Source organism: Peptostreptococcus russellii, assembly GCF_003012055.1.
Taxonomy (GTDB): domain Bacteria; phylum Bacillota; class Clostridia; order Peptostreptococcales; family Peptostreptococcaceae; genus Peptostreptococcus; species Peptostreptococcus russellii.
Genome location: NZ_JYGE01000006.1, coordinates 1 through 115,343, shown reverse-complemented (window position 1 = coordinate 115,343; position 115,343 = coordinate 1). Strand labels below are relative to the sequence as shown.

The window sequence follows — 115,343 nt, the reverse complement described above, 5'->3', positions numbered from 1 at the left end:
TTTCCGCTTCCCAATCTATTGCTCATTATTGCAACTACTTCATTTCCTGTACTTGCTATATCACAGCTGAAATCTTCCGCTTTTGCATCAATTGCCGTTCCTTCACCCTTAACTATTCTTATTATTTTTTCGTCTGCTTCATCCTTAATCAATTCTGCTTCACAGTTTACAGATTTAGCAAACTTTAATATATTTTCTTTAGGTGCATTATCATCTACTGTAACCTCAACCACACCTTCAGATATTTCTTCTAAAGCCTTCTTTGTCTTTATTACTGGCATAGGACAAGCAAGTCCCTTTGCATCAATTTTTTTTATACTCATACTTATTCCTCCATCTCAAAATGTGAAATATGCTTATAGCTATATAATAACATATTATGACATTTATTTACATATTAATATTTCGATTTTTTTCTTTCACATTTATATTTTTACCCTAATCAAAGAAGCTTTTTTTATCTTTTTTATATTGTTTTTAGATGTTTACTTTATATTTTAAGTTTCTTTAATATTTTATTTAATAAAATACAGTTTATTTTCTAAACATTCAGTTTACTATTTGGGCATACTATATGATATATAAATTTTACATATACCTAATATTTTGCAAAATAAACATAATATTATTCTATAATATTTATAATATAAAATTTTTTATATTATATTATATTTATATTCTTATATTATATACTATTTACCCTTACTTTTTCATACATTTACAATAAAAATCAATGATCTTTATTGTAAGTCTTTTTAATTTCTATTTTTTAAATATCAACTTTTTAGCCACTTTATTACTTTATTGAATAAACTTTTGACATATATTGGCATTTATTAATTGTCTTATTATTAAATTTCTTGATATTCCTATCTCAATATTAAGTAGAGTAATCTTTACAACTATATATTGTAGTATGTTATAATATACTATAGAGTAGGATAAAAAATTTTATCCTACTCTATAGTATTTGAATTATTTTACACTATAAAGGAGGTAAAATTTATGAAAATTAACAAAAAAGTGAAAATGCTTCTAGCAACTGGATTACTTGTATTCTCAACATTTACAATGTCTGCTTGTACAAGTAAAACTTCTAGCGAATCTAACAATAAGACTCAGACTGAGCAAAAGGCTGAAAAGGAAAAGAAAACTGATGAAAGTGAGTCTAAAGAAAAAGTAAAAGAAAAAGAAAGTGATACTCCTGAGTCAGATAAAGAAAATAAGAATAATATAATTTCAGATAAAAAGGCTGGAGAAGGAAAAGAAGAGATCATTTACTATACATACGACATAGATAAGGATGAAATGGTATCTCACAATAAGAAACAAAAAGATATAAGTGTTGAAAGTATTGTCAATGAACTTGTTGACTCAAATGTCCTTCAAGAAGGTACAAAGGTTAATAAGGCTCAAGTTGAAGATAAAGATGGCATAAAAACTCTAGTTGTTGATATGAATCAGAACTTTGTTGACTTTAATCAAGGTTCAAGCGAAGAAATGTCTCAACTTCAAGGATTTGCAAATAGCTTGATAAAATCCTTCAATGTTGATCAGGTTTTACTAACTGTTGAAGGCAAACCATACTCAGGTGGACATATAGCTTTAAATGAAGGTGAAATGCTTAAATATAAATAATATTTAAAAATATAAATTTTATTACTTTAAAAATATAAATTTTATTACAAAGAGAGCAATATCTATCTGCTTTTACTTTTAAAAGTCTAAGTTGATGGATATTGCTATTTGCTTAAAATATAATTTATAGCTAAAATAAAACAATGGGGGTAAGTCAAATGATTTATTTAGATAATGCAGCTACTACTTTTCCAAAGCCAGAATCTGTATACAAGGCTATAGATGATTGCATGAGAAATCACTGTGCCAATCCTGGAAGATCTGGTCACAAGATGGCAATGGAATCTGCAAGAATAGTAGAAGATACTAGGGATTTAGTAGCAAAACTCTTTAATATCAAAAATCCAATGGATGTAGTCTATACTTTTAATGCTACTGACTCACTTAATCTTGCTATAAAGGGATTTTTACATTCTGGAGACCATGTAATTACTACAACTATGGAGCATAACTCTGTTTTAAGACCTATAATGGAATTAGAAAAAATTGGAGTTGAGCATACATTTGTAAAGGCCGATTCTGAAGGTAGAGTTGATCCAAAAGATATTGAGTCTGCAATAAAAGACAATACTAAAATGATCGCTATAATACATGCATCTAATGTTGTCGGAACTTTAATAGATATAGATTCCATAGGGAAAATAGCAAAAAAACATAATATTTGTTATCTAGTTGATGCTTCTCAGTCTGCTGGTATCTATGAAATAGATGTAGAATCTATGAATATAGATATGCTTGCAATGCCTGGTCACAAAGGTCTTCTAGGACCTCAGGGTACTGGTATCTTATATGTAAATGGCAGTATTAAGCTTGATAGCCAAAGACAAGGTGGAACAGGAAGTAGATCTGCAGAGATTGTACAGCCAGATCTTTATCCAGATAAATATGAATCTGGAACTCACAATACTCCAGGAATAGCAGGACTTGGAGCTGGTGTAGAATTTTTATTAGAGACTGGAATTGAAAATATCAGAAATCATGAAGAAGAACTTGCTCAATATATGATAGATAAAATATTGAAGATAGATGGTATCACTCTCTACGGACCTAAATCTGCAAAAGAAAGAGCTGCAGTAATTGCTTTAAATATTAGAGATTTAGATTCTGGAGAAGTAACATTTAGGCTAGATAGAGAATTCGATATTGCAACTAGATCAGGAATTCACTGTGCTCCACTTGCCCACGAAAGCATAGGCACAATAAAGCAAGGCGCTGTGAGATTTAGTTTGGGATACTTTACTAAAAAAGAAGAAATTGATGAAGCAATTAAAGCTCTAAAAATTATAGCTTCTGAAGAATAATCATATAAATATAAAAGACCACATATGTGGTCTTTTTTTATTGCTAAAAATAGCAAGTATTACTATCTATGTCTAAGATAATCTATAAAATTATTATCACTGCTTTTTCTACAAAATAACTCCTTTAGATAATCTGTTTTTTTTATATTTTCTTTTCCTATAAAACTAATAATATCTTTTTTATTGTTTTTTATAAATACTAGCTTTTCAACTTCAAAGTTGCTAGCTCCTTCAAATAAATCCTCCATCTCTTCTTTGCTATAATCGATATTTATATGATAAAAAAATCCTATTGATGATATATTTTCTCCCACTATAAGTTTGCTACACTCCATAGATTCATATTTATCACTTATATCTAAATTTAATTCTTTCTTCACTTTGCGAATGATGGCCCTTTTAGGGTCTAGTTCTCCTTTAATTTTATTCTTACAATCATTTTTTTCTATAAGTGATGGTATACACTGATATAAGTCTTTATAAGGACTGTCTTTTGTCATTTTAGCTAAAATAAAATAATTGTCACTTGTTTCTAGCAGGGCAATTGAACTAATGGACCTACAAATATTTTTGCTCAAACAATTTTTTTGCGTGTATATATAATGTGAATAATCACTTATATTCAATATAAACTCTATCTTATCCTTATATATCTTTATATTTTTTATATTTAGCAGCTTGTGTTTTGATATATCTGAAGTTGATATATCTCTTCTTTTTAGATTCCTCTCTATTTTATCTCTCAACTCTTGTGACTTATTGTATACCTCAAAAGAATTAAACAAGCGAAAGTTGGAAGGCACCTCAAATATTTCTGCTTTTTCTCTATAATTTCCTAACATAAATACTACCTCTCTTTACAATTGATATTAAAGCTCAGCTCTCCTTGAAATAAAAAGGGACCCCCAAAATCTCTTTCAGGGATCACCTCTAAGGGGCATCTAAAAATTTTCGTTCACACTAATCACTGTATATCTTTATATATTAATATGTCCTATAATATATATCTTATAATTCGTCTATTGCTTCCTTAATTGATAAGCCTAGTAGTCTTATACCTTCTTCTATCTTATCATCTGGCATATTAGAATAGTTCATTCTAAATGTATTTACATGTCCACCATTAGGGAAGAATGGTTCTCCTGGAACAAATGCAACATTATTTGGAAGAGCTTTTTCCTTCTGTAATACAGTTGCATCTATACCTTCTGGAAGTATTACCCAAGTAAACAATCCACCGTTTGGATAAGTATAAGTTACTCCTTCTGGGAAGTACTTCTTCATAGCATCTAGCATAACAGTTCTTCTATGTCCGTATACTTCTCTTAATTTAGCTATATGAGCGTCTACATCATAATCATCAAAGAACTTAGCCATTTCCATCTGAGATATAGTAGAAGCCTGTAAGTCAGCTGCCTGCTTGATGACATTGAACTTAGCAAGTATTTCTGGAGCCGCTGCTACCCAACCAATTCTGTAACCTGGAGATAACACCTTAGATAATGTTCCTAGGAACATTACTAATCCCTTTGTATCCATTGACTTAAGAGATGGTAGGTATTCACCTTCATATCTTAATTCTCCGTATGGGTTATCTTCTGCTACTGGAATTTCATATTTATTTATTATTTCCATGAATTTCTTTCTTCTTTCTAAAGGCCAAGTTCTACCACTAGGATTCTGGAAATCTGGAATAACATATATAAACTTTACTCTGTCATTTTCTTCAAGAATCTTTTCTAATTCTTCCATGATCATTCCATTTTCATCAGTTGGAACGTCTATGAACTTTGGCTGATATGCATTGAAAGCATTTATAGCACCTAGATAAGATGGGCTTTCGCAAAGAACAATATCATCCTTATCTAAAAATGCCTTACCTATAAAATCTAGGCACTGCTGAGAACCATTAGTTATTAATAGATCATCAGCTACTACATTTGTCTGTAAATTATCATTCATTCTCTTAGCAAGGTGCTCTCTTAGTGGAGCATAACCTTCAGTAGTAGTATACTGCATAGCCACTCTACCGTTTTCTTCAAGTACCTTCTTAGATACATCTATCATAGCATCTACTGGGAATAATTCAGGAGCTGGCATACCACCCGCAAATGATATTACTTCTGGTTTCTGAGTTAATTTTAAAAGTTCACGTATTGCTGAACCTTCCATATTATTAGTTCTTTCTGCAAATTTTATAGCCATTAAAAACTACCTCCATTATACTAATATTTTTTTATACAGATAAACTTTTAAATCTTACCTGTTTTAAAATTATATTTTTATATCATAATTTTCTTTCTTATAAAAATCACACTCTCTAAGATATTTCGATATCTTCAGATCCTTCTTCTAATCTCTTCTTTTTCCACTTGTATCCAGGATTTTATTTTCTTAATTTTCTGTTTTTTGTTTGTATAGAAAATCATCTATATCTAAAAGTATTTACTGTGTATATATTTATATACGAAAACTCAAACTTATAAGATATTCTATCTAACAGATACTCGCTAATCTATTTCTACAGCTTTCACTGGCTCTTCAATATCACTTGAGCTCTTACTATCCTTCTTTGATAACATAAACCCTATTACAATTGAAATTACAACAGGTACAACCCATTCAAATCCTAGATTTGCTAGTGGTAGTTTTGCTACTAAATTAGGTATAGTTTCATTTCCAAGAAGACCACTTACAACTACTATAAAGCTGAAAATTAAGCTTGTAGCTGCAGCTATTCTAAATACTATGTCATCTTTAATTTTTTCATTAAATAATCCTAGTACAACCAATGTTAAGGCTCCTGGATATACTACCAATAATATTGGAAGAGCAAAGCTTAATATCTGAGTAACCCCAAAGTTTGAGACTATTGCACTCAATATACATACTGTTAAAACTACTTTTTCATAACTAATTTTATTTTTACTTAATCTACTAAAGAATAATCCACAAGATGATGTTACTCCTATAGCAGTTGTCAAACATGCTAATGCAATCATTATTGCAAGGAGAATTTTACCTGTATTTCCCATTAATCTATATGTAATTGCAACTAAAAGAGCTGTTGAGTCTATATCTGCACCATAATTTGATGAAACAGTAGCTCCTAAATAAGCAAGACCACCATAAACTAATAACATACCTACTGCTGCTACTACTCCCGCCATTATTGTTGCTTTTATTTTTATTTTTTCTTCTTTATAACCTTTATCAACAAGAGAAGCAATTATTATACTTGCAAATACAAATGCCCCCAAGGAATCGAGTGTTTGATAACCCTCTTTTATACCTCTTGAAAATAATCCACCTTCAATAAGAACCTTATCACTCATCTGACCAAGAGGAGAAACTGCTCCCTTAATTATTAGAATCGCTAAAGATATTAATAATACTGGTGTTAAGAACTGACCTACTATATCAACAACCTTTGATGGCTTTATAGTCAAGGCTAATACAATTGCAAAAAATATTATTGAGAAAATAATTCTATTAAATCCTGGCCCTATTGTTGGTAAAATACCAACTTCATATGTAGTTGCCGCTGTTCTTGGCACTGCTATCAATGGACCAATACAAATTACTATTACAGATCCCATAACCGCTGCAAAACCTTTTCCAACCCTATTAAATAGCGCATCCATTTCACCATTAAACTTAGTTAGAGATATAATTACTAATAAAGATAAACCTGCATCAGCAAATAGGAAACCTAAGAATGCTATCCACCATTTACTTCCGGAAACCACTCCTAAATACGGTGGAAATATTAGATTACCTGCGCCGAAAAACATTGCAAATAACGCAAAACCCACTACGAACACATCTTTTACTCTAATTGTTTTGTGATCCACTTCTTTATTCTCCTTATACAAATATTTAAAGGGCACAGTAATCAAGTAAGCTGTGCCCTTATACCAGTAGTTTGAGCAAGATTATTATTTAAACATCAATAAATTTATTTTTTATCTAACATACTTACTGCGCTTAAAGCCGCACCAATTGCACCCGTAAATTGTGCCTCATCTGGAACAATTACTTCGTACCCAAGTGCATCATTCATAGCTCTAACTACTCCAGAGTTTGTAGCAACTCCACCAACTAAAACTATGTCTTCTCTCAGTCCAATTCTTTTGGCTAGGCTCGCAACTCTCTTCGCAACAGAATCATGTATTCCTGCTATAATATTTTCTATTGAAACACCTTCAGATAAGTTAGATATGACTTCTGATTCTGCAAAAACTGTGCATGTACTACTTATCATTATCTGGTTATCGGCTTTTTTATCTAATTCTCCCAGATTCGATATATCTGTTTCAAGAATCTTTGACATTACGTCTAGAAATCTTCCTGTCCCTGCAGCACATTTATCATTCATAACGAAGCTTTCAAGTCTTCCATTTTTATCGATTTTAAGAGCCTTTGCATCTTGTCCACCGATATCTATGATTGTTCTTACGCTTGGTATTAGATGAACAACACCCTTTGCATGGCAACTAAGTTCACTGATTTGTTTGTCAGCGCCATCGTATTTCATTCTTCCATATCCAGTAGCAACCACTTTATCAAATTCAGAGATCTTCATGCCTGTTACATCAAATATCTCTTGATTTAGTTTCTGTGGACCGCTAGTGCCTGTTCCATACGGTATTATAATGGAACTGATAATGTTTTCTTTCTCATCCATTACCACTCCTTTAGATGCCGTCGAACCAATGTCTACTCCTAACACTTTCATCTTGCTACACTCCTTTATTTTCTTAATTCATGCTATTTACTACTTCTCCAGTTTCATTATGACATTTAATATTGTCAAGAGAAGTACTTACTAAGTTATCAACTGCTGTTTCTGTAAAGAATGCAAAGTGTCCTGTTAGGTTAACATCGTCTCTAGACATAAGATTTGGAACTGGTGAATCCTCTAATTTTTCTCTGTCATCAATTTTTTGATTTACATATAGTGTTTCACATTCTAATACGTCTAAACCTGCAGCCTTAAGATGACCTGAGTCTAATTCTGCTAATACTGCATCGATGTCTAATAGTGCACCTCTTCCTGTATTGATCAGGATAGCGCCTTCCTTCATAAACTTTATATTATCCTTGTTTATTAGATGGTACGTATCTTCTGTAAGTGGAAGGTGAAGTGATACAACATCTGATCTTGATAGAAGATCTTCTAAATCTGATGCGTATTCTAGTACTCCTTCTGCATTAGGATTTTTGAATACATCATATCCTATTACTTCAGCTCCAAGACCCTTGAAAAGCTTAGCTGTTGTAAGGCCTATTCTTCCTGTACCGATTATACCTACTACACAGCTTCTAATTTCTTTTGATATAACTCTTTTTTCCCATTTGAAATTACCTGTTGCCTGTGCTGTCTTTATATGATTAATATTTCTTAGAAGCATCATAGCATGAGTAACTGCAAGTTCTGCTATAGCATTAGGAGAATACTGTGGAACGTTTGTTATACTGATTCCATACTTCTTCGCCAAATCTAAATCGAACATATCTACTCCTGCTGTACGGGAAGATATCTGCTTAACACCGTTTTCCTTTAGCTTTCTATATATCTCTTCATCTTTCACTGGAATTACCTGTTGAGTAGTTACCCCATCATAGCCCTTTGCCTTGTCAACAGAATCAACTGTTAATAAACCATATTCTATATCAACTTGAATATCATTATTTTTCGCCCAATTCTTTACTGCATCAACTTCGTACTCTTGAACATGATAAGCTAGTATTTTCATATTAATCTCCTCTAAAATATATTTTAAATCTCTTACCCTTCTATGTTTTCTAATTCCTCTATTATCTGTGGAATTATATCATAAAGGTCGCCTACTAAACCATAATCTGCCACCTGGAATATAGGTGCATCTGGGTTTTTATTGATTGCAACTATAGTATCAGAATCACTCATTCCTGCCAAGTGCTGTATCGCTCCAGATATACCGCAAGCAATGTAAAGCTTTGGCTTAACTGTTGTACCAGTCTGACCTACCTGATGAGAATGGTCTATCCAACCAGCATCTACTGCTGCTCTTGATGAACCAACTACACCATTTAGCTTTTCAGCTAGCTGTTCAATAAGCTTGAAACCTTCTTGTGTTCCAAGTCCTATCCCCCCTGAAACTATAACTTCAGCATCTGTAAGTGATACTAAATCCTTTTCAGATTTTATTATTTCTTTCACTTCAGTTCTAATATCAGATGCCTTAAGGTCTAAATTAACCTTTACTAATTCACCCTTATGATCTGGATTCTTAATTGCCTTATCCATTACACCTGGTCTTACTGTTGACATCTGTGGTCTATTTTCTGGACATATTATAGTAGCCATTATATTACCACCAAATGCTGGTCTAGTCTGCTTTATCTTTCCATCTTCTTCATCTATTTCTAACTTTGTACAGTCAGCAGTTAGTCCTGTATTTAATCTTGAAGCTATTCTTGGAGCCATATCTCTACCTATGTGAGTCGCTCCTATAAGGAATATTTCTGGTTTGAACTCATTTATAGCGTCACAAACCACCTTAGAATATCCATCTGTAGTATAGTTTTCAAGCTTACTATCCTGACAGAAGTAAACTGTTTCAGCTCCGTAAGAATAAAGTTCATCTACTAAATGACCTACATCGTTACCTACTAATATCGCATTTAACTTTATACCCTTTACATCAGCAAGCTTTCTACCTTCTCCTAATAGTTCTATAACTACTGGAGACAGCTTTCCTTGCCTCTGTTCAGCATATACCCATATATCTTTATAGTTTGAAATATCTACTTTTTCCATCTCTAACCTCTCCTAATTTATATTATATGTTTCTCTTTAAGCTTTTCTACTAGACTCTGTGAGATTTCCTCAACTGTTCCGTTAAGCATTTCTCCCTGACCCTTAACTTCAGGTGTGAAAGATCTAAATACTCTTGTAGGAGAAGCTTTTAACCCTACTTCTGATGCAGTAATATCTACATCATTTATAGTCAATACTGAAATTTCTTTTTGACAAGCATCAAATATCTTATCTATGTACATATGTCTTGGTTCATTTAATTCCTTAACTGCTGTCAATAGTGCTGGCATTTGAAGTTCTATCTTTTCAAATCCATTTTCTAATGCTCTTTCTACCTTTAAAGTATTTCCATCAATATCTAGCTTTTGAACATAAGTTACCTGAGGAAGATCTAACTTCTCAGCTATCTGAGGTCCAACCTGAGCTGTATCTCCATCTATTGCCTGTCTACCTGATAATATTAGGTCATAATCTCCTAATTTTCTTATCGCTGCAGCTAAAGCATTTGAAGTCGCCCAAGTGTCTGATCCACCGAAAGCTCTATCACTTACTAATACAGCTTCGTCAGCACCCATTGCTAAACATTCTCTTAACATTTCTTTTGCCTGTGGAGGTCCCATTGAAACTACTGTTACTGTACAATCCTTATATATATCCTTTAGTCTTAATGCTTCTTCTAATGCATTAGAGTCATCTGGATTAAGTATACTTGGAACTCCTTCTCTTATTAGTGTGTTTGTTTTCTTATCTATTTTTACCTCAGTTGTATCAGGTACCTGTTTTGCACATACTATAATTCTCAAAATCTACACCATCCTATCTATTTATTTTATTACGTGAGCCGCTATAACCATCTGCTGAACCTGAGAAGTTCCTTCATAGATAGAAAGAATTCTTGCATCTCTGTATATTCTTTCAATTCTATAATCCTTAACATATCCGTATCCACCGTGAAGCTGAAGAGCCTTGTAAGCAACTTCATTTGCTACTTCTGCTGCATAGTACTTAGCCATTGAAGATGCTAATCCAGGATTCTTTCCTGCATCTTTGTCCATAGCTGCACTATATACTAACATTCTTGCTGCTTCAACCTTAGTAGCCATATCTGCTATTGTGAATTGAGTGTTCTGGAATCTAGCTATAGGCTTTCCAAACTGAACTCTCTCTTGAGTGTATTTTACAGCTTCATCTAATGCTGACTGTGCTACACCTACTGCCTGTGCTGCAACGCCTATTCTTCCTGATTCAAGAGTATTCATCATTACCTTAAATCCAGCACCTAACTTACCTAACATATTTTCTTTTGGAACCTTTACATCATTAAATATTAAATCCGATGTTCTTGTTCCTCTAATACCCATCTTATCCTCATGAGCTCCGTGAGATACTCCATCCCACTTAGTTTCAACTATGAAAGTTGAAATTCCCCCATGTGTTCCCTTGCCTTTCTCAGTAACTGCAGAAACTATTGCAAAATCACAAAATGGTGCGTTTGTTATCCAACATTTTCTTCCGTTTAGTATGTAGTGATCTCCATCTAACTCAGCTGTTGTAGCTGTTGCACCGGCATCAGAACCTGCTCCTGGTTCAGTAAGACCAAATGCACCGATCTGAGTTCCCAATGATAGAGGTTTCAAATATTTTTCTTTCTGTTCTGGTGTTCCAAAGTTTACAAGTGGTAAAGCTACCAAAGAAGCCCCAGCTGTCAAGAAAGTTCCTGAAGAACAATCTGCTCTAGATAATTCTTCCATTATTATTGCATATGACATGTAGTCAGCTCCAGCACCGCCATATTCTTTTGGTACTATTACTGAGTTGTACTTATATCTAGCTAATTTGTCCATAAATTCTTTAGGCATAGGACGGTTTTCTTGGTCCATTTCTTTTGCCAAGTCTGTATCATATAGTTCTACCTGACAAAAATCCCTTATTGATTTTTTTACCATTTCATGTTCCAGTTTTAACTTCATTTCATACCTCCAAAATATTATACAAGCATTTCGGCAAATGTTTGTACTCTTGTTCTGATTTGTTCGTTACTTCCAACCTGCTGTTCTATTTCTAGATACAAATGTGGTATATCTGCATTTTTAAGGTCTTTCATTACTATTGGATAGTCATATTCTTCTGGGTCACAGAATTTCATCATTGCATAGATTACGCCGTCAGCACCAACTCTCTTACAATTTTCAACTATCATCTTACCTCTCTTCTTCTGAGGATCATATGCTAAAGTAGAACCTTCAACGTCTCTCCACTGAAGAGCTAGTCTTTCAAGAGCTGACTTTCCTTCATTTGGTACTAAAGTATCAAACTGAAGAGTTTCCTGAGCAACATTGTCATAAGCTACGGCAATATTGTTTTCTTCTAGTAAGTTTAAGATTTCCTTATCATCAAATATTATTCCTGTAACCATTACTGTCTTACCATCAAACTTTTCTTCTGGCATTGCTTTTAGCTCTGCATTTAACTGCTTTACTAAGTCAGTATGTTCTTCAACCTTCATAAATAATCCACTTCTAATAACTGCGTTTCTTAAGTATGGTGTGATTGTATTTAAATGCTTAGGAACTAGTTCAATAAATTCCTGCATTACTTTTCTGTGTTCATTGTAAACATCGATACTGTTTTGAAGAGCTTCTTCTGTGATTTCATGTCCACATATCTTTTCAAGTTTCTTCTTTACTCCCTCATATTCAGTTACAAGGTAGTCAGTACCAGCCTGTATCTTTCTGTTTTGTGGATGAACAAAAGCTATCATTTCCATTCCACTAACACCAGACTTGTAGTTCTGAGTCATAGTTATTAAAGAGTCACACATGCAAGGAATTATTGCAGCTGACATACCATCATAACTTCCCTTAATTCCATACTCTAGTATTGCCTGCATTATTGAACATGCAAATGCTGGGAAATATTCTTTTGCAGCATCTATTTCAGTCTTTCCACCCCATACGCCCATAGGTATCATTCCACTTGCATGTACTATTTCTGTAGGTGTGTATACTGGAAGTAGTCCAATAACCTTTTTATTTTCATCTAAATATTGCTTCATTAATTCCTTAGGATGATTTGAAGCATACTCTAATTTTCCTAGTATATCTTTAATAGTCATTTTATGGCCTCCTCAAAATTAAAACTATTTATTTTTTCTTTCGCTCATTACCTCTACTAGTCCCTGAAGTCTAGTTTCAAACTGTGCGTTTGTGAAGTTTCTTGGGTCAGCCTGATCCCCATCAAATCCTGCATATGGTAAATCAGTTTCCTTAGCAACTCTTCTCATCATTTCATACTGAATGAAACTCATCAACTTACAGCTTCTGTTCATATGATAGAATGCACCTTCACAGTCACCGTCTTTTAGAGCGTTTATTCTGTATTCAACCATTTTTTCAATATTGACATTATTGAACATTGAACTATATGCTCTTGCCATTCCGTCAAGGTCATTTACTTCATATTCAAGTGCCCAAGCATGAGGATAAACACTTCCTGTCATGTTAACTCCATACTTAGATAAAGTCTTCATTTTGTATCCTATATAAGGCCAACATGGAATTCCTTCCATCATTATTCTATATTTTTCTTCTCCTCTGAAAGAAGTTTCTCCCTTTTCAGCATTATCTTCTAGATATTCTACTAATAGCTTAAATGCTTCAGTTGTTTCAGTCTTACCTCTTGCACATACTATTACTGCCATATATGTAAATAGGTCAAAACCGTTCATTGGAGATGGATAGTTACCCTGAGGTAAACTCATTGAGTATTTCCATAGCTTACCATTTTCAGCTGATATCTTCATAACTTCTTCTAATCTCTTAGGATCAAATTCTTTTCCAGATATTTCTGATAACTGTCTAACAGCTTCTTCAAACTGAGCTTTTAGGTAATTTATTCTACTTTCAGATACTTCATAGTCATAATTATAAGTAGTATCTATCATTATTAGAGGTATATTTCTTTCTCTAGCAATATTTTCATACCACTTAACAACTTCATTACATATATTGTTACAGCAACATAGAAAATCTGGTTCTGGCATTGGAAGAGTATCTGAATGACCCTTTTCAAGTAAACCAAAGTTTGTTCTTGCATAAGCACATAGATCGTTTGAATATCCTTGATCTTCAGCAAGTTCACAAAGCTCTAAAGATTCCTTCTTTGCAGCAACTCCTGCAGCATGATTTTCAGGATATAATAAATTCAGATCAAATATTTCTGCTAACTCTTGAGGGAATACTGAAGTGGCCCAACCTACAGGTCTACCTTCTTCTTTTGCCTTAAAAGCATTCTCATATTGTTCTGCCAACAACTCATTTATAACCGTTCTAGCATCTTTTTTATCTGCCATTTCTTTACCTCCTTGTAAGTATCAAGCTCTCTATATATTTTTTAGCTTATTTTATAATATTATTTTCTTTTAGTTTTTCTATCTTATCTGCTGAAACACCAAGATCCTTCATTACCTGTTCAGTATGTTCACCCATCTTTGGAGCTCTTACATATCCTTCTCTAGGATTTTCTGTAAACATTACTGGAGTGTTGTATAAAACACCTTCGTTTCCATTGTCATATGTATGCTTAATTAGGTAGTCATTTGACCAACACTGTTCGTCATTAAGTACATCTTCTGGTGAAGCAAGCTTTTCATAAGGTATTCCTGCCTTTTGAAGTCTTTCAGCCCATTCTGCAAATGGTCTCTTTATGAATTCTTCTTCCATCATTATTACGAATTCTTCAGTATGCTTTACTGCTTCCTTCATTGTTGAGTACTTAGAACCCTTTAGGTCAGGTCTTTCTATAACCATGTCACAGAAGTTTCCAAACCACTTTTCATACTGGAAGAATGCTAGCTGAACCCAGTTTCCATCAGCACACTTAAATGTAGTGTTTAGTGGGTTAGGTGGTGTTCTTCTTGATATTGGCATTCTGTATCCATACTTAGAAGCCGCTACTGGAATACCCATACCAAATACTGCTGTATGGAATAGAGATACTGTTACTCTTTCTCCCTTACCAGTTTCTTTCTTCTTGAATAATGAAGCTACAATACCTGCTGCTAAACTTATTCCTGCGTAGTGATCTCCTAGACCTGCTACTGGATTTGCTGGTGATGTACCCTTTTCCATAAGTGATCTTGCAACTCCACCTCTTGCAAAGTAAGCTGTATAGTCAAATGCTGGATTGTTCTTTGCTGGACCATTGTCACCATATCCTAATAAATGTGCAAATATTATATGTGGAGCTTTTTCTTTTATACATTCATAGTTAAGCCCACTCTTATCTAATGCTCTCTGTCTTGTATTAGTTAAGAAAACATCAGCTGTTTGTAATAGTTCGTAAATAAGTTCTACACCTTCTTTACTTCTTGTGTCTACCATGATTCCCTTCTTACCTGAGTTTTCCATTTCAAATAATGGGTTCTCATCTTCTTCTATAGGGAAATTCCATTGCATACCTACATATCTCATTGAGTCACCTTCAAGTGGTTCAATCTTTATTACTTCTGCTCCCCAATCTGCAAGGCATCTTCCACACACTGGTGCTGCAACGTAGTTAGCATATTCAATTACTCTTACTCCCTCTAATGGTAAACCTGTTTTACTCATTTTATCTCCTCCTTAGAAATTATAAAAATTCTTATTGCCTTTCTGTCTTATATATAAGCAATTAGCTTGCCAAAACTATTTTTTTAACAATATTTGTTATAATTTTAGCAAAATGGCTTGAATTCAATATCTCTAGGAATTTTTTAAAAGATATTCGTTATCAAATATTATTGTGTATCTTTTCTTTTTTTTGCATTTGAGCAACTTTTTAACAATCCTATATGTTAAAAAATAAACTGAAATTCCATATTTTTATTTCTTTTTATGATTTTTTTCATAAAAAGAGGCTTTTTTTGACTATATTATCAGTAAATTTAAAATATTGCTAAAAAAAACAGTTTTTTGCATTATGCGAATCATTCGTTTTATGCAAAAAACTGTTAATATATTCATATGAAATTTTATTTATATATATTTATTTTGTCTGTGTTAAATATAACTTAGACAAACTCTAATATGTAGATATATATTCTATATACCCAACTTTTCTATTTATATCCATATATATACAATTATTTACAAATTTTATTTTACACATCAATATATCCACTTTTTATTTTTCGATACACTGTAGATGGATTAATACCGATTGCTTTTGAAGCTTCTGTTACATTACCATACTTTTTAATAGCCATAGAAATTATCTCTTGTTCAACTATTCTATGAGCTTCATCAATAGTAACTATATCATTGACTTTTATTGATTTTTTTTCTAGATCTTCTTCCCTATTTATAGAATTATCATCATAATCATTTCTTGTTTCTTGACCTGGAAGAGCATCTAGATATTCTATTCCCATAATTCTATTTATTTGGTCTTTATTTATAGTTTCATATGCTGAAAGTATAACTAATCTCTCTATTGTATTTTTTAATTCTCTAATATTTCCTCGCCAATCATTTTTTACCAAGGAATCTTTTGCATCCTTAGTAAGATGAACATTCCTATTATATTTATTGTTAAACCTCTCAATATAAAAATCTGTTATAGGAAGTATATCTTCTTTTCTATGTCTTAATGGCGGTATTAATATAGGAATTACACTCAGCCTATAGTATAAATCCTGTCTAAAAATATTAGGATCTTTTATTTCTTTTGTGGTCTTATTAGTAGCAGATATAAATCTAACATCTATATCTATAGGCTCAACTCCACCTATCCTTATAATACTTTTTTCCTGTATAACCCTTAATAGCTTTTTTTGAGTCTCTAGTGCTAGCTCACCTATTTCATCAAGAAATATAGTACCTCCATCTGCATGTTCCAAAAGCCCTTTCTTGCCTTCTTTTCTTGCCCCTGTAAAAGCCCCCGCTTCATAACCAAATAACTCAGATTCTACTAAGTCTTGTGAAATTGATGCACAGTTAATAGCTACAAAAGGCTTGTCCCTTCTACAACTTTGCTTCCAAACACTTCTTGCTATAATCTCTTTACCTGTTCCCGACTCACCTAGTATCAATACTGATGCATCTGAATCAGATATTGTAGCAATAATATCTTTTATTCTTTCTATACACTTACTCTCAGATATGTACTCTATATCACTATCTTTTGTTTCACATGAAGCCTTCATAAGATTTAATATTCTAGAGATATCTCTGCCTGTTAAGACTCCCCCCATGAAATCCCCATTAATGCTAAACCTCGGTATTGCTGTATAGGATACAACCTTTCCTTCTGGATATATAATATCTCGGAAAACCTTTTTCTTAGTTTCAATCATCTCCAAAATAATTGGATTATCCACAAGATTATCTTTTACGAGTTCTCTGATATTTTTCCCCACAATATCTTTTCTCTTAAAAGGTAATATTTGATCACTTATGGAATTCATTCTTCTTATGAAGCCATCTTTATCGAAAATTACTATTATTTCATCGATATGCTCCATCATGTTTTCAACTAAGTTATTATAGTTGTTGTACTCTAGTTGTTCCCTACATACATAATTATTGGACATATTCTACTCAAACCTCTCTTTCACGATATACAAATATTATAATCTTTGTTTTTAATTCCCCTAGTTTAAACTTTTCTCTTATTCTAAATTTTACCACAATTTCAATAATTAATATATGCTTTTTGCAATATCCATTTAAATATTTTTTTAATTATGTTATTTTGTCTACAGAAAAAAAATTCAAGTTAAATAAAATTTTATTTTTTTTTAAACTTTTTGTAAACATAAATAAAAATTTTATTTAAATATTAGGACTGTTAGCTATAAGCCTTAATTTTAAGCTATTTTATCTAGCTTTAATTTGCTTATTTATCTTTATTTGTTTTATTCATTATTTTACTTCTTATATGCTATTTAATAAGGATTAAAATAATAATTCCCATTAAAATATATGTTTTCATCTAAAAAATACATTTTATTCTCCATAAAATTTCTCTTTGAATTTCTTAGAAATACTCCTTTTTATATTAGTTTATTTTATTGAAAAAGTGTTTAATTTTTCAATTTTTCTAAATATTCTTGAATATTTTTCTGCTATAACTTTTTTAATCCTTTATGATTTTTGCAAAAAGAGAGAGTACATCTCTGTACTCTCTTATATTGCAAATTTAAATATCATCTGCGTTAAAATTATTCCTATAACGTATATTACAGTAATTAGCGCTATATTTTTTATATGTTTTTTTCTAGTATAGTGGATATATCCTATAAACTCTCTTATAAATGCATTTAAAGTAAAATACCACTTAGATTTTGAACCATATCCAATACAATCAATCCCAAGACTTTTGGCTATTATCAAGGCTCTCAACACATGGTATGAATTTGTAGCTATAGCAAAATTAGGTTTTTTTCCAAAATCAAGATGAGAACTCATTATTTCATATGAAAATAAAATATTTTCTTTTGTGTTTTTAGATTTATCTTCAATCAATATATCAGATTCTGGAACTCCCTTTTCTCTAGCATAGTTAGCCATAGCAATACCTTCTGCTATCACTTCATCTCCACCTTGTCCACCAGATAAAATCAACTTCGAATTTTTATTTTTCCTATAAACCTCAATACCCTTATCTATTCTTCCTGCCAAAAGTGGTGTTACCTTATCCTTAATAAGACCTGCTCCCAAAACAAGAACAAAATCAAGATCCTTCTTCTTGAAATTTATCAAGTTGAGCATATTTGATAATGTAAACATCATCATCAAGAATAAAAAGTATACAGCCAATATTCCAACATATACATAAATATAACTTGCAAAACTATTAGAAGTTATTTTATTGAATCTAGGCCATATTATAAGATAAACAAATAATAGTATTGAAAGCAGCAAGGACAATACATTTCTTGGCCTAAAACCTTCTTTAATCATTATTTTAATACCGTTATAAAATAAAAATCCAATTAAAAGTATCGGTAAAAGTACTAGCATAAATACTAATAAGACTGATAAAATCATTATTATCGACATCAGAATCGGATAATTTGAAATAACTTGACTATACTTAAATACTAAGAAAATAATCCAAATCCCCAAAGAAAGCAAGGTCAATACAAAGAACACACCAGACATTAAATTTCTTTTATCATTATTCATAATGTATAAAAATACGGCTGCAAAAAGTAAAACTACAAGAAACAAATAAATCATTTTATTCTCCCTTCTATAACTTTCTTATATCAAACAATATCTATATTACTTAAATATAATTTTTATAGAGGCTCTTTAGCTGGAGTTCCAGCCTTTCTAGGAAATCTCTTTGGAGTCTTTGCTGTCTTTTCAAATACCAAAATTTTATGATTTAATTCTTCATCAGGAAGCTCTACATCTATACTTTCAACTAACTCTACACCTAAAAGCTTCATAGCATTTTCTGACTTTTCAAGTTCATTTTCAACATTTGGTCCCTTTAAACATATAAAATATCCACCCAACTTTACATATGGAACGCATAGCTCTAAAAGAACTGGTAGATTAGCTACGGCTCTTGCAGTTGCTATGTCAAATTTTTCTCTAAACTCTTTATTTTTACCAAAATCTTCTGCTCTTCCATGAACATATTCTATATCATCAAATCCGATAGAGTCTCCCACTTCCTTTAGAAACTTAATCCTCTTATTTAAAGAATCAAGCAGTGTAAGCTGGATACTTGGATTTACTATCTTAAATGGAAGACCAGGAAATCCTGCACCTGTTCCGACATCTATTACAGACATTTCATCTTCTATATATCCATTGTTAAATATTGCAACTGAATCTAAGAAATGCTTTATATAAACTTCTCTTTGTTCTGTTATTCCTGTCAAATTCATTACCTTATTGTACTCGACTAATATCTCTCTATACTTCTCGAATTTTTCTAGCATAGAATCGTCAACATTTATATTGTATCCCTTCAGTCCATCACGTAGTAACTCTATATTTTCTGTAGACATAAACACACCTCTTCTTTAATTTTATTATAGTACTATTTATTTCCTCTTCTTTTTTGCTCTAAATATATTAACAGCACTGATATATCTGAAGGAGATACTCCTGATATTCTAGATGCCTGACCTATAGAAGTCGGTTTAATATCATCAAGTTTTTGTCTTGCTTCTATTCTCAAGCCTTCTATCTCACTGTAATTTAAAGTTTCATAAAGCTTCTTATTTTCAAGCTTTCTAAATTGATCAATCTGCTTCATCTGCTTGCTGATATATCCTTCATATTTGATCATTATTACAGCCTGCTGCTTAACTTCATAAGATATTTCTTCACTACTTGCCTTATCTGCCAGTTCAAGTATAGAATAATCTATCTCTGGTCTTTTTAAAAATTCATAAAGAGATAGCCCCTTGTGAAGTAGCTGTATATCCTTCTCTTCAAGAATATGGTTTACTTCATTTGGTGTAATTCTTTCCTTTTTCAATCTTTCTATCTCAGCTTCTACTTCTGCCTTTTTCTTTGTAAATCTATCATATCTTTCCTGAGTAACTAGACCTAGATCATATCCGATTTGAGTAAGTCTCATATCAGCATTATCCTGTCTAAGATATAGTCTATACTCTGCTCTTGAAGTCATCATTCTATAAGGTTCATTAGTTCCCTTAGTCACCAAATCATCTATCAGTACTCCAATATATCCTTCAGATCTATCTATTATAAAAGCTTCTTCTCCTCTTATCTTTCTTACTGCATTGATACCTGCAATCAAGCCTTGAGCTGCAGCCTCTTCATATCCAGAAGTTCCGTTAAACTGACCTGCTGAAAATAGATTTTCTACTCCCTTAATCTCTAGAGTCTGCTTTAGTTGAGTTGGATCTATACAGTCATATTCGATTGCATAGGCTGGTCTCATTATCTTTACATTTTCTAGACCCTTAATAGTTCTGTACATTCTCTCCTGCATATCAAGAGGGAAACTAGTAGACACTCCTTGAACATACATTTCCTTGGTATCTAGTCCTTCTGGCTCTATAAATAACTGATGAGTTTCTTTATCTGCAAACTTCACTATCTTGTCTTCAATAGAAGGACAATATCTTGGACCTGTTCCCTCTATATTTCCACTGTACATTGCACTTCTAGTTATATTTTCCTGAATCAATTTCTTTGTATCTGGAGTAGTCCTTGTCAAATAGCAAAGTACTTGATCTTTTTCTATATCTTCATTCATAAATGAAAATGGAGTTATCTTTTCATCTCCAGCCTGAGCTTCCATCACAGAAAAATCTACACTATCTCTATGAACTCTAGCAGGAGTTCCCGTCTTAAACCTTCTCATAGAAAGTCCTAAATCAATTAAATTGTCAGTAAGCTTCTTTGCATATGCCATACCATTTGGACCTTCCTTGAAGGTATCATGTCCTATAAATATAGTAGACTGAAGGTATACTCCAGTGGCAAGTATAGTCATCTTTGAACTGTATTCAGATCCTAAACGTGTAGCCACTCCTGTAATTTTATTACCCTCATGCAGTATTTCTTCTACTTCATCCATAACTAAATCAAGATTTTCTTGATTTTCTATAGTTTCCTTCATCATTCTGTGATAAAGGTTTTTGTCTGTCTGAGCTCTTAGAGAATGAACAGCAGGTCCTTTAGCTGTATTTAACATTCTACTTTGTATATAAGTCTTGTCTATATTTAGCCCCATCTCTCCACCTAGAGCATCTATTTCTTTTACTAGCTGTCCCTTTCCTGTTCCACCTATTGATGGATTACAAGGAAGTGCCGCTATTGAATCTAAAGAAAGAGTAATCATAAGTGTCTTCATACCCATTCTTGCTGAAGCCAGTGCTGCCTCACAGCCTGCATGACCTGCACCGACTACAATTATATCGTAATTTCCAGCATTAAATCTTTCCATTTTTTTCCTTTCCAATCTATAATTATTTGTTATACCTTACTTTATTGTTTATACTTTATTGTTTGTTTTTTTAATTTATATTTTTGATTTTTATTTTTTCTTTCATATTCATCTGTATTTAAATCTTATCTAGCTTTTATTTGATTTCAATTTTTTTAGATTTTTACTATAAATTATCTATTTTAAAGTTAGCTTCTTTTTAAAGTTTAAAATCAACTTTTATTTGATTTTAAAAGCAGCTTTTCCGAAATTCAAAAGCATTTTTTAAACATAAACTGTCTTTGTATGCCTTTTAAAAATAACTTTTACTAGACTTTAAAACTGTACTTTTTGAAATTGAAAACTAGACTTTCTTAAATCTCAACCTAAATTTGATTTTTATTACTTTCCTATACAGAAGTTAGAGAATATTGTATCTAATAAATCTTCACTGATAGTATCACCATTGATATATCCCAAGGCATCCCAAGCATCCTTTAGGTCAACCTCGATAAAATCATAAGACATTTCATCATTCAATGAACTAATAGCATCTTCAATAGCCTTCATAGCCTTGTAAATAGCATCTTTGTGTCTTGAATTTGTAATCATTACATCTCCTGAATTAGATATTTCTCCACTAAAGACCATATCTTCTATTCTATCGTGAAGCAAATCTAACCCCTCATTTTTAAGTGCAGATATATTGATAATATTAATCTCATCTACATATTTCTTCACTATATCCAAGTCCAACTTTGACTCTAAATCTATCTTATTTAGTATTACAAGAGTCTTTGATCTATCCACACTTTCTAGTATGTCAATATCTTCCTGATCAATCTCTCTAGAATTGTCCAAAACCACTAAAGTAAGATCTGAACTCTTTAAATGTTTTCTTGATTTTTCTACACCTATCTTTTCTACCACATCATCTGTATCTCTAATACCTGCAGTATCAACTATCTTTAGGGCTATACCTTTGATATTTACAAACTCTTCTATAATATCTCTAGTTGTACCTGGAATATCCGTTACAATAGCTCTATTTTCTCCCAGTATTGAGTTCATAAGCGATGACTTACCAACATTTGGCTTACCCAAAATAGCAGTCTGAAGTCCCTCTCTCAAAATCTTACCAGTATCTGCAGTCTTATACATCTGAACTACTTCTCTTTGTATAGCTTCAGTCTTTTCTATCAATTCTTTGTAGGTAATAAACTCTATGTCTTCTTCTGGATAGTCAATAGCAACCTCAACCTGAGCCAAAACAGCAGTCAACATCTCCCTTAGATTCTTTATTTTCTTAGACAAACTTCCCTCTAGCTGACTCTGAGCTAATTCATGAGATTTGTCTGTCTTAGCATTTATTATATCTATTACAGCCTCTGCCTGAGAAAGATCTATTCTTCCATTTAAAAATGCTCTCTTGGTAAACTCTCCCGCTTCAGCCATTCTAGCACCACTTTTAAGAGCAAGCTCCAAAATTTTTCTAACTGAAATAAATCCACCGTGGCAATTTATTTCTACCACATCTTCTGCAGTATAAGAATGAGGTCCTTTCATGTAGGCAAGCAAAACCTCATCTAAAACTACCCCTTCATCATAAATATTCCCATAAATAAGTGTTCTAACGGCATAATCGCCTATAGAATCTCTATAAAGGGGTCTAAACATCTTATTTGCAATATCTAGGGCATTACTTCCACTAAGTCTAATAATCCCTATACCACCCTCTCCAGGAGCTGTGGCAATTGCAGCAATTGTATCATCTATAAACATTTTTCCTCCTAATTTCAATATATATATTAAGGCTTTATTCGCATAAATCTAGTATTATATTATATCATAAAATACCCCTTTATTTGCTTGATTAAAAGAACAAATAATATTTGTCGGATAATGGACTATTTATTTCTTAGAAAAAGTACTATAATAATTATATGAAAACATTTTCTAAAGTACAGAAATATATATTAGAATAGATTTTGAATATATAGTCACTGTATTTTGGAAATAAAATATGGAGGTAATTTATGTTAAAAAGTATCACATTAAACCTAGAAGTAATCGAATCAATGCTTTACTACTGGAGTAGTATGGCAGACAGAGAAAAAGTAGCAGAAAGCTTCTTTGTAGACATAGCGAACATGGATGCTATGAAGTTGGTTCAAAGCCCAGAGTTTGACGAAGAATCTATAAGAAAAGTTCTAAGTGCAATACAAAATAGAGAACTTTTATCAAACGCAACAAAGCCAGAAAAAAGATTCTGGAGCAAGAATATGTGGATAGCAGATGACTCATCACTAGCAAGCAAGATGGCTCAACCTATCAAAGTAATGAATGTTGATGATTTAGTAGCAAGACTAAATGAAAAATACCCTGACATCAAGCAGGAAAAAATAATCGTTCATATAGCACCACTTCACTTAGATCCATACTACATAGTAGATGGTCAGTTGGTTATGAACTTCTTTAAAATCTACTTTGACCAAGAAGACAATGTAATGTTTGAAGATATTCCTATCAAGGAATATATCTTTGAAAGACTTTGTGAATTGGTGGAAAAATAAAAAATAAAAGCCCTGTCAAGCTTGACCGGGCTTTTTCTATTGCTTATTTTAAAATTTTCTTTCTATCCTTACCTTTTTACTAGCTTTTGTATAATATATTAAATAGTATTATTTGATATATTATACAAAATTTATTTTTTTCTGATATAATAATTTTATATGTTAATTTATTAAGATTTTAATCATTCAAATTGTGAATAACAATTAAACACACTTTTAACTCATACTTTAGTAATATAAATTTATTCTTTATAATGCTAAATAAAAGTTAGCATGTAGTTTATGATTAATAGTTAAAATCTATTAATTATAGTATTTGATAATTAAATCATAAAACATAGTTATTCTCATTAATTAAAAGTTTTTTGAAATTTATATAATATAAACAGGAGGTTTTTATGTTAGATAAAAATATTGAAACTGGTGTTGTAACTTATCAGTACACAGGTGTTGATCTTTATAATTCTGATGAAATTTTCGATTCTCAAAAGTATAATCCACTTTCTTTTAAAAAAGAATTGCGTATTTTTATTTTGCTATCTTTTTTAACTTTATTAGCTGATTTTAGAATATTCATTGAATCATTTATTATTTTTGGTATAATCTTTTTTCTTTATACCTATTTAAAATTTTTTAATTCAAGAAAATTAAAATTGAATTTAAAAAATGTAGATTATATAAGTGATTTTGATAAAAATATTTCATATAATTTATATAGATTTGTATTAACAAATGATCTATACATTTTAAATAGTATATCTTTTTTAAGTGTTTTTTTATTATTTAAAACGATTCTTTTTTATAATAAAAATGTTCAGAGATTCTAACTTTGAATATTTAAAATCTCAGGATGTTCTATATTCTCCAATTTTTCACTTTAATAAAGATAATACTACTAACGAACTATTTCTATATATTGATTCTCAAGGTTCCAAATTTCATTATTTTTTCAATGATATAGGAATGCAATTAGGTGCATTACTTAACTTAAAGTATATTGATGTTGGTTATATAAAAAATATGTATTGTTACAGATTTTCTTTAAAATAAATATTTTTTCAAAAAATGAAAACCGTCTAATAAAATCTTACATTAACTTATAAAAACTATTAAAATTCATTAAATATCGGCCTTAAAGATAATAATTTATCTAAAGACCGATATTTTTTTATGTTATATTTAAACTCTTGATATCTTAACCTCAAAGTACCACACCTTAAATCAGATTATTATTAATTTCTTATTGAGTATTGATGGTCTTTTAACCACTAACTACAAAAATCTTGAAATAATACGAATCAATTGAACTGGCAGTTGATTTAGATCTGATATATCAAGGCAATGTTCCTGACCATATATATCGCTTATCGTTTCCTTGTCTTGACCAATAGCTGCTGCCAAAAAAGTGATTCCCTTACGTTTATATTGACCTATAGTTTCTTTCATATCATCTACAGCGAGTTTTCCTGTATAATCTGGCATTGCTTTTGGCTGCCCATCGCTTATACTTATCAAAAGTTTATTTGACTGAGGCATCTTTATCAATTTTTCAGAAAGTATGTGTAGTGCCATCCCATCTCTATTATTGCTAAGGGCCTGAATTGTCATCAGTGAGTACTTATCATTTAGATCTGCCTCTTGACAATCAATGTATGAATAGATTGACATCCTTTCTCTAGGTGAACGATCTGCTGTATCTCCATATATAAGCACTGGAATGTTACAGGCCTTACAGAATTCATATACAGATATAGCTGCCTTTTTGGCCGCATCAAGACGCCCAAATGCCTTCATAGATGCAGACTGATCAATCCTTAGAGCAACTACAAGTGAAGGATCTTCATTGGGTTGCCTTTTTTGTGAAAAATATCTATAGTCTTGTGATGATACTTTTTCTGCCTGAAACTTTGTCCCATACAAACGGTTCTTTCCAAAGTCAACAGATACTTCATGCTCCAAAAGTGGCTCTGTTTTTCTCTGAAGCTCTTTGATCACAGGCATCAGCTCGGACACTATTTTATTATATTCACTACAGTGATCCATTGTGGCTTCTGGTCTATGAACTATTAAGGCAATGTCTTCATGAGAGGTAGACTTTACTGACTCTCTAGCTTCTTTATTTAGTTGCTTGCGAAATTCCTTTTTTCTCTCTTTTATTTCCGCATTTTTTTCATAATCTTTAAGTTCATGGTAGATAGCCTTGCCATCTTGATCTTTTGTATCTGATTCTTCGGACTTTGTTGATGATTCTGATGTAAAAGAAGCTTCTCCCTCACTATCAGAGGATTTCTTCAAGGCAACTGCAGCCTTATCACTTTCTTTCAGTGAAAAATCATCCGCATCACTATCATCTCCCTCTGTATGAATTTCCATTACTTGTCCATTTGTATTTCCTAAGGGTGAAAATTTTCTCTCTAACTCTTTTAATAATCCTTTTTCTGATAGTGTCTTTTCTAAAATTTTAACTTCTTCTTCATCCGTACTTATCTTATAGATAACCTTGTGATAAAGGGCTTCCACTGCTTGTGAACCCTGCAATACTGCATCTATCCAATAAAAATAAGAACGCATACCTGCTACACCCTTGATTGCATTTGCCTTAGCCGTTTTATCTAATTCTATTATTGTCTTTGCAAAAGTCTCCAATAAATCCTCATCACTACAGTTTGTTTTTATTGAAGCTCTTTTCATCATTACGTCTATTTCTGGCAAATCCATTTTCTCACTATGTTGAACTCTATCACGTAAGGCCTCATTTAATGGTCGACAACCATTATATCCTCTATTCGTTGTAATCACTACAAGAAAATCCGGATGTCTCTTTACGATACGTGTAGGCAAGTTGATACTGCCATCTGGCTCAAGAGCAGAGTTGAGTGCCATTAAAACTGCGGCATCACGTATTGCTGTTGGCTCTTGTATCTCAAGTAACCAACCATTTTCATAGGCTCTTACTATTTCTGATGGATAGTATTTATACTCAACGACCTTAGAGTCGCTATCTTCATCAGATAGCATTGGAAGTATCGATCCCAAAATATCTGACTTGTCCATATCTGCAAAGCAAGTCACCTTGCTATAGGGCAATCCAAAATCTGCTGAAAGAGCCTTTGCTAGCTGAGTCTTTCCAGAACCTGCATCTCCTTCCAATAAAATATTGCTTATTTTCATTTCTCCACGTGTCCAATTTCTCTTCACCTCTTGGCAAATACGAAATTCTGCACTACTTTCTACATGGCTTTTTGGTTTTTTCCATATAAGTTTATTTTCTTCTTCTGTTAGCTCCCTATCTGGAGACAGAAGATAATTATTTTCCATTTTTATATCACTCCATTTCTTCAATTATGCGGTATAAGGTGCGCATTCTTTCACCTGTTAACTCTCCAAGATTGCTGATAGCCTGAGAAAACTCTTTAATATCTTTATTGATATCTGGATTTTCACTACAAACACTCACTGGCATCACTCCACCCTGAACTCCCACTCTTTCAATCACTGGATTCTCTGGGTCATAAAGTAGAGGCAGCCTATAGGCATCCTTAAAATGAAGAAGTCCTCGACTGACAAATATCATCAAATCCATAATCTGATGAATTGGCAGTTCAATATCAATCTCTTCTGAACCATCTTCATTTTTTTTCCAAATTTGAACAGCAATCTCCATGCTTTCATTCTCTTTTCTAGTGGGTTTTCCCATAGTTAAACGCTTTATATTTGAATGATAGGCATTTCTTCCATCAATAAGATCATAACCCTTTGACTCTATTACAACATCTTTTACAATATCTTTATTTTTTTCCATTATTTTTTAATTTCCTCGCTTTCTTATCCTCTTCAAAGCACTCTTCAATCAGTTTTTTTAACTCTTTTGTATGATCATCACTGGGATCTTTGTATTTCAACACCTTGAGTACAGAAAGCTCAAAACTTTCCTCACCATACTCATTCCAAATTCCTTGAAGAATTTTATTTGGATGCCCTCCCATTGATAACTGGAAGCGACTACTATTGATATCCGCCTTGGTGTCATTTGAAATTCCCAAAAAAGACTCACCTGTTTCCTTACATCTAAATGATATAACACCCTTTTCTGGATGACGATTTTTCCACTCTTGTAATAACTCTTTTTTTCTATTAATATCCATTAATCTCACCTCACATTCTATTATAAGATTTTGAAGAATATAAACAATCCACGCTCCGTAGACTTGGGCAAAATCTATTAAATACTTCTGATTTTTGAGAATAAAAAAGATGTTGAGCAATTACTCAACATCTTTAACCAATTTATATTATTTTTGATAATCTGTCTTCATAGAATATTTTCTATAAAAACTACCTACTCTTGATATCATTTTTAACAATTGATATAGCACAATCAAGTCGACCTTTTTATCTAGTTCAAAATAAAAACTATCTATCATATAAATAAAACCTTATTCTTATACTATATTTTTTATCATAGATTTCGGAATTTATTTAGATATAGAGTCTCTTTTCCTATATATTAGCTCAATAATTCCATTATCTGTCTCTGTCTTTGTTAGGCTCAGATCTATTTTTTCCTTACCATTTCCAAATAGGGATATTCCCTCACCCAAAATAGTAGGAATAATAGATATTCTATACTCATCTATCAAGTTGCTTGCCACTAGATCTTGAACGACACTCGCTCCTCCACATATCCAAACATCCTTACCTTCTTCTTTTCTGATTTTTCTAATTAAATCAGAAGGAAATTCACCAACAAATATTATATCATCTGAATCTGATTTAATATCTCTATGAGTGATAACATAACTGGTCATACCCTGATATACCCACTCATCTGGAGATAGCTCCGTAACTATCTGATTGTATGTTTTATATCCCATCACAACAGTATCTACTGTCTCCACAAACTTCTCATATGAATCAGATCCTTCTGCGTTTGGGTCTTCACCTGCCAACCAATCGACATTGCCACTATTATCTGCTATATAACCATCTAAACTCATTGCTATAAACAACACTACTTTTCTCATGACTTATTTACCTCTTAATGATTTATTTTAAATACAAATTTCTTAATTCATTTTCTACACTCTTTGATACTGACTTTTCACCACCGACTATGATTATATTTTTTATTCCGCTATCCTTGATATATTTAGCTGTATCTTTATTTAGTTTATTCGATTGAGTAAGCAAGACTGCTCCATCATTTTGAGTTGCTACTAAACTTGACGATAAAGCATCTGGGTAATCTTCGCCATTTACCAACACTATTGTTTTTATATCTTTATTTAAATAAGTTTTGTATCCTTTGGCGACTTCTACTGCTGTTTCATATCTATTTTGTCCATAGATTCTATTTTTATCGGTTTTTATAAAATCATCATTTATATACTCAGCTATATTGTATTTTGCTGAAACAGAATTATGTCCACCAATATTCATATAGTGATTAGCCCCTTCATCTATATTCATTCCTACATACAGCTCTTCAGGATTTACTATGTATTTAAAATATTTGCTTGCCAATTCAGATGTTAGCGGTATGGAAGAAAGTAGATCAGGGAATTTATTGTCATTTATAGCAATTGCATTTGAGAAAACACCTCTAATTAGATCATCTGGAAAAAAAGTATTAATTATTGCCATATCTACTTGTTCGCTTAAAGTACTTTTATAGTAAGCCCCATTTTCTAGGGCTTCGTATCTTTCATAAAATCTTTGAAGCTTCATTCCTTTAGATTTCAATGTATTGTCCACGCTTCTATCTAGCACTTTGTAATCACCTACCACATAGACTCTACTGACATTTAATCTTTGCATTTCATTTAATATATCCGTTCTAACTCCATGCTTAGGGTTTACAAAATAAGGAACCTTCAAGGCAGATGCCATATGGCTTGCATATAGAGCAGTTTTAAAATCACTTCCACTACTTATTACTGCTAGGTTACCGTTTGCATGATCCATAAATTTCTTATTGGCATTGACCGCCGTTTCATATCTGTCATATCCAGAAACTCTGCTGATATTGATGCTTTCATTAGCACTTGATATTCCTATGCTAGACATAAATAGCATAACTCCAAGACCTATTGATAATAACTTTTTCATAAATAACTCCCTTCTTAAATAACTTAATAATAACTTAATTTTACAATAACTTTAATTTTATTGTAGCACACTTTAATTACTTTGAATATTCAGAAAAATAATATTTTATAGAAAGCATCTTTATAACTCTACTTTTTATATTACTCAATCCCCATATAAAATTTTATATGGGGATTGCTTTTTTAGCTATACATAACTATTCATAGTTTCTTTTTTAAAAATTGTTATTTTCTATTCTAATATATACTTCTTAGTTCATTTTCTATATTTTTTGATACTGACTTTTCGCCACCGACTATAATTATATTCTCTATACCAGCCTTTTTTATATATTCTCTAGTTGAATAATCTAACCTATTCTTAGGTGTTAACAATACTGGTGCATGATATAAAGCCACCAAAGATGATGCACTTAGTCCATCTGGATAATCCTCTCCACTTACTAGTATTGCCGTATCAACATTAAAGCCATATTGCTCAGCAATTAAAGTTGATGACTCATACCTATTTCTTCCCTTTGTATTTAAATGAAATTCGATCGGCTCTCTTGGATCATCTTTAATTATTTGAAAGTCTCCTATTGAATATAGAATAGATCTGTCAAATTCTGATTCTCTGAGTGGACCATTGTTCAATACAAGATATGAGATAGGCTGTCCAGTGCCATATCCTATATAAGGAGCTGCATATAAAGAGTCATAAAAATTATAACCATCTACATAAACAAAGTTATTACTAGTTACTTCATACTCACCCATAAATAAATCTGTTCTTAACTCATTTATTTTGGCATTTGTCTCTGATCTATTTTGCCCAGAGATTCTTTCAGCTTCTATTCCCGTATAACTTCTTATTTTATTTAGAACATTATTAGATATAGACATCTCGCCACCAAGCAAAAATATTCTACTTGGTTCTAATCTAGAAATCTCATCTAAAACACTCTCTGAAATATAGTCTTTCTTTGTAAGTAAAATTGGAGATCTTGTTTGAGTTGTCAAGCTACCCCCAGACAAAGCATCTGCATATATTTCACCACTTGCAATAACAACATAATCACAATGCTCAAAATTATTCCTGCTTACATTTAAAGCCGTTTCATATCGATCATATCCAGAAACTCTGCTGATATTGATACTTTCATCAGCACTTGATATTCCTATGCTAGACATGAATAACATAACTCCAAGACCTATTGATAATAACTTTTTCATAAATAACTCCCTTCTTTTAATAAACACATATACTAGAATTACTAAAGCTTCTTAATATCATAAAAGCCAAGTAAATCTGACTCACTTGAACTTAACTTTTTATAAGAATTATAAAAGAATTTTTTCAATCAAATTATCTCTTTCTTTTATTAAATTTAAATACACGATTTCTAAATAAGCTCTATTATCAACCTTTATATTTTTCATTTTAATATACTTCCTATCACTTTATCTGAAAGTACACAATATCCTCAATCTTATATTCTTCAAATAATAAAACTATATAACTTAATGTATCTTTAGCATTATGATTAGTTTCAACATATAACCCATTTACCTTTTTCGGACTCCTAAGCTTCTCTTTCTTATAAGAGATAAATTTTTTAAATCTAGGATTATTTTTTAAAGATACAAACAAATCACTATCAAGATTATATAAATATTTGCAAGTAGTCATTAGCATTTCTTTCCACGATCTAACTAAAAAGCTTTCCTCATCTATTATTATTTTTTTTGGTGTATATCCTGTTACTAAAATATTTTCCTTAATAGAATATTCCTCTTCAGGTAAAAGCCTTTCATCTGATATAGTGCTATATTTATCCTTTGGAATATTCCATATTTTCTTTATTATTTTAAATAATTTATCTGCCCTGTCTAATATTTCTTTATCTGTCCATTTTTCATACTTATTAATATCCCTTGTTATCTTTATATTAGATTCATTATAATACTTCTTTTTTTCATCAAAACTTTTATTTGATATTTCTGAGTTATAATTGGTAAGAGTTAAATTTCCTATTGTGTTTTTATATAACATATGTACCTCATGGGCCTTTTTCCCCAACTCTATATTCCATTCATTTGTCAAAGTTTGCGGGAGTATATGCTCAACTGATAAACTTTCTAAATTAACAACCTCTTTATGAATTCCTTTTTCTAAAACATGTAATAATATCTTTGCTAATCGGTTTGATTTACTATATAGATCATTATTTAAAAAGTTTTTCTTAAATTCTTCATCTCTTGGAAAAATTCCTGTTCCCGACCTACTCATAAGATAGTCAATCACTGAGTCAACATATCCCATCCCATTTTCTATTTTTTTATCAATTTCACTTGGCATTTTAGAAAATATTTTATTTAAGGAATTACTAGGCATGTTACATATGCTTCTTCTATACATATAAGAAGTCATTATCCTTAAAATATCTAAAAACTCATCTTTTTTTATTAATTTATTAAAATAATAGTCATTAAATAGTTTTAGTAAATATGGATAAGATACGGTATTCTTTATTATATTTATATAATTCAGTATATTATTAACCTCAACATCTTCTGTACTACTGTTAATTATATTTCCATAATATGAAGAATATTTTAATAGCTCTTCTAATATTCTTTCTGGACTATACTTATTTTCAAAAAAATATACCTTAAATGCATCATAAACTTTATTTTTATTAGGAACAATTCCTTGTTTCATTGTTATAAAATCCCTAATAAACTCTGAAATTATTTTATTTGGTAAAATTGACTCTATTTTTCTCCAATAATTATTATATAAACTGCTTTGTTTAGTATAATCCAATCCCATTAGAATAAAATTTCTTATTAAATCAGATTCTGTAAGTGATAATCCCGTAGAATTTAAACTTTCAAAAATTATCTGAGGATCCTCACTTAAATCTAATGCTATATATACTACATCAATATTACCTAAAGCTTCATAAATACTTTTAATATCAAATTTAGATTTTTCTATAAATATTTTACAAGCATTATAATTACTATAAATTATGGAGTTTGTTTTATTATCATTCATTAGTTCTTTATATGCTTCTCTATCTTTATCCACTGGCATAAGTTTGTATTCAGTATCATCTCTGCCATATGGATTTATTAAATAAGTATCTCTTATTTCCATCCAATTAATATCCTTTGAATCTAACTCTTTGGATATATCCATAATAGCCTTTAAAAGTATTAATGTACTCGTAATTCTTTGTTGACCATCTATAATTACTCTCTCTTTCATCAATCCCGGTAATTCATTTTGAACATAAACAACCGTTCCTAAAAAATGTCTCTTTTTAAAATCCGAGTTTATAATTCTTTCAATATCCAAAAAATACTTTTCAAGCTGCTCTTTTCCCCATTCATATTTTCTCTGATAAACAGGTACTTTAAATACTGTTTTTGTATCTTCTAATAATCCTAGTAACTTTATAGGACTTGCTTGCATTTATAATACCCCCCTTAAATAAAATATCGTTAAAAGACAAATATATTTTTATCATATATCGCCTTAAAGCTCATTGATTCTGTTCCTTTCTATCACTATAGCTTTTTCTCTATCTAAAAAAGTTCCATATATATATAGCTTACTACTTCCTTTTTTCTTAAGAACACTTACTCTTTGTTTTTTATTTTTAACACATTTAAAATCTATACATTTAGAAAATTCATTTTTATATATTATAGCTATTTCTGTTCCATTTAGAGATTTATAACTTCCTATTAGTCCAAAAATTAAATTCTCTTTGTCTATAAGTTCTTCTATCTCTTTTAAGTTTTCTTCTGTAAAAGTAAAGTTCCAAAGATTATCTCCCTTATTATTAGTTACATATTTCATATATACCGTATATTCCTGTTGTGAATTATCTGTATCTAACTTGTATATACTTCTACCTTCATCTTTATTCATAAGAGCTGGTTTATTCCCATTATCCAATACTTTAGATAAAAATGCTCCATAATAATGATCTGACTTATTAAGTTTATTGCACATATTGTTCTCCTTTTTAATTATTTTTTTATATATTATCAACTCTTACGACTCTTAATTTATATATATATCATAAAAAAAGACACTTAAAGTGTCTTTTTTTAATTAATCTAACTCCGTTTTTCCTTTAAACCCATAACTAAGATCATCGTTATCCCAGCTAAATAAATTAAAATTCACTTCAATATCCTTATTTATTTTTGGAATCTCATAACCATGCTCATCTGATATACTAATATATGCATCCGCCATTTTTTTTGCCTGTATATTTGTACTTGAAACTACGTTAGAAGCATCTACCATCTTTCCATCTACTGATAATGACTCTACTTGTAATGCTATGTCTTCTTCTAGTTTATTTTCTACCTCAAACATTAAATCAACAGCATTAAAAACATATTTTCCTTCAGGAGCTTTACCTATCGATTTTAATACTATTTTTACCTTATCATCTTCATATACTGGCTTATCATATTCTTTCTTATCTAAACTATTAGTCTTTTTTTTACTAGCTTCTTCTGAAGAAATTTTCTCACTATTGGAGTCTACCTTTCCATTTCCAGAAGAACAACCCGTCATTATTAAAACAGAAACTAAAATCAAACTAAAAATTTTTATTTTACTCAAAGCAAAATCCTCCTTCTTTTAATATATAAGTATTTTTATAATAACAACTTTAAAATATTATTTTTTTTAATAAGACATATCATAACTTCAGCCTCTTATTTTTACCTCCTTATAGAAAATCTAACTATTCTACTCTATCCTCTTAAAGTTATTATTTTAGATACTCTTATTTCATAAACTTTTAAAATCTTTTTAAAAATTTACCTTTTCTTAATTTATATTCTAACATAGTTTATTATCAGAATATAGGCAAAATAATAATTCTATTCTATAATCCCTCCGCACAAAAATACAGCACGATGAGTCTCCCCACCGTGCTGTAGTAATTCTAAGCAATCTTGTTCCTACACAATATCTTATTAATCCCATAGTTAACAAGCGAAATAATCATACACAGTATGATCGCCAATATCCAATATGGATATATCAGCTCTCCTGCCATGTATTTTGAGTGTAGAGAAAACTCCAATAAAAGTCCTGCTACAATGGTATTTATCAATGGTAAAAATATTATAAAGTTGCTTCTTTTTATTTCTCTTAAAAGTACAAGTATAAAAACTATTAATAGTCCTATAGTTAAAAATGTCAATATTTTGATATTGCTAGGAGTTAGATACTTAAATGTATACTCCGCTTTTTTAAATATAAGATGGTGATTTACACCGGCTTTTTTATAGGCTAATCTTTCCAAGTATCTCATTGAAATTATTATTAATAGATTTATTATGCTTATTAGTATTGTTATAAATTTTGCTGTTTTTCTGTTTTTCATCTATATTCCTACTTTTTAGGTTCTCCTATTTCTGATGGGTAATTTGCATTTGACCAATCTATCCAACCTGATGAGTACAGTGAAGTGTTTTCCATTCCCATAACTCTTGAATACCAATATATTTCTGCGGCTCTCCATCCACTACCACACATAAATGCCAAGTGATTTGAAGTGTTTATATTATCTTCTTCCCACATATTTTTGATTTCATTTTCATTTCTCATTGTTTTATTTATATTTCTATAATAGCTCATTGAACTAGAGTTTTTCACTCCTGCATGTCCAAATACTGCTCCTGGAATTCTACCTTTCTTCTTGTGGTATGAATATCCTGTAGTTTCTCCTATATATTCTCCCCAAGTTCTATTATCTACTAGTGTAAAGTCCTTTTTCTTTTCATCGCTTGTCATGATTTCTTTAATTTCAGCTAGTGAGTTTATTACTTCTGGTCTAGCTGGAATTTTTTCACCGAATTCTTTTACAGGAGTTGGTTTATTTTCTCCTTTTTCAAGTTCATATCCTAAAGATTTCCACTGAACAAGTCCACCGTTCATCACTCTTACATCTTTTACTCCTAAGTAATAGCATATTGTTGCAAATCTTGATGCAGCCATAGGTTCTGGGCTTGTACAAATTACAGCATCATCAGCCGTAATACCTGAGTCTAGTATAAGCTTTTCTAATGTTTTATCATCTGCTAGGCTCCAAGAAGTGTTTCCATCTTTGTCTGTTTTAGGTGGTTCAAAAGAGTCTGTATTTATATGAACTGCACTTGGAACGTGTCCTTCTGTGTATCCTGATTCTTTTGCATCTCCCCAGCTAATATCGAAAATCTTAATATTTTTAGCTTTTGTAAATCCTTCTGGAGTATTTCCTTTTACGATTTCATTTACAACTGTTGGTGCAACTAATAGTTCATAGTTTTTGTATGATTCCAACTCTTTGTCACTATCATTTATCCATTCTTTTGCATTATATGTTTTTACATTTTTGATGCCTTTTTCTATCAGATAACTCGCAACTTTATTTGCATCCTTGCCATTAATATCATATACGATTACATTTTTATCTGCTGTCAAACCTTTTTGTTCTAGAGTAAGATTTAATACTTCTTCTCTTGTTCTACCTTCAAGGTTGTTCTTTTCGTCATATTCACTTGTCAGCCAATCTGCAGAAAAGTCCGAGCTAGCTGGTAAGTGTCCTCCACGCTTTGCTCCTTCAACTGCCCATCCATTATAAGCATCGTTTATTCTACTATCTAGAACAATGTCTTTCCCATCTTTGCTCTTTAGGGCATCTTCCACTTCCTGAGTGCTTGCTACTTTTACATCAACATTTTTACTCTCATCAGATGCTTTCTTTTCTTCGCCGCATCCAGATAATATTGCCAAAACAGCGCACATACTAAGTGCAAGACCTAGCTTTTTCTTGATATTCATTTACTGCTTCCTCCTATTCATTTTACATTAATTATAGTATAAGAAAGACTTAATAAAATCCAGCTTTTTATAATTTAAATCTATAACTTACATTCTATTTAATAGCTAATATCTATAGCTCATCACTCTTTTAAAAAATAGGTATTTACCCTTCTAAATACCTATTCAATATATATACTTTTTATATACTTTTATTAAAAACTATCCCTTCTGTCGTAACTTTTTAGTCTAAGCTCGTTTTTTACTAAGTTATTTATTAAGTCTTATATCAATAAACACTTCTTACCTATCCCTATATATTCTTATCTATCTCTATCTATATATTTTATTATTTTCCTTCTCCTCTAATTCTTACTGAGCTCTTCATCTATTCCATTATCATTTTACTCTTGTTCTTTTGATACAACATATTACCAAGCTTTATATAGCTTTTATAAACACTCTTTCTTATGAATTTTATTATTTTCCTTATTCTTTACTAGTTTCTTACTAATCTGGACACTTATTCTATTTTAATATTTACTATTTACTATTGTTTTTTTATATAAAGTCTTACTAAGCTCTATATATATTTATTATTGACCCCTGTTATATAATAGAATTAAGATTACTTTTATTTAAGGAGGATTTATGATTTTTGTATTTGACATAGATGATACTCTATATGATCTTGAGGATCCCTTCAAGCTGGCTTTTTTCCATATGTTTGGGCATACACCTTCTAATATACATGATATATTTTTAGACTTTAGACTCTACAACAACAAAATCTATGAAAAAGCTCTTCTTGGGGAGATTACTATGGAGGAAATGTGTATATACAGAGCACAAAATGCCTTTAAGGATCATGGTATTATAATAGATGAAAGCAAGGCCCTTGAGTTTCAACTACTTTATCTAAGGGATAAGAAATATATAAAGCTAAATGAACATGTAGAAAACTCACTTAAACTTTTAAAGAACTATCAAATTCCTATGGGGATTATTTCAAATGGACCCCATAAAGAACAGTTTGAAAAGATTTCATATCTTGGTGTAGAAGAATATATTCCAAGGGAAAATATATTTATTTCTGAAGATGTGGGCTTTCATAAGCCGAGTGTGGAGATTTTTGATTATGCCAGAGAGCATATTTTAGAGAATTTACTCTCAAAGGAGAATAATCAGAATAATATTATCAAGCATAATAAGTATAAAAATGAACAATTTGATAAAAAAATGTATGAAAATACTATTATAAATAATAATGAAAAAAATGCTCTTTTTTTGCCGAAAGATTATAGAAATACATATAAAATTCATATGAAAAACGAGTTAAATAACACTGAAAACGTCAAACAAAATCATTTAAATACAAATAAAATCATTAAAAATAAAAAAGTTATTCACGATTATGACTTTTTTTATATAGGTGATTCATATTCAAATGATATCTACGGAGCCAACAATGCAGGATATAAAAGTATTTGGATAAACCATAGAAAATACAGTAATCTCAATATAGATTCTAGGCCTGATTTTGAAATTAATAGCTTCAAAAATCTCTTTGATCTGCTAGTTTATCTGCTTACTAAATAGCTTTTTTCTTATGTATTTCTCTTGTCTTTTTATTTTTTGTATGTTAATACCACAATTTTTACAAACTTCAAACAAACTTTACCTATATTCATATTAGGTTCTCTAATAATTCATAAATAATTCACCTAAATGATATAAAATGATTTTAGCATATCGTAGTAAAAATATTTTTTAGGAGAATTAACTATGGAAAAGAAATCACAAGGACTTGAGAAAAACCTTGGATTCTTCTCAGCACTTACACTAGTTGTAGGTCTTGTTATAGGATCGGGTGTTTTCTTCAAGCCACACGCAATTTACACAATTACAGGTGGAGCACCTGGAATCGGACTTTTAATATGGCTTTTGGGAGGTATTTTATCTATACTAGGAGCACTTACTACGGCAGAAGTATCAGCTGCTATACCAAAGACTGGTGGTATGGTAGAATGGGTAAGAGCCGGATTTGGTGATACATTAGCATTTTTAGTTGGATGGTGTCAGACACTTGTACTATTCCCAGCTACTATAGCTGCTCTAGCCGTAATATTTGCTCAGACAGCAATTATACTTTTAGGTTGGGGACCAGAAACTGCTATCCCTTTGGCAATCGCTACCATCATATTCCTTGCAATAATGAATTCAATTTCAGTAAGACTAGGAAATGCTGTACAGGTTGTAGCTGGTGTGGTAAAGCTTATACCACTAGCAATCATAGTAGTTGTAGGATTAATACATGGTCCATCAGTTGGTAATGGAGTTCAAAATCTTGGACCTTTCGTTGCACCAGATGCAAATATAGCTTCAGTACTTGCTGGTGGTATATTGGCAACACTATTTGCTTATCAGGGCTGGATAGATGGTGGAGCTATTGCAGGAGAAATGAAAAATCCTGGAAAAGATTTACCTAAGGCTTTAATAGGTGGACTTTTAGTTATCATACTTACTTATATAGCAATCAACGTAGCTTATCTATTCGTTGTTCCTGCAGATGTAATGATGAAGTCTGAAGCCCCTGCTACTGAAGTAGCAAACCTTTTGTTCGGAAAAATGGGCGGTACTTTCATTACTATTGGTATCTTGGTATCTGTATTTGGATGTTGTGGAGCAAACTTATTCTCTGCTTCAAGACAGCCATACGCACTAGCTCAGACAAATGCACTACCATTTTCAAACCTTTGGGGATCAACTACTAAAAACGGAACTCCTGCTGCATCTACAATACTTATCACAGTGATATCTTGCGTATTTGCACTATCAGGAAAGTTTGACTTCCTAACAAACATAGCTGTTGCAACTATATGGATTTTCTATATACTTACATTCGCATCTGTTATGGTTCTTAGAAAGAAGGCACCAGATATGCATAGACCATATAAGGTTCCTTTCTACCCAGTAATACCTCTACTTGCTATAGCTGGTGGACTATTTGTTGTTATCAATCAGATGATTACAAATCCTGATCAGGCATTTATAGGAATTGGTGTTACAGCACTTGGTCTTCCTATCTATTGGTTTAGAAGAGGAAAGATGAACAAGGGCGGAGGAGAAACTATACAGTTAGACTCAATGGACCCTGCAACAAACATTGAATAATAAAATTTACTGATAAATTAAATAGAGAGCTAGATATATAGCTCTCCTAAATACCCAAAGAGGTGTTGTAGCCAGATAGCTGGCTTTACAACACCTCTTTAAGTTTGTAAATTATTTATATGAGTTTTTCGATATGTACGTTATTTATTTAAATCTATTACCATATTATCTATCAGCCTTGTCTTTCCTATATAAACAGCCATAGATATCAATGTTTTATTTTGTATTACCTTTAATCTTTGAAATGTCTCAAAATCCAATATTTCTATATAATCTATCTTAGCCAAGGCTTCACTTTCTATCATCTCTATCATGCTCGCCTGTACTCTTATAGCGTCTCTTTCTCCTGATTCAATCATCTGCTTAGCCTTTAAAATACTCTTTCTTAAAATGCTAGCTGACTCCCTTTCATTTGAATCTAGATAGCTATTTCTAGAACTTTTTGCTAGTCCATCATCTTCCCTTACAATCGGACATCCCACTATATCTATGTCAAAATTCATATCTTCTACCATTCTTTTGACTATGGCCAACTGCTGTATATCTTTTTCTCCAAAATATGCCCTTTGAGGGGATATAATATTAAATATCTTTGTAAGTACAGTACAGACACCTCTAAAGTGGGTTGGTCTTGTAATTCCGCACATTATATTTGTCATATTCTCTCCAGGTAGCACAAATGTAGAGAAATTTTCAGGATACATCTCTTCTTCCCTTGGATGGAAAATATAGTCTACACCTAATTCTTCACATATTTTAGCATCTCTATCTAAATCTCTTGGATAGTTTTCCAAATCTTCATCAGGAGCAAACTGTGTTGGATTTACAAATATACTCACTGCTACTAAATCATTTTCTTTCTTAGCTTTTTTTATAAGACTTTTATGCCCTTCATGAAGATATCCCATTGTAGGAACCAAGCCTAATTCTTTTGAACTCTTAAATATATCTTTTGATATGTCTCTCATTTCATCAATTGTTTTTATAATTTTCATAGTTACTAGGGTAAAACCCTTCTCCCTTCTATTTCTTAGTAAGAAAGATTTCCATAGTGGTCCCTTTACCTATTTCACTCTTTACATCTATTTTGCCGCCTAGCCTCTTCACTATATGCTTAACTATTGCAAGCCCTAAACCTGTAGAGTTTGAATTATTTTTATTTCTAGCCTTATCAACCATATAAAACCTTTCAAATATTCTAGGCACATCCTCTTCTTTTATACCTATCCCTGTATCTGATACAGAAATTTTTATATCATTAGCTCTATCTTCTATCTCCAATCTTACCCTTCCACCGTCTATATTATAATTGATGGCATTTGTCATAAGATTGTAGAAAATCTCTTCAAGCATTGATTCAACTGACTTGATTAAAATTTTGTTCTTTGGATAAAACTCTATCTCAACATTTTTTTCTATGGCCATAGAGTCTACCATAGCTATCACAGACTCTGCTATGCTGTTGACATCGACTTCCACTTTATCCAATCCAATCTCTTCTAGATCTTCTTCATCTAGCTTTGATAGCTTAATAATATCGTCTATCATCTCTAGAAGCTTTCTACCTTGAATCAATATTGTTTTGGCAAATCCTTTTACATCATCTTCATTGGCCATACCTTCAGCAATTATCTCTGCATAGCCATTGATACTAGTTAAAGGTGTTTTTAGTTCATGAGATATATTTGCTGAAAACTCTCTTCTATACTTTTCTTCTATATACTTTTGAGTATTATCTATAATAAATATTATCTTTCCACTCATGCTCCCATCTGAATCATTTAACTCAGACACTAGTAAATTTAAATACTTTTCATTTTTACTCAAAAATACAGTTTTACTTTTATTTGATTCAATCGCCTCAATAAAGGCTTTTTCCCTAACCAAAGATATTATATTCATACCAATATGGTCTATATCAGGCGAGTCCAAAAGATTGATAGCCGATTTGTTTACTGCTACTATATTGTCCTTTTCATCAAGCATTATCAGACCTTCATTCATATTATCAAGTATCTTATTTGTAATTTTAACTCTATCTTTCAAGTCTTTAACATAATGTTTTGATCATCTTCTACACAAAATATCAATTTAACTCCTCATCCTTTTTGGGTTCTTTAAAGATTCAACGTAGTCACCTGTCACCGAAAATATTACCCATTCACAAATATTTTCTGCGTGATCTCCTACTCTTTCTAGGTACTTTGCCACTTGTAATAAATCTATCCATTCCTCTGCTGAAGCAGGATCTTTTGATGCCGAAGATATAGCTTTTTTTCTAAAATTCATATACAGTTTATCTATTGTATCATCCATTTTCTTGGCATTTTTTGCCAATTCAACATCTGACGCTACAAAAGAATCGATGGCATCTTTGAGCATTACCTTTATAATATCAAAGAATTTATGAAGCTCATCTAGCTCATTTGTTAGTTTATTTTCTCCTAGAGATATAGAAATCTCTGATATATCCTGAGCGTGATCTCCTATTCTCTCTAAGTCAGTCACTATTTTTAGACAAGCAGATATATTCCTCAAATCAGTCGCTACTGGCTGCTGAGTAAGGATTAGATTCAAGCAATCTTTTTCTATTTCCCTCTCCATTTGATTTACTAGTCTGTCTTTATATATAGTTCCACTAGCAAGGTCTAGGTCTCTTCCCTCAAGTGCTATCAAAGAGTTTTTTATTTGATCTTCTACCAATGAACCCATCTCTATTAATTTATTAAATAATTGTTGTAATTCTTCATCATAAGTTTTTCTAAGCATATATTTTCTCCTAACCGAATCTTCCTGTTATATAATTTTCTGTCTGTATATTTGATGGTGTAGTAAATAATTTATGAGTTTCATCATATTCTATTATCTCACCATTCAAGAAAAATGCAGTTTTATCTGAGATTCTAAGAGCCTGTTGCATATTGTGGGTAACCATTACTATTGTATAATTGTCTTTCAATGATGTACAAAGCTCTTCTATCTTTCCAGTAGATATTGGATCTAGAGCTGAAGTTGGCTCATCCATCAAAAGAACCTCTGGATTTACAGATAGTGCTCTTGCTATACAAAGTCTCTGCTGCTGACCTCCTGATAAGCTCAGGGCAGATTTATTTATTTTATCCTTTAAATCATCCCATACTGCTGCTCTTTTTAGTGTTGACTCGACAATTTCATCTAGTTGAGACTTGTTCTTTATTCCATGAGTCTTGGGACCATAGACTATATTGTCGTATATGCTCATTGCAAATGGATTTGGCTGCTGAAACACCATACCTACTCTTTTTCTTAGATTATTGACGTCCACGTCACTTCCATATATATCCATCCCATCTAGTCTGATGTCACCTTCTATCTTACAACCTCTAACTAAATCGTTCATTCTATTTAAGCTCTTCAAAAGGGTTGACTTACCACATCCAGATGGTCCTATAAATGCCGTTATTTCCTTTTCTTCTATCTCTAAATTTACATTTTTAAGAGCCTGAAAATCTCCGTAAAATAAATTCATATCTTTTATATTAAATTTCATTCTGTTCTCCCAATCCTATTGCTTCTATATTATTAAGGCCTTTATTTAAATAATTCTTATATAATATAAATTATTTTAGCCCAGTTTTTGCTATAATTTCTAATAATTACTTCATATAGCTCTTTCCTGCAATTTTTTTGCCTATAAAACTACTGATAGCATTTAAAATTAGTACCATAAGTAGTATTACAACAGCAGTTGCAAATGCTTGATCTATAAATCTGCCTTCTCCAGACAACATATACATATGAACGGACAATGTTCTTCCTGAGTTTGACAGTGAAGTCGGAAGCTTTGTAGATGTACCTAATGTATAGATAAGTGCAGCTGATTCACCAATTATTCTACCTGTTGATAATACAACCCCTGAAATAATTCCAGGAAGTGCAGCGGGAAGAACAACTCTAAACACAGTCCTCAACCTACCAGCTCCTAATGCTAATGATCCCCATCTGTAGTCATTTCTTACGTTGAGAAGCGCCTCTTCTGAAGAACGTATTATTACTGGTAGCACCATAATCGATACTGTCAAAACTCCTGATATTACACTGTTTTTCAAGTCTAGATAGTAGACGAAAAACAACATACCGAACAGTCCGTATACAATAGATGGTATAGCTGAAAGTGTATCAGTCGCCAATCTTATTATCCTGATAAAAACATTTTGTGAATCAAGATATTCTACCATAAATATGGCTGTAAATACTCCTATTGGAACTGATATCAATAAGCCCAATACCACTATGTACAAAGTAGTAATGATAGACGGTAACATTGAAACATTTGTCGTGTTATATTTCCACTCAAATAATTGAGGTGTCAAATTCGGCAATCCATTTATCAGGATATATGCCACTATAAAAAACAAAGTTCCAAATGTAATAAATGTAGCTATCTTTGTTAGTATTTTTCTATAATTTCTTATAGATTTAACTTTATTCTTAAAACCGCCATCTAATTCATTTTTTTGATCTCTATTTAAATCAAGTTGTGAATATTCTACAGATGGTGAATTTGCCATCATGTAGTTATTACTTGAATTATTATCCATTTTTATATTGTCTGATTTTTTAAAAGCTTCTACAGGTAAAGCAGTCGCTAGTTTAATCTCATTGAAATCTTTTTTTCCTAGCAATTTGTATCCCTCCTCTTTAACATCATGAATATGGAATTTATCACTAAGATAAATACAAATAGCACTACTGCAGTTGCTATTAGCGATTCTCTATGCATACCTTCTGCATAAGACATCTCCATCGCAATGTTAGTTGTCAATGTTCTTCCACCGTCAAATATTGAATCTGGTATTCTTGTCTGATTACCAGCTACTCTAAGAACTGCCATTGTCTCACCAATTGCCCTGCCCATAGCAAGAATAATTGATGCCATAATACCGTTTTTAGCTGCTGGTACTACAGTTCTAAATACACTTTCTTCATCATTTGCTCCTAAAGCTATACTTCCCTCATAATAAGATTTGGGAACCGCTCTAATACTTGCTTCAGAAAGTGTTATTACTGTTGGAAGAATCATTATTGCAAGAAGAATAGAAGCTGTTAAGATACTCAGTCCATCTCCACTAATATTTCTTATCAATGGTGTAATTACATTTAATGCAAAGAAACCATATACTATAGAGGGTATCCCAGCCATCAATTGGACAGCTGGAGATAACACCTTATATAGTCTATCAGGGCAAAATTTCGCCATATATATGGCTGTCAAAACTCCTATTGGAACTCCTATTATCATTGCTCCCACTGTTACATACAGTGATCCTAATATCATAGGAAGTAATCCAAAGGAAGCTGGTGTATTACCAGGCAACCACTCAGTTCCCGTTAGAAACTTTATCAATCCATAATCTTTAATAAACGGAACTCCACCTTTAAATATAAAGACTGAGATCACGACTATTGAAAGAACACTTACCAATGAAGCTATTATAAATACATACTTCATTATTTTTTCAAAACTCTTCATTTGTTCCATTCCCCTCATATAAATATTACTTTACTTTACTTTAATAATCTTTTTATTTTTCTTCTAACTTAGTCCAATCATTTATATTTCCCATATAAAGTTCTGCAAGATTTTCCATAGTTATATTTTCCAACTTATTTTCCTTATTAACTATAACTGTTATTCCGTCTATTGCTATAGCTTGACTTTCTAGTTTTTCTGAATCTTTTAGATTTCTAGAACTCATAGCTATATCTGCTGCTCCGTTTTTAGCATCTGTAATACCTGCACTTGAACCATTAGATTGTATATTTATATTTAAATCAGGGTTTTTCGTTTCATATGCCTCTACCAACTTTTCCATTAAAGGAGTTATACTTGTAGATCCTGAAATTAAAAGATCTCCCTTTGGTTTTTTAGATGTAAACTTAGCTTTTGCATCTACTGAAACATATCCGTTGTTTTTAACAATTTCTTGTCCTTCATTTGAAAGTACAAAGTCCATAAAATCTTGACTCTTGTCATTTAATTTATCTTTGTATGCTAGTAAAAAAGGTCTTGAAAGCTTATACTGTCCATTTTTTACATTCTCTTCATCAGCTTTTGCTCCATTTATATTTAAAGCTTTTACAGAATCATTTAAAGAACCAAGTGATATATAACCAATAGCATCTTTATCCGTAGATACTGTAGACATTACTGTTTCTGTCGAGTTTTGAATAATCGCATCCTTAGAAGTTCTATCGTTTTTTTCATCTCCATTTTTTTCTAATACTTTAGTTATTTCAGAAAAAGCTTCTCTAGTACCTGAACCATCTTCTCTTGATACAAGGTGAATTCCACCCGAACTCTTAGCACTTTCATCAGAGCCACCCCCCGTAAATAATAATGATCCAGCAATTGCTGTCAAACATAATACACCCGCTATACCTCTTTTAATTTTCATTTATTGCCTCCTGTTATAAATAATAATTGCTTAATAGTTTTTATTTTTACTTGCTTGCCATTTGACGTTGCCAATCCTCAAGCTTACAATCATATTTTATCAGTGAAACATTATGAAAATATTATGGATATGTAAAGAACTTGTAAAATTCAAAATTTATTTTTTGTAAAAATATGTTTTATTTTCATTATTTTATCTGTTTTTTATTTTGTTTTATAAAGACTCATTAATTTTTATTTAAGTATTTTAAATTGTTTTTTATTTTTAAATTTATATAAAAATATCTACATTAAACACAATTTACTCTATTAAGTAAAATTCGCTTTATAAATTTTTTATTATTTCAGGATCTATTTTAAAGCAGTGTTTTTCTTCTGGGAAACTACCATCAGAAACTGCCTCTATATATGATTTAATACCTTCTCTCATTACATCTCCAGTATTGGCAAATTTTCTCACAAATTTAGGTGTAAAATCATCGTATAAGCCCAACATATCTTGATTTACTAGAACTTGCCCATCACATCCTGGCCCAGCTCCTATACCTATAGTTGGAATATCTAGCATATCGGTGATTTTACTTGCCAATTCACTTGGAACACACTCAAGTACAACAGCAAATGCCCCTGCCTTTTGAACTGCTAAGGCATCTTTTATAAGTTTTTTAGCTGAGTCCATATTCTTGCCTTGAACTTTAAATCCACCAAAAGCATTTACAGCCTGTGGAGTTAATCCTATATGAGCACATACTGGTATTTTTGCTTCTACTATTTTTTCTATAACATCACATATTTCTTTTCCACCTTCAAGCTTTACACAGTTTGCCCTTCCTTCACTCATAAATCTGCCTGCATTTATCACAGCATCTCTAATGCCTGTGTTGTAAGACATAAATGGCATATCTCCAACTATAAGAGCATTTTTGGCACCCTTAGCTACGGCCTTTGTGTGATGTATCATATCATCCATAGTTACGCTTAGAGTATCTTCATAGCCAAGCATTACCATACCCAAAGAATCTCCCACTAGAATGGAATTTATACCACACTCATCAACTATTTTTGCAGTAGAATAGTCATATGCAGTAAGCATAGTCAATTTTTCACCATTTTTTTTAGCTTCCTTAAAAGTCATTACAGTATTTTTCATATCAATATCTGACGCAAATGCGTCTCTCCCTTCTTTTTTATATAGCTTACCCAATAAAATTTATATAGCTTACTCCAATCAAAGCTTATATTTTTAAGTAAAAACTGAATCTATTCAATTAATCTCCTAAAATTACTCGGAAATTTAAACTGAATAAATAAAGCTCATCAAGGATCTTAAACACATACTTCAAAGCAATATTTTTATATAATATTAAAAATAAGCAAAGTAAAAGCTTTTCCTAAACTCTTATAAATATATATTCCAGATTCTTATAGCCAAACAAGAATCTCTAAATATAGGATTTCATCAATCCTTTTTTAATAGATCTTCTATGTCAGAATAATTCCTATCTGGATGTTTTTTTCGAGCAACTTCTAATAAATCTAAGCTTAGTAATCTATAAGTTTTTTCAATTCTTACTAGACTATCTTTATCCAATCCTTTGCAATCTTTGTCATCTGATAAAGAGCTTAAATGATTCTTTATAGTCTCTATATCACATCTTTCTAGCGGTCCGGTCAAAGCATCTTCTAGACCAACTTCAAACATTCTATTTATATTGCCAATGCTCAAAGAACTTAGTGCCATTAAAGATTCTTCTTCTGAAAAACCATATTTTGCTAGTAACTTGACTGAAATATTTCCCATAGCTATCATCAAATTACTCATAAATACCGATGCCAAGTGATAGCTTCTTTTATCAGTAGAAGTCATTAATTTATATGGATTACCCTTATATTGAAGAAAACTTTTCATAATGTCTACAGCCTGAGTATCACCTTCAAGAGTAAAGTATGAATCTTTTAAATCCTTATAGGAATTTTCCTTGCTATTAATTGCTTTTAATGGATGCATTGAACAGGCAAAACTGCCTTTGGAAGATATATCGAAGAAAATTTCTGATGAAAGCGAGCCACTACAATGGCACACTATCTTATTTTGAATATTGAAATTTGACAATTCACCCCAGACATCTGCTATTGCATCGTCTGAAGTAGTAATTATTAAGATATTACATTTTTCTATCAATTTTTCTAGATTATTAAACTGGGCTGAGTTTGTTATCTTAGCAGCATAGTTTGAACTTTCTATACTCCTGCTATAGTACCCGCATAGTCTCGCATTGGGACAATCCTCAAATAGGTATCGTCCAAGAGATACACCGACCTTCCCAGCTCCTATAAAACCGATATTGTACATAGTTATCACCTCCAAACCTTATAGAGTGTAACACTAATAATTCTATGAGACTTTTGCTTTTGCTTTTAACACAGCTAAAAATCTCTATATATAATAATTCAAAATGTGTAGTTTCTTCGAGAATACTACCATAACTAGAATTTAACACAGATTTTTTTCAAAATCAATACAAAAAAATAATAATAAGGTTAAACTATTTATATTCATAATGTATATACCTTTATTGCATTAATAAATAAATTAAACTATATTTTATATTATCGAAAGAAATAATTTTTAGACAAGTTTTTTCAAGGTTTTTAGCCTACAATTCTATTATAAGTAAAGTAACTCAATAATGAAATTTTGTAAATATTCAGTCGCCAACTTGCAAAAAAAACCTAAAAGGACTAAAATTATATTTAATATAAAAATAAAAAGGGGGGTCTATATGAAAGTACTATTAGTAAATGGAAGTCCAAATGAAAATGGATGTACTTATACTGCACTATCAGAAATAAAAAACACATTAAAGAACAATGATATTGAATCGGAAATTTTATATCTTGGAAAATCAGCCCTTAATGATTGTATTGCTTGTGATAAATGTCGTGAAACTGGAAAGTGTATATTCAATGATATTGTAAACGAAACAGTAGCTAGATTAGATGAGTTTGATGGAATAATAGTGGGTTCTCCTGTATATTATGCTGGACCAACTGGAAGAGTTTGTTCCTTCTTAGATAGACTTTTCTACTCTGCCTCTGCCAAACTTCAATCAAAATTTGCAGCTTCAATAGTTTCCTGTCGACGTGGTGGAGCTAGCTCCAGCTTTGATAGATTAAACAAGTACTTCACTATCAACAATATGCCTCTTGTTCCATCTCAATACTGGAATAGCGTTCACGGAAACACTCCTGAGGAAGTAAAAAAAGACATTGAGGGTCTTCAAACTATGAGAACTCTTGCAAATAATATGGCTTACTTACTTAAAGCAAATAAGATAGCAAAAGAAAATGGTATATCAAAGTCAGATTATGAAGATCAAATTTATACTAACTTTATAAGATAGTTCTAGATTAAAGATAAGGGTATCTTAGATGCCCTTATCTTTTTTTAATTCTATTATTATTTTATTCACTATCACTCATATCACTTTACACTCATTATTACTTATTTTTGCAGATTATTTCCTTAGAAAAGCTGTTATATGTAGAATCTAAATAAGATTTATACTAACTTTATAGGGGCACTAATTTAATCATTTAGCAACTTTTTCCTATATTTTATCAAATTTTAATATGAATAAAATTTAAAAAAAAGAAAAGCGCATAAGCGCTTTTCCTAATATATAAAAGTTTTTGGTATTTTCAAATCAACAGTTAGATATTGAGTGAAATATTATTTTCATGTAGTCTTTAGAATCTTTTACATCCACTGTAAACTCATGAAAGTCTGATACCCTATCTAAATCTTTCAACATTTTATTTTGTAAATTATACTCTTTATTTATATTTTTAAATATCCCAGAAGAATCTCTTAGCCTAACCTCTCCCTCACACTCATTAACTGCATCAAAAAATGTATTTACATTATATATATTCAATTTAAACATTGCCTTACCTCCAAAGTAAACAACTATTCATACATATTTTGCAAAATATACTTCTCTTTATCAAGATTAATTAGAATAAATATCTTATCTCTATATATAATTATACTGTATCTTATTTTTTTAAAATATACTATTTCTGCCCAATAATATTACTTTTCTGCCAACTCTTTCTATATTCAACTGGACTACTTCCCATAAATTCCTTAAATACCTTTCCAAAATAGCTACTGCTACCCAGCCCACAACTATATCCTATATCACCAACATTAATATTGCTAGATCTAAGCATTTCACAAGCTTTTTGAAGTCTATAACTTTTCAAATACTCTTGAGGGCTAGTATTTAGATATTCTCTAAATGTTCTATAACAGTCTCTCTCACTTGTATATACTGCTTGAGCTATTTGTGAAACAGTCATTTTTTCTGTATAGTGATTGTGTATATATACCATCATTCCCTTAATTTTTTCACTAACCTTATCATTTTCAGCAATTTTTTTTCTTTCTTCTTTTGTAAATAGAAAAATTTCGCACCAAATTTCAGAAAGTATATTCCTTATTTTTAACTCATAAAAATCCTCTGTATCAAGATTAAATGAGTTTTTTATTTTTTCAATTATTATATTTTCTTTTATATTATCAGGAAAAAGAGCTACTATTTTTACTTGAGATGAAGTTAGTGGAGTCACATAATCCCTATATATCTTATTTCCCTGACTACCACTTATTAAACTTGGGTCAAATATATGTATTTTTTGTAGGGTTTCTTCATTTTTTCCATTTGCCTTAGTAGAATGTAGAACATTTGAGTTTACAAGACCTGCGCTACCTTTTGGAAAAGAAATTTCACCTTGAGGAGTATTGTATAATACCTCTCCACTTTCTACGTAAAATACTTCTACTTCTCCATGCCAGTGCCAAGGAACAGACTTAGACCTATAAGTATCTAACTCTACCATAGATGACATTAAGGGAAAGTCTTCCTTGATCTCTGACAAAAGCTGCTCTTTGTTGTTATTTTTAAACTCTATTGACTTATATGAATCCATCTAATCCCTCCCCTTCTATAACTCATATTCTAAGCTAGACTTCTTAATTTATGATTAATATTTTTTAAAAAGCATTTTTGATTTTTATATAATTTTTGATAGAATCAAAGTTAAATTACCTAATTTATAAATATTAATCTTTCTGGCAATAATTTTTCTTAAAAATAAAACTTTAAAATCCTAATTCATTAAAGACTCTAGTTAAAAATACTTTACTAAAATCATTCTTTTAAATTTTACTTTATTAAGCCATTAATTAGATCAATATACTCAAACTTAGGATAACTTTATCTTGAAAAGCATCAAAAAAGGACCTATAACTATAGGCCCCTTTTATTTTATTATCTCTTGTATTCAATTACTACTCTTCTGTAAGGATCATTTCCTTCACTATATGTGATTACATATCTATCATTTTGTAAAGCTGAATGTACAATTCTTCTCTCATATGGATTCATATAGTCAAGCTTTTTAGTTCTCTTAGTTCTAGCAACTTCTCTAGCTGCCTTATAGCAATATCTCTTTAGAGATTCTTCTCTCTTATTTCTATAGTTTTCAATATCTATAAATACTCTAGTATGAGAGTGCTTGTTTACCTTGTTTAGGGCAAGACCAGTTAAAAACTGTATTGCATCAAGAGTATCACCTCTTCTACCTATTAGGCAACTTGCCTCATCACCTTGAATATGAATCTTGATTAAATTATCCTCTAATCTAACATCCACATTCGCTTCAACATCAGAATTTTTAAGAAGTTCTTCTACAAATTCTTTTGCTATTTTCATTTCATCTTCTGTTGTTATGTTTACTTTATTTTCTAATTCCTTGTTATCAAGGTCTTCGTTTTCTTTTTTGTCATAAGATTCTACTTTATCGTTTTTTACGACTGTAGACTCTTCTTTCAATTCAGATTTTTTTTCTAGAAGTTCATAGCTTATCTCAAATAAACCATCTCTAGCACCTAATCCAAAAAATCCCTTATTAGGCTTTTCCTTTACTGTTACTTGAATACTTTCCTTATCTGCATTGGTAGATTTTAGTAGTTGTTCAACAGCTTCATCTGAATTCTTCGCATAAAATATTTTTGATTCCACTATTCTGCCTCCTACTTTTGCTTCTTTTTATTATCTTTCTTTTCCAACTGTCCCTTTGATCTCTTTTCTTTTTCAACTTCAAGTTTTGCTCTCAAAGGTTTTGTAATAATATAAAACTGTAAAATTGAGAACAAGTTACTTACTGTCCAATAAAGTGTAAGAGCGGCTGGGAAAATGAATCCCCAATAAAATGACATACCTGCCATTACCCAAGTCATTATCTTCATTGAACCTTGGAGCTGATCTTTTGGAGTCATTATCTTCTGCATAAAGAATGCACTCACACCAGAAAATACTGCTAATACATAGTCTGGCTTAATTAAATTCTTTATCCATAAGAAGTTCTGATTTGCAGCTAAAAATGCTGCTTTATCAGCAAAAACTCCATGAGATACTGGATCTTTAAACACATAGAAAAGACCAAATAATATAGGCATCTGTATAAGCAGTGGCAAACAACCTGCCAAAGGATTTATTTCTGATTCCTTATATAACTTTGATATCTCTTCATTTTGCTTTTCAGGCTTATTCTTATATTTTTCCTGAATTTCTTTAATCTTTGGGTTTATCTCGGACATGGCAAAAGTTGATTTTGTCTGTTTAACTGTTAGCGGTGTCAATATTAACTTTACAATTACTGTAAATATAATTACTGATAATCCATAGCTATGAGTAAACTCAAAAATACCTTTTAGTACCATTCCCAGAAAATCTGCTATAACTCCCATTTATTCCTCCTAATAATGTAGTATCTCAACTTTTGAGATGACCTTCTATTTTAGCGGGTCGTAACCTCCTGGGTGAAAAGGGTGACACTTAGATATTCTTTTAATTGTCAACCACAGTCCCTTTAGAAAGCCGTATTTCTTGAAAGCTTGAATAGAATACTGTGAGCAAGTTGGGTAAAACCTACAAGTAGGTCCCTTCAGTGGTGATATAAACTTTTGATAGAATCTAATTAGTGAAATAGATGCTTTTGATGCTAAATCACCAATCTTTTTAAATCCATTACATAATCTGTCCATAATTATTACCTCTTTGGCTTAGTTACCTTCTTCATTACTCCAGCTTTTCTTGTAATATACTTCATTGACTTTTCTATATCTTTATACTCAGAGTTTTGGCTATTTATTCTAGCAATAAATACTATATCATAACCCTCTTTAATATTTTCATCTATATTAAGTCTGTAGGCTTCCTTTATGTATCTTCTAATTCTATTTCTAACATTGGCCTTACCTACTTTTTTGGAAATAGATATACCTATTCTAGATTTATCTCTACCATTTTTATATGTGTATATTACCAAGTTTCTATCCGCCATAGATTTACCTCTCTGGTAAACCTTTCTAAAGTCGGAATCTTTTTTAATTCCGTCGGTGTTATTAAAATGCATAATAACCTCCATAATTTTCATTTTAATGATTTTACAAAAAAAACCACTCATTACAAGTGGCTTTTCATTATCATTAATTAAGCACAGGTAATTAACCTATTAGTGAGTTAATCTCTTTCTTCCCTTAGCTCTTCTTCTCTTTAAAACATTTTTTCCGTTAGAATTCTTCATTCTCTTTCTGAAACCATGTTCTCTTTTTCTCTGTCTTTTCTTTGGCTGATAAGTTCTTTTCATCCTTGAATTCTCCTTTCATCATTCTAATTGTAAACATAACACTATAATTATAATTACTTTTACCCTAAAAGTCAATTGATTTTTGACTTTTAACCGCTTTTTTGCAGACTATCTGGAATTTTTCTAGCAATTATAATTTATCTAGCTTAATCATATCAATTAAAGGTCTTTTATTCAAGATATAGCTCCACTCTTCTTATTTATATATTCAAGCATATAATCAATATTTTTCTATAATTTTCCTATTTATTTAAAAAGTTACTATACTAGTTTCAAGGATGCTTTTATAAATACGTTTGTTAATATTATTTAATACACAGCTCTGCCCTTCTTATTTATATAATCAGGCATCTATTTCTATCTATTATCAAAAACTATCCATATTTATTATTATTGAAGTTTCTATTATTTAAAACTTTTCAATTTCAAAATCGCCGCAGGCGATTTTGATCCTTAAAATTCACTATTCCTTTTTAGATGAAAAATTTTAGCTCAATCAAAAATTGGAAAAAATCCCCTATATTTTACTCTTTTATAATATCCAAAGTAAATTTTTATAAAAATATCAAGTTTTCCACATTTTACGGTTATTATAAAGAATCTACAAATGATATTATAAATTTATAAATAAAACTATCTACAGGTCAAAAAAAATTTGTGAAATTCCTAAATTTAAGAGGTTTTTTATTCATTATTCCTTAGCTAAAGTGTATAAATTGCTAAAATACCAGAAAAATGAATCCACAACCCCCTAAATATATGGATAAAATAAGGGTTTTTTTATTTTTTTTTTATAAAATTTTAAATCGATATACAGAAAAAAAAGGTCTATTTTTCCACAGGAGCTACAATATGTGGAAAACTTGCTCAAAAAACACAAAGTTATTCACAAACTGTGGATAACTTTGTGGACAAAAAAGTTGATTATAGATATATAATATATTTAGACTTAATTATAGATAGATTAGTACTGTTGATAACTTATATACATTTTACGCATTATTTATACACAGGGTGTTAATAACTCTGTTTTTTGTGACCCTAATAATTAGTTATCAACATAATTTATACACAATATAATCAACAATGCATAATAATACAAAGAATGGAGGTTTAGAATATGATGGATGCAAATAAGCTTTGGATATCGGCAAAGCAGAAACTTAAGGGTTCATTCCCTAAGTCATTTTTTGAAATTTATTTCAACGAAGAATCAATTCCCATCGCAATAAAAGATCATGTCTTTTACTTAAAAGGAAATATTAGAACAAAGGAGTTCTTTGAAAACCAAAAGAAGGATATTTTGCTAAATGCTTTTAGTGAGCTAGCTGCTAATATAAATGACGTGGTGGTAATGACTGATATAGAAGAAGAATTAGCATTTTTTGATACTATTGACAAGGAAAATGCCAAAAAAGATATAAAAAAGGACGAAAGAGCTAAGTTAATTAGCAAGGCTAGCAATATATCAAATGCTAATCTTAATCCTAAATATACATTTGATACTTTTGTTGTCGGACCAAGTAATAACATTGCAGTCGCTGCCTGCCAAAGGGTTGCTGGCTCTGATGATATTTTAAATGACAACCCACTATTTCTATATGGTGGCGTAGGTCTTGGTAAAACCCATCTAATGCATGCCATTGGACACGATGTTTTGGAAAGAGATCCTTCAAAAAAAGTGCTTTATGTTTCTTCAGAAACTTTTACAAATGAGCTTATAATGGCGATTAGAGAGAAGAAAAATGACGAATTTAGACATAAATATAGAAGTGTCGACTTATTTATGATAGATGACGTTCAGTTTATTGCAGGAAAAACATCTGTAGAGGAAGAACTTTTCCATACTTTTAATGATGTTTACGCAGCTGGAAAGAAAATTATTCTATCTAGTGATAGACCTCCAAGAGATATACCACATCTAAAAGATAGGTTGAAATCTAGATTTATATGCGGAATAATGGTGGATATTCAGGCTCCTGACTACAGTACAAGGATGGCAATACTTCAATCAAAGGCAGAAAATGATAATTTATATATACCAAAAGATGTTATAGAATATATAGCTGATAATGTAAAATCAAATATCAGGGAACTTGAAGGTGCCCTAAATAAGGTTATACTTTATGCTGATCTTTCTTCCAAAGAGTTAAATCTCGATACAGCGAAAGAAGCTCTAAAGGATATTTTGGTGTCTTATAAAACAAAAGAAATTAATGTATTAAGAATAAAAGAGATGGTTGCCGATGCTTATAATGTAACTGTCGATGATTTAAATTCTAAAAAAAGAACAAAAAACATTGCATTTCCAAGGCAGATAGCTATGTATATAGCAAGAAATTTACTTGATATTTCTCTTCCTAATATAGGTGATGAATTCGGTGGACGTGATCATACAACTGTAATGCACGCTATTAAAAAGGTTGAAGATGAAATGAGCAAGAGTGAAATAACCAAAGTAAAAATAGAAAAAATAGTATCAGATCTAAACGGATAGTTATCCACATAAAAACGGTTGAAAAGCTGTAGATTAAATGTGGACAAAAAAACAGCCCAAGTTATGCACAATTCATAAAGAAATTATACATATACTTATAACAATTTTTTACACAGCTTAAAGCACTGTGGATAAGTTACTTGAGTCGGTTTTTAACACTATCCACATATACTACTACTGTTACTACTACAAGTATTATATTATATATATTTATAGTAATTTTTTAATTATACACATAAATTAAAATAAGGAGGTTTATACACAATGAATATACTATGTAATCAAAAGAAATTAGCACAAGCTATAACAAATGCTCAAAAAGCTATTAATAATAAAACAAATATAGAACTTTTAAGAGGAATACTACTTACAGCTAAAGATAATGCCCTTATAGTTACTGGATATGATAATGAAATAAGCATAGAAACAACAATAGAAGCACAGGTAAATACTGAAGGAAGCATTGTTGTAAACTCAAGACTTATAGGAGATATCGTAAGAAAACTTCCAGATACATTTATTGCTATAGAAACTGATGCTGAATACAATGTTTTTATAAATTGTATTAACTCAAGATTCAAAATCAAAGGAATTGCTGCCGATGAATTCCCTAGACAGGATGAATTTTCAATGGATAGTATGGTTAAGTTCAGTCAAGGTGAAATGAAAAATATGATAAAGCAAACAGTATTTGCAACAGCTACAGAGCCTATAAACCCTACTCTAGCAGGAGAATTATTTGAAATAAACTCTGAATATGTAAATATGGTTGCGGTAGATGGTTATAGATTGGCCGTAAGAAAATCTAAGGTAGAAAATACTGTAGAAAATCCTATAAATGCGATTATTCCAGGTGTTACATTAAATCATTTAAATAGCTTACTTGTAGAAGAAGGCGACTTTTTTATAGGTTTAGATGAAAAAAATATAATATTTAAGCTTGATAATACAAGAATAGTTGCTAGATTGATTGAAGGAAACTTTACTAAATACGAAAATCTTTTACCAAAAGAATATATTACAAAAATTGAAGTTGAAACTAGAAAGCTTCAAAATTCAATAGAGAGAGCTGCTCTACTCTTTACAAGTGGTAAAAATAACATGATAAAAATATCAATAAATGATAAGTTGATGGCCATTACTTCAAATAATGAGAATGGAAATGCTTATGAAGAATTAGAGATTGATTTTGAAGGTGAAAGCCTTGAAATAGCATTTAATTCAAGATATTTCTTAGAGGGAATTAAAAATATAGACAGTGATCGTATTTCTATAGAATTTGGTGGATCTGTCAATCCTTGTGTTATAAAACCTGTTTCTGGTCTGGAATATATATATTTATTACTTCCAGTTAGACTAAGTAACTAATTTTTTAATTTTTGATTTTATTTTTTTTATAAATTGAGAAAATGACATTGATAAAAAAATAACCTCGATATACCTTCCGACAAGATAGATGCACTCTTTTTGTTAAATATATTAAATAAATAAAATACCCGATACGCTTTGACTACCAAAGTAATGGTTTTTATTATTTTATCTAAAATAAATAGAAAAGTATTTTTAAATTTAAGCGAGCTTGGATAATTAAAAATATAAAAAATAAATATTCGAAGTGAAAAATAGATATATGTAGCTATTTATAAAAATTGGATGTAGGAAATTTGATGTAAAAAACTTAAAAAGCCTTATAAAAGCCTAAAAATAGTCAAATAATAGATATTTTTGGGCTTTTTTATAGTAATTAAACTGAGCAAAAATATTTAAAGGTCTGTGAGAGCCTCTCACAGACCTTTATTTCGTTTAAAGCTTATTTTAAAGATATTTTTCAAAAATGGCCACTTATGGTATAATATAATAGATGCAATATGCATAGAAGGTATTTTAAGTAGTAAAATTAAATTAAGGTAAGTATTTGACTAAAAAAGAGGTAGGATAATGGATAATATAAGAATCGATTCTGATTTTATTAAGCTAGATCAATTTTTAAAATTAGCAGATATAGCCATGTCAGGTGGAGAAGCCAAATTAATGGTTATGAGTGAAGAAGTAAAAGTAAACGGAGAAGTATGTACTCAGAGAGGTAAAAAGCTGAGATCAGGGGATATTGTAGAATATCAAAATCATAAGGTATCCGTTAAGTAAAATAATTTTAAGACAGATAATAAAGTTGTAACTATATGATTATGACTTTATTATTCTAGCTTAATGGCAAATATTAATAGTAAAAAGGTTACATAATTAGTAAAAGTAGGTGTTAGTTTGTATGTAAATAGCTTAAAATTAGTGAATTATAGAAACTATGAAAGTTTACTAATTGAATTTAATAAAAATATAAATTTAATACTAGGAAAAAATGGTCAAGGTAAAACAAATATAGTTGAATCTCTTACACTTATGTCTATTGGCAAGTCTTTTAGGACTAATAGGGATAAGGAGTTAATTAGATTTGGCAGTGAAAATCTATATACGGCTTGTTTATTTACCAGAAATGGAATAGATAAAAAGATAGAGATAATGATTACCAAGGACAAAAAAGGAATAAAGATAAACGGAGTATCTATAAAGTCAATTCAGGAATTACTCGGTAATTTAAATGTTGTAGTTTTTTCACCAGAGGATTTAAGGCTTATAAAAGATGGGCCTAAGGAGAGACGTAATTTTATAGATAAAGAGATAAGTCAAATAATGCCAAGATACTACAATCTTCTAACTAGTTATAATAAAGTGATAAATCAAAGAAATAGATTATTAAAATCACAGAGGGTAGACAGTAATTTACTAGACGTCTATGATCAGGGTCTGGTAAATTTTGGGGGAGAAATATACTCAATTAGGACGAAATTTATAGATAAACTATCTGATATTTCAAATAAACTTCATAAGGATTTGACTTCAGATAAGGAAAATTTAACTATAAAATATAAAAATCAATTAGGTATAGATCAGAAAAGCACTCTGGAAGATATAAGAAAAAAAATGTTAGAAAAGCTCGAAGAAAGCAGGCAACAAGATCTATTAAATAGAAATACCAAAGTCGGACCACATAAGGATGATTTGGCTATTTTTATAAATGATGTAGATGTTAGGCTGTATGGTTCACAGGGACAGCAGAGAACGGCGTCAATTTCTTTGAAGTTATCAGAAATAGAGTTAATAAAAAGGGAGTTAGGTGACTACCCAATTCTGATCTTAGATGATGTCTTTAGTGAGTTGGATCAGAATAGACAAAAAATGCTAGTTGAAAAACTAGGAGATATACAGATGTTTGTCACATCTGCAGATCCTCTTCATAAAAATATACTCAGTCAAAGTAATTATTCTGTGTTTTATATTGAAGAAGGTCAGCTTGTGAAGATTGAAAATGGAGGTAATTAAATGTCAAATAACGAGTATGGTGCAGATCAAATACAGGTCTTAGAAGGCTTAGAAGCTGTTAGAAAAAGACCTGGTATGTATATAGGAACTACTGGACCGAAAGGACTACACCACTTAGTATATGAAGTGGTAGATAATAGTATAGATGAGGCACTTGCTGGAAATTGTTCAGAAATATATATTTCCTTAAATAATGATGATAGTGTAACTGTAAGAGATGATGGTAGAGGTATACCAGTAGAAGTTCATCCGAAAACTGGTCTTTCAACTCTAGAAACAGTACTAACAGTCCTTCATGCTGGAGGAAAATTCGGTGGCGGAGGCTACAAGGTATCAGGAGGACTTCATGGAGTTGGTGTATCAGTAGTCAATGCCTTAAGTGAATGGCTAGTAGCGGAAGTAACAAGAGATGGTAAGGTATATAGACAGGAATACAAAAAAGGTAGAGCAGTAAGCAAAATAGAGGCAGTTAGAGATGCAACTATAGAAAGTGGTACAGCAATTACATTTATGCCAGATAAGGGCATATTTGATGAAACAGTATTTAACTATGAAACTTTGGAATATAGATTTAGAGAATTATCTTTTTTGAATAAAGTAATAAAGATTACATTTGAAGATAAAAGAGAAGGACATGAAAAGGTAAAGACATTCCACTATACAGGTGGGTTGGTTGAATATATAAAGTATTTAAACAGAACTAAAACAACTCTACATGATCAAATTATATATATTGATAAATTGGCAAAGGGATGCACTATAGAGCTAGCTCTACAATATACTGATTCATATTCAGAAAATATTTATTCATTTGCAAACAATATAAATACTCATGAAGGTGGAGTCCATCTTTCAGGATTTAAAACAGCTCTTACAAAGGTTGTAAATGATTATGCTAGAAGAAATAATTACTTAAAGGAAAAAGATGTAAACCTAACTGGTGAAGATATAAGAGAAGGTATTACAGGAATTGTATCTGTAAAACTTCCTGAACCACAGTTTGAAGGTCAGACTAAGACAAAGTTAGGTAATACCTTCATGAGAGGATTAGTTGAAAGTATTACAAACGAAGAGGTAGGGGCATTCTTAGAAGAAAATCCTACAGTAGCTAAAATAATACTAGACAAGTGCTTAAGAGCACAAAGAGCAAGAGAAGCAGCTAAAAAAGCAAGAGAATTAACTAGAAGAAAGAGTGTCTTAGATATGACATCTCTTCCAGGTAAGCTTGCGGATTGTTCAGAAAAATCTCCTGCTAAGAGTGAAATTTTCCTAGTCGAAGGTGATTCTGCCGGTGGATCTGCAAAAGCTGGTAGAGATAGAAATACTCAGGCTATACTTCCTCTTAGAGGTAAGATATTAAATGTTGAAAAATCTAGATTGGACAAGGTTTTATCATCAGAAGAAATAAAAAATATGATCACAGCATTTGGTTGTGGTATAGGTGAAGACTTTGATGAATCAAAGCTTAGATATCATAAGATTATTATTATGACCGATGCCGATGTCGATGGTGCTCATATAAGAACACTACTTCTTACATTCTTCTTTAGGTATATGAGACCTTTGATAGAAGAAGGGTATGTATATGCGGCTCAACCACCACTATATAAAATCAAAAAATCAAAGAAGGATCACTATGCCTTTTCAGATATTGAACTAAGTGATACTCTAGATGAAATAGGTAGAACTGGTGCAGAAGTATCTCGTTACAAAGGTCTTGGTGAGATGAATGCAGAGCAGCTATGGGAAACTACTATGGACCCTGAATCAAGAACACTTCTTCAGGTCAAAATAGAAGATGCAATAGTTGCTGATGAAGTATTTTCAATGCTTATGGGAGATAAAGTTGCTCCTAGAAGAGAGTTTATAGAAGAAAATGCAAAATATGTTAGAAATTTGGATATATAGGAGGTTGGCTGATTAAATGGAAAAAACAAGTAGAATTATTCCGATAGAAATATCAGATGAAATGAAAAAATCATACATAGATTATTCTATGAGCGTTATAGCTGGTCGTGCTCTTCCAGACGTAAGAGACGGTCTAAAGCCTGTTCATAGAAGAATACTTTACTCAATGAGTGAACAGGGGATTACTCCAGATAAGCCTTATAGAAAATCAGCCCGTATAGTCGGTGACGTTTTGGGTAAGTACCATCCACATGGAGATAGCTCAGTTTATATGGCTATGGTAAAAATGGCTCAGGACTTCTCAACTAAAGAAATGCTTGTAGATGGACAAGGTAACTTTGGTTCAGTTGATGGTGATAGTCCAGCGGCAATGCGTTATACAGAGGCTAGAATGAGTAAGCTTGCACTAGAGCTACTTAGAGATATAGAGAAAGAAACAGTGGACTACGGTCCAAACTTTGATGAAACATTGAAGGAACCACTAGTTTTACCAGCTAGATATCCAAACCTATTGGTAAATGGATCAAATGGTATAGCGGTAGGTATGGCAACTTCAATACCACCACACAATCTTGGTGAAGTAATAGATGCAACAGTTTATTATATAGATAATCGTGATTGTGATGTAGATGATCTAATAAAGATCGTAAAGGGGCCAGACTTCCCAACAGCTGCTACTATTGTAGGTACTGAAGGAATAAAAAATGCCTACAGAACTGGTAGAGGTAAGGTAAAAGTTAGAGCCAAGGCTGAAATAGAAGAAGTTCCTAAGGGAAAACAGCAGATAATAGTAACAGAAATTCCTTATCAGGTAAATAAAGCTAGACTAGTAGAAAGAATAGCTGAACTAGTGAAGGATAAGAGAGTAGAAGGAATATCTGACCTTAGAGATGAGAGTAGTAGACATGGAATGAGAATAGTTATAGAACTAAAAAGGGATATAAATGCCAATATAGTTTTAAATAATTTATACAAACATTCCCAGCTTGAAGATACTTTTGGTATAATTATGTTATCATTAGTAAATGGAAGTCCAAAAGTGTTGAATTTGAAGGAAATAATAGGCTATTATGTAGATCATCAAAAGGATGTTATTACTAGAAGAACTCAGTTTGATTTGAAAAAGGCTCAAGCTCGTGCTCATATATTGGAAGGTCTAAAAATAGCACTTGATAATATTGATAGAGTAATTAAGATAATAAGAGGCTCAAAAACTGGTCAGATAGCAAAGGAAAGTTTGATTGAAGAGTTTGGTCTTTCTGAAATACAGGCACAGGCTATACTTGATATGAGACTTCAAAGACTAACAGGTCTTGAAAGAGAGAAAATAGATAAAGAATACAATGAACTTATGGAAAAGATAGAGTATTTAGAAAGTATACTTGCTGATGAAGATAAGTTATTTGGAGTGATAAAAGATGAGATGCTTGCAATTAAGAATAAATTTGCAAGAGAAAGACTTACAGATATTAAGCCTGCAGAGGGAGAATTTGATATAAAGGATCTATTTGAGGAAGAAGAAATAGCAATAACTCTTACTCACCTAGGATATATTAAGAGACTACCAGCAGATACTTATAGAAGTCAAAAAAGAGGTGGAAGAGGAGTATCAGCCCTTACAACTAGGGAAGAAGATTTCGTAACAGACCTTATCTCTACAACAACTCACTCAGTGATGTTATTCTTCACAAATAGAGGTAGAGTGTACAGATTAAACGCTTATGAAGTTCCAGAAGGAAAGAGAACTTCAAAGGGAACAGCTATAGTAAATCTCCTACAGCTAAATCCAGGGGAAAAGATAGCTAGAACTATATCATTTAATCCAGATGATGATACAAAGAATGAATCAGAATTTCTTCTTATGGGAACTAAAAATGGTATCGTAAAGAAGACTAAGATAAGTGAGTTCAAAAATATCAATAAATCAGGATTAATAGCAATTAACCTTAGAGATGGCGATGAACTAATCGGAGTAAAGATGACTGATGGCGATGAAGAAGTTATGCTAGTAACTCAAAACGGCATGAGTATAAGATTCAGTGAAAAAGACGTCAGAGCTATGGGAAGAGCAGCAACAGGTGTCAAGGGTATCACTCTAGGCAAAAAAGATATAGTTGTATCTATGGATCTTGCCAGCGAAGGAACAGACCTACTTGTTATAAGTGAAAAGGGATTCGGTAAGAGATCTGGCATAGAAGAGTATAGACCTCAGATAAGAGCTGGTAAGGGTATAAAGACTTACAACATAAACTCTAAAACTGGTAAGATAGTTGGTGCAACACTAGTAAATGAAGACGATGAGATAATGATGCTAAACTCTAATGGAGTTCTGATAAGAATAAGAGTTGAAGAAATATCTATATACGGAAGAATTACAAGTGGTGTAAAGCTAATGAGAACAGATGAAGAGGTTGAAGTTGTATCTATAGCTAAACTAAAGCGTGAAGATGAGATTGAATAAATAATAGGAGGCTGACTATGTCATTGAATATAAACTCAGATTATAAAAACGATAGCAACAGTTGGATTGTTAAAATTTCAGGTGAGCTTGATGTTTCTTGTGCTGATGATTTGAAAAAGGAATTGGATAGCAATATAGATAATAAACTTTCTAATGTTAAAATAGATATGTCTAATTTACAGTATATTGACTCTACTGGCATTGGTGTAATTATTGGTGCTATGAAGAAGTTGAGAAAAGAGAAAAAAGACATCTCAATTTTGAACGCAAAAGACAATGTAAAGAAAATATTTAAAATTACTGGCTTAGACCAGATCATACGTATGGAGGGATAGTCGTGGAATACGAAGTAATTAATATGAGTATGTCTAGTAATCCTAACTTTGTATCTGTGGTAAGACTGACAACATCAGGAATTGCCAGTAGGATGGGGTTCACATTAGACGACATAGAAGATTTGAAAGTATCAATATCTGAAGCTTGTACTAATGCTATAAAGCACAGCAAAGAAAAAGACTTTGAAATTATATTCTATATTTATGAGGATAGATTATCCATTGAGGTAAGAGATAAGGGAATTGGATATGATGAACAATGTGTAGAAGATCCAGACCTTAAAAATCCAAAAACAAGCGGACTTGGATTATTTATAATAAGAACACTTATGGATGAAGTAGATGTATGCACTTGCGGGAATAAGGGGACAATAATTAAAATGACTAAAATGGTTGGAGTTGAAGAATAATGAATCAAATGGCCACAGAAAAAAATTATGAGGAAATGGAAGTAAAGCAACTCTTCAAGATTTTTTCTGAGGATAAGAGCAACACAGCCGTAAGAAATATATTAATAGAAAAACATCTTTATCTAGCAAAGATATTGGCTAGAAAATATATAAATAAGGGTGTTGACTATGAGGATATATATCAAGTAGCATCTTTGGCTCTTATCTATGCTATTGACAGATATGATGTATCTAAGGGGTTTGAATTTTCGAGTTTTGCGACACCAACAATAGTGGGAGAAATCAAGAAGTATTTTAGAGATAAAGTTTGGACTATGAGAGTTCCTAGAAGAATTCAGGAACTGAGCAAGAAGATAAGTAATGCCAAGCTACATCTTGAGCAAGAATTTAAGAAGAGTCCTACTCCATCTGAGATAGCAAACTATCTAGATGTTACAGAAGAGGACGTTTTGGAAGCTATGGAAGCTTCATATGGTTATCAACCGATATCACTAGATACACCAAGCAATGACGACTCTGAGGACAAGGACATGACTCTCGGGGATAGAGTTGGAATGGAAGAAAGAAACTTTTCGGATATTGAGCAAAAAGACTTTTTAAATAGATTTATGGTAAATTTAAATGATTTAGAAGTGAGCATAATTGAAGGAAGATTCTTTGACAATAAGACTCAGTCAGTAATAGCTGATGAACTTGGAATATCTCAGATGACCGTGTCTAGATTGGAAAAAAAGATAGTTGAAAAGCTGAGAAAAGAATACCTTAAGGGTGTTGAGATTTAATATTTGGCTAAAAATAAAGTAAGGGGATTAGTTTACTAGTAACCTTACTTTTTTTATGTATTTTTATAATTTTATGATTCTATTAATTCTGTATATTTTTATTGAATAGATAATACTAGTTATATCTTAATATTCTGATAAATGTGCTATAATAAAATTTGAGATATATTTATATTATCTTTAATGATAGAGTTTTTACTTTGTATTCACTAATTATTTTATGCTAGTTTTTAAAAAGGAGGCAGTACTATGAGTGACAAAGAAAGGCTAGATATAGATGCAAATGCTCCAATACTAGGAGTAAATAAAAATATGAAAGTAGCTACAGAAAAGATATCTAAGGATCCAATAAATCCAAGAAATGCCTATATGTTGGTCAAAGATTAGTTGTTAAATGAAGGAAATGCAAGACAGAATTTAGCAACTTTTTGCCAGACATATATGATAGACGAGGCTAGTAAGTTGATGAGCGAGAGTATGGATAAAAATGCCATAGACAAGTCAGAATATCCAAGGACTGCAGAGTTAGAAAAGAGATGTGTAAGTATAATAGCAGATCTTTGGAATGCAAATCCTGATGAAAAGTTTATAGGAACATCTACAGTTGGATCATCTGAAGCCTGTATGCTAGGCGGTATGGCTATGAAGTTTAGCTGGAGGAAGATGGCTAAAGAATGTAATATAGATATAAATGCTAAAAAACCTAACCTTGTAATAAGTTCAGGATATCAAGTTTGCTGGGAAAAATTTTGTGTTTATTGGGATATAGAGCTAAGAGCAGTTCCTATGGATGAAGACAATTTGAGCCTAGATCCAGATAAATTACTAGACTACATAGATGAGTATACTATCGGTGTTGTAGGGATATTAGGTATTATATATACAGGTAAATTTGATGATATGAAGTCCCTAGACGCCAAATTAGAGGAGTATAATGCAAATCACGATATAAAGGTATATATGCATATAGATGGAGCTTCAGGAGGGCTATTTACTCCATTTGTAAATCCAGAATTGGAGTGGGACTTTAGACTAAAAAATGTTGTATCAATAAATACATCAGGCCACAAGTATGGTCTTGTTTATCCAGGAATCGGCTGGATAGTATGGAGAGATAAGAAATTTCTCCCAGAAGAATTAATATTTGAAGTTAGTTATCTAGGAGGAAAACTACCTACCATTGCAATTAATTTTTCCCACAGTGCCAGTCATATAATAGGTCAATACTATAACTTTTTGAGACTTGGATATAATGGATATAGAGAAATTCATGAATCTACTAGAGATGTAGCTGGATATCTCTCCAAAGAACTAGAAAATACGGGAATGTTTTATATATATAATGATGGATACAATCTTCCAATAGTGTGCTATCGTTTAAAAGAAGATAAAGATAGAAAATGGAATTTATATGAATTAGCTGATAGATTATTGATGAAAGGCTGGCAAGTTCCAGCATATCCTCTTCCAGATAATTTGTCTGATATAGTAATTCAAAGGATTGTGGTAAGATCAGATTTGGCTATGAACACAGCACAGGCATATATAGAGGATTTAAAAGAAGCTATTAATGATTTAGACAATGCAAGAGTCCTATATCATGATAAGGAAGAAATAAAAACATTTGGATTTACACATTAATAGATGGTTAGATAAGTATTATAAAGAGAGATAGGCCCCTAAGTTATTAGGAGCTTATTTTTCTTATGGAATACATTTTTAATATGTTATAATCATATGTATATATTTTGATATGGAGGTGAATATATGGAAGAATCAATAGAAAAACAAACCACGATATTTAATAGATCGGTCGATGCTTTTTTCGATAAATTACCGTCATTTGTAATAGCACTAGTAACTATTTTGATAGGTGTTATAATCGCAAAAATGGTAAAAAAAGCCTTAACTAGAATGCTTTACAAATATAAGTCTAGTGTAGGAATAATAAGTTTCCTTATAAACTTATCTCAAGTTTTAATTATAATGGTGGCTTTTATACAGGCTTTAGGCGGACTTGGAGTAAATACAACGTCATTTGCTGCTATACTTGGTGCTGCTGGTTTCAGTATAGGTTTAGCGTTTAAAGAGGTCTTGGCAAACTTTGGTTCAAGTATGATAATATTGTTTTTTAAACCATTCGATGTAGGGGATTATATACTATGCGATAATGTAGAAGGAAGTGTATTTGAGATACAAATGTTTTCTACAACACTAAAAACAGTAGACAATAAGCTAATAATAGTTCCAAATTCAATGATTACTTCAAATCCAGTAATAAATTATACATCACAAGACAGAAGAAGAATTGATTTTGCTTTTAACTTTGAATATGATACAGATGTCAAGAAATTATATGAAATAGCTGAAAGATTGTTTGAAGAAGAAAGCAGAATACTTAAATCACCAGCTCCCCTATTAGGAGTTGACTCAATGGAAAATAATATGATTAGATTTATAGCTAGACCTTGGGTAAAGACTGATGATTATTGGGATGTATACTACAAGTTGATGGAAGAATTCAAGCATGAATTTGATAGCAACAATATAAAACTATCTAGAATAAACATAATAAATAATAATTAAGTGATAAATAGATTTTTAAATTAAAATAAATTGATGGAAATCAGTAAAAAAAACTTTTCTATGCTATAATTTTACTTAGATAGAATAAAATTTAGTTTAGGGAGGATGTATATGAAAAAGTTAATAGCAATATCTATGGGAATTTTGTTTTTTATGTCTAGTATATCAGTTGTAAAAGCTGATGAGAAAGCTGACGAAGTAGTTAAGCAAAATATTAATGTCAGCAGAGTAGCAGGTTGGGACCGATATGAAAGTACGGTAAACGCCAATAAAAAGTATATGAAACAGGCTTATGGCAATCTAGCAGTGATAGCTAGTGGCAATGATTTTAAGACAGCTCTTTATGCTAGTTATATGGCATCAGCTCTAAAAGTACCTTACTTTGTAAACCCTAATCACGGAATGAGAAGTGATGTTTTAAATGAAATGAAAAGACTAAATGTTAAAAGGGTATATGTTGTAGGGGATTATTCTAAACTTGATAGAAGTATAGATAACACTCTTTTATCTAGGGGAATAAAGGTTGAAAGAGTATATGATGGTAAGAAATACTGTGATGGATATGGAAGTTGTTATGAAATGAGCTTGCATGAATATATAGATACTATACTATTTGAAGCTCTTCATAAAGGAGAAAATAGAGGGGATATTGGAAATGCAATTCTTATAAATGATAATAAATTTCCTGATTTATTATCTGCAGTACCATTTATAGCTAAAACTAACATAAAATATGCTTCAGGTTTATTGAATACAAACTCTATGAGTGATTGGGTAAGTAGTAGTGGATATGCTGTTTTGGATAACTGGTTTATAATAGGTGGTTATCAGAGTGTTCCCGAGGAATATAGAGTTAGAGACTATTTCTATGGAGAAGAGTTTGAAAATAAGTTGATGGTAAATGATGAAGAGACTTATGAGCCATATAGAACTTGGGGAAGAATAAGCGGTAAAAATAGATATAAAACAGCTGTAGAACTAGCAAAAGCTTATAATATAGTCCTACATCAAAATATAAACACAATAGTGCTAGTAAATGGTCAGGACTATCCAGATGCCCTATCATCTAGCCTAGTAGCCAGTCAAAATAATGCAGCAGTGCTTTTGACTGAGCCAAATAAATTAAATGAAGATACTGAAAAATATATTAGAGAAAATAATATAAAAAATGTGATTATTGTAGGTGGAGAAAAATCAGTATCTAAGAATGTTGAAAATATGCTTAAAGATTTTTAATTAAATAATATAAAAAAGGTTAGCTAGAAAATAGCTAACCTTTTTATGATTTTCACTAAAATACTAAAAAATAGATAATTAAAGAAAAATAAAAAAATTTAAAAATTATATATTAATATCCCAAAGTAAAGAATAAACATCAATGAATTTTAAAAAGATACAATTGAGGCAATATTTTGTATAAAAAACTTGATAAAAATCATTTATTGATATATAATGTATTCATACAAATATAAATATAGAGCAATGAAGGAGCCTAGTAGTTTGATTATTGTATTTAGAGAGTGGATGGTCGCTGAAAATCCTCTACAAAATCTTTCGAATCTACTCTGGAGCATCTAGTTTGAAATAGTACTAGACGTATGCCTGCGATAAAGGTATGAGGTGGATTATATTTATAATCAACTAGGGTGGCAACGCGGAATATGACTTTCGTCCCTTGTAGGGATGTTGGTCTTTTTTTATACCCAAAATCAGATAATCGATCTGTTTTTATGGTTTTTTATTCATTGCAGTAAAGATATTATAAATAAATTTATTTAAAGGAGAAAAGATATGTTAGAAGTTAAAAGAATCAGAGAAAACTTAGATGAAATAAAAGTTTTGATGGGAAGAAGAGGAGAAGGAGAATTTGATCCTAAGGACCTTGATGAAGTAATAGAGTTAGATGATAAAAGAAAAGAAATACTTAAAGAAGTAGAAGTAATGAAGAATCAGTCAAATGTTGAATCAAAGAAGATTCCAACTATGATGAAAAACGGTGAAAATGTAGATGAAGTAAAGGCAGAACTTAAGAAGTTATCTGACAGTATAAAGGAATTAGATGTTCAGTTAAAGGAAGTTGAAGAAAAGTTAAAGTATAGACTTCTTAGAATACCTAATGTTCCAAATCCAGATGTTCCACAGGGTGAAACAGATGAAGATAATGTAGAAATCAGAAGATGGGGAGAAACTACTAAGTTTGACTTTGATTACAAGGCTCACTGGGATGTAGGAACTGGTCTAGATATATTAGATTTTGAAAGAGCTGGCAAGATTACTGGATCAAGATTTACTGTATACAAGGGATTAGGTGCAAGACTTGAAAGATCTTTAATAGCTTTCTTTATGGATTATCATAGTGATCATCATGGATACACAGAAGTAATACCTCCTTTTATGGCTAATGAAAATAGCTTTATAGGAACAGGTCAGCTTCCAAAATTTGCTGAAGATATGTTTAAGATTGAAGGACTTAACTATTACCTAGTACCAACTGCAGAAGTACCTGTAACTAATATATATGCAGGTGAAATACTAGATGTAGAAAAACTTCCAATCAAGCACTGTGCATACACTCCTTGCTTTAGATCAGAAGCAGGTTCTGCAGGTAGAGATACAAGAGGTCTTGTAAGACAGCACCAGTTCAACAAAGTAGAACTAGTTAAGTTTGTTAAGCCAGAAGATTCTTATGAAGAGCTAGAAAAACTTACTAATGATGCTGAAAAGATGCTTCAGTTACTAAATATACCTTACAGAGTAGTTAAGATATGTACAGGAGATCTAGGATTTACTGCAGCTAAGAAGTATGATATAGAAGTATGGATGCCAAGTTACAATAGATATGTTGAAATATCTTCTTGCTCAAACTTTGAAGATTTCCAGGCTAGAAGAGCAAATATAAGATTTAAGAGAGATAGAAAGGCTAAGACTGAATTTGTTCATACACTAAATGGTTCAGGTCTTGCAGTAGGTAGAACTGTAGCAGCTATACTTGAAAACTATCAGCAGGCTGATGGTACAGTAGTTGTTCCAGAAATACTAAAGCCATATATGAACTGTGATGTTATAAAGTAGTCCTTTTTCAATATAAAATCAGACTATAACTTTCAGTAAAATTTAAATAAAACAATACATAACTAGAGTTTTATATAATTATATTATAGACTCTAGTTATTTTTTTTAAAAACTAATATTAAGAAGTAAAAAGTTAAAAATAAAAGGAATGTATAGAATTATTTGATTAATATAGAAAATAAAGAATATACCCTTGAATAATAGATAATTGTATAGTATAATCCTAACTAGAGTGTTGATTATGTTCGCACGAAGGGGTACACCACCGCGGGTGTAGCTTCCCTTCGTGCGTTTTTTTATGGAAATAAATAAGAAAGGAGCATTATTTGTGATAAAAGTTAATGGTAAAAAGTATGAAATAGACTCAGTTAATTTGCTAGAATTTATAAGATCAGAAAAATTTGATGAAAATAAAATAGCTGTAGAGTTAAATGGGGATATTGTAAAAAGAGGAAATTATGATCAATACATACTTTCTGATGGCGATAAAATAGAAATAGTATGCTTTGTGGGAGGTGGCTAATTTGCTAGAGGATATTTGCTTAGAAGAAATATCAAAAAGAAATATAAAAGATTCAACTGATATATTTCAATCTTCTAGAGTCTGTATTTTAGGATTAGGTGGCTTAGGATCTAACATAGCGGTTATGCTTGCTAGAAGTTCTATTGGAACTTTGCATTTGATAGATTTTGATGATGTAGAAATATCAAATTTAAATAGGCAATACTACACACTGGAAAATATAGATATGAAAAAAACACAAGCTATAAAAAATATAATAGAAAAAATAAACCCTTTTGTGGAAGTGATAATAGAAAATACAAAAATAACGGAAAAAAATATAGATAATATTATAAAAGACGAAAAATACATAGTAGAAGCCTTAGATGATGCAGATAGCAAGGCTATGTTAGTAAATAAAATTTTGGAAAGCTATCCAGAAAAATATATTATTTCCGCTTCTGGAATGGCTGGTGTTGGAGATTCAAATGGAATAAAAACAAAAAGAGTAATGAAAAATCTCTATATTTGTGGAGACGGATTTAGAGATTATGAAGAGTATTCAGGAATGATGGCCCCTAGAGTTAATCTTTGTGCTGCTCATCAGGCAAACCTTGTCTTAGAATTAATACTGGAAGAAAGTAAAAAGAAAAAATAATTATAGTTTTTGGAGGTAAATAATATGGATGATAAATTAATAATAGCTGGAAGAGAGTTTGACTCACGTTTTATATTAGGATCAGGAAAATACTCTCTTGACTTAATAGAAAGTGCAGTAAAATATGCAGATGCACAGATGATTACACTTGCTCTTAGAAGGGCTGTTGCTGGTGATGTAGAAAATATATTGGACCATATACCAGAAGGAGTAACACTTTTGCCAAATACATCTGGAGCTAGAAATGCTGAAGAGGCTGTAAGAATAGCAAGGCTATCACGTGAATGTGGCTGTGGTGATTTCATAAAAATAGAGGTAATAAGAGATTCTAAATACTTGTTGCCAGACAATGAAGAAACTATTAAGGCAACAGAAATACTTGCTAAAGAAGGTTTTATAGTTATGCCATATATGTATCCAGATTTAAATGTGGCAAGAGATTTAAAAAATTCAGGAGCAGCATGTATTATGCCTCTAGGATCACCAATAGGATCTAATAAAGGTTTAGCAACAAAAGAATTTATACAGATATTGATAGATGAAATAGATCTTCCAGTCATAGTAGATGCTGGCATAGGAAGACCGTCTCAAGCGTGTGAAGCTATGGAAATGGGAGCAGCAGCTATTATGGCAAATACAGCCATAGCAACATCAGAAGATATTCTTATGATGGCAGAGGCATTTAAAGATGCTATAAATGCTGGTAGAAAGGCATATCTAGCCAAGATGGGAAGAGTAATTGATCGTGGTGCAGTAGCATCTTCACCACTTACAGGTTTTTTAGAAGATTAGGAGGTAAAAAATGAAAAGAATAGATCATATGAAATATTTAGAAGGAATGGAAGAGATAGATTCTGATATTTTAGATAGGGTGATATCTTCTATGAATGACTTTGATGCAGATAATTTTACTAGAGCAGATGTAAAAGAAGCTTTGTCAAAAGAAAATATATCTCCAAGAGACTTTCAAGCACTTTTATCTCCAGCAGCAGAAGAATTTCTAGAAGATATGGCAATTAGAGCTCAAAAGGAGACAAGAAAGCATTTTGGAAACTCAATTTATATGTTTACACCATTATATATATCAAATTACTGTGAAAATTACTGTATATATTGCGGATTCAACTCACACAATAAAATAAAAAGGTCAAAACTAAATTTTGAACAAATAGAAAAAGAAATGAAGGCAATAGCTCAAACAGGATTGCAAGAAATACTTATACTTACAGGAGAGAGTAGAAAATTTTCTGATGTAGAGTATATTGGGGAAGCTTGTAGATTAGCTAGTAAATATTTTAATATGGTAGGTTTGGAAATTTATCCAGTTAACTCTGATGAATACGCCTATCTTAATTCTTGTGGTGCCGACTATGTAACTGTGTTTCAGGAAACATATAATTCTGATAAGTATGAAACACTACACTTAGCAGGACATAAGAGAATATTTCCATACAGGGCAAACGCACAGGAAAGAGCATTGATGGGATCAATGAGAGGTGTAGGTTTTGCTGCACTTTTGGGACTGGATCAGTTTAGAAAAGATGCTTTTGCTACAGGATATCACGCATATCTAATTCAGCAAAAGTATCCTCATGCAGAGATTGCACTATCTTGTCCAAGACTTAGACCTATTATAAATAATGACAAAATAAACCCTAAAGATGTACATGAAAGGCAGCTCCTTCAAATAATATGTGCATATAGAATATTTCTTCCCTTTGCCAATATCACTGTATCAACTAGGGAAAGAGCAGGATTTAGGGACAATATAATCAAGATAGCAGCTACAAAAGTATCGGCAGGAGTAAGTACAGGTATAGGAAGTCACTCAGATGAAGTAGCTGAAGAAAAGGGCGATGAACAGTTTGAAATATCAGATCCTAGGAATGTAGATGAAGTATTTCAGGCAATAAAAGATGCTGGACTTCAGCCAGTGATGAGTGATTATATAAATCTAGCAATAGGAAAGTAAAATAAAATGGGCTAATAGGAGGATTTGATGATAAAACTAAAAATAATAAGCAATAGAAGTTTATGCCAGACTTCTTTGGATATTACAGTTGAAAAGATATTTTATAATTATTTGCTTTCTAGAAAAAATTCAAAAAAAGATGACCAAGTAAATTTTAATAAAAAAATAGTTTTTAAAAATGATGATTTTTCTAGTAAAAATATATTGAAAGATTCAAAGATGATAGATTTTTTAAAGGACTTTGAAATTGATTCAATTGTATTGAGAGAAAAAGATTTAAGTGAAAGCAGTTATAAGAGTTTATATAAAAATATACTTAAGATATCATCAAAATACAATATAGATCTATTTGCCCATTCTTATTATAAAGATGCTCTATATATGGAAGGTGGAAAAATCCATCTTCCACTATATATATTTGAAGAAATATGCGAAAAAATAGATTCAGAAGAAAAAGATAATAAAAGTTTGGATAAATTTTTTAAATGCTATAAAGAAATAGGTGTATCAGTTCATAGTATTGACGAAGCCAAAAGAGCTGAAAGTCTAGGAGCAAGCTATCTTATATTTGGGCATATATTTGAAACTGACTGTAAAAAGGGACTAGAGCCAAGAGGGTTAAAGCTTCTAAGAGAGCTTTGTTCATCAGTAGAGATACCAATCTATGCAATAGGTGGAATAACGCCTCAAAACGCATATTTGGCAGTAGAAAATGGTGCAAAAGGGGTGTGCATCATGTCGGGAATAATGAAACTTTAAGTAAAAATCAAATTAGATTTGACGAAATATTTTTTTAAGATATACTAGTCTATGTAGAAACTATATCCAATAAAAATATAAGAGAGAGAAACTATGAATAGAGAAGAATACTTTATGACCGAAGCATTACTAGAAGCTAAAAAAGCATACTCATTAAAAGAAACTCCAATCGGTGCTGTGATAGTCTATGAAGATAAAATAGTAGGCAGAGGATTTAACAGTGTAGAAATTAGCAGAGATTCTATTAATCATGCGGAGATTATGGCAATAAAAGATGCTCAGAAAAATCTAAACAGATGGAGACTTTTTGATTGTGAGATATACGTAACTATGGAACCGTGCTTTATGTGTAGTGGGGCAATAGTCAACGCAAGAATCAAGTCTCTATATATAGCTGCCAGTCACAATAAAAATAAAAAAGTAGACAAGCACAATAAATTTCAAAGGGAGTTTCTAATAGATAGCAAGGTAGAATCACATTTTGGAATAATGGAAGAAGAAGCTTCTAGGCTGTTGACTAGCTTTTTTAAAGAAAGAAGAAAAGAAAAAAAGAAAAATAATAAAAAAAGCACTAAAGATACTTACTAAAAGTATGATTTTATGTTATTATCATAAAGGTGTGAGATTCAATCTTATACTGTATTAAATATTAATTCCTGATTAAATTATTTTAAAAAGGATATGATATATAAAGATACAATATTTATTAAGTGGAGAGGTGTCCGAGTGGCTTAAGGGGCTCGCCTGGAAAGCGAGTGTGTGGGCAACTGCACCGAGGGTTCAAATCCCTCTCTCTCCGCCAAATTAAAATTCATAGAATATATTGGAACTACTAACTTTAGATATTAGTAGTTTTTTTAATACTTAAATAATAGAACTGTAACTAGTAACACAGTAAATTATAAAATTAGGCTACAAAAAGAGAGGTTTTAATCCTCTCTAAAAGTTAAATATATTATTTATAGTTTCTACAGCTTCTTGCTTTGTTCTTCTAAAGTTAAAAAATGCTTTAAATAAGGTATCTTATACTTAGAAAGGTATTCAAATATAACATAATTTCTCAATATTATATATTTTTACAGCTCTATTTAATACAGTTTTAAATATGTGGTCATTATTATAGTTTACTAATTAATAGATTTCTAATTTTCATCAAACTTAGATTTTGAAATATTTTATTCACCATTGGCACAATTAATCATGTTATCATCACTATTATAAGCTTAAAATCAAATGTTTTTTTGAAATATTTTAAAGTCTTTAGAGAATATTAAGTTTTTAAGATCTTCACTCTTAAAAATCTTTGAATTTGCTATTTTACCAATTTTTATAAAATGATCACAAGGTAACTTCATATCAAAAAGAATTCTATACTCTCTTTGATAACTAAATTTAGATTCTTTATAGAAAAATCGATTAACGCTTTCATTAAAAAAACAATTAATATGTTCCTTAGAATTAGAATTATAATTAACTTTATTTATACATGTATATATTCCATTAAGTTTACTATATATGTATAAATTATTATAAAGCTCAGGTGGATCTATAATTACACAGTACTTACCAAATGAATCAGACATTTTAGAAATCTCAGAATCAGTAAAAGGAAGCTTTAAATAGTAAGAATTATTTTCTGCATAGTCTAGTTTTTCCATGCTTTTTATTTCGATTCCAACTAATGATACAATAGGTTTTTTAGAGTCGCTATCAAACCTTATATTAGCTATGGAATCAGCTTCACCAAGTAGTTCATCAGTTTCAATATCTAAAATTTTAATTGATGATGGTATCGGATTTAGAGTTAACTCATTTTTATCACCCTGGGAACTATTCCCTGTATTAAGTTCAACTTCTCTAAAATAGTCAATTGTATTAGAGTACAAATCACCATTGCAAATATCTTTAGCATATTCAATTTTATCGCAAAATTTTATAAATATATAAGGCATTATATTACCTTCAATTTCCTTCATAAAACATCCTCCTACATATAAAATATTCAATGTTAGAGCCGAGTTTACTCTGTTATTTGTAAATAAGTAACACTATGGGCTGATAACATTAACTTAAACATTAAAGGCATTGTTTGTTTTCTTTAAAGACTCAAAGTTAGGCAATCTATTACTAATTTCTATAGAAGTGAGCTAGTTACGAGACAAGCCAGATAAATTAAGTAATTCAGATTGAGTTTAAAATTTTTGTTTCTTTAATTTTTTAAATCACAATAACTATTTTTGTGATTTAAATTTTATGCTAAAATATATTTTTGATATTTTAATCTATAAATATATTTTAGCAACATTGTCAATTAAATACAAATAAATAATAAAAATTAATATTGAAAACAAACTGATTAAAGCAATTTATTGATTTGTAAAAGCTACATGAATAGAGTTTATTTTAAAAATATAGACTATATTAGTATTTCATTTAGGAATTTACAATACATAAAATATAATATGTAAAATTGTATATTAATAGATATTATGGATATAATAATAGTAAGCTTGGAATTAAAGTTGTAAACTTAAGTATTGAGAAGCTGAAAGATGAGATATATTTATAGACAAATCTTGATTATTAATCTTAAAGTACTAGATTTGATATATGATATTGTGCTAATAGCTTTATTCGTATTTGTAAAGGTAATAAGATAATCAGAATATAATTAGAAGGTATTTGTGATTTGTTGGTATGTGTGTTAGCAAAGGAGTTGTTATTATGAAGATGCCAGCTATGTTTGTTGGGCATGGAAGTCCGATGAATGTTATAGAAGATAATGAGTACACTAAAAAGTGGTCAGAAGTAGCAAATATTATTCCTAGACCAAATGGAATTATTTGTATATCGGCACACTGGTATACTAATGGTAAATATACAAATGATAAAAGTCATCCAAAACAGATATATGATATGTATGGATTTCCAGAAGAGCTATACGCATTTAAGTATCCAGTTGAGGGTAGCAAGTCTTTGGCAAAAGAGATTAAAAGAGCAATTGATGGAGTAAAGATAGATAACTCTTGGGGAATAGATCATGGAACTTGGGCGGTGCTTTGTAAGATGTATCCAAAGGCAGATATTCCAGTAGTTCAGTTGAGCGTAGACGGATCTGTATCTGTCAATGAACACTTCGAAATAGCAAAGAAGCTATATAAGTTCAGAAAAGAAGGGTATTTGATTCTTGGAAGTGGAAATGTTGTACATAATCTTAGATTGATAAATCCAGAGATAGATGGCTATGACTGAGCCTATGAATTTGATAGATATATCAAGGAAAGTATATTGAGTAGAGATTTTTCAAAGGTTATAGACTATAAGAGTGCTGGTGCATCTCATGAGAAGTCCTTCAAGACCTTGGAACACTTCTTGCCGCTAATATATGCTTTGGGTGTAGTGGATAAAGAGGATAGTATAGAAGTATTTAATGAAGGTTGTATGATGGGCTCACTATCAATGACTTCATATATATTTAGATAAGTTGATATAAATATGTAGAAATGACATTAGATACATAGATATGATATTAATTTATATACATAGAAAATATAAGTAATGGATTAATATTAGAAAATAATATAAAAAAGCAATATATACTTGTAAAACAAAGGAGCAGTTGATGACTGCTCTTTTTTATTGAGTAAATTTAAAAATATCATTTTTGTAAAAGTTAATAAATAATAAAAATTTATAATTTTGATTATTTATTTTTATTATTTAGAATAATACAAAATCAAGCGATGTGATATGCTATAATAAAAATTAATATAGATTAAAATATAATTTAAAAGGAGATTATTTATGAAAAAATTATTATCAGTATGTCTTGGAATTATGTTGTTTTTATCTAGTTTAGCGATATCAAATGCTGATGAAAAGATTAATATTAGCAGAGTATCTGGATGGGACAGATATGAAACAACGGTAAATGCTAATAAAAAGTATATGAACAGTGCAAACGGTAATCTTGCGGTAATAGCTAGTGGAAATGATTTTAGAACGGCTTTTTGTGGAAGTTACTTATCATCTGCTTTGAAAGTACCTTACTTTGTGAACCCTAAGCATGGAGTAAGAAGTGATATATTAAATGAATTAAAGAGATTAAATGTTAATAGAGTTTATATTATGGGGGACTATAGTGTATTAGATAAAAGTATTGATAATACTTTAAAAAATAATAAAATTAAATCTGAAAGAATAAAGGATATCGTTCCAGGAGAGCAAGGAGTTATAATACCAACATTAAGAGTTACTAGTCAAATTATCAACTTTACTTTTGATACTGGTGAATATCATAAAATGTTGATTAATATGAATAAATTTCCTGATATGCTTTCTGTTGCTCCATTTGCATCAGAAATGTCTAGGAGATTTGGATTTGACTTAATTGATTATGGAGATTGGAATAGACCGATTGATGATTATGAATATGTAGTAGGTGGAATGAATACTATTCCCGAATATATTCCTATAGTTCCACTTGGAAAAAGGTTTGATGGGGCTAATAGATACGAGACTGCTGTTAAGATAGCTGAAACATTTAAAACTTTCGAAGGTACGGAATTTGGGAATGTAAATCAAAATGGAGAATATATATACGATCGTATTCCTTATAAAAACACAGTTGTTTTAGTAAATGGAGAAGATTATCCAGATGCCTTATCATCAAGTTTAGTGGCAACTCAAAACAATGGAGTAGTACTTTTAACTCAGCCAAATAGATTAAATGAAGATACAGCCAATTACATAAAAAATAAGGATATAAAAAATGTAATTATAGTTGGTGGAGAAAAGTCAGTATCTAAAAATGTAGAAAATGAGCTGAAAAATTTAAAAGTAAATTAAGAAAGAATTAATAGATAATAATTTAAAATTGAAATAAGGAAGAGTGATGTTTTTATAATTAAGCAAATAATTATATATGTTATAACAAAAGTTAAAATATAATTTAAAAGGAGATTATTTATGAAAAAATTAGTATCAGTATGTCTTGGAATTATGTTGTTTTTATCTAGTTTAGCGATATCAAATGCTGATGAAAAGATTAATATTAGCAGAGTATCTGGATGGGACAGATATGAAACAACGGTAAATGCTAATAAAAAGTATATGAACAGTGCAAACGGTAATCTTGCGGTAATAGCTAGTGGAAATGATTTTAGAACGGCTCTGTATGGTAGTTATATGGCATCTTCTTTGAAAGTACCTTACTTTGTGAACCCTAAGCATGGAGTAAGAAGTGATATATTAAATGAATTAAAGAGATTAAATGTTAATAGAGTTTATATTATGGGGGACTATAATATATTAGATAAAAGTATAGATAATACATTGAAATCTAAAAGTATCAAAATTGAAAGATTTTACGATGGTATTAGTTATTTTGGCGAAATAGAAGGTAATATTGATGGTAAGATATTTTCAACATTTTTTGAAGGTCAACCAAGAGGAGAGGGAACTGGGATATTGATAAATGATTTAAAGTATCCAGATTTATTATCATCAATACCTTTTTTATCAGAATCTATAAGAAGTCAAGCGACGTATCTTATGGGAATGAAATCAGTGTATAATCGAGATTATTCAGATATAGAATATTTAAAGAATCCTTATAACTGGCAATATATAATAGGTGGATTTAATTCTGTTTCAGGGGAGTTTTCTACACACGATCAATATCAAGGTGGATTAGTTTATAATGATGGATATTACTCAGGTAGAATATATGGAAATAATAGATATAAAACATCTGTAGAAATTGCAAAAGCATATGAAACAGTATTTAACAAAAGAGTTAATACAGTTGTTTTAGTAAATGGAGAAGATTATCCAGATGCCTTATCATCAAGTTTAGTAGCAACTCAAAACAATGGAGTAGTACTTTTAACTCAGCCAAATAGATTAAATGAAGATACAGCCAATTACATAAAAAATAAGGATATAAAAAATGTAATTATAGTTGGTGGAGAAAAGTCAGTATCTAAAAATGTAGAAAATGAGCTGAAAAAGTTAAAAGTAAATGAAGAAACAATAAAAGATAACAATTCTAGCTATGAAGTAAATGCTAGTAAATTTGATAGGAACGGGATTCCTATGGATATTCTTGGTGAATTAAATCTGTCAAATGTTGAGTACTCAGTAGATTTTGATAAAGGTTATGATCTAGATGGATTTAGATAATTAAATAGAAGTTAGAAAAAAGAGCTAGGTAAATTTACCTAGCTCTTTTGATATTACAAAAAGGATTTAATTATTTATATATTTCTTATTTTGCGTCATCTACAGTCCAATGCTTCCAAACGTTTGATACTAAGTCTGGGCTTGGCTTTAGAGTCTTCTTTCCTGGCTGCCATCCTGAAGGAGTAACCTCTGCACCCTTGTGCTTTCTAACGTGCTGGTATGCTTGAATCTGTCTTAGAGCTTCAGATACATTTCTTCCAACTGGAGGAGTTAGTACTTCAAATGCCTGTACTATTCCGTCTGGATCTATTATAAATCTACCCCTAGTATCCACCTTACCTTCATCATCGTATATTCCATACATCTTTCCAACTTCACCGCCAGCATCAGAGCCCATCTTGTAAGGTACTCCACCGTCTACCATCTTTGAAAGTTCAGTATCATTCCATACCTTGTGTACAAATACGCTATCAACACTCATTGAAATTACTTCTACATCTATATCCTGAAATTCCTTATATCTATCAGCAACTGCTGATACTTCAGTAGCTCAGACAAATGTAAAGTCTCCTGGGTAGAAGCAAAGAAGTACCCATTTTCCCTTATAATCACTTAATTTAACACTTGTAAATTCTCCGTTATGATAGACTGGAACTTCAAAGTCCGGAGCCGGTTTTCCTATTTTTAACATATTCTGTGTTTCCTCCTTTATAATTGATTCTTCTATATTTTTATTAGTTTCTTCTACTTTATTGTTGTTGGAATTAGTTTTTGAACCACATCCAAATGCTTTTTTTTCTTCTGACATATAGTTACCTCCTACAAAACTATAGTTATAATCTATATACAACAATTTGAATATAGATTATTTAAATCAATGATAACACTTATCGATAATGAAAGTCAATACTTTTTTTAGAAAATTTAGAATAATAAAGGTTTTTTCTGAAAAATTTAATCTTATTTATCTTAACTATTGAATATTTTTCTTCTATATGATATTATTTAAAATGTAATTAGCTATGTTAAATTACATTTTTATAGTTTCAATTTTGTTATTAACTTAGATTGAAATTAGTATGTTAGACTACAATATTGGTTATAATTTTGCTGTACTAGATGGGGAGATAGCGGTGCCCTGTAACCCACAATCCGCTTCAGTGGGGTTGAATTCCATTCGGAGGCAATTCTATCAATGATGCAGTCCTATGCAAGTAGTGTTGATATACAGGTCCTAAGCAATGAAAACTCATGAACTCCGTCAGATTCGGAAGAAAGCAGCGGTAAGTGATCATTTTTGTGTGCCTTAGGGAAGCCTGTAAGTAGCCAACTACATAGGCAACGGTCAGAGCTAGGTGTCGATGAATGGTGTACAGCTTTAAACATATAAATTCAAATCCCAGTTAATGGGATTATTTTTTTTGGAGGGATATAATGCACAAGGCTTTGTATAGAAAGTATAGGCCTCTCATATTTGATGATGTCATAGGTCAGGAACATATAGTAAGAACCTTAAAAAATCAGATAAAAAATGATAGTTTAAGTCATGCATATCTTTTCTGTGGTACTAGAGGTACTGGTAAGACAACTACTGCAAAGATACTTTCAAGAGCAGTGAATTGTACAGGAGAGTCACCTATACCTTGCAATGAATGTCAAGTGTGCGAGAGTATATTAGATGGATCAAATTTAGATGTTATAGAAATAGATGCTGCATCAAATAACAGTGTAGATGATATCAGAGAGTTAAGAGATACAGTGAAATACACTCCCAACAATTCTAAATATAAGGTATATATAATAGATGAGGTTCATATGTTGTCTCAAGGAGCATTTAATGCTCTTTTAAAAACATTAGAAGAACCACCTTCCTATGTTATTTTTATTTTAGCAACGACTGAACCAAATAAAATTCCAGCAACAATACTTTCTAGATGTCAGAGATTTGATTTCAAGAGAGTATCTATAGAAACATTGATGCAACATATGAAGTTAATTTGTGAGTCCGAAGATGTAGATATAAACGAAGATGCATTGAAAATAATAGCAAGAAATGGGCAGGGATCTGTCAGAGATGCTCTTAGTATACTGGATAAATGTGTTGCTTTTACATCTGGGAAACTTTCGGCTAAGGATGTATTAGACTTATTAGGCTCAGCAGATCCTTCTCAGCTTTTAGATTTTGCAAGAGCAATATTAGATTCTAATATATCGGAATCTATGAAGTTGATAGACGATTATTTTATGTGGGGTAAGGATCTTAAGATATTAGTTCAAGATACAAGTTCTTTTTTTAGAAGTTTAATGATGATAAAGATATTCAATAAAGCGGATGATTTTATGGATCTTTCTAAAGAATATGCAGAAGAAATTACAAATCTGGCTAATTCTATAGAAATGGAAGAAATAATTAGGATATTGTCAATTTTATCAGAGTTGATGGATAGATTAAAGTATTCAACAAACCAGAGAATGACTCTTGAAATCTATATAATGAAGTTATCTTCTCCATCCACTGACAATACAAGTCAGTCTTTAATTAAAAGGTTGGAAAATATAGAAAAAATAGTAGAAGATGGCAAAATAAATATAACATCAAATATAGTGGCTCCCAATGCTTCGGCTTATGCTCAATATACAAGTGAAGAACAAAGTTTATCAAATATTGCAAGTGCAAGCTTGAAAGCGGATGATCCAATAGTAGTAGATGATAAAGTTGATATATTAGATAATGAAGAGTTACAAGATATAGTAGATGATTGGGATAGAATGTTGGAGCAGATGAGGGTCGATAAAAAGATGCCTTTGAGAGCATTTTTAGTGGAAAAACTAGACTTGAAGTATAAAAATGAGATTCTTTATGTAATATTTAATGAGGGATTTACATTTGCTATTGATAGACTAAATGAAGATGAAAATTATGCCTATATAAAGGCTACTATGAGAAAAGTGTTTGGTCTAAATATAGAACCTAGATTTATTCTTGAAAAAGATCTGGCAAATATGAGCTTTGAAGGTCCAAAAGATGAGGATAAAGAGGAAGAGCACATAGATGATGCTATAAAAACCCTAAAAGAAAGTTTGGGGGATAATTTAGAGATTCAAGATTAGTATTATATAAAAGTTGCATGGTGGCTATAATTACGGTAAAATAAGCTACATATGATTATTTCAAAATAGAATACAAAAAATTAAAATTAAGGATAATGAGGAGGAATTAAAATGGCTAAAAAAGGCGGATTTGGCGGAAAGATGCCAGGCGGAATGAATATGAACAACCTATTAAAGCAGGCTCAGAAGATGCAGGCTGATATGGAAAAATCACAGGCAGAACTAGAAGAAAAGGAAGTAGAAGCTTCTGTAGGTGGTGGAGCAGTAATAGTAAAGATGAATGGAAAGAAGGAAGTCACAGATATAGAAATTAAGCCAGAAGTAGTTGATCCAGATGATGTAGAGATGCTACAAGATCTTGTTTTGAGTGCAGTAAATCAGGCTATAAGAGAAATAGAAGAAATACAAAAATCTCAAATGAGTAAGTACACTGGAGGAATGAATCTACCTTTCTAATAAGAAAAGGGGACTCATTTATAAAATATGGAAAACTATAGTGAACCAATAGATAGACTGATCAATGAGTTTTCAAAGCTACCTGGTATAGGTAGAAAAACGGCTCAAAGACTGGCATTTCATGTTATAAATATGAACCCAGCAGATGTTGAAGGACTATCTAAGGCGCTTGTAGATGTAAAAAAAGAAATAAAATACTGCAAACAATGTTGTAATATTTCTGATTCTGACATTTGCCCGATATGTGCAAATTCTCATAGGGATTCATCTACTATATGTGTGGTTGAAGATCCTAGAGATGTTGCAGCAATGGAAAGAACTAAAGATTACAATGGAAAATATCATGTGTTGAATGGAGTAATATCTCCAATGGATGGAATTGGTCCTGAAATGTTAAATATTAAGGAATTAATTTCTAGATTGGGAGATGGTACTATAAAAGAACTCATAATGGCGACTAATCCAACAATAGAAGGAGAAGCTACAGCTATGTATATATCACGTCTTGTAAAGCCTATGGGGATTAAGGTAACTAGAATAGCCCATGGTCTTCCAGTAGGTGGAGATTTGGAATATGCAGATGATGTGACTATATCCAAGGCATTGGAAGGAAGAAGAGAAATATAAATTAGAGGTGATATATTTGGAAAGCTATGATGAAAATAAAGCAACAGACCTTCTAATTAAAAAGAGACACAATAAAAAAAAGGTCGGTGCGGCAAAAAAAAATTCGAGATACAAAAGAGTAAATGATAGTAGTGCATTTAGAAATAATGCTAGGCATTTTCAATATGACTATGAAGAAGATTACTATGAGCCGCCGATTAAAAAATAGCAAAAGAAAAGGTTGGGGAAATTCCCCAACCTTTTTATATTATTAATTTATTTATCTTTGCTTTAAAATTTGAATTTAAATCTTTGTCTCTTGCCTTTTATAAAAAAAAAGAAAAAAGAGAGCTAAAGTTTAGTAGTCCGTTGTGTTCAAGTTTTTTTAGAGCATTTTTCTTGTTTAGCAAAGAAGAGTAATCAACTTTGTATTTTTCGAAAATCTCTAGAGATAACTTAGCTATATTCTCTGAAGAGTTAAGCTTTTTAATTTCTTTTATATTTTCTTTTAACCTATTAAGTCTGTTTGGATTGTCTATTAAAACTTTTATTACAGATTTTATAGAAAATTTATCTGTTGTTCTGATAGCAACACCACAGTTTGTTAAAAAATCAAGGTTTTCACCTTCTTGTCCTGGTATAAAGTAAGGAATTACCATAGGAACATCCTTTAGCAGAGCTTCTGTAGTAGTCAAGCCACCTGGCTTTGTAACTAATATATCTGTAGCAGAAAGAATGTCGTTCATTATATTGGTAAAACCGATAATCTTTATATCAATATTTGTATCATAATCTGATACCCTTGATTCCAGACTGTTTTTTAAGGATTCGTTTCTACCAGTAACTACAAGAACTTGAAAATCACGATCTATCTGAGAAATTTCGTCCAGTGTGCCCTTGATATTTCCTGCTCCAAAGCTACCTCCCATAAGAAGTACAGTTTTCTTTGAAGGGTCCAATCCAAGCTCTTTTAAAACTTCCTCTCTAGGTCTATTTTCCATAAAAGATTTTTCAACAGGTATACCAAATGGTTTTATTTTATCTTCAGGAATACCATCCTCTATAAGAAGTTCTTTTACATATTCATCACCACATATATAAAAATCTATCTCATCTTGTAGATAAGAAGAGTGAGCTGTATAATCTGTAAGTACAGAAATCAGTGGAGGGAAGTTATAAGTTTCTTCCTTTGATTTTGCTACAAACTCATCAAATGCTTCTCCTAAATCTTCACCCCTTGCACCCTTTTTAAGTCTGCTAAGTGCAACTGAAGGGAAGGCATGTGTACTTATAATCAGATCAGGAAGTTCCTCTCTAATCATCTTTTTAAACTTTCTTGCCATCATTATAGATAGGGGATTATTCTTAAACTCATTGCTTGAAAAGAATTTTTTGTCAGATAAATTATAAATTTTACCATAAGCATATGGAGTATACTTTGCTGACATTTCATATCCTTCTGATATAACCTTGTCTACAGTTTGATTTACAAGCTTAAAGCTATCTATAATCTTACATTCTATTTTTTCACCATTAAAAGTTCTCATTTCCAATTCTTCTACGATGGCCTTGGCAGCTCTGTTATGTCCACCACCAGTAGAAGCAGTCATTATCAATACTTTTTTCATATTATGTTTGGCTATTAAGCCGCCTCCTTTCTATATATATAAATAAATATCACATAATAAAACTTAAAAATCTAACACTATTGTACTTGAATCTCAAGCAAACTCAATAAATATTAATTAAGTAAGTATATATGCTATACATTTTTATCAATTTCATATATGATTATAGAACATTATAATGGGAATTAAAAGCAAATTACATAAAACATTATGGAATCTTAAGATATTCTTAATAAGTGAGAAAAAGCCTTCTAATAATTAAATTAATAGCTTATACTATAAAAGTAGCTTAAATAAATAAAAACGTAAATTTATAGGCAAGTTTTCAAATGAAAATCAAAAAAAATGAAATATCCAAAAAAAAGTCATAAATTCTATTGACAATTAGATTATACTTTGGTATTATAATACTTGTCCAAAGGGACAGCAGTTGATAAATCGTTTAAGGTACTTGAGAATCAATGACTAAGGCTCATTGGTCAAGTGGTTAAGACTCCGCCCTCTCAAGGCGGCAACAGGGGTTCAAATCCCCTATGAGTCATAATATAATACGCGGGTGTAGCTCAATGGTAGAGTTCTGGCCTTCCAAGCCAGCTGTGAGGGTTCGATCCCCTTCACCCGCTCCATGTGGGAGTATAGCTCAGCTGGGAGAGCATCTGCCTTACAAGCAGGGGGTCACAGGTTCGAGCCCTGTTACTCCCACCATAGAAACAATATAATATAATAATGCGGCCTGGTAGTTCAGTTGGTTAGAATGCCAGCCTGTCACGCTGGAGGTCGAGGGTTCGAACCCCTTCCAGGTCGCCATTTTTTATTACAAACACACATGCTGGTGTGGCTCAATTGGTAGAGCAGCTGACTTGTAATCAGCAGGTTGTAGGTTCAAGTCCTATCACCAGCTCCATTAGGAGGATTTCCCGAGTGGCTAAAGGGGGCAGACTGTAAATCTGTTGTCTACGACTTCGGTGGTTCGAATCCACCATCCTCCACCAGTTTAATAAACAAGATGCGCGGATGTGGCGGAATTGGCAGACGCACTAGACTTAGGATCTAGCGCCTTTGGCGTGGGGGTTCGACTCCCTTCATCCGCACCAGTTTATTACTTATAATTAAAGATTAAATGAGCGGGAATAGTTCAGTGGTAGAGCGCGACCTTGCCAAGGTCGATGTCGCGAGTTCGAATCTCGTTTCCCGCTCCAATATAAAACCAATACTTATGTGGGTGCATAGCTCAGTTGGATAGAGCAACGCCCTTCTAAGGCGTGTGTCCGGGGTTCGAATCCCTGTGCGCTCACCATATAATGTAGGGGATTCGCCAAGCGGTAAGGCATATGACTCTGACTCATACATTCGGGGGTTCAAATCCCTCATCCCCTGCCAATTTAATTATAACGTGGATCATTAGCTCAGCCGGGAGAGCACCTGACTCTTAATCAGGGTGTCCGGGGTTCGAGCCCCCGATGATCCACCATTTAAGAATAATATGTGGCGGTATAGCTTAGTTGGCTAGAGCGTCCGGTTCATACCCGGAAGGTCACAGGTTCAAGTCCTGTTACCGCTACCAAGATTATTTGGACCATTAGCTCAGTTGGTTAGAGCGCCCGGCTCATAACCGGTAGGTCTGGGGTTCGAGTCCCTGATGGTCCACCATTTAATTTTAATTAAATAGTTTTAATATCGAGGTGTAGCGCAGTTTGGTAGCGCACGTGGTTTGGGACCATGGGGCCGGGGGTTCGAGTCCCTTCACCTCGACCATGGTGGGTATAGCTTAGTTGGTTAAAGCGCCAGATTGTGGCTCTGGAGATCGAGAGTTCGAATCTCTTTACCCACCCCAGTTTTTATTTTTAATATGGTAACAATATATGGCGACGTAGCCAAGTGGTAAGGCAGTGGACTGCAACTCCTTGATCTCCAGTTCGAATCTGGACGTCGCCTCCATATATTCCAAGGTAGCTCAATGGTGGAGCAACCGGCTGTTAACCGGTAGGCTGTGGGTTCGAGCCCCACCCTTGGAGCCATATTCAATATGCCGAAGTGGCGGAATTGGCAGACGCACAGGACTTAAAATCCTGCGAAACTTATACTTTCGTACCGGTTCGATTCCGGTCTTCGGCACCATGTAATTAACAAATTATATAAAGTAATATCCATATGTCGCGGAGTGGAGCAGTTGGTAGCTCGTCGGGCTCATAACCCGAAGGTCAGAGGTTCAAGTCCTTTCTCCGCAACCATTTTTTTTTCTGGCTCCTTGGTCAAGCGGTTAAGACACCGCCCTTTCACGGCGGTAACAGGGGTTCAATTCCCCTAGGAGTCATTTATTTATTTTTCGCGGGTGTAGCTCAATGGTAGAGTTCTGGCCTTCCAAGCCAGCTGTGAGGGTTCGATCCCCTTCACCCGCTCCATGTGGGAGTATAGCTCAGCTGGGAGAGCATCTGCCTTACAAGCAGGGGGTCACAGGTTCGAGCCCTGTTACTCCCACCAAAAATAAATACAAAATTATATTAATAATGCGGCCTGGTAGTTCAGTTGGTTAGAATGCCAGCCTGTCACGCTGGAGGTCGAGGGTTCGAACCCCTTCCAGGTCGCCATTTTTATACAAACACACATGCTGGTGTGGCTCAATTGGTAGAGCAGCTGACTTGTAATCAGCAGGTTGTAGGTTCAAGTCCTATCACCAGCTCCATTAGGAGGATTTCCCGAGTGGCTAAAGGGGGCAGACTGTAAATCTGTTGTCTACGACTTCGGTGGTTCGAATCCACCATCCTCCACCAGTTTAATAAACAAGATGCGCGGATGTGGCGGAATTGGCAGACGCACTAGACTTAGGATCTAGCGCCTTTGGCGTGGGGGTTCGACTCCCTTCATCCGCACCAGTTTATTGACAAAATTTTAAGAATTTGGGTGCATAGCTCAGTTGGATAGAGCAACGCCCTTCTAAGGCGTGTGTCCGGGGTTCGAATCCCTGTGCGCTCATTTATAAATAATAATGATGTTGGGGATTAGCCAAGTCGGTAAGGCACATGACTTTGACTCATGCATCCGTGGGTTCGAGTCCCGCATCCCCAGCCAATTAAAATTTAATATATTTACGTAATCTAATATTTATGGAGAGGTGTCCGAGTGGTTTAAGGAGCTGGTCTTGAAAACCAGTGATGCTTTACGGCACCGTGGGTTCGAATCCCACCCTCTCCGCCATAATAGTTGCCTGGATAGCTCAGTCGGTAGAGCAGGGGATTGAAAATCCCCGTGTCGGTGGTTCGATTCCGCCTCTAGGCACCATTATTTTGTGATAACGTGGCGGTATAGCTTAGTTGGCTAGAGCGTCCGGTTCATACCCGGAAGGTCACAGGTTCAAGTCCCGTTACCGCTACCATATTACGGATCATTAGCTCAGCTGGCAGAGCACCTGACTCTTAATCAGGGTGTCCGGGGTTCGAACCCCCGATGATCCACCATTCTTTAAAGATAGATTGCTACTAACCAATATGGATCATTAGCTCAGCTGGCAGAGCACCTGACTCTTAATCAGGGTGTCCGGGGTTCGAACCCCCGATGATCCATTTTTTTATATATCATAACATTATGGCGACATAGCCAAGTGGTAAGGCAGTGGACTGCAACTCCTTGATCTCCAGTTCGAATCTGGGTGTCGCCTTTTATATATATGTTTACGAAGGAAAATGCCTTCGTTTTTTTATGCCCAAAAATAATTGCAAGTAATTTGCATAAACATTTAGAAAATCATGGCATAAAAAGTTTTTTTATTGTAGAATATAGGAGTAAGATAATATAATTTAAGGAGGCAACAATATGAAAATAGCAGTTACAACTGAAAACGGTGTTATTTGCGGTCACTTTGGGCATGCTAAGAATTTTTCAGTTTTCACAGTAGAAGATGGAAAGATAATATCTAGAGAGGAACTAGATACTCAGGGAAATCATTGCTCAACAATGCCAGAATTCGTAGTTGAAAACAATATTAATGTTATAATTACTTCTGGAATGGGACAGGGAGCAGTTGATGGACTAGCAGCAAAGGGTATAAAGTCATTCTCAGGAGTTGCAGGAGACCCAGAAAAGGCAGTTATGTCATATCTTGATGGAACTATATCAGATATGGGAGCAAACTGTGCTGGACACGGTGATCACGGTTCTTGCCATCATTAATTAATAGAAATTGATTGATGAATAAAGCTAATAAAAATAGTATCTACTTTTGATAATACAAACAAAGGTAGATACTATTTCTTTTAATTACTTGAAAAAAGAAAGTTTATATGATATAATATAAAGGTATTATTTTGTGATATGTGCTCGTAGCTCAACTGGATAGAGTACTTGACTACGAATCAAGGGGTTGTGGGTTCGAGTCCCGCCGGGCGCACTTAAAGCTGTTTCTAAACTAGAAAATCTAGATTTGGAAACAGCTTTTTTTTATAAAATTATAAGGATTTTACTAATTATATATGCTTTTATATAAAAATAAGAATAGAAATTACTATTTTTTTCTATATGGTCTATAATAAGTATATGGGAGTTTACTGAAAAACAAAAAATATTTAAGTAGCAAAAAAGATTCGGGCAATAGAAAAATCCAAGTAAATATATAGATTCAAGTAAATTGCTAAACTTAAGAGATAGATAATTATAGGTAAGTATAGTAGTTCAATCAAATGAAATATAAAATAATAAGTAGCAAAAAACTAAGTAATAGAAAAATATAGACAATATAAAGGGTAATTATGATGCTAAGAGATAAATAGTATTAAAATAAATATCGAATACTTTATAAGGAAGGTGGTTCTTGTGACTTTTATAATTTTAATGATAGTAATAGTTGCTAGTTTTATATTTTTGATAGAAAAAAGAAAAAAATCAAGAAGACTGATTGAAAAAACTATACCTCATATAGATTTTGATCAGAATTCCAATGAGCTAGATTTGGTTCATATAAGCGATATTCACTATTTAGATCCAAGTTTGACAGACTACGGTCAAGCATTTGTGAGGAATGTGGAAAAGGGAGATGCTAAGACGGTTAGATATATAGATCAAGTTTTAGACTCTTTCATATTAGAGATGATTAAGAAAAAGCCAGATGCAATAATAGTCAGCGGTGATATTAGCTACAATGGTGAAAAAGCAAGTCATCAAAAGATAGCAAAGAAGTTTAAAATCTTAAAAGATAAAGGTATAGATGTTTTGATAATTCCAGGGAATCACGATATAGACAATGAAAAAGCTAAAAGTTTTATACTTGATGAGGAAAAAAGAGTTGATTCTGTAAGTAAAGAAGAGTTTAAGGAGATTTATTCGGAGTTTTCCTATTCTGATGAAGATCCAAAAGTGATAGGAAGGGATAAGAATTCTCTTAGCTATATGTATATGATAAATAATTTCCAGTGTATCTTGATGATAGAAACCAGCTGTGGACAAAATGATCTACATATATCAAATCAAACATATAAATGGATTGAAAAAATGCTCAATATAGCTAGTATTAATAACTTATCGGTTATTTCGGTTACGCATCAAAATATACTTGCACACAATAAGATGTTTATATCAGGCTATAAGATATCAAATAGCTCTAAGTTAATCAAGTTATTTAGTGACCATAATGTAAGATTAAATTTAAGTGGTCATATGCACATACAACATATATCGAAAAATGAAGGAGTATTAGACGCTGCAATAGCTTCTGTGGCCTTGTATCCTCATTTATATGCTAGTATTCATGCAGATGCAAGAGGAAGTATAGAATACGAATCTCAAAGTATAGATGTAGAATACTGGGCAAAAAAATATGGTTGGAAAGATGATAAACTCTTAAATTTTAATGAAATTTCTAAAGAGTTTTTTATTGATTGCACAAAAGATCAGATAGAGCCTGTTTTGAATAAAATAAATATAAGTCTAGAGGAAAAAAGAGAAATGATGAATTTTGTGATAGATACAAATCTATTTTATTTTTCAGGAAGAATGAAAGAAAGAGAAGATTTAAATATAGAAAATATAAACTATAAAAGATGGAAAAAATATGGTGAGGAAACATTTTTAATATCTTATCTAGATAGTATATATATGGACTTTGATTCTTCACATAATAAATTTGAAATTAAAATGTAGATATTTGTTAAAATGGTTGTGTAGTTGTGTAGTTGTGTAGTTATTCGGTTATATAGATATGTAATTATATAGTGATATAGTTACAAATAAACATAATAATTTAAACATAAGTAAAAATAAGGTCACGCAGGATAATGCGTGGCCTTAAATTTTATCAAATAATTAAAATGTAGCTATTTATAAATAATTAAATCCGAGTTAATATACTAATCTAATTTCTTTTTAGCGATTAATATTTCAGCATCGATTGTAATATCTCTAACATCGCTCCAATCAATTTCGTCTGTATCGATATTAAATAGTAGAGGGGTCATATGTATAAGAGAGTCTCTTTCCTTGCTAGAGAGTTTATAAGTAGCGGAAGTCTTTTTATGGTCAAGTATTTGAAAAGATTCTTCAAAGCATTTAATAATTTCTAGATTTGAATAGATTTCCTTATTCAATTTATCCTTGACCTTTTCTCTTATTTCTTTCAAATGATTTTCACCAGGTATTACCTTCAAAAGAAAAGCATCATTTTTTAATATTCTTTTAAACTCTTTATAGTTTGCTGGAGAAAAAATATCTAAAATACAATCAATTGACGAATTTTGTATTGCTATATCAGCCAAATCAGATACAAAGTATTTTACAGAGTTAGAATTATCACCCTTACTAGCTAAAACAATAGAATCCTTGGATATATCAAAAGAATAGATATCAAGATCTTTAGAAGACATCTGATTTATACTATTAGAATAATATCCTTCTCCACACCCTATATCCAAAATCTTATTAATTTGATTATTATCTATAAAGTCCACTATTTCCTTGAGTATATGATCATAAAATCCTGATTCTAGTATTAGCCTTCTATTTTCAAAAGATGATTTATCATAAAGTTTTTGTTTTTTGGAATTCATTAAAAGGTTTATATAACCTTGCTTTGCTATGTCGAAGGAGTGCTTATTTTCACATTTTAAACTTTTTCCATCTAGATATAGAGCTAAATTACATATGGGACATCTAAAGCTTTCTTCGGCTTTCTTAAACTTACTTATTTTATCATTATTCATAATTGCCTCCTTGATATACTATTTATATTTTAAGCAGCTGGCTATAATTTCTTTTATCATGCAAACTAGCTAGTATTTCTATTTATCATAAAAGAGCTATAAAACTTTAAAGTTTTATAGCTCTTTAGCGTCCCCGAGAAGATTCGAACTTCCGACCCCTCGCTTAGGAGGCGAGTGCTCTATCCGACTGAGCTACGGAGACATATTATTTATAAAAACCAGCTTCTTATTAATTCAATTTAAATTAGTAAAAACTCAATAAAAGAAAGTTACTTTATATTTAAAGTGAACTTACTTAATAAGAGTTATTCTAATTCTATAATATATATAATATCATAAATTTATAATATTTGCCAATTAAAAATGCTTCATAAGAGCAGTGCTTTAGATACTTAGAAGGCATAGTATAGAAATACAAGAAATACATATAAAAAACATAAGAAAGAAGGTAATAACTTTAGAATACAAAAAAATAACATGAAAATGCTTATTTAGAGCTTTAAAAGAAAGTTGGAATAGAAAAGAGCTTTATGGTAAATCAAGTTTATAATACAAAAATATAGCAAAAAGTAAACTTCATAATATAAAACTTAAATAAATAAACAAAAAAAGGCATTTTAAGTTAAAAAAAGTGGGCGAGATTTTTATCAATCCGCCCACTTTATCTCGTTAATAAATTGTCCAAAAATTCCACCTAATTTCTATCTAGAGTCTAAAATCACGTCTCCTTTTAGTTTCTTAGTGAAGTTAGTCGAATAACATGATCATTCTGTAAAGAAGATTGTTCTTTAAGAATTTCTCTTCATCCTTAGTTAAATCAAGTCTTTCGTTAGCATTGTTCATTCTTTCATCCATTTTCAATAATTCCTTTTTCATAATCGTTACCTCCCTTTAAAAGTTTGTTATAATTCCTGTTAAGTATTGTTATTTATTTATCTTTCTATCTTTATTATAACACCTATAATTAAAAGGTCAACCCTTTTTTGAAAGAAAAAATATAAGGGATTTTTAAAATTTTCCATCAATTTAACTTAATAAAGGAATAGTATTTAAAATTTATTTTTGATTGAGTTTTGCATACTTAAATAAGGTAAAACTGTATTTAATAAGAAAATACTTCAAAAGATTTTTTTGTGTTTTTTTGATGTTTTTCTACAAAAAGTGAATAATTTAATTCATAACTTTCTAGGAATTGCAAGTGCTCAGGTATACACTTTGTGAAAACATTTTCACGATATATTTGCTTTATTAAAGTAAAGAAAGTAAGGTTTATAATCATGATTAATACACTTTAATAATGAAGGTATCAAAAAAAGGCTTGCTGAGTATTTTAGGGCAAGCCTTATCATCTTTAAATATTAATGCAAAATAATGTTATATAAGAAAAAAGAGTTGTTTTATAAGTTATGTATATTCTTAAAGTTCTTTAGGGCACCAATCATACCAGCATCATTTTTTAGTTTTGCAAATTTTATCTCAGTGCCCTTATATATAACCTCAGGAAGATACTTTTTCATTTTTTCATCAATCCTTGGTTTAAAGTAGGATTCTTGAGCCATAATACCACCACCAAGAAAGATAATAGCTGGATTAAATGTAAAGCAAAAGTTAGAAATTCCTATTGCTAGATTTTCAATCATATTATCAACTGCCTCTATTGCCAAGCTATTTCCCTTTTCAATTTCTTCAAAGACCATTTTTCCGTTAATGCTTTCAGGATCTCTTGCAAGTTTTTTCTCTAAAGAGCAAGTCATAGCATAAGTAGAAGCCAAATCCTCAAATCGACCATCAGGAATAATAGTCTTACCAATTTCACCAGCACACATAGTATTACCTCTTATAAGCTCACCGTTGTTTATTAGACAAGCTCCTATACCAGTTCCTACTGTAATCATAGCTAGCAAGCCTGAAGATGGGCTATCATCTAGCCATAACTCTCCTAGACCAGCACAATTAACATCATTTTCAAGCTCACATAAAAGATTAGTTCTTTTTTCAAGTATAGATTTTATATTTAAGCCTGAATAATTGGGAATTAAATGATTATCAGCATGAAGTACGATACCATTTTTAGAATCAATCATTCCATGAGAAGAAATAGCTATTCCAGATAATTTATAAATATTTTTAAAATAGTTAATCTTATCTATAAGCTTTTCTATAATCCCTCTTCCTCCCACACTTCTGGCATCAGAGTCCATATTACTTTTATGGATAATTTCACCATTTTCTTTTAAAATACCATATTTTATAGATGTAGCACCTATATCAAAACAAATAAAGTTATTCATATAATTTATATAAACAAGCGTTAAGGCTTGTATCCTCCCTTCCAAACAATCATTTGTATTTAATAAATTATTTAATAAATTATTTACTAGAATTGAAATAAAAGTAGATAATAATTAAAAGTTCAAGATAAGTATAGGATAAAAGGAAAGAATAATCAATAATATATAAAAGATGTAGGTGAAAAAGATAAAGTTCTAGTGTTAATTAGAGAAGTAGTCTAGTAAAAAATGAAATAATCTTTTGATAAAGATCATATATTATATCTATGCAAGAAAATATATGAAAAAAGTGAAGTAGTCTAGCAAAAATGAAAGAATCTTTTTATTAAGATCTTATATTAGATCTAGAAGAGAACTCTTATTTGATATCAGATTATATATAAAAATCAAATAAGATTAGAATTCTAATGAAAATAAAGCTTTTATAGAAAATATGAATAAAAATATAAATTATAGTTTGTTTTTATTAAATATAGGTTAATAATTATTGATTTAATGTTTTTTAGAATGTAAACTAGAGGTGTAGAGTCTGTAAAAGTTGAATTTTAAAATTAGAGTTAATAAAGGAGAGATTGTTATGCAGAGAAGACTGTATAGATCAGAAAAATATGTGATGATTGCAGGAGTATGTGGCGGAATAGCTGAGATTTTTGACGTAGATCCAACAATAGTTAGGATTATATGGGTACTAATCTCATTACTTTGGGGTGCAGGATTAATATTATATATAATAATGGCAATAATTGTACCTAAAAAGAGTGAAATTGACTATAGATAGTTTTTTGGAGTGTGTACCTTGAGCTTCTAAAGAGTTCTAGTTTTAATTTCCAAAATTTATAGCTTAATATAAAAAGTGACTGAGAAATAGATGTTTATTATTTTATATCTATTTCTTTTTTTGCTGTAATTAAGTCTTTTATAGAATATTTATATAACTTTTAGATAGAAAAATAAAATACCAGAAAAATAGAATATACTCTTATTGTATAAAGTAAGCTTTTACTTATATTTTGCTTGTTGTTAATGCTTATCAATGTTAGAATGGTAAGGGAGTTTTATTTGTAGTTAGAAATATAAAGAAAAAAATTAAAATTTGGAAGGAGAAAACATATGAAGAATATTAAATTCAACCCATCTGGAGTTTGTTGTAAAGAGATGGAGATAATACTAAATGATGATAATACAATAGAAGATGTTACTTTTGTAGGAGGGTGTCCTGGAAATACTCTAGGAATTAAATCTCTAGTAAAGGGAGAAAAAGCTCTAGACATTGCAGAAAGACTTGAAGGAATTACATGTGGTGGAAAGAAAACATCATGTCCTGATCAGCTTTCTTTTGCTTTAAGAGATGCTGTAAAGTAGTCTAGTATTTATATGAAAGATACTAAAGGCGATGTGATATCATCACATCGCCTTTTTATTATAGAAAATAATAATTTAGAAGATAGTATAAATATATAAGTTTATAGAACAAAGCTTAATATTAGTGATCTTCTGGAATACAGTTACACTTTATATTGTCATTTGCAGTTTTTTTCTTTAAAAGATTTTCTAATCTTGATATATCATCAGAAGACAAGTCATTGTCATTAATTAATTGATAAATAACATCAGCGACTGATTTACTACAAATATTTGAATTAAAGTTTCTAGTTAGATATTCTAGAGTGGATTCCTTTGAAATAAGAGCTGAATAAACAAAATAATTGCTTACTTTCTCTGTTCCTAGAAAGCCTTTATCTACCAATCGACTGAGAAGAGTTTTGACAGTAGTATTTTTCCAATCCTTTTTCTTTTCCAATATAGAGCTAAGTTCTCTACTAGTTGCAGAGTCCTTTTCCCAGAGTATATTCATCACTTCTAACTCAGCATCACTTATATTGCAGTTACAAATTCTCATAGAATAAGCCTCCCTTTATTTTATAGTCAGTTATTATATAATAATCTACACTTGTAGTTGTTATTTGTCAATATACAGATATGGCGATTGTGTCTATTTATTTATATGAATACACGCGTATAAACATATTTTAATATGTTAATTTATAAAAAACTCAATTAACTTTAAGAAGAAAATATTTAATAGTTATTAAAAAAAGTAAAAGAAGAAAGTAAAAGAAGAAAGTAAAATAATAAAGTAAAATAATAAAGTAAAAGAAGTAATATAAGAAGTAATATAAGAAGCAATAAAAGAAGCAATATAAGAAGTAATATAAGAAGCTAAGAGTAAAAGATAGATATTACTTGCACTTATTGTTTTCTTCTTGACAATATAGAAGGTACCTGTTATACTTATATTCATAAGGTACCTGTTAGATATTGAGGAGGGAAATCATATGAATGAAAAACAAATGGAAATATATAAAAAGCTATCGACTCTACAGCATGGCTTACATAGATATCACATGATAAACAGAGAAGTCAATGGTATGAATTCGGATGTAACTAGAGGTCAGGGTAGAGTACTAGCAATGCTTAGAGTTCAATCTGGAATTAGTACAAAGGATCTTGCCTATTTACTTGGGATTAGAACTCAGTCTTTAAATGAACTACTTGGAAAGCTTGAGAGCAATGGATATGTAGAGAGAAGAGCTTCTGAGGAAGATAAAAGAGTGATGCTTGTATATATTACAGAAAAAGGCAAGGGAAAAGATGAAAAAGAAGAGCAGAAAAATAATCTAGGTGAGGTATTTGACTGTTTAAATGAAGAAGAACAAGAAATATTAGATGGATATTTAATTAGATTGATAGAAAAATTAGAAAGTATCATTACCAATGATAATAGAGAAGATATGGAGGAATGGATGAAATCAGCTTGTAGAAGAATGGGAACTGAAAAGGTAGAAGAACTAATGGAAATGGGAAGAGGATTTGGACATCATGGACATTGTGGTCGTGGCAAGGATATGCATGGTCATGGTCATCATTGTAAACATAATGAATCAAATGCTGAAGGTCATGAGTGTAAGGGAAAGCATAATATGGGTGAAGGTCATGGAAAAAATTGTCATGGCGAACATAAAGGTGAATTCTCAAAAAGACATAATGAATGTAGAAAGTCTGGAGAAAATGATCTAGGAAATAGAGAGTGTAAAAGAAATCATCATGAGCATAACACTGAAAATAGAGAGTGTAAAAGAAATCATCATGGAAATATGAATGATGAACACTGTGCTAATAAAGAAAGAAAGTGTAATGGAAAGCATCAACACTTAGAAAATAGTGATTGTAAGAGAGAAATAACTGAATAAAAATCGATAAAATATATTTGTGTAGAAATAAACCGTAGGGAATACCTACGGTTTATTTATTTTATATAAACTTTGAAAGTAAAAAGTAGTAGTAAAAAGATAAATAAGGCAAAATAATTATAAGTTATAGTATCAGCAAAGCTGTAATTTAATTATTTATAGCTAACTAAGGGCTAATTAGTAAAGGGATAATTATATATTTTAATAAGACAGTTAAAAAACTATAGATTAATGAAGTTATAAACAGTATGAAGCAGTTAAGAACTAGGGGGTTATTAGAGCTATATTAAAAAATTAGTTAAGAAGTAAGTTTTTTCATAAGTGAGTATAAAAAAACAGGTGGAAAATTAATCCACCTGCTTCATCATTCTTGGTAAAATATCCAATTTTAATTTCTTTAGCTTGATATCAATATTAGCAATAACTATTACAATATAAATAGAGTTATCTAGCTCTTCCCACTTGTAGGCAGAAGATGCCTCAACAGTATACTTGGGGAAAAAGTCCAAAATATCTCTAGTAAGACTTTCAGTTTTTGAGAACAATTCATTTACAAGTTCTTCATTTTCCCAGTCAAATATTGTGTTTTCGTCTAGCTTTTCTACAGGGATAGCCATTTTAAAGCTCATCACATCTTCTCTTTTTGTAGCCTTAGTAAGATCTGTAATAACTTTAAAGTTTGTACTTTTATTTATTTTCTCTATAATATCTTCACTATCAATCATTTCATCTCTAAAAATTACATACATATTTAACACCTCTAAAAAATAATGGTGCGCCTAGTAGGATTTGAACCCACAACTCACAGATCCGAAGTCTGCAGCTCTATCCAGTTGAGCTATAGGCGCTAAAATAATTTACAAATAATATTATAACATAAAAGCAGGATTTTAATTACTATTTATTAGATAGTGTGCTAATTTAAGAATAACTATTTATTAAAAGTCAGGTACTCAAAAATATTTATCCTTTTATTAAAAATTTCATATAAATTAAAAAATTATAGACAGAAATCATAATATAGTAAAAATAATCTTATAAATTTTTAGAAAATAACGAAAATAACTTCAAATAGTGGTATAATGTTAGTGTGAAATCATAGTATGATTTTAAATAGATTTTTTGGGAGGTCGACATGAGAGAAAAGGTTTTATCAAGATTTTTGAATTATGTTTCTATTGATACACAATCTGATCCAAACTCAAGCAGTAGTCCATCTACACAGAAGCAGTTTGATCTAGCTAAGGTATTAGTTAAGGAACTTGAGGAAATAGGGCTAGAGGATATTACTTTAGACGATAATTGCTATATAATGGCAAAGTTAGCAGCTAACACTGAAGGAATAAGTCCAATAGGATTTATCTCACATATGGATACAAGTCCAGATATATCAGGAAAGGATGTTAAGCCTAGAATCATAGAAAACTACGATGGAAAGGATATAGTTCTAGATGCCGATAAGGGTATAGTAACTTCATTAAAAGACTATCCAGAAATCGAACGCTTCAAGGGTCAAACAGTAATAGTTACTGATGGAAGTACTCTATTAGGTGCAGATGATAAGGCTGGTATAGCTGAAATTATTACAGGTATAGAATACCTAAAAAATCATCCAGAAATAAAGCACGGAGATATTATGGTAGGATTTACACCAGATGAAGAAATAGGTGCAGGAGCAGATTACTTTGATGTTGAAAAGTTTGGTGCTAAATATGCATACACTCTTGATGGTGGTGAATTAGGAGAACTTGAGTATGAAAACTTCAATGCAGCATCTGCAATTGTAACTATAGAAGGTAGAAATGTTCATCCTGGTTCTGCAAAAGACAAGATGATAAACTCTATTTATATATCAGCAGATGTGATGGACGCTTTCCCTAAGAGTGAAAGACCAGAAACAACAGAAGGATATGAAGGTTTCTATCATTTAAATGATATGCAGGGAAATGCAGACGAAACAATGATGAATTATATTATTCGTGATCATGACAAGGATAAATTTGAAGAAAGAAAAAAATTCTTCCAAAAGACAATAGATGAACTATCAGCAAAGCATAATAATAGAATATCCGTAAAAATAACAGATAGCTACTATAATATGAGAGAAATAGTAGAAAAGCACATGTTTGTTGTAGATGTAGCTGTAGATGCTATGAAGGATATCGGAGTAAAACCAAATGTAATTCCTATTAGAGGAGGAACAGATGGAGCTAGATTATCATTTATGGGACTTCCTTGCCCTAACTTATTTGCTGGAGGAATTAACTTCCACGGCAGAAACGAAATGGTAAGTGTAGAAGCTATGGAAGCTGGTGCGAAACTAGTTGTAAAGATAGCAGAAAAATTTGCTGAACAAGGATTATAAATTAAATATAAATAAAAAAGAAGGGGAAACCCTTCTTTTTTATTTATCAAATGTTTTTTCAGATATATATACTTTCTAACTTTATGATTTTTAATTAATATTTTAAAAATAACTGAAAATATGTAATGTATTGTATAATTAGAATAAAAATGCTAGCATATATACTATACAAGGTTAGGTATATATTGTTTTGTTTTATTAATTAGTTCAATTTAAAAAGAAGGGAGTACTTATGTTAAGAAAAACGTTATTTCAAAAAATGATTTCTATATCGATGGCTATATTATTAGCTCTTTCGTCCTTGATTCCATCTATGGCGGCAGATATAGTGGATTCAAGTTTGTCTAGAGAACAACTTGAGACAAAGCTTACATTTGAAAATTTAAAGAGGGAGAAAATAATATTAGAAAAAATTCAAATCCGATATTAACATTTAAAATGGCTGCTTTGAATTTAAAGGGTAATACAGAGTACGAGATGGATTTTCCATACGAAGATTTGCGAGGTAATGGAGAAATTGAAGGCGAAGATAATCAAAAAATCGAATATCAAATAAGTGATGGAAAACTTAAGTTAGTAACACCAAAAGATTCTGATGCTTTGATCACAACAGAAGGCTTTAGTTTTGACTTTTACATGAAAGCATCATCGAAAAAAGTATCAATAGATATGGTTTTGAAATGAGTAAACCTAACTATCAAAAATATAATGAAAACTCAAATTACAATGAATCAGCAGAGATTACATTGTCAAAAATAGAAGGACATATTTTTGATTACGACAATATTAATATAAAAAGTGATGATTCAAATTTCATAATTGAAAAAGTAAAAGAGAGTGATATATCTATTAGTTATAAGGTAACGTTAAAAGATGGAACTAAAGGCTTAAATAAGGCTAGAATAAGTGTATCAGATAAGATAAATACAGAAAGTCAATTAATCGAACTTGGTATTGAAGAAAAGGAAGTTCCTGATCCAGCCATAGCAAATAGAAAATTTAGTTTTAATCAAGATGGGGATTTGGTAAGTAAATTCCTAGTAATAAATATTGATGAAGAAATAGATTTGATAAAAATTAATGAAAAGTTGGAATTACCAGAAGGCTTATCTAGCCTGATATCAAAAGAAGAGCTATCAAAAGATACAGAACTTAAGAGAAATGAAAAAGGGAACTTTGTATATGAGAGAGTTATTCCAGTAGATAGCTTAGAAAAATTGGATTCAGAGACATTGGAAGCTTTAAATAATAAAAAAGTTAAGAGTGTTGTTACTTTTGATGAAAATAAAACAGATACTAAAGAAACTCCAGTGAAAACAAGAATAATAAAAAATAGAATAAAAGAAGAAGGAGATACTTCCACTTGGAGAGTTATTTTAAACCCATATAATAAGGCTATAGGTGCAGAGAAATTTATTGACACAATATCAGCAAAAGAAAATGGTGCTGAAATAGCTATAAAGAATGTGAAAGTGCTTTTAGAAGATAAATCAAAGAATGAAAAAGACATAACGAACAGTGTAAAGGTAAACACTGAAGGAAAAACTATTAATATGGAGTTTGGAGATCTAGATAGCAAAATCACAAGTGTAAGTAAGGTACTGAATGCTCCTATACACAAGGATTTAAATTTTCCATATTTATATATAAAAGCATCCGAAAAAGAAATTAAAAATAATCCAGTATACCCACTTGGATATAATGAGTATGAAGATCCTTTTTTAGATATAAGTGATCATTACGGCTTTGTTATTAAAAAAGATGCAAGTGAAATAGGCGAGGAAAACTTGAATGAAGATGTAGCTGAAAACTATAAGTTTGATGAAAATAATTCAGGCAGAAGATTAATTGTTGAATATGACACAGTTGGAAAGGTTAAGAGTAACAAGGCTAAATTTGACTACACAAATTTACCAGAAGCTCCAATAATAGTAAAGGGAAGCATCGAACCATGCTTCAAAGCTGGTAAACATGAAACTCAGGAGGTTACTGTTGATGAGGAATCAATCACTCAGTCTGATCCTGGGGATAATACTCAAACAAAAACTTATGGTACAGAAAAAGTATCAATTCCAATGAGTGATGATAAAACTATAGTAGAGCATAGAATACTAGTAAACTCACTTGGAAACCCATCAAAGAATATAAACGTAGTAGATAACTATTCTAATTACTATAATAAAGATATAATTGGACAGCCAGTCCTTTATGAAGTAGATTCAAATGAAATATCAGGTGAAAATTCGAAGTATCTAAAAGAATTTTCTATAGAAAATAAAAAACCTAGTGATGTAAAAATAAATAATGAAAATGGAAAGCTTTCATTTGATATAGAGGAAGCAAAGGAAGGAACTTCCTATGTATTGCTATTTAAGAGCTATATAGATGGAAAAATAGCAAATAATTATAGCGCTACTAATACAGTTATAGCGACATATAAAAATCCTAAAAAGGATTCTATAGAAAAAAAATCAGATACAGTAAGATATAGTATGGGAATTAGTAAGTCAGTAACTAAGGATGCTGAAAATCAAAATATTAGAAAATATAAACTTTCAATTAATCTAAAGGATCTTTTAGGGGAAAAGTTTTCTATGGATACAAAGGGCATACGAATAGAATACACTTTAAGATTTAAAGATAAGAGAAGCTTCAATTCAAGATTTGTAAGCATTAGTGATGTAAAAATAGATAATGACGACATTAAGCTAGAAAGACAGGAAGATTTAGAAAAAGACTCAGATGGAAATACGGTTGGGATAAAAAATATATTTTCACTGGCATCTAGTAAAGATATTCCTGAAAAAAATTAACATAGAATATAATGTTAAATTTGATAATCAAGAGTTACTTAAGAATGAAACATCAGCTATTGTGAACAATGAAGCTGTAATGAATGTTAAAACAAAGGACAATAAAAAATCAAAGCAAGAGTTTATATTGTCATCAAATGCTTCAACTACAATAAATAAGACGCAATTTTCAAATCCATATTTTAATGTAAAGTTGAATAAAAAAGTAAATGGCAAGGATACAAGTGACGATTTTGAATTTAATCTACATGAAGGAGAAAAGGTAGATTCTTATAAGACAATGGATGGAACACTATCTATTAAAGGCTTGAATTTTAATAAAAAATTCAAGCTTACTGAAACAAAGAAGTCTGGATATGAAGACTTGAAAGATATTAAATTCGATTCAAAATCTCAGCAAAATGGTGTATTTTTAATCAATCAAGTTGAAGGATTTAATAAAAGAGTAAAATTCATAGACTTAGAAGATAAAGATGGAAATAAAAAGGAATTAAAAGAAACAGATGATGGAATACTTATATCAAATAAAGATACTTTAATTTTAGAAGTATCTAATGAAAAGACAAGCACCGGTGGTGGCGGTGGTGTTGGAGGTGAAACTCCAGAAACCGAAAATGCCACAGCAGTCTTGGCAAACGGAAAGAAGTATACTGATGTATTAACAGCTACAGTTTTAGCAAACGAAAGAAACTGCCCTATTTTATTGACAGATACAGACAATATTACAGAGGAGACTTTATCAGAGTTAAAAAGAAGAGGAACAGGTGATGTAATTATATCTGGCGGAGAAAAATCTGTGTCTAAAAAGGTTGTCGATCAACTTTCAGATTTTAATGTAATAAGATATGCTGGAAAAGATAGATACGGAACAGCTAGAGAGATAGGGAAAGAAGTAAGAAGATTAACTGCTAATGAAGATTCAGTTATGTTGGTTGATGGAACAAACTTCCCAGATGTAATTACTATATCTGCATTAGCCACACAAAAAAGAGCTCCAATCTTAATAAGCGAACCTAAGAAGTTGAACAAAACAACGGAAAACACTCTAAAAGATTGGAAAGTAAATTCTGTCTCAATAGGTGGAGAAAAATCATCTATAAGCAAGGAAATAGAAAACTACTTAAATAATGATTTAAAAATAAAATCAGTTGAAAGATTAGGTGGACAAAATAGATACGAAACAGCATCTATAATAGGAAATAAAGTAAGAGAAAAAAGTGGAAATAAAGATGATATGATACTTGTAGATGGAACTGATTTCCCAGATGGTATTACTATAAATAGTTTAGCAGCTAAATATAAGTGTCCAATTCACTTAACTAATCCTAGTGAATTAAATGAAGTTACAAGTAAAGACATTGAAAAATGGAAGATAAATAATATAATTGTTGGAGGAGGAGAAAAGTCAGTCTCTAAAAATATTTATGATGGATTAAATGTTAATAAAAAACAAAGGATTTCAGGTCCGAATAGATATTCTACTGCAGTAAAAATATCACAAGAAATGTCTAAAATTAAATAATTAATAAATATTAATAAAAAAGGAAGTCGAATTCGACTTCCTTTTTTATATTTTAACTTTTTATATAAGTTATTTCCAATCACACAAATATGCACTTGTTAGTTTTTCTCAACAAGCTTTAATGGTGAAGATATATTTGCAGGTATCGTTTTTCCAGCAAAGAATTCAACTGCTGCATTTACACCTAATTCACCTATTTTATCTGGTTGCTGAGCCACTGTTGCGTCTAGCTTTCCATCCTTTACAGAGCTAATAGCACCTTCAGTACCATCAAAACCAACTACTGTAATCTGATCTTTCTTTCCAACATTAGATATAGCTTCCAAAGCACCTAAGGCCATTTCGTCATTTTGGCAAAATACACCCTTTATATCTGAATTTGCTTGCAAAATATTTTCCATAACAGTAAGACCTTTTGCTCTATCAAAATCAGCAGATTGTGATGTAACAACGTTTAACTCTTTACTAGCTATATTTTCAAAGCCCTTACCTCTTTCATTAGTTGCAGAGGCTCCTGGAATACCTTCTAGCTGAGCGACGTTTGCTCCTTTACCAGCCTTGTCTATTATAAACTGTGCAGCCATTTCTCCACCTTTTACATTGTCTGAAGCTACCAGTGATAGAAGTTTTCCACCTTCTGAGTTTCTGTCTAGGGCTATTACTGGTATACCAGCTTCATTTGCTGCAGATACAGATGTAGATATAGCATCTGAATCAACTGGATTAACTAATATAATGTCTACACCTTGCTGTATTAGGTCTGACATATTATTAGACTGTGTAGCAGCATCATCTCTAGCGTCTGAAATAATCAACTTTGCTCCAACTTTGTCAGCTTCTTTTTGAGCACCATCTCTTACAGATACGAAAAATGGATTATTTAAAGTAGACAGCGATAGACCAATCTTTAAATCTTTTGCGTCTTTTTTCTCAACTGTCTGTTCGTTTTTACCAGGTTTTTCACCTTCTAAATATACAAATCTATTACTTTTACAGCCTGTCAATGTAGCCGTAGCTACTAGAAAGGCAGCTATTAATAAAGCAATCTTTTTCTTCATTTTTTAGCCTCCTATTAATATTTTCAAATTATATTATTTATTTCTCTTTCTATCTATAAGTACTGCTATAAGGATTACTATGCCTTTTACTATTTGCTGGTAAAAGCTTGATACTCCCAACATATTTAGACCGTTGTTTAGAGTACCTAGTATCAAAGCACCTACTAAGGTACCAGCTATAGATCCTTTACCACCTGACATACTGATACCACCAAGAACTACTGCTGCGATTGCATCCATTTCATATGCTGTACCTGCAGTTGGCTGTGCTGAGTTTAGTCTTGAAGTAAGTATAAGACCTGCCATAGCAGCTAAAAATCCTGATATTGCATAAATTTTTATTTTTACAGAATCTGTTTTAATTCCTGATATAAAAGAAGCTTTTTCATTTCCACCTATGGCATAAGTTTTTCTACCAAAAGGAGTTTTATTAAGTATTACAAATGCTATTGCAAAGAATATAATCATCAATATAACTGGCCAAGGAATACCAAGTACATATCCTCTACCAATAAATTTATATGAGAAAGCATCACTAAAGTTTGTGATAGGGTTACCACCAGTATAAACAAGTGTTAGTCCTCTAAAAATTGTCATAGTAGCTAGTGTGGCTATAAATGGTGCCATCTTACCTTTTGTGATAAGTATGCCGTTGATTGCACCTAATAAACCACCAACTGCAAGAGCTATTACTACACCTAGCATAGGTGGAACTCCCATTCCCAAAAGACCTGCAAATATAGCAGATGTAAGAGCTAAAACGGATCCGACACTAAGGTCTATTCCTCCAGTTAGTATTACAAATGACATACCAAATGCTATAAGAGCATTTACTGAAACCTGTCTAAGAAGGTTTATAAGGTTACTTGGTTTTATAAAGCTGGGATTTAATATAGTTACAAAAATCATTAGAACGATAAGTGCTATAATAGGACCTAATATTCCAAGGTCTTTATTTTTCATTTTAGTTTTTACCATTTTACTGTCCTCCTGTTGCATAAGTCATAATTTTTTCTTGTGTAGCTTCTTCTCTTGATAGCTCACCTGTTATTTTACCTTCATGAACAACCATTATTCTGTCGCTTATTCCTAGAAGTTCTGGAAGGTCGCTGGATACTACGATTATAGCTACACCCTTTTCAGCTAATTCATTTATCAAAGTATAAATTTCTCTCTTTGCACCAACATCAACACCTCTAGTAGGCTCGTCTAGTATAAGTACTTGTGGACTGATAGTTATCCATTTTGCCAGTACGACCTTTTGTTGATTACCACCTGATAGAGAAGAGGCTGAATCATTTCTGGATTCGGATTTTATTTTCAATCTATTGACTAGCATATCTACCAAATCATGTACTTCTGAGTCATTAATTATATGATTTTTGGCAAACTGACTAATTACAGGTAAAATAATATTATCATTGATAGACTCATCGAGTATTAATCCCTCGTCTTTTCTATCCTCAGTGATAAAACCTATTCCTTTAGATATAGAATCTTTAGGACCTTTTATATTCAATTTTTCACCCTTAAGTATAATTTCGCCGCTATTCAATGGATCTAAGCCAAAGACAGCCCTCATAATTTCAGTTCTCCCAGATCCCATAAGTCCAGAGAAGCCTAGTATTTCTCCTTCTCTCACATGAAAATTAATGTTTTTAAAGACTCCATTTGATTCCAGATTCTTAGCTTCAAAGATTGTATCTTTTATTTCATTAGTTTTTTCAGGGTAGTAGTCTGTGATTTCACGTCCGACCATCTTTCTTACGACTTCATCATAGTTACTTTCAGATACAGCTTTTGTATCAACAGATTTACCATCTCTCATAACTGTTATATAATCACATATTTCAAATATTTCTTCCATTCTATGAGAGATATATACAACTGTCACTCCCTTTGCCTTGAGATCTTTTATAATTTTAAAAAGTCTTTCAATTTCTTCAGTCATCAAAGAGGCACTAGGCTCATCCATAACTATAAATTTAGCATCTTTCATTAAGACCTTGGCTATCTCGATAAGTTGTCTTTGTCCCACTGACAAGTCCTTTATTTTAGAATCTAGAGATATATCTATTCCCAATGTTTTAAATACTGATTCTGCTTTTTCTTTCATTTTTTGATTATCTAAAAAGCCTAGCTTTGTAGTTATTTCGTTAGCAACAAATATATTTTGTAAAACGGTCATTTCTGGATAATCATTTATTTCTTGATGTATAAAGTATATTCCATCATCTTCTGATTCATTGATATTTGTATAGTTTATTTCTTTTCCATCTACAAATATTTTGCCCTTATCTTTTTTGTGAAGTCCTGTAAGAATGTTCATTAGAGTAGATTTACCAGCTCCGTTTTCTCCCATAAGAGCATGCACTGTGCCAGGCTTGATATCTACGTCAACTCCTTCAAGTACTGAATTTGTACCGAATGACTTCCAAATGTTTTCCATTTTAATATGCATTTTTCTACCTCCTTTTTAAAAGATTACTCCTGATTGAAGTATAATATTGGAGTAGGGACTAGCTTCCCCTGTTCTAATAATAACTTTGGAGTTTTTAGTTAGTTTTTTAAAATCCTCGTGTGATATAAACTCACTTTCAATGGGAGCCTTTTTATTGAAGCTATCTACAACAGCTTTTGAAGGGTAGTGCTCTTCTAGTTTATTTTCTATATCACTTAACTGATTGGGATTTTTATCCTTTATTTCTTCTGCCAAGATAACTTTTTCCACTTTCATATCCTCAAGTAGGACTTCAAGCACATCTTGAAAGCTAGGAACTCCAAGCTTAAGAGCAAGGTCTATTTTTGCCACTCCATCTGGAACAGGAAGACCGCAGTCTGCTATTGTTATTTGGTCAGTGTGTCCAAGGTCTGATAGGACCTTAGATATTTCGCTATTTAAAATTCCGTGTTTTTTCATATCAAGCTCCTTACTTATAAATTCCAGCTAGACTTGTAGTTTTTATTATTCTTTAAATCTTCTAGCTTAGGCATTCCACCCTGAGCACCCATCTTTGTTACGGACTGGCTAGCTGCTAGGTTTGCAAGAGTAATAGAATCTTCTATTGATAATCCATTTGAAATTGCAGTTGAAAATCCACCGATAAATGTGTCTCCTGCACCTGTAGTATCGACTGCATCTACCTTGAAAGTTGGAACAAGATGACTTTTTTCGCCATCATTGAAGAATACTCCCTGAGATCCCATAGTAACCAAAAGTTTGTTTGGATACTTTGCTACAGCTTCTTCTATAGACAGATTTGGATATAAAAGCTTGCACTCACTTTCGTTAGGTAGTAGGTAAGTAGCCTTTTCTAAGATTGACTCCTTAACCTTTCTATATGGTGCTGGATTCAATACGAAAGGTATTTTTCCTTCTTCACATATATTTGCAAGAGCTTCTACAGCTTCTTCTGAAACTTCATGTTGTGCAACTGCTATATCACAAGATAAAATTTCTTTTTTATATTTATTTACATACTCAGCATCAACGCATCCATTTGCACCTGGAACGTAGACGATAGAGTTGTCAGAGTCAGAAATAGTAATAACTGCTGCTCCAGAAGAGGTATGTGTAACCGATTCCACGCAACTTACATCTACACCATTATCTGAAAGATTATCGACTATTGAATTGGCAAATGAATCATCTCCAACTTTTCCAAGCATTATTACTTTAGATTCTAGCCTACTTGCAGCAACAGCTTGATTTGAACCCTTTCCGCCAAAAGTTGTAAAGAATGAATTACCCTGTACAGTTTCACCTACATCTGGTCTGATGTCTGTTGTAGCCACAAAATCAGTTGAAAGACTTCCTAAAACTAAAATTTTACTCATTTAATTACCTCCGTTTCAATTATTAAGTTTTATTTAATTATATAAGTGTATTATCAAATGCTTAAGTTCTTATTTTTTATATATACCCAAAATAGAAGGAAAAAACATATCCAATAATATCAAGTAAAAGAAAAATCATAAAAATATAGTAAATATTATTCTAAAAAGCATAATATTTCTAGTAATAATAAAATATACTAAGCATATAATAGATATTAGCTTTGATTTTAAATATGCTTAAATAAATATATTATTTCACAGATACTGGATACTTTAACTTTAAGTAAAAGTTTCTGTAGAAGCTCTTTCTTGAAGTCCTTTAAAAATAAGAGAGCCTTTATATAAGCAAAAATCTTTATATAAAAGTATGACTCTTATAAGTTCTTATAAAAATTAAGTTCTTATAAAAATAAGAAAAATTATATCTATATAAAAAGACTTCTTTCAAAGTAATTTTATATTACTAAGTTTATTTTTAAAGTGGCAAATTCTCCCGATTGGAGTTTTTTCTCAAAGAATCTTTTTCTATTAGCTTTGAAAAGAGTTGTACTTTATTATTTTCAAGCTCTTTTCCTTCTATTAAATCTATAAGCATTTCAGCGGCTTTTTCTCCCAAAAGATCACCATCATGATTTATAGTTGAGATATTTGGATTTGACAATTTTGAAAAAATTGTATCGTCATATCCAACGATTTGTACATCATCAGGTATACAAGCTCCTATTTTATTTAAATATAGTGAGCAAGTGAGAGCATGTAAGTCACTAGAAGCTATAATTGAGTCATAGTTTGTACTAGAAGACTTTAAAAACTCCACAAATTCTTTAGCTGATTCATAATCATATCCTTTTGAATAATGTATGTCATAGTTTATAGAGTGCTTATCTAATATAGATAAAGCGCCTTTTAATCTTTTTTCTGCTATTTCAAGGTCTTTTGGACCAGATCCAACAAGAACATTTTTACAACCAGAATTTATTATTGCTTGGGCCGATAATTTGCCGCCATTTTCTTCATCGTAGAAAACAGCATGCTCGAAATTATCTATAGCTCGATCAACTCCGACAATGGGGCAGTTGATAGTATTAGATTGATCATCTAAAAAGCCTGTAGATGAAATAATACCAGCAATATTATTAGTCATAAAAGATTCCATATATTTTTTTTCATCTCTAAGGTTATCTACATTACTAACGATGAGATGAAAGCCTCTCTTATTACATACAGATTCTACACCCTTTATTATGTTACTAAAGTATGGATTATCAATTTGGGGAACTAGAAGTCCTATAAGTTTGGAGGTTTTATTGTAAAGTGACCTTGCAACCTCATTAGGAGTATAGTTCAAAGTTTTAATAGCTAGTGATATCTTTTTTCTAGCATTTTCGCTGACGTAACCACTATTATTGAGATACCTAGAAACAGTAGCTACTGATAGACCAACTAGCTCAGCGACATCTTTAATTGTTGACATTTATTTACCTCACAATTCATAGATACTTAATATATCATTCCTATTTATATAAAATCGACTTGGATTTTTGATTAACTATAAATAAGTTATAATAAGTAAGAAAATTCTATACGGCATATGTAACCGTTTACATATATTGTACATCTAATACTTTTTACAGTCAATAATATTTCAAAAGAGTAGTTAAAATATTCTTTAAAATAGAGAAAGTGGGCTATTTTAAGAATATAAAAGCTATAGAAAAGTAAATTACTTGCTAGAAAAATAAATCACTTGCTGGTAGAAAAGTATAGAAAAGCAAATAACTTGCCTGCTAGCATAAAAGTATAGAAAGTTATATGAGAATAAATTGCTTGATAATACAAAATATATAGAAAAACAAATCGATTACGAGTATAAAAAGCATAGATAATTATATAAAAGCAAGTTACCTGACAACATAAAAGTGTAGAAAAGCAAACTGCTTATAGTCTACAGACTTTTATCATTTAATTTTAGGAGAGCTTTGATTGTCTAAAATTAAGTTTTATAATGTTAGTTTAAAAAAGTTGGGGGTATTATAGTTAATACAATAAATAGCTTAATTAAGTAGTTGTTTTATAAAGGGCAAAAGATAAATAGATATATTGATTGTGGAAGTATTTTGACTAGGATTGTAAGGAAGATAGGATTGTAAGAAAGATCAGCTATTATAATAGAATTATCTTAATAAGCTTTACGTTTAATTTATTGTACATAAACTTGTACATGAATATACATATTAATATGTATAGTAATTAAGGCACTATAATATACATATATAGAGATTATAGTAAAAGAATATACATATATAGAGATTGTAATAAAAGCTACCTATAATATGTTATCTCATAATAGGAAAAGCTTAAGGCACAATAAAAGCCACCCATCAAGTAAGAAAAAAGCTATCTATAACTAAGAATAAAAAGATTCATTCCATCTAGTTAGGGATCTATTATATAGCTACTAAATTAAGGATAACTTTTTAAAGATGAAAAAACTTTTTAAAAAAATATAAAAATATATTGACATTAACTAAAATAGATGCTATATTATTACTTGTCCTTGAGACGCAGATAAAAACAAAATTTAAAAGAACCGATTCACTTGAAAATAAAAAATTAAAAAAGTGTTGACAAAAACTTTTAAAAATGTTATTATTAATAAGTCGTCAAAACACGACGCACAATGAACTTTGAAAATTGAACAGCAGGTTAATTCAATAAAGCTTTTTAAATAAAGCATTTGAAATTAACTGTTTAAACAAGCAAACTTGTTTAAACCACAAACAAACCAAGCCAGATATTTCGAGATAATTATCTGAGCAGACAAATTTTTTAACGAGAGTTTGATCCTGGCTCAGGATGAACGCTGGCGGCGTGCTTAACACATGCAAGTCGAGCGCGGTCCCTTTGGTGCTTGCACCAGAGAAGACTGAGCGGCGGACGGGTGAGTAACGCGTGGGTAACCTGCCCTATACACATGGATAACATGCTGAAAAGCATACTAATACATGATAACGTACACTGATGGCATCTTCGGTGTATCAAAGCGTTAGCGGTATAGGATGGACCCGCGTCTGATTAGCTAGTTGGTGGGGTAAAAGCCTACCAAGGCCACGATCAGTAGCCGACCTGAGAGGGTGATCGGCCACATTGGAACTGAGACACGGTCCAAACTCCTACGGGAGGCAGCAGTGGGGAATATTGCACAATGGGCGAAAGCCTGATGCAGCAACGCCGCGTGAAC

At 31.3% G+C, this 115,343-nt stretch carries 103 protein-coding genes, 38 tRNA genes, 1 rRNA gene, 1 other RNA gene and 1 other annotated feature (1 of these 144 running past the window's edge); of the genes, 83 read left to right on the top strand and 60 right to left on the bottom strand.

The window, feature by feature from the left end; all coding sequences use genetic code 11:
* Positions 1-323: the 5' portion of a sulfurtransferase-like selenium metabolism protein YedF gene (yedF, locus tag UF10_RS07315; RefSeq protein ID WP_106777145.1), read on the bottom strand. 292 nt of this gene lie to the left of the window's left edge; 323 of the gene's 615 nt are visible here — the first part of the coding sequence; the start codon lies at positions 321-323; its stop codon lies beyond the left edge, outside the window.
* A gap of 682 nt (positions 324-1,005) precedes the next feature.
* Here yedF and UF10_RS07310 point away from each other — a divergent pair.
* Complete coding sequence (locus UF10_RS07310; protein WP_106777144.1) at positions 1,006-1,638, top strand: GerMN domain-containing protein; 633 nt, start codon at positions 1,006-1,008, stop codon at positions 1,636-1,638.
* Positions 1,639-1,796: 158 nt separating this feature from the next.
* Entirely contained in the window at positions 1,797-2,939 is a 1,143-nt protein-coding gene (locus UF10_RS07305; protein WP_106777143.1) for an aminotransferase class V-fold PLP-dependent enzyme, read from the top strand.
* A 62-nt stretch (positions 2,940-3,001) separates the two neighbouring features.
* Here UF10_RS07305 and UF10_RS07300 read toward each other — a convergent pair whose 3' ends face one another.
* The 16 genes from UF10_RS07300 to mnmE all read right to left on the bottom strand — a co-directional run bounded on the left by UF10_RS07300 (position 3,002) and on the right by mnmE (position 23,427).
* Positions 3,002-3,781: a hypothetical protein gene (locus tag UF10_RS07300; RefSeq protein WP_106777142.1), complete on the bottom strand. Its 780-nt coding sequence runs from the start codon at positions 3,779-3,781 to the stop codon at positions 3,002-3,004.
* A gap of 166 nt (positions 3,782-3,947) precedes the next feature.
* On the bottom strand, positions 3,948-5,144 hold the full coding sequence (locus UF10_RS07295) for an aminotransferase-like domain-containing protein (RefSeq protein WP_106777141.1): 1,197 nt from the start codon (positions 5,142-5,144) through the stop codon (positions 3,948-3,950).
* Between the two features lie 305 nt (positions 5,145-5,449).
* Complete coding sequence (gene brnQ, locus UF10_RS07290; protein WP_106777140.1) at positions 5,450-6,793, bottom strand: branched-chain amino acid transport system II carrier protein; 1,344 nt, start codon at positions 6,791-6,793, stop codon at positions 5,450-5,452.
* Between the two features lie 104 nt (positions 6,794-6,897).
* Complete coding sequence (locus UF10_RS07285; protein ID WP_106777139.1) at positions 6,898-7,677, bottom strand: acyl-CoA dehydratase activase; 780 nt, start codon at positions 7,675-7,677, stop codon at positions 6,898-6,900.
* Positions 7,678-7,699: 22 nt separating this feature from the next.
* Complete coding sequence (locus UF10_RS07280; protein WP_106777138.1) at positions 7,700-8,698, bottom strand: D-2-hydroxyacid dehydrogenase; 999 nt, start codon at positions 8,696-8,698, stop codon at positions 7,700-7,702.
* 32 nt (positions 8,699-8,730) lie between these two features.
* Complete coding sequence (locus UF10_RS07275) at positions 8,731-9,744, bottom strand: electron transfer flavoprotein subunit alpha/FixB family protein (protein ID WP_106777137.1); 1,014 nt, start codon at positions 9,742-9,744, stop codon at positions 8,731-8,733.
* A gap of 17 nt (positions 9,745-9,761) precedes the next feature.
* Entirely contained in the window at positions 9,762-10,547 is a 786-nt protein-coding gene (etfB, locus tag UF10_RS07270) for an electron transfer flavoprotein subunit beta (protein WP_106777136.1), read from the bottom strand.
* A 21-nt stretch (positions 10,548-10,568) separates the two neighbouring features.
* Positions 10,569-11,714 (bottom strand): putative isocaproyl-CoA dehydrogenase AcdB, encoded by a 1,146-nt coding sequence (acdB, locus tag UF10_RS07265; protein WP_106777135.1) that lies wholly within the window; start codon positions 11,712-11,714, stop codon positions 10,569-10,571.
* Positions 11,715-11,731: 17 nt separating this feature from the next.
* The gene (locus UF10_RS07260) at positions 11,732-12,859 is read right to left on the bottom strand and encodes a 2-hydroxyacyl-CoA dehydratase subunit D (RefSeq protein ID WP_106777134.1); all 1,128 of its coding nucleotides are present in this window, start codon (positions 12,857-12,859) and stop codon (positions 11,732-11,734) included.
* Between the two features lie 24 nt (positions 12,860-12,883).
* On the bottom strand, positions 12,884-14,095 hold the full coding sequence (gene hadB / locus UF10_RS07255) for a (R)-2-hydroxyisocaproyl-CoA dehydratase subunit alpha (protein WP_106777133.1): 1,212 nt from the start codon (positions 14,093-14,095) through the stop codon (positions 12,884-12,886).
* A 46-nt stretch (positions 14,096-14,141) separates the two neighbouring features.
* Positions 14,142-15,353, bottom strand: a complete 1,212-nt coding sequence (locus tag UF10_RS07250) for a CaiB/BaiF CoA transferase family protein (protein WP_106777132.1) — start codon at positions 15,351-15,353, stop codon at positions 14,142-14,144.
* 530 nt (positions 15,354-15,883) lie between these two features.
* Positions 15,884-17,314, bottom strand: a complete 1,431-nt coding sequence (locus UF10_RS07245; RefSeq protein WP_106777131.1) for a sigma-54 interaction domain-containing protein — start codon at positions 17,312-17,314, stop codon at positions 15,884-15,886.
* Between the two features lie 595 nt (positions 17,315-17,909).
* The gene (locus tag UF10_RS07240) at positions 17,910-18,965 is read right to left on the bottom strand and encodes a YdcF family protein (protein ID WP_106777130.1); all 1,056 of its coding nucleotides are present in this window, start codon (positions 18,963-18,965) and stop codon (positions 17,910-17,912) included.
* Between the two features lie 62 nt (positions 18,966-19,027).
* Positions 19,028-19,750: a 16S rRNA (guanine(527)-N(7))-methyltransferase RsmG gene (gene rsmG, locus UF10_RS07235; protein WP_106777129.1), complete on the bottom strand. Its 723-nt coding sequence runs from the start codon at positions 19,748-19,750 to the stop codon at positions 19,028-19,030.
* A gap of 32 nt (positions 19,751-19,782) precedes the next feature.
* A complete protein-coding gene (gene mnmG / locus UF10_RS07230) occupies positions 19,783-21,666 on the bottom strand; it encodes a tRNA uridine-5-carboxymethylaminomethyl(34) synthesis enzyme MnmG (RefSeq protein ID WP_106777128.1) in 1,884 nt (627 codons plus the stop codon).
* Positions 21,667-22,047: 381 nt separating this feature from the next.
* Entirely contained in the window at positions 22,048-23,427 is a 1,380-nt protein-coding gene (gene mnmE / locus UF10_RS07225; RefSeq protein ID WP_106777127.1) for a tRNA uridine-5-carboxymethylaminomethyl(34) synthesis GTPase MnmE, read from the bottom strand.
* A 254-nt stretch (positions 23,428-23,681) separates the two neighbouring features.
* Between mnmE and UF10_RS07220 the strand changes: the two genes are divergently transcribed.
* Both UF10_RS07220 and UF10_RS07215 read left to right on the top strand, forming a co-directional pair.
* Positions 23,682-24,218 (top strand): TDE2712 family protein, encoded by a 537-nt coding sequence (locus UF10_RS07220; protein WP_106777125.1) that lies wholly within the window; start codon positions 23,682-23,684, stop codon positions 24,216-24,218.
* A 398-nt stretch (positions 24,219-24,616) separates the two neighbouring features.
* A complete protein-coding gene (locus UF10_RS07215) occupies positions 24,617-25,045 on the top strand; it encodes a hypothetical protein (RefSeq protein WP_106777123.1) in 429 nt (142 codons plus the stop codon).
* Between the two features lie 445 nt (positions 25,046-25,490).
* Here UF10_RS07215 and UF10_RS07210 read toward each other — a convergent pair whose 3' ends face one another.
* From UF10_RS07210 to UF10_RS07160, 11 genes are all read right to left on the bottom strand, one after another.
* Positions 25,491-27,536: an AAA family ATPase gene (locus UF10_RS07210; RefSeq protein ID WP_106777121.1), complete on the bottom strand. Its 2,046-nt coding sequence runs from the start codon at positions 27,534-27,536 to the stop codon at positions 25,491-25,493.
* A 7-nt stretch (positions 27,537-27,543) separates the two neighbouring features.
* Positions 27,544-28,020 carry a DUF6530 family protein gene (locus UF10_RS07205; RefSeq protein WP_106777119.1) on the bottom strand — a complete coding sequence of 159 codons (477 nt, stop codon included), beginning with the start codon at positions 28,018-28,020 and terminating at the stop codon, positions 27,544-27,546.
* Positions 28,007-28,363 (bottom strand): GIY-YIG nuclease family protein, encoded by a 357-nt coding sequence (locus UF10_RS07200; protein ID WP_106777118.1) that lies wholly within the window; start codon positions 28,361-28,363, stop codon positions 28,007-28,009. Before UF10_RS07200 ends, UF10_RS07205 begins: the two co-directional genes overlap by 14 nt.
* Positions 28,364-28,693: 330 nt before the next feature.
* A complete protein-coding gene (locus UF10_RS07195) occupies positions 28,694-29,242 on the bottom strand; it encodes a dihydrofolate reductase family protein (RefSeq protein WP_106777117.1) in 549 nt (182 codons plus the stop codon).
* Between the two features lie 22 nt (positions 29,243-29,264).
* Positions 29,265-30,326: a cell wall-binding repeat-containing protein gene (locus UF10_RS07190; RefSeq protein ID WP_106777115.1), complete on the bottom strand. Its 1,062-nt coding sequence runs from the start codon at positions 30,324-30,326 to the stop codon at positions 29,265-29,267.
* A 236-nt stretch (positions 30,327-30,562) separates the two neighbouring features.
* Positions 30,563-31,540, bottom strand: coding sequence for a cell wall-binding repeat-containing protein (locus UF10_RS07185; protein WP_106777114.1), 978 nt, complete (start codon positions 31,538-31,540; stop codon positions 30,563-30,565).
* Positions 31,541-31,763: 223 nt separating this feature from the next.
* A complete protein-coding gene (locus UF10_RS07180; protein ID WP_106777113.1) occupies positions 31,764-33,788 on the bottom strand; it encodes a DUF262 domain-containing protein in 2,025 nt (674 codons plus the stop codon).
* A 63-nt stretch (positions 33,789-33,851) separates the two neighbouring features.
* Positions 33,852-34,334 (bottom strand): hypothetical protein, encoded by a 483-nt coding sequence (locus UF10_RS07175; protein ID WP_106777111.1) that lies wholly within the window; start codon positions 34,332-34,334, stop codon positions 33,852-33,854.
* A gap of 102 nt (positions 34,335-34,436) precedes the next feature.
* Positions 34,437-34,958, bottom strand: coding sequence for a hypothetical protein (locus UF10_RS07170; RefSeq protein ID WP_106777109.1), 522 nt, complete (start codon positions 34,956-34,958; stop codon positions 34,437-34,439).
* A 328-nt stretch (positions 34,959-35,286) separates the two neighbouring features.
* Positions 35,287-35,730, bottom strand: coding sequence for a hypothetical protein (locus UF10_RS07165; protein ID WP_106777107.1), 444 nt, complete (start codon positions 35,728-35,730; stop codon positions 35,287-35,289).
* An 8-nt stretch (positions 35,731-35,738) separates the two neighbouring features.
* The gene (locus UF10_RS07160; protein ID WP_106777105.1) at positions 35,739-37,169 is read right to left on the bottom strand and encodes a rhodanese-like domain-containing protein; all 1,431 of its coding nucleotides are present in this window, start codon (positions 37,167-37,169) and stop codon (positions 35,739-35,741) included.
* Positions 37,170-37,799: 630 nt separating this feature from the next.
* Here UF10_RS07160 and UF10_RS07155 point away from each other — a divergent pair.
* Both UF10_RS07155 and UF10_RS07150 read left to right on the top strand, forming a co-directional pair.
* Entirely contained in the window at positions 37,800-38,747 is a 948-nt protein-coding gene (locus UF10_RS07155) for an HAD family hydrolase (protein ID WP_106777103.1), read from the top strand.
* Positions 38,748-38,933: 186 nt separating this feature from the next.
* Positions 38,934-40,322 (top strand): APC family permease, encoded by a 1,389-nt coding sequence (locus UF10_RS07150; RefSeq protein ID WP_106777101.1) that lies wholly within the window; start codon positions 38,934-38,936, stop codon positions 40,320-40,322.
* 140 nt (positions 40,323-40,462) lie between these two features.
* On the opposite strand, the gene panC is transcribed toward UF10_RS07150, so the two are convergent.
* From panC to UF10_RS07105, 9 genes are all read right to left on the bottom strand, one after another.
* Positions 40,463-41,317 carry a pantoate--beta-alanine ligase gene (gene panC, locus UF10_RS07145; RefSeq protein WP_106777099.1) on the bottom strand — a complete coding sequence of 285 codons (855 nt, stop codon included), beginning with the start codon at positions 41,315-41,317 and terminating at the stop codon, positions 40,463-40,465.
* Positions 41,318-41,345: 28 nt separating this feature from the next.
* Entirely contained in the window at positions 41,346-42,368 is a 1,023-nt protein-coding gene (locus tag UF10_RS07140) for a sensor histidine kinase (protein ID WP_106777097.1), read from the bottom strand.
* A 45-nt stretch (positions 42,369-42,413) separates the two neighbouring features.
* The gene (gene phoU, locus UF10_RS07135; RefSeq protein ID WP_106777096.1) at positions 42,414-43,091 is read right to left on the bottom strand and encodes a phosphate signaling complex protein PhoU; all 678 of its coding nucleotides are present in this window, start codon (positions 43,089-43,091) and stop codon (positions 42,414-42,416) included.
* A gap of 10 nt (positions 43,092-43,101) precedes the next feature.
* Positions 43,102-43,851 carry a phosphate ABC transporter ATP-binding protein PstB gene (gene pstB / locus UF10_RS07130; RefSeq protein WP_106777094.1) on the bottom strand — a complete coding sequence of 250 codons (750 nt, stop codon included), beginning with the start codon at positions 43,849-43,851 and terminating at the stop codon, positions 43,102-43,104.
* A gap of 106 nt (positions 43,852-43,957) precedes the next feature.
* A complete protein-coding gene (gene pstA, locus UF10_RS07125) occupies positions 43,958-44,986 on the bottom strand; it encodes a phosphate ABC transporter permease PstA (RefSeq protein WP_242969074.1) in 1,029 nt (342 codons plus the stop codon).
* Entirely contained in the window at positions 44,980-45,834 is an 855-nt protein-coding gene (gene pstC, locus UF10_RS07120) for a phosphate ABC transporter permease subunit PstC (RefSeq protein WP_330403940.1), read from the bottom strand. The genes pstA and pstC overlap by 7 nt, the downstream gene beginning before the upstream one ends.
* Positions 45,835-45,886: 52 nt before the next feature.
* Positions 45,887-46,759, bottom strand: coding sequence for a substrate-binding domain-containing protein (locus UF10_RS07115; RefSeq protein ID WP_106777091.1), 873 nt, complete (start codon positions 46,757-46,759; stop codon positions 45,887-45,889).
* Between the two features lie 324 nt (positions 46,760-47,083).
* Positions 47,084-47,908, bottom strand: coding sequence for a 3-methyl-2-oxobutanoate hydroxymethyltransferase (gene panB / locus UF10_RS07110; RefSeq protein WP_106777256.1), 825 nt, complete (start codon positions 47,906-47,908; stop codon positions 47,084-47,086).
* A gap of 309 nt (positions 47,909-48,217) precedes the next feature.
* Positions 48,218-49,111, bottom strand: coding sequence for a Rossmann-like and DUF2520 domain-containing protein (locus tag UF10_RS07105; RefSeq protein ID WP_106777090.1), 894 nt, complete (start codon positions 49,109-49,111; stop codon positions 48,218-48,220).
* A 430-nt stretch (positions 49,112-49,541) separates the two neighbouring features.
* Here UF10_RS07105 and UF10_RS07100 point away from each other — a divergent pair, with 430 nt between their 5' ends.
* Positions 49,542-50,162: a flavodoxin family protein gene (locus UF10_RS07100; protein ID WP_106777089.1), complete on the top strand. Its 621-nt coding sequence runs from the start codon at positions 49,542-49,544 to the stop codon at positions 50,160-50,162.
* A 303-nt stretch (positions 50,163-50,465) separates the two neighbouring features.
* Here UF10_RS07100 and UF10_RS07095 read toward each other — a convergent pair whose 3' ends face one another.
* From UF10_RS07095 to rpmH, 7 genes are all read right to left on the bottom strand, one after another.
* Positions 50,466-50,705, bottom strand: coding sequence for a hypothetical protein (locus tag UF10_RS07095; protein WP_106777088.1), 240 nt, complete (start codon positions 50,703-50,705; stop codon positions 50,466-50,468).
* A 130-nt stretch (positions 50,706-50,835) separates the two neighbouring features.
* Entirely contained in the window at positions 50,836-51,753 is a 918-nt protein-coding gene (locus tag UF10_RS07090; RefSeq protein WP_106777087.1) for an AraC family transcriptional regulator, read from the bottom strand.
* A gap of 341 nt (positions 51,754-52,094) precedes the next feature.
* Positions 52,095-52,847, bottom strand: coding sequence for an RNA-binding cell elongation regulator Jag/EloR (gene jag, locus UF10_RS07085; protein WP_106777086.1), 753 nt, complete (start codon positions 52,845-52,847; stop codon positions 52,095-52,097).
* 11 nt (positions 52,848-52,858) lie between these two features.
* Entirely contained in the window at positions 52,859-53,575 is a 717-nt protein-coding gene (locus UF10_RS07080) for a YidC/Oxa1 family membrane protein insertase (protein WP_106777085.1), read from the bottom strand.
* Positions 53,576-53,620: 45 nt separating this feature from the next.
* Positions 53,621-53,872: a membrane protein insertion efficiency factor YidD gene (gene yidD, locus UF10_RS07075; protein ID WP_106777084.1), complete on the bottom strand. Its 252-nt coding sequence runs from the start codon at positions 53,870-53,872 to the stop codon at positions 53,621-53,623.
* Positions 53,873-53,877: 5 nt separating this feature from the next.
* The gene (gene rnpA, locus UF10_RS07070) at positions 53,878-54,243 is read right to left on the bottom strand and encodes a ribonuclease P protein component (protein WP_106777083.1); all 366 of its coding nucleotides are present in this window, start codon (positions 54,241-54,243) and stop codon (positions 53,878-53,880) included.
* A 99-nt stretch (positions 54,244-54,342) separates the two neighbouring features.
* Entirely contained in the window at positions 54,343-54,477 is a 135-nt protein-coding gene (rpmH, locus tag UF10_RS07065; protein ID WP_106777082.1) for a 50S ribosomal protein L34, read from the bottom strand.
* Positions 54,478-55,600: 1,123 nt separating this feature from the next.
* Here rpmH and dnaA point away from each other — a divergent pair.
* The 21 genes from dnaA to UF10_RS06965 all read left to right on the top strand — a co-directional run bounded on the left by dnaA (position 55,601) and on the right by UF10_RS06965 (position 76,599).
* Positions 55,601-56,974, top strand: a complete 1,374-nt coding sequence (gene dnaA, locus UF10_RS07060; protein WP_106777255.1) for a chromosomal replication initiator protein DnaA — start codon at positions 55,601-55,603, stop codon at positions 56,972-56,974.
* Between the two features lie 264 nt (positions 56,975-57,238).
* On the top strand, positions 57,239-58,342 hold the full coding sequence (gene dnaN / locus UF10_RS07055) for a DNA polymerase III subunit beta (protein WP_106777081.1): 1,104 nt from the start codon (positions 57,239-57,241) through the stop codon (positions 58,340-58,342).
* A 570-nt stretch (positions 58,343-58,912) separates the two neighbouring features.
* On the top strand, positions 58,913-59,119 hold the full coding sequence (locus UF10_RS07050) for an RNA-binding S4 domain-containing protein (protein WP_106777080.1): 207 nt from the start codon (positions 58,913-58,915) through the stop codon (positions 59,117-59,119).
* Positions 59,120-59,236: 117 nt separating this feature from the next.
* Complete coding sequence (gene recF, locus UF10_RS07045) at positions 59,237-60,352, top strand: DNA replication/repair protein RecF (RefSeq protein WP_106777079.1); 1,116 nt, start codon at positions 59,237-59,239, stop codon at positions 60,350-60,352.
* A complete protein-coding gene (gene gyrB, locus UF10_RS07040; protein ID WP_106777078.1) occupies positions 60,353-62,260 on the top strand; it encodes a DNA topoisomerase (ATP-hydrolyzing) subunit B in 1,908 nt (635 codons plus the stop codon).
* A gap of 16 nt (positions 62,261-62,276) precedes the next feature.
* Entirely contained in the window at positions 62,277-64,721 is a 2,445-nt protein-coding gene (gene gyrA / locus UF10_RS07035; RefSeq protein WP_106777077.1) for a DNA gyrase subunit A, read from the top strand.
* Between the two features lie 17 nt (positions 64,722-64,738).
* Positions 64,739-65,056 (top strand): STAS domain-containing protein, encoded by a 318-nt coding sequence (locus UF10_RS07030; protein WP_106777076.1) that lies wholly within the window; start codon positions 64,739-64,741, stop codon positions 65,054-65,056.
* Between the two features lie 2 nt (positions 65,057-65,058).
* On the top strand, positions 65,059-65,466 hold the full coding sequence (locus UF10_RS07025; protein ID WP_170062464.1) for an ATP-binding protein: 408 nt from the start codon (positions 65,059-65,061) through the stop codon (positions 65,464-65,466).
* Positions 65,466-66,248: a SigB/SigF/SigG family RNA polymerase sigma factor gene (locus UF10_RS07020; protein WP_106777075.1), complete on the top strand. Its 783-nt coding sequence runs from the start codon at positions 65,466-65,468 to the stop codon at positions 66,246-66,248. Before UF10_RS07025 ends, UF10_RS07020 begins: the two co-directional genes overlap by 1 nt.
* 249 nt (positions 66,249-66,497) lie before the next feature.
* Entirely contained in the window at positions 66,498-66,635 is a 138-nt protein-coding gene (locus tag UF10_RS09510; RefSeq protein ID WP_330403939.1) for a hypothetical protein, read from the top strand.
* Complete coding sequence (locus tag UF10_RS07015) at positions 66,636-67,889, top strand: glutamate decarboxylase (RefSeq protein ID WP_330403938.1); 1,254 nt, start codon at positions 66,636-66,638, stop codon at positions 67,887-67,889.
* Positions 67,890-68,015: 126 nt separating this feature from the next.
* Entirely contained in the window at positions 68,016-68,834 is an 819-nt protein-coding gene (locus UF10_RS07010; RefSeq protein ID WP_106777074.1) for a mechanosensitive ion channel family protein, read from the top strand.
* A 111-nt stretch (positions 68,835-68,945) separates the two neighbouring features.
* Positions 68,946-70,070 carry a cell wall-binding repeat-containing protein gene (locus tag UF10_RS07005; RefSeq protein ID WP_242969072.1) on the top strand — a complete coding sequence of 375 codons (1,125 nt, stop codon included), beginning with the start codon at positions 68,946-68,948 and terminating at the stop codon, positions 70,068-70,070.
* A gap of 237 nt (positions 70,071-70,307) precedes the next feature.
* Positions 70,308-70,513, top strand: a binding site (T-box leader).
* A 112-nt stretch (positions 70,514-70,625) separates the two neighbouring features.
* Positions 70,626-71,906: a serine--tRNA ligase gene (gene serS / locus UF10_RS07000; RefSeq protein WP_106777072.1), complete on the top strand. Its 1,281-nt coding sequence runs from the start codon at positions 70,626-70,628 to the stop codon at positions 71,904-71,906.
* A 298-nt stretch (positions 71,907-72,204) separates the two neighbouring features.
* Complete coding sequence (thiS, locus tag UF10_RS06995) at positions 72,205-72,429, top strand: sulfur carrier protein ThiS (protein ID WP_242969071.1); 225 nt, start codon at positions 72,205-72,207, stop codon at positions 72,427-72,429.
* A gap of 1 nt (position 72,430) precedes the next feature.
* Positions 72,431-73,066 carry a sulfur carrier protein ThiS adenylyltransferase ThiF gene (gene thiF, locus UF10_RS06990; protein WP_106777070.1) on the top strand — a complete coding sequence of 212 codons (636 nt, stop codon included), beginning with the start codon at positions 72,431-72,433 and terminating at the stop codon, positions 73,064-73,066.
* A gap of 24 nt (positions 73,067-73,090) precedes the next feature.
* Entirely contained in the window at positions 73,091-73,858 is a 768-nt protein-coding gene (locus tag UF10_RS06985) for a thiazole synthase (protein WP_106777069.1), read from the top strand.
* 10 nt (positions 73,859-73,868) lie between these two features.
* Entirely contained in the window at positions 73,869-75,038 is a 1,170-nt protein-coding gene (gene thiH / locus UF10_RS06980) for a 2-iminoacetate synthase ThiH (RefSeq protein ID WP_106777068.1), read from the top strand.
* A gap of 27 nt (positions 75,039-75,065) precedes the next feature.
* Entirely contained in the window at positions 75,066-75,797 is a 732-nt protein-coding gene (locus UF10_RS06975; RefSeq protein ID WP_106777067.1) for a thiamine phosphate synthase, read from the top strand.
* A 93-nt stretch (positions 75,798-75,890) separates the two neighbouring features.
* Positions 75,891-76,385, top strand: a complete 495-nt coding sequence (locus UF10_RS06970; protein ID WP_106777066.1) for a nucleoside deaminase — start codon at positions 75,891-75,893, stop codon at positions 76,383-76,385.
* Positions 76,386-76,509: 124 nt separating this feature from the next.
* Positions 76,510-76,599 (top strand) — tRNA-Ser (locus UF10_RS06965).
* 427 nt (positions 76,600-77,026) lie between these two features.
* On the opposite strand, the gene UF10_RS06960 is transcribed toward UF10_RS06965, so the two are convergent.
* Complete coding sequence (locus UF10_RS06960; RefSeq protein WP_106777065.1) at positions 77,027-77,773, bottom strand: hypothetical protein; 747 nt, start codon at positions 77,771-77,773, stop codon at positions 77,027-77,029.
* A gap of 748 nt (positions 77,774-78,521) precedes the next feature.
* On the opposite strand from UF10_RS06960, the gene UF10_RS06955 reads away from it, so the two are divergent.
* The 4 genes from UF10_RS06955 (at position 78,522) to UF10_RS06945 (ending at position 81,980) form a co-directional block, all read left to right on the top strand.
* On the top strand, positions 78,522-79,049 hold the full coding sequence (locus UF10_RS06955) for a DODA-type extradiol aromatic ring-opening family dioxygenase (protein WP_330403937.1): 528 nt from the start codon (positions 78,522-78,524) through the stop codon (positions 79,047-79,049).
* 36 nt (positions 79,050-79,085) lie between these two features.
* Positions 79,086-79,280, top strand: a complete 195-nt coding sequence (locus UF10_RS09505) for a hypothetical protein (protein ID WP_330403936.1) — start codon at positions 79,086-79,088, stop codon at positions 79,278-79,280.
* Between the two features lie 321 nt (positions 79,281-79,601).
* Complete coding sequence (locus tag UF10_RS06950; RefSeq protein ID WP_106777064.1) at positions 79,602-80,645, top strand: cell wall-binding repeat-containing protein; 1,044 nt, start codon at positions 79,602-79,604, stop codon at positions 80,643-80,645.
* Positions 80,646-80,765: 120 nt separating this feature from the next.
* Positions 80,766-81,980: a cell wall-binding repeat-containing protein gene (locus tag UF10_RS06945; RefSeq protein WP_106777063.1), complete on the top strand. Its 1,215-nt coding sequence runs from the start codon at positions 80,766-80,768 to the stop codon at positions 81,978-81,980.
* 85 nt (positions 81,981-82,065) lie between these two features.
* Here UF10_RS06945 and prxU read toward each other — a convergent pair whose 3' ends face one another.
* Positions 82,066-82,788 (bottom strand): thioredoxin-dependent peroxiredoxin, encoded by a 723-nt coding sequence (gene prxU / locus UF10_RS09300; protein ID WP_106777062.1) that lies wholly within the window; start codon positions 82,786-82,788, stop codon positions 82,066-82,068.
* A 302-nt stretch (positions 82,789-83,090) separates the two neighbouring features.
* On the opposite strand from prxU, the gene ffs reads away from it, so the two are divergent.
* The 5 genes from ffs to UF10_RS06915 all read left to right on the top strand — a co-directional run bounded on the left by ffs (position 83,091) and on the right by UF10_RS06915 (position 86,382).
* Positions 83,091-83,356: signal recognition particle sRNA large type (gene ffs / locus UF10_RS06935), an RNA gene on the top strand.
* A 58-nt stretch (positions 83,357-83,414) separates the two neighbouring features.
* Complete coding sequence (gene dnaX / locus UF10_RS06930) at positions 83,415-85,091, top strand: DNA polymerase III subunit gamma/tau (RefSeq protein ID WP_106777061.1); 1,677 nt, start codon at positions 83,415-83,417, stop codon at positions 85,089-85,091.
* A gap of 111 nt (positions 85,092-85,202) precedes the next feature.
* Positions 85,203-85,547, top strand: coding sequence for a YbaB/EbfC family nucleoid-associated protein (locus tag UF10_RS06925; RefSeq protein ID WP_106777060.1), 345 nt, complete (start codon positions 85,203-85,205; stop codon positions 85,545-85,547).
* Between the two features lie 27 nt (positions 85,548-85,574).
* Positions 85,575-86,174 carry a recombination mediator RecR gene (recR, locus tag UF10_RS06920; RefSeq protein ID WP_106777059.1) on the top strand — a complete coding sequence of 200 codons (600 nt, stop codon included), beginning with the start codon at positions 85,575-85,577 and terminating at the stop codon, positions 86,172-86,174.
* A gap of 16 nt (positions 86,175-86,190) precedes the next feature.
* The gene (locus tag UF10_RS06915; protein ID WP_106777058.1) at positions 86,191-86,382 is read left to right on the top strand and encodes a hypothetical protein; all 192 of its coding nucleotides are present in this window, start codon (positions 86,191-86,193) and stop codon (positions 86,380-86,382) included.
* Between the two features lie 97 nt (positions 86,383-86,479).
* Here the strand turns inward: UF10_RS06915 and UF10_RS06910 are convergent, their stop codons facing one another.
* Entirely contained in the window at positions 86,480-87,781 is a 1,302-nt protein-coding gene (locus tag UF10_RS06910; protein WP_106777057.1) for an MGDG synthase family glycosyltransferase, read from the bottom strand.
* 469 nt (positions 87,782-88,250) lie between these two features.
* Between UF10_RS06910 and UF10_RS06905 the strand changes: the two genes are divergently transcribed.
* From UF10_RS06905 to UF10_RS06725, 37 genes are all read left to right on the top strand, one after another.
* Positions 88,251-88,322 (top strand) — tRNA-Glu (locus UF10_RS06905).
* A gap of 11 nt (positions 88,323-88,333) precedes the next feature.
* Positions 88,334-88,407, top strand: a tRNA-Gly gene (locus UF10_RS06900).
* A gap of 3 nt (positions 88,408-88,410) precedes the next feature.
* A tRNA-Val gene (locus UF10_RS06895) sits at positions 88,411-88,486 on the top strand.
* Positions 88,487-88,511: 25 nt separating this feature from the next.
* A tRNA-Asp gene (locus tag UF10_RS06890) sits at positions 88,512-88,588 on the top strand.
* Positions 88,589-88,609: 21 nt separating this feature from the next.
* A tRNA-Thr gene (locus UF10_RS06885) sits at positions 88,610-88,685 on the top strand.
* A 3-nt stretch (positions 88,686-88,688) separates the two neighbouring features.
* Positions 88,689-88,773: transfer RNA gene (locus UF10_RS06880), tRNA-Tyr, on the top strand.
* Positions 88,774-88,791: 18 nt separating this feature from the next.
* Positions 88,792-88,875, top strand: a tRNA-Leu gene (locus UF10_RS06875).
* A gap of 30 nt (positions 88,876-88,905) precedes the next feature.
* Positions 88,906-88,980: transfer RNA gene (locus UF10_RS06870), tRNA-Gly, on the top strand.
* 21 nt (positions 88,981-89,001) lie between these two features.
* Positions 89,002-89,078 (top strand) — tRNA-Arg (locus tag UF10_RS06865).
* An 8-nt stretch (positions 89,079-89,086) separates the two neighbouring features.
* Positions 89,087-89,161 (top strand) — tRNA-Gln (locus UF10_RS06860).
* 15 nt (positions 89,162-89,176) lie between these two features.
* Positions 89,177-89,252 (top strand) — tRNA-Lys (locus UF10_RS06855).
* A gap of 16 nt (positions 89,253-89,268) precedes the next feature.
* Positions 89,269-89,345: transfer RNA gene (locus tag UF10_RS06850), tRNA-Met, on the top strand.
* Between the two features lie 9 nt (positions 89,346-89,354).
* Positions 89,355-89,431: transfer RNA gene (locus UF10_RS06845), tRNA-Ile, on the top strand.
* Positions 89,432-89,459: 28 nt separating this feature from the next.
* A tRNA-Pro gene (locus UF10_RS06840) sits at positions 89,460-89,536 on the top strand.
* 2 nt (positions 89,537-89,538) lie between these two features.
* Positions 89,539-89,615, top strand: a tRNA-His gene (locus tag UF10_RS06835).
* Positions 89,616-89,645: 30 nt separating this feature from the next.
* Positions 89,646-89,719: transfer RNA gene (locus tag UF10_RS06830), tRNA-Cys, on the top strand.
* Positions 89,720-89,724: 5 nt separating this feature from the next.
* A tRNA-Asn gene (locus tag UF10_RS06825) sits at positions 89,725-89,799 on the top strand.
* Positions 89,800-89,809: 10 nt separating this feature from the next.
* Positions 89,810-89,899 (top strand) — tRNA-Leu (locus UF10_RS06820).
* Positions 89,900-89,936: 37 nt separating this feature from the next.
* A tRNA-Met gene (locus UF10_RS06815) sits at positions 89,937-90,012 on the top strand.
* An 11-nt stretch (positions 90,013-90,023) separates the two neighbouring features.
* A tRNA-Glu gene (locus UF10_RS06810) sits at positions 90,024-90,095 on the top strand.
* A 14-nt stretch (positions 90,096-90,109) separates the two neighbouring features.
* Positions 90,110-90,183 (top strand) — tRNA-Gly (locus UF10_RS06805).
* Positions 90,184-90,186: 3 nt separating this feature from the next.
* Positions 90,187-90,262, top strand: a tRNA-Val gene (locus tag UF10_RS06800).
* Positions 90,263-90,292: 30 nt separating this feature from the next.
* A tRNA-Asp gene (locus tag UF10_RS06795) sits at positions 90,293-90,369 on the top strand.
* A 19-nt stretch (positions 90,370-90,388) separates the two neighbouring features.
* A tRNA-Thr gene (locus tag UF10_RS06790) sits at positions 90,389-90,464 on the top strand.
* Positions 90,465-90,467: 3 nt separating this feature from the next.
* Positions 90,468-90,552: transfer RNA gene (locus tag UF10_RS06785), tRNA-Tyr, on the top strand.
* A gap of 18 nt (positions 90,553-90,570) precedes the next feature.
* Positions 90,571-90,654 (top strand) — tRNA-Leu (locus UF10_RS06780).
* 26 nt (positions 90,655-90,680) lie between these two features.
* Positions 90,681-90,754 (top strand) — tRNA-Arg (locus UF10_RS06775).
* 20 nt (positions 90,755-90,774) lie between these two features.
* A tRNA-Gln gene (locus tag UF10_RS06770) sits at positions 90,775-90,850 on the top strand.
* A 37-nt stretch (positions 90,851-90,887) separates the two neighbouring features.
* Positions 90,888-90,976 (top strand) — tRNA-Ser (locus UF10_RS06765).
* 8 nt (positions 90,977-90,984) lie between these two features.
* Positions 90,985-91,060, top strand: a tRNA-Phe gene (locus UF10_RS06760).
* Positions 91,061-91,077: 17 nt separating this feature from the next.
* A tRNA-Met gene (locus tag UF10_RS06755) sits at positions 91,078-91,154 on the top strand.
* A 6-nt stretch (positions 91,155-91,160) separates the two neighbouring features.
* A tRNA-Lys gene (locus UF10_RS06750) sits at positions 91,161-91,236 on the top strand.
* 32 nt (positions 91,237-91,268) lie between these two features.
* Positions 91,269-91,341, top strand: a tRNA-Lys gene (locus UF10_RS06745).
* Positions 91,342-91,365: 24 nt separating this feature from the next.
* A tRNA-Cys gene (locus UF10_RS06740) sits at positions 91,366-91,436 on the top strand.
* Positions 91,437-91,591: 155 nt separating this feature from the next.
* Complete coding sequence (locus UF10_RS06735) at positions 91,592-91,948, top strand: NifB/NifX family molybdenum-iron cluster-binding protein (RefSeq protein WP_106777056.1); 357 nt, start codon at positions 91,592-91,594, stop codon at positions 91,946-91,948.
* Positions 91,949-92,091: 143 nt separating this feature from the next.
* Positions 92,092-92,165: transfer RNA gene (locus tag UF10_RS06730), tRNA-Arg, on the top strand.
* A 422-nt stretch (positions 92,166-92,587) separates the two neighbouring features.
* On the top strand, positions 92,588-93,910 hold the full coding sequence (locus tag UF10_RS06725) for a metallophosphoesterase (protein ID WP_242969070.1): 1,323 nt from the start codon (positions 92,588-92,590) through the stop codon (positions 93,908-93,910).
* Between the two features lie 206 nt (positions 93,911-94,116).
* Here the strand turns inward: UF10_RS06725 and UF10_RS06720 are convergent, their stop codons facing one another.
* The 4 genes from UF10_RS06720 to UF10_RS06710 form a co-directional block, all read right to left on the bottom strand.
* Positions 94,117-94,965 (bottom strand): putative RNA methyltransferase, encoded by an 849-nt coding sequence (locus UF10_RS06720; protein WP_106777055.1) that lies wholly within the window; start codon positions 94,963-94,965, stop codon positions 94,117-94,119.
* A gap of 128 nt (positions 94,966-95,093) precedes the next feature.
* Positions 95,094-95,167: transfer RNA gene (locus UF10_RS06715), tRNA-Arg, on the bottom strand.
* 545 nt (positions 95,168-95,712) lie between these two features.
* Positions 95,713-95,841 carry a hypothetical protein gene (locus UF10_RS09405; RefSeq protein WP_278309094.1) on the bottom strand — a complete coding sequence of 43 codons (129 nt, stop codon included), beginning with the start codon at positions 95,839-95,841 and terminating at the stop codon, positions 95,713-95,715.
* 521 nt (positions 95,842-96,362) lie between these two features.
* Positions 96,363-97,256 (bottom strand): ROK family protein, encoded by an 894-nt coding sequence (locus tag UF10_RS06710; protein WP_106777054.1) that lies wholly within the window; start codon positions 97,254-97,256, stop codon positions 96,363-96,365.
* A 577-nt stretch (positions 97,257-97,833) separates the two neighbouring features.
* Between UF10_RS06710 and UF10_RS06705 the strand changes: the two genes are divergently transcribed.
* Both UF10_RS06705 and UF10_RS06700 read left to right on the top strand, forming a co-directional pair.
* Positions 97,834-98,034: a PspC domain-containing protein gene (locus tag UF10_RS06705; RefSeq protein WP_106777053.1), complete on the top strand. Its 201-nt coding sequence runs from the start codon at positions 97,834-97,836 to the stop codon at positions 98,032-98,034.
* A gap of 332 nt (positions 98,035-98,366) precedes the next feature.
* A complete protein-coding gene (locus UF10_RS06700; RefSeq protein WP_106777052.1) occupies positions 98,367-98,618 on the top strand; it encodes a TIGR03905 family TSCPD domain-containing protein in 252 nt (83 codons plus the stop codon).
* Between the two features lie 121 nt (positions 98,619-98,739).
* Here the strand turns inward: UF10_RS06700 and UF10_RS06695 are convergent, their stop codons facing one another.
* Complete coding sequence (locus UF10_RS06695; protein WP_106777051.1) at positions 98,740-99,156, bottom strand: CopY/TcrY family copper transport repressor; 417 nt, start codon at positions 99,154-99,156, stop codon at positions 98,740-98,742.
* Between the two features lie 436 nt (positions 99,157-99,592).
* Here UF10_RS06695 and UF10_RS06690 point away from each other — a divergent pair, with 436 nt between their 5' ends.
* Complete coding sequence (locus tag UF10_RS06690; RefSeq protein ID WP_106777050.1) at positions 99,593-100,507, top strand: MarR family winged helix-turn-helix transcriptional regulator; 915 nt, start codon at positions 99,593-99,595, stop codon at positions 100,505-100,507.
* 347 nt (positions 100,508-100,854) lie between these two features.
* On the opposite strand, the gene UF10_RS06685 is transcribed toward UF10_RS06690, so the two are convergent.
* Both UF10_RS06685 and UF10_RS06680 read right to left on the bottom strand, forming a co-directional pair.
* A complete protein-coding gene (locus UF10_RS06685; protein WP_106777049.1) occupies positions 100,855-101,256 on the bottom strand; it encodes a hypothetical protein in 402 nt (133 codons plus the stop codon).
* 22 nt (positions 101,257-101,278) lie between these two features.
* A tRNA-Arg gene (locus UF10_RS06680) sits at positions 101,279-101,355 on the bottom strand.
* A gap of 287 nt (positions 101,356-101,642) precedes the next feature.
* Here UF10_RS06680 and pepT point away from each other — a divergent pair.
* The 5 genes from pepT to UF10_RS06655 all read left to right on the top strand — a co-directional run bounded on the left by pepT (position 101,643) and on the right by UF10_RS06655 (position 107,207).
* Positions 101,643-102,872 (top strand): peptidase T, encoded by a 1,230-nt coding sequence (pepT, locus tag UF10_RS06675; RefSeq protein WP_106777048.1) that lies wholly within the window; start codon positions 101,643-101,645, stop codon positions 102,870-102,872.
* A 259-nt stretch (positions 102,873-103,131) separates the two neighbouring features.
* The gene (locus tag UF10_RS09250; protein WP_170062462.1) at positions 103,132-103,302 is read left to right on the top strand and encodes a hypothetical protein; all 171 of its coding nucleotides are present in this window, start codon (positions 103,132-103,134) and stop codon (positions 103,300-103,302) included.
* A gap of 8 nt (positions 103,303-103,310) precedes the next feature.
* A complete protein-coding gene (locus tag UF10_RS06665; protein WP_146130773.1) occupies positions 103,311-103,556 on the top strand; it encodes a hypothetical protein in 246 nt (81 codons plus the stop codon).
* Positions 103,553-105,685, top strand: a complete 2,133-nt coding sequence (locus UF10_RS06660; RefSeq protein ID WP_106777045.1) for a hypothetical protein — start codon at positions 103,553-103,555, stop codon at positions 105,683-105,685. Before UF10_RS06665 ends, UF10_RS06660 begins: the two co-directional genes overlap by 4 nt.
* 61 nt (positions 105,686-105,746) lie before the next feature.
* Positions 105,747-107,207: a cell wall-binding repeat-containing protein gene (locus tag UF10_RS06655; RefSeq protein ID WP_146130772.1), complete on the top strand. Its 1,461-nt coding sequence runs from the start codon at positions 105,747-105,749 to the stop codon at positions 107,205-107,207.
* A gap of 98 nt (positions 107,208-107,305) precedes the next feature.
* Here the strand turns inward: UF10_RS06655 and UF10_RS06650 are convergent, their stop codons facing one another.
* The 6 genes from UF10_RS06650 to UF10_RS06625 all read right to left on the bottom strand — a co-directional run bounded on the left by UF10_RS06650 (position 107,306) and on the right by UF10_RS06625 (position 113,576).
* Positions 107,306-108,265, bottom strand: a complete 960-nt coding sequence (locus UF10_RS06650) for a D-ribose ABC transporter substrate-binding protein (RefSeq protein WP_106777043.1) — start codon at positions 108,263-108,265, stop codon at positions 107,306-107,308.
* A 33-nt stretch (positions 108,266-108,298) separates the two neighbouring features.
* Positions 108,299-109,243 (bottom strand): ABC transporter permease subunit, encoded by a 945-nt coding sequence (locus UF10_RS06645; RefSeq protein ID WP_207654580.1) that lies wholly within the window; start codon positions 109,241-109,243, stop codon positions 108,299-108,301.
* Between the two features lies 1 nt (position 109,244).
* Positions 109,245-110,726 (bottom strand): sugar ABC transporter ATP-binding protein, encoded by a 1,482-nt coding sequence (locus tag UF10_RS06640; protein WP_106777041.1) that lies wholly within the window; start codon positions 110,724-110,726, stop codon positions 109,245-109,247.
* 15 nt (positions 110,727-110,741) lie between these two features.
* Positions 110,742-111,185, bottom strand: a complete 444-nt coding sequence (rbsD, locus tag UF10_RS06635) for a D-ribose pyranase (RefSeq protein ID WP_106777040.1) — start codon at positions 111,183-111,185, stop codon at positions 110,742-110,744.
* A 14-nt stretch (positions 111,186-111,199) separates the two neighbouring features.
* Positions 111,200-112,102, bottom strand: coding sequence for a ribokinase (rbsK, locus tag UF10_RS06630; RefSeq protein WP_106777039.1), 903 nt, complete (start codon positions 112,100-112,102; stop codon positions 111,200-111,202).
* A 475-nt stretch (positions 112,103-112,577) separates the two neighbouring features.
* A complete protein-coding gene (locus tag UF10_RS06625; protein ID WP_106777038.1) occupies positions 112,578-113,576 on the bottom strand; it encodes a LacI family DNA-binding transcriptional regulator in 999 nt (332 codons plus the stop codon).
* 1,354 nt (positions 113,577-114,930) lie between these two features.
* Here UF10_RS06625 and UF10_RS06620 point away from each other — a divergent pair.
* Positions 114,931-115,343 (top strand): 16S ribosomal RNA (locus tag UF10_RS06620); the annotation flags it as partial.

What these genes read in the sequence shown, in the direction of transcription:
- UF10_RS06705 (WP_106777053.1), top strand. Translation starts at nt 97,834, where the DNA reads ATGCAGAGAAGACTGTATAGATCAGAAAAATATGTGATGATTGCAGGA.
- mnmG (WP_106777128.1), bottom strand. Translation starts at nt 21,666, where the DNA reads ATGGAAAGATTTAATGCTGGAAATTACGATATAATTGTAGTCGGTGCA.
- UF10_RS06925 (WP_106777060.1), top strand. Translation starts at nt 85,203, where the DNA reads ATGGCTAAAAAAGGCGGATTTGGCGGAAAGATGCCAGGCGGAATGAAT.
- UF10_RS06970 (WP_106777066.1), top strand. Translation starts at nt 75,891, where the DNA reads ATGAATAGAGAAGAATACTTTATGACCGAAGCATTACTAGAAGCTAAA.
- UF10_RS09405 (WP_278309094.1), bottom strand. Translation starts at nt 95,841, where the DNA reads ATGAAAAAGGAATTATTGAAAATGGATGAAAGAATGAACAATGCTAAC.
- UF10_RS07310 (WP_106777144.1), top strand. Translation starts at nt 1,006, where the DNA reads ATGAAAATTAACAAAAAAGTGAAAATGCTTCTAGCAACTGGATTACTT.
- pepT (WP_106777048.1), top strand. Translation starts at nt 101,643, where the DNA reads ATGAGAGAAAAGGTTTTATCAAGATTTTTGAATTATGTTTCTATTGAT.
- gyrA (WP_106777077.1), top strand. Translation starts at nt 62,277, where the DNA reads ATGGAAAAAACAAGTAGAATTATTCCGATAGAAATATCAGATGAAATG.
- rsmG (WP_106777129.1), bottom strand. Translation starts at nt 19,750, where the DNA reads ATGTCTACAGAAAATATAGAGTTACTACGTGATGGACTGAAGGGATAC.
- UF10_RS07105 (WP_106777090.1), bottom strand. Translation starts at nt 49,111, where the DNA reads ATGTACAATATCGGTTTTATAGGAGCTGGGAAGGTCGGTGTATCTCTT.
- rbsD (WP_106777040.1), bottom strand. Translation starts at nt 111,185, where the DNA reads ATGAAAAAACACGGAATTTTAAATAGCGAAATATCTAAGGTCCTATCA.
- pstC (WP_330403940.1), bottom strand. Translation starts at nt 45,834, where the DNA reads ATGAAGAGTTTTGAAAAAATAATGAAGTATGTATTTATAATAGCTTCA.
- UF10_RS06665 (WP_146130773.1), top strand. Translation starts at nt 103,311, where the DNA reads ATGGCTGCTTTGAATTTAAAGGGTAATACAGAGTACGAGATGGATTTT.
- UF10_RS07175 (WP_106777111.1), bottom strand. Translation starts at nt 34,334, where the DNA reads ATGTGCAATAAACTTAATAAGTCAGATCATTATTATGGAGCATTTTTA.
- serS (WP_106777072.1), top strand. Translation starts at nt 70,626, where the DNA reads ATGTTAGAAGTTAAAAGAATCAGAGAAAACTTAGATGAAATAAAAGTT.
- UF10_RS09250 (WP_170062462.1), top strand. Translation starts at nt 103,132, where the DNA reads ATGATTTCTATATCGATGGCTATATTATTAGCTCTTTCGTCCTTGATT.
- yidD (WP_106777084.1), bottom strand. Translation starts at nt 53,872, where the DNA reads ATGGACAGATTATGTAATGGATTTAAAAAGATTGGTGATTTAGCATCA.
- UF10_RS07200 (WP_106777118.1), bottom strand. Translation starts at nt 28,363, where the DNA reads ATGGATATTAATAGAAAAAAAGAGTTATTACAAGAGTGGAAAAATCGT.
- UF10_RS07295 (WP_106777141.1), bottom strand. Translation starts at nt 5,144, where the DNA reads ATGGCTATAAAATTTGCAGAAAGAACTAATAATATGGAAGGTTCAGCA.
- UF10_RS07030 (WP_106777076.1), top strand. Translation starts at nt 64,739, where the DNA reads ATGTCATTGAATATAAACTCAGATTATAAAAACGATAGCAACAGTTGG.
- UF10_RS07210 (WP_106777121.1), bottom strand. Translation starts at nt 27,536, where the DNA reads ATGGAAAATAATTATCTTCTGTCTCCAGATAGGGAGCTAACAGAAGAA.
- UF10_RS07250 (WP_106777132.1), bottom strand. Translation starts at nt 15,353, where the DNA reads ATGAGTAAAACAGGTTTACCATTAGAGGGAGTAAGAGTAATTGAATAT.
- UF10_RS07185 (WP_106777114.1), bottom strand. Translation starts at nt 31,540, where the DNA reads ATGAAAAAGTTATTATCAATAGGTCTTGGAGTTATGTTATTCATGTCT.
- UF10_RS07050 (WP_106777080.1), top strand. Translation starts at nt 58,913, where the DNA reads ATGGATAATATAAGAATCGATTCTGATTTTATTAAGCTAGATCAATTT.
- UF10_RS07180 (WP_106777113.1), bottom strand. Translation starts at nt 33,788, where the DNA reads ATGCAAGCAAGTCCTATAAAGTTACTAGGATTATTAGAAGATACAAAA.
- UF10_RS07195 (WP_106777117.1), bottom strand. Translation starts at nt 29,242, where the DNA reads ATGAGAAAAGTAGTGTTGTTTATAGCAATGAGTTTAGATGGTTATATA.
- UF10_RS07300 (WP_106777142.1), bottom strand. Translation starts at nt 3,781, where the DNA reads ATGTTAGGAAATTATAGAGAAAAAGCAGAAATATTTGAGGTGCCTTCC.
- UF10_RS06660 (WP_106777045.1), top strand. Translation starts at nt 103,553, where the DNA reads ATGAGTAAACCTAACTATCAAAAATATAATGAAAACTCAAATTACAAT.
- dnaN (WP_106777081.1), top strand. Translation starts at nt 57,239, where the DNA reads ATGAATATACTATGTAATCAAAAGAAATTAGCACAAGCTATAACAAAT.
- UF10_RS07285 (WP_106777139.1), bottom strand. Translation starts at nt 7,677, where the DNA reads ATGAAAGTGTTAGGAGTAGACATTGGTTCGACGGCATCTAAAGGAGTG.
- phoU (WP_106777096.1), bottom strand. Translation starts at nt 43,091, where the DNA reads ATGCTTAGAAAAACTTATGATGAAGAATTACAACAATTATTTAATAAA.
- UF10_RS06985 (WP_106777069.1), top strand. Translation starts at nt 73,091, where the DNA reads ATGGATGATAAATTAATAATAGCTGGAAGAGAGTTTGACTCACGTTTT.
- pstB (WP_106777094.1), bottom strand. Translation starts at nt 43,851, where the DNA reads ATGAAATTTAATATAAAAGATATGAATTTATTTTACGGAGATTTTCAG.
- acdB (WP_106777135.1), bottom strand. Translation starts at nt 11,714, where the DNA reads ATGAAGTTAAAACTGGAACATGAAATGGTAAAAAAATCAATAAGGGAT.
- UF10_RS06700 (WP_106777052.1), top strand. Translation starts at nt 98,367, where the DNA reads ATGAAGAATATTAAATTCAACCCATCTGGAGTTTGTTGTAAAGAGATG.
- UF10_RS07020 (WP_106777075.1), top strand. Translation starts at nt 65,466, where the DNA reads ATGAATCAAATGGCCACAGAAAAAAATTATGAGGAAATGGAAGTAAAG.
- UF10_RS07190 (WP_106777115.1), bottom strand. Translation starts at nt 30,326, where the DNA reads ATGAAAAAGTTATTATCAATAGGTCTTGGAGTTATGCTATTTATGTCT.
- UF10_RS06945 (WP_106777063.1), top strand. Translation starts at nt 80,766, where the DNA reads ATGAAAAAATTAGTATCAGTATGTCTTGGAATTATGTTGTTTTTATCT.
- rbsK (WP_106777039.1), bottom strand. Translation starts at nt 112,102, where the DNA reads ATGAGTAAAATTTTAGTTTTAGGAAGTCTTTCAACTGATTTTGTGGCT.
- UF10_RS07260 (WP_106777134.1), bottom strand. Translation starts at nt 12,859, where the DNA reads ATGACTATTAAAGATATACTAGGAAAATTAGAGTATGCTTCAAATCAT.
- UF10_RS06910 (WP_106777057.1), bottom strand. Translation starts at nt 87,781, where the DNA reads ATGAAAAAAGTATTGATAATGACTGCTTCTACTGGTGGTGGACATAAC.
- rpmH (WP_106777082.1), bottom strand. Translation starts at nt 54,477, where the DNA reads ATGAAAAGAACTTATCAGCCAAAGAAAAGACAGAGAAAAAGAGAACAT.
- panC (WP_106777099.1), bottom strand. Translation starts at nt 41,317, where the DNA reads ATGAAAATTATAAAAACAATTGATGAAATGAGAGACATATCAAAAGAT.
- UF10_RS07305 (WP_106777143.1), top strand. Translation starts at nt 1,797, where the DNA reads ATGATTTATTTAGATAATGCAGCTACTACTTTTCCAAAGCCAGAATCT.
- UF10_RS06625 (WP_106777038.1), bottom strand. Translation starts at nt 113,576, where the DNA reads ATGTCAACAATTAAAGATGTCGCTGAGCTAGTTGGTCTATCAGTAGCT.
- thiH (WP_106777068.1), top strand. Translation starts at nt 73,869, where the DNA reads ATGAAAAGAATAGATCATATGAAATATTTAGAAGGAATGGAAGAGATA.
- dnaA (WP_106777255.1), top strand. Translation starts at nt 55,601, where the DNA reads ATGGATGCAAATAAGCTTTGGATATCGGCAAAGCAGAAACTTAAGGGT.
- UF10_RS07155 (WP_106777103.1), top strand. Translation starts at nt 37,800, where the DNA reads ATGATTTTTGTATTTGACATAGATGATACTCTATATGATCTTGAGGAT.
- UF10_RS06955 (WP_330403937.1), top strand. Translation starts at nt 78,522, where the DNA reads ATGAAGATGCCAGCTATGTTTGTTGGGCATGGAAGTCCGATGAATGTT.
- rnpA (WP_106777083.1), bottom strand. Translation starts at nt 54,243, where the DNA reads ATGCATTTTAATAACACCGACGGAATTAAAAAAGATTCCGACTTTAGA.
- UF10_RS06735 (WP_106777056.1), top strand. Translation starts at nt 91,592, where the DNA reads ATGAAAATAGCAGTTACAACTGAAAACGGTGTTATTTGCGGTCACTTT.
- UF10_RS07150 (WP_106777101.1), top strand. Translation starts at nt 38,934, where the DNA reads ATGGAAAAGAAATCACAAGGACTTGAGAAAAACCTTGGATTCTTCTCA.
- UF10_RS07215 (WP_106777123.1), top strand. Translation starts at nt 24,617, where the DNA reads ATGTTAGATAAAAATATTGAAACTGGTGTTGTAACTTATCAGTACACA.
- UF10_RS07220 (WP_106777125.1), top strand. Translation starts at nt 23,682, where the DNA reads ATGTTAAAAAGTATCACATTAAACCTAGAAGTAATCGAATCAATGCTT.
- UF10_RS07205 (WP_106777119.1), bottom strand. Translation starts at nt 28,020, where the DNA reads ATGGAAAAAAATAAAGATATTGTAAAAGATGTTGTAATAGAGTCAAAG.
- recR (WP_106777059.1), top strand. Translation starts at nt 85,575, where the DNA reads ATGGAAAACTATAGTGAACCAATAGATAGACTGATCAATGAGTTTTCA.
- UF10_RS06695 (WP_106777051.1), bottom strand. Translation starts at nt 99,156, where the DNA reads ATGAGAATTTGTAACTGCAATATAAGTGATGCTGAGTTAGAAGTGATG.
- UF10_RS09510 (WP_330403939.1), top strand. Translation starts at nt 66,498, where the DNA reads ATGAGTGACAAAGAAAGGCTAGATATAGATGCAAATGCTCCAATACTA.
- UF10_RS06950 (WP_106777064.1), top strand. Translation starts at nt 79,602, where the DNA reads ATGAAAAAATTATTATCAGTATGTCTTGGAATTATGTTGTTTTTATCT.
- UF10_RS07090 (WP_106777087.1), bottom strand. Translation starts at nt 51,753, where the DNA reads ATGGATTCATATAAGTCAATAGAGTTTAAAAATAACAACAAAGAGCAG.
- UF10_RS06960 (WP_106777065.1), bottom strand. Translation starts at nt 77,773, where the DNA reads ATGAAGGAAATTGAAGGTAATATAATGCCTTATATATTTATAAAATTT.
- UF10_RS07080 (WP_106777085.1), bottom strand. Translation starts at nt 53,575, where the DNA reads ATGGGAGTTATAGCAGATTTTCTGGGAATGGTACTAAAAGGTATTTTT.
- UF10_RS07115 (WP_106777091.1), bottom strand. Translation starts at nt 46,759, where the DNA reads ATGAAAATTAAAAGAGGTATAGCGGGTGTATTATGTTTGACAGCAATT.
- hadB (WP_106777133.1), bottom strand. Translation starts at nt 14,095, where the DNA reads ATGGCAGATAAAAAAGATGCTAGAACGGTTATAAATGAGTTGTTGGCA.
- UF10_RS06640 (WP_106777041.1), bottom strand. Translation starts at nt 110,726, where the DNA reads ATGCATATTAAAATGGAAAACATTTGGAAGTCATTCGGTACAAATTCA.
- UF10_RS07095 (WP_106777088.1), bottom strand. Translation starts at nt 50,705, where the DNA reads ATGTTTAAATTGAATATATATAATGTAAATACATTTTTTGATGCAGTT.
- UF10_RS07280 (WP_106777138.1), bottom strand. Translation starts at nt 8,698, where the DNA reads ATGAAAATACTAGCTTATCATGTTCAAGAGTACGAAGTTGATGCAGTA.
- UF10_RS06710 (WP_106777054.1), bottom strand. Translation starts at nt 97,256, where the DNA reads ATGAATAACTTTATTTGTTTTGATATAGGTGCTACATCTATAAAATAT.
- UF10_RS07275 (WP_106777137.1), bottom strand. Translation starts at nt 9,744, where the DNA reads ATGGAAAAAGTAGATATTTCAAACTATAAAGATATATGGGTATATGCT.
- UF10_RS06685 (WP_106777049.1), bottom strand. Translation starts at nt 101,256, where the DNA reads ATGTATGTAATTTTTAGAGATGAAATGATTGATAGTGAAGATATTATA.
- thiS (WP_242969071.1), top strand. Translation starts at nt 72,205, where the DNA reads ATGGAAATAAATAAGAAAGGAGCATTATTTGTGATAAAAGTTAATGGT.
- UF10_RS07240 (WP_106777130.1), bottom strand. Translation starts at nt 18,965, where the DNA reads ATGATTTATTTGTTTCTTGTAGTTTTACTTTTTGCAGCCGTATTTTTA.
- UF10_RS07010 (WP_106777074.1), top strand. Translation starts at nt 68,016, where the DNA reads ATGGAAGAATCAATAGAAAAACAAACCACGATATTTAATAGATCGGTC.
- dnaX (WP_106777061.1), top strand. Translation starts at nt 83,415, where the DNA reads ATGCACAAGGCTTTGTATAGAAAGTATAGGCCTCTCATATTTGATGAT.
- UF10_RS06720 (WP_106777055.1), bottom strand. Translation starts at nt 94,965, where the DNA reads ATGAATAATGATAAAATAAGTAAGTTTAAGAAAGCCGAAGAAAGCTTT.
- UF10_RS06650 (WP_106777043.1), bottom strand. Translation starts at nt 108,265, where the DNA reads ATGAAGAAAAAGATTGCTTTATTAATAGCTGCCTTTCTAGTAGCTACG.
- UF10_RS07005 (WP_242969072.1), top strand. Translation starts at nt 68,946, where the DNA reads ATGAAAAAGTTAATAGCAATATCTATGGGAATTTTGTTTTTTATGTCT.
- UF10_RS07100 (WP_106777089.1), top strand. Translation starts at nt 49,542, where the DNA reads ATGAAAGTACTATTAGTAAATGGAAGTCCAAATGAAAATGGATGTACT.
- UF10_RS07165 (WP_106777107.1), bottom strand. Translation starts at nt 35,730, where the DNA reads ATGAAAAACAGAAAAACAGCAAAATTTATAACAATACTAATAAGCATA.
- UF10_RS06645 (WP_207654580.1), bottom strand. Translation starts at nt 109,243, where the DNA reads ATGGTAAAAACTAAAATGAAAAATAAAGACCTTGGAATATTAGGTCCT.
- UF10_RS07245 (WP_106777131.1), bottom strand. Translation starts at nt 17,314, where the DNA reads ATGTCCAATAATTATGTATGTAGGGAACAACTAGAGTACAACAACTAT.
- panB (WP_106777256.1), bottom strand. Translation starts at nt 47,908, where the DNA reads ATGAAAAATACTGTAATGACTTTTAAGGAAGCTAAAAAAAATGGTGAA.
- gyrB (WP_106777078.1), top strand. Translation starts at nt 60,353, where the DNA reads ATGTCAAATAACGAGTATGGTGCAGATCAAATACAGGTCTTAGAAGGC.
- UF10_RS07160 (WP_106777105.1), bottom strand. Translation starts at nt 37,169, where the DNA reads ATGAATATCAAGAAAAAGCTAGGTCTTGCACTTAGTATGTGCGCTGTT.
- UF10_RS06690 (WP_106777050.1), top strand. Translation starts at nt 99,593, where the DNA reads ATGAATGAAAAACAAATGGAAATATATAAAAAGCTATCGACTCTACAG.
- mnmE (WP_106777127.1), bottom strand. Translation starts at nt 23,427, where the DNA reads ATGTTTATAGATGATACAATTGCTGCAATTGCCACAGCTCCTGGAGAG.
- UF10_RS06975 (WP_106777067.1), top strand. Translation starts at nt 75,066, where the DNA reads ATGATAAAACTAAAAATAATAAGCAATAGAAGTTTATGCCAGACTTCT.